Origin of the sequence: Streptomyces sp. NPDC007088, from assembly GCF_042869355.1 — a bacterium.
GTDB lineage: Bacteria > Actinomycetota > Actinomycetes > Streptomycetales > Streptomycetaceae > Streptomyces.
In genome coordinates this window covers 516,209-631,551 of record NZ_JBIAFO010000001.1, presented here as the reverse complement: position 1 = coordinate 631,551, position 115,343 = coordinate 516,209, and the positions used below count along the sequence as shown (strand labels likewise).

Below are 115,343 nucleotides of genomic sequence, written 5' to 3'. Positions count from 1 at the left end.
CCGATACTGGGCGGACCGGCAGATCTTCCTCAAGGACGCCAAGCTCTCGCTGGACTTCCTGCACCAGCGCGCCCGCCAGACCGCGTTCCTCGTCCCCGGGCTCACGCTCGTCGTCCGGGACGAGTACGGCCTCGGCGAGGGCGGCAGCAAGGGGGAGGAGTCCTTCCGCTTCGACGGGGGTATCAGCGAGTTCTGCGAGTACCTCGCCCACGACAAGCCGGTGTGCGACGTCGTGCGGCTGAGCGGGCAGGGGGTGTTCAAGGAGACGGTGCCGGTCCTCGACGAGGTGGGGCAGATGACGCCCACCGAGGTCACGAGGGATCTGGGCGTCGACATCGCCCTGCGCTGGGGCACCGGCTACGACACGACGCTGCGCTCCTTCGTCAACATCATCGCCACCCCCAAGGGCGGTACTCACGTCTCGGGCTTCGAGCGCGCCGTCACCCGCACGGTCAACGAGGTCCTGCGCAGCACCAAGCTCCTGCGCGTGGCGGAGGACGACATCGTCAAGGACGACGCTCTGGAGGGCATGACGGCCGTGGTGACCGTCCGCCTGGCCGAGCCGCAGTTCGAGGGGCAGACCAAGGAGGTGCTGGGCACCTCCGCCGCCAACCGGATCGTGGCCAACGTCGTCTCCAAGGAGCTCAAGGCGTTCCTGACCTCGACCAAGCGGGACGCCAAGGCCCAGGCCAGAGCGGTGCTCGACAAGGCCGTCGCCGCCGCCCGCACGCGCATCGCGGCCCGCCAGCACAAGGAGGCCCAGCGGCGCAAGACGGCGCTGGAGTCCTCCTCCCTGCCCGCCAAGCTCGCCGACTGCCGCAGCGACGACGTGGACCGCAGTGAGCTGTTCATCGTGGAGGGCGACTCCGCGCTCGGCACGGCCAAGCTCGCGCGCAACTCCGAGTTCCAGGCGCTGCTGCCGATCCGCGGCAAGATCCTCAACGTGCAGAAGTCCTCCGTCTCGGACATGCTCAAGAACGCGGAGTGCGGGGCGATCATCCAGGTCATAGGAGCGGGCTCGGGCCGCACCTTCGACATCGCCGCGGCCCGCTACGGGAAGATCATCCTGCTCGTCGACGCCGATGTGGACGGCGCCCACATTCGGTGCCTGCTGTTGACCCTCTTCCAGCGCTACATGCGGCCCATGGTCGAGGCCGGACGGGTCTTCGCCGCCGTCCCGCCGCTGCACCGCATCGAGCTGACCCAGCCGAAGAAGGGACAGGAGAAGTACGTCTACACGTACTCCGACCGGGAGCTGCGCGAGACGCTGCTGGAGTTCGAGCGCAAGAACATCCGCTACAAGGACTCCATCCAGCGCTACAAGGGTCTGGGGGAGATGGACGCCGACCAGCTCGCGGAGACCACGATGGACCCGCGCCACCGCACGCTGCGCCGGATCAACATGACCGACCTGGACTCGGCCGAGCAGGTCTTCGACCTGCTCATGGGGAACGAGGTGGCCCCGCGCAAGGAGTTCATCACCAGTTCGGCGGCGACCCTCGACCGTTCGCGCATCGACGCCTGAGACGGGCCGGCTCCCGCGCCGGTACGGCTGCCGCCGGCGGGCGGGCCCCACGGCCGGTACCGCTGTGAGCCGGCGTCCCTCATGCGCCGCGCGCTGTCCGCCGTGTGCCGCTCGGTGACCGCTGCGTCCGCCTCGCGCGGACGCAGCGGTTCGCCGACGCGCCGGGGCGGGGCGAGCTGGGGTTCGTGAGGGGACAGCGGGTTTCCGCGGTGCGGGCGGCGGCGCGGGCGAGGAGCGAGAGGCGACCCCGACTCGCCCCGGCGCGTCGCACGCACCCGGTGCCTGCCCGGTACGCGCCCGGTTTCCGAGGGCGCTCTCGCGGATTCTCCACCCCAGGGTGGAGAAGAGGAATCCACCCGTGATCCACCCCTGCTCCGATGTCCGAGGACCCGAACCTCCGTAGCTTCGAAGGCGTCAAACACTTTCGACCTGCGGAGGCAGTCATGTCAGGGCTCAGTGCGATCCTGCTGGTCGGCGTCGCCGTCGTGCTCGTCGCCGCCCGCCTCGTGCGCGCCCAGCCAGTCGGAGGAGGACGGAGCCGATGGTGGATCGTGCCCGTCGTCCTCGCCTTTCTCGCGCTGCGCGAACCCGGCCTCGTCGACTCGAGCCACGAGAGTGCTTCCCTCGCCCTGCTCGCCGTCGAGGTGGTGGTGGGACTGGCCATAGGCGCCGGCTGGGCCTGGACCTCGCGTGTCTGGGCGGACGAGGACGGCACGGTCTGGGCCAAGGGCACCCGCGCTTCCGCGGGGATCTGGGGCGGAGGCATCCTGGTCCGCGCAGCCCTTTTCGGGGTCGGTACTGCTCTCGGCCTGCATCAGGACAGCTCCACGCTGCTGCTCGCCCTCGCCGTCACCCTGCTCGCGCGGGGCGCGGTTCTCTCCCGGCGCGCGGCGCTGCTCGGCCCGGCGTACGGTGACCCTGCCGCCGAGGCGGCTCCGGCGGCGTGGAGGGACCGCGTGTGACCAAAGACGTCTGGACCGCCTGGCCCTCCTGGGAAGCCCTCGCCCGGGAGAGCAGGAAGCCGGTGCAGAGCAGGGCCAGGACCGTCTCCACCCGGGGAGTACGCCTCTTCCTCGGCCTGCTCCTGCTGTGGGGCAGCATCCACGAACACCCTGAGGCCGGAGTCCTCGCCATCCTCGGCGGACTGCTCGCGGCGCTGGTCGGTGTCCTCGCGGTGCGCGGCTTCTTCCGGACGACCCGTCGCCGGGAACTCCTCGGGGCGACGGGAGCCCTGTTCACCCTCCTGGCGTGCGGGTATCTCAGTCTCCTGCTGAGCTGGTCGACTCTCGCCTTCGTCATGTGGTGCGGGATCGCCGTCATAGGACTGGAGAGGCTGCCGCTGATCTGGGGGGTGCCGTTCGCCGTCGGCGGGCTCGGCTCGTACGCCCTGTTCGTCGGGGGGAACTGGTTGGCGACGTCGGCCACCTGCGCGGGGCTCGCCCTGGCCGGGTACGTTCTGCGGCTCGACGCGGAGGCCCGCGGCGGTGCGCAGCGTCTGCTGGTCCAGGAGAGGGCGGCCAGCGCGGCCCGGACGGAATCGGCGGCGCTCACGGAGCGGGCGCGTATCGCGCGTGAGATCCACGATGTGCTCGCCCACAGTCTCTCCGCCCAGCTCGTGCACCTGGAGGCCGCCAGACTCCAGATCGAGCAGGGCGCCGACCGGGCCACGATCCTGGAGCGCGTGGTAGCCGCCCGGGGGATGGCCAAGGAAGGGCTCGCCGAGACCCGGCAGGCGCTGTCCGCCCTGCGCGGGGAGATGGCCCCTGTGGCGGAGGTACTTCGTGATCTGGTGCACGCGGAGGGCGCGCGGTTCGAGATCCACGGCGATCCCCGGCCGCTGCCGGCCGAGGCGGGGCAGACGGTGCGCCGCGTCGCCCAGGAGGCGTTGACGAATGTGCGCAAGCACGCTCCCGGTGCGGAAGTGACGGTCCGGCTCAGCTACCAGTCCGGCGTCTGCGAGCTGGAGGTGCGCAACGGGCCCGCCCGCGGGGCCCGGCCGGAGCTGGCGGAAAGCGGCGCGGGATACGGTTTGCAGGGCATGAGGGAACGGGCGGAGTTGCTGGGCGGAGCCCTGACGGCGGGGCCGCCGGGCGAGGACGAGAAAGGGTTCGTGGTGAGGCTGCGGGTGCCCGCGTGACAGCGCGAGTGGTGGTGGCGGACGACCAGTCCGTGGTGCGTGAGGGCATCGTCATGCTGCTCGGACTGCTGCCCGGTATCGAGGTGGTCGGTGCGGCGAGGGACGGGGAGGAAGCCGTGCGACTCGTCGCCGAACTCGCCCCCGACGTCGTGCTCATGGACCTGCGGATGCCGCGTTGTGACGGGGTGGAGGCCACGCGCCGCGTCCGGGACCAGTACCCGGGCACCCAGGTCGTCGTCCTGACGACCTACGCCGACGACGAGGATCTCTTCCCGGCGATCCAGGCGGGCGCCCGGGGATATCTCACCAAGGACGCTGGTGGAGACGAGATCGTCCGCGCCGTCCAGGACGTCATGTCCGGGGCCGCCGGGCTCGCCCCGTCCATCCAGCGGCGACTGCTCGACCGTCTGTCCAAAGAGGAGGGACCCGGGAGAGCGGGCGGAGGGCGCGAGGCGACCGGTTCGCCCGGAGCGCTCGCCGGGGACGGGCCGCGGGCACAGGGCGCGGGGCTCGGCGGCGAGGGGGCCCGTGCCGCTGACCCGCCGGACGGACTGACCGCGCGCGAGACGGAGGTGCTGACCCTGATCGGCCAGGGCATGACCAACCAGGAGATCGCCGCCACCCTGCACATCTCGGCCGCCACGGTGAAGACACACATCAACAACCTCTTCGCGAAGACCGGTCTCAAGGACCGTGCTCAGGCCGTTCGATACGCCTATCAGCACGGCATAGTGGCGCCACCAGGGCCGACTGTCACCTGAAAGAGTGAAACCTGTGGGCTGAGGAGTCAGCGATCTTCCCCTTCCGCCCATCCTTGTGCCCGCGGTCAACCTCGCCGCGGACAAGGAGAGTTCGGTGAAGAAGTACGACGGTCGCGATGCCGGGCGGGTCCGGCTGGACGACCCCTGGCGCGACCCCCTCGCCTCCGGTCGGGGCGAAGTGGACAGCGGCGCAGTGCCCGCGCCCCCCACCGAGCCGGAGCAGGGTCGGCGCGCAGCCGACATCTACCTGGAAGTGCAGCGCAGCCCCGCCTTCCAGGAAGTGCGCCGTCGGTACCGTCGCTTCGTGCTGCCGGCCGGTGCGGCCTTCTTCACGTGGTACGTGGCCTATGTCCTCGCCGCCACCATGGTGCCCGGCCTCATGGCACGGCCGGTGGCCGGAGTGGTGAACGTGGCGATGATGGCCGGGCTGGCCCAGTTCCTCAGCACCTTCCTGCTCACCTGGGCCTATGCACGCCACGCCCGGTTGCGCAGGGACCGCGCGGCTCTCGAACTGCGCTGGGACACACAGGAGCTGACCAGGGGAGCGCGGGGTTGAGCGGCAACCATCAGACGCTGGCGCTGCTGCTGTTCAGCGCGTTCGTCGCCGTCACCCTGGCCATCACCACCTGGGTGAGCCGCAACCGGCACGGCTCGGCCGAGGAGTTCTACGCGGGCGGCCGGCTCTTCACCCCGATGGAGAACGGTTTCGCCATCGCGGGTGACTACCTGTCCGCGGCCTCCTTCCTCGGTATCGCCGGGCTCATCGCGCTGTTCGGCTACGACGGCCTGCTCTACTCGGTGGGCTTCCTGGTCGCCTGGCTGGTTGTCCTCCTGCTGGTGGCCGAACTGGTGCGCAACTGCGGCCGGTTCACCCTCGCGGACGTGGTCGCGGCGCGGATGAGCCAGCCGAGGCTCCGGATCGCTACGGGGACGGCCTCGGTCACCGTCTCGGTGCTGTATCTGGTGGCGCAGATGGTGGGAGCCGGGTCACTGGTCGCCCTGCTCCTGGGCGGGACGGGGCCGGCGGCCCGCGCGTGGACGATCGTCGGAGTCGGTGCCCTCATGGTCGTCTACGTGTCGATGGGCGGTATGCGGGCCACCACCTGGATCCAGATCGTCAAGGCGGTCCTGTTGATGGCCGGGGCTCTCGCGCTCACCGTGCTCGTGCTGGTCCGCTTCCACGGTGACGTCAACCTGCTGCTGAGATCGGCCGCCGAGCGCAGTGGGCACGGCCTCGGCTTCCTCAACCCCGGTCTCAAGTACGGCGGTTCCTGGACGGCGCGGTTCGACTTCGTCAGCCTCGGGCTCGCGCTCGTCCTGGGAACGGCGGGCCTGCCCCACATCCTGTCGCGCTTCTACACCGTGCCCACGGCACGGGCGGCCCGGCGCTCGGTCGTGTGGTCGATCGGCCTCATCGGTGCCTTCTACCTGATGACGATCGTGCTGGGCTTCGGGGCCGCCGCGATCGTCGGCCCGGACGCCGTGCGGGGCTCCAACGCGGCCGGGAACACGGCGATTCCGCTGCTCGCCCTCGACCTCGGTGGCGGTGCGGGATCCACCGGGGGCACCGTGCTGTTCGCCGTGGTCGCCGCCGTGGCCTTCGCGACGATCCTGGCGGTGGTCGCGGGCATCACCCTGGCCTCCTCGGCCTCCGTGGCCCACGACCTGTACGCGACGCTGCGGCGACCGGGACGCACCCGGCACGGCGAGGTCTTCGTGGCGCGGTGGGCGGCTGTCGGCATCGGGGTGCTCGCCATCGGGCTCAGCCTGCTGGTGAGCGATCTCAACGTCGCCTTCCTGGTGGGGCTGGCCTTCGCGGTGGCGGCCTCGGCCAATCTGCCGGTGCTGCTGTACTCGCTTCTCTGGCGGCGCTTCACCAGGCGGGGCGCGGTGTGGTCGGTCTACGGCGGGCTGATTCCGGCTCTCGTGCTGGTGGTCTTCTCTCCTGTGGTCTCCGGTGGCCCCGGAGCCGTCGTGGCGGGCGCCGACTTCCACTGGTTCCCCCTGGAGAACCCGGGGCTGGTGTCCATCCCGCTCGGGTTCCTCTCCGGCTGGCTCGGCACCGTCACCTCCCGTGCGGGTTCCGACGCGACGAAGCACGCCGAGACGGAGGTGCGGTCCCTCACCGGGGCGGGTGCCGTCTGAGCGTCCAGTGGTCCACCCTTGCGGGGACGCCCGCCGGTTCCTGCCTTCCCGTGGCCCCGTGGCCCCGTGATCCCCCTGGTCCCCGGCGGCCCTACACCACGCCCGGCGGTTCCGGGGTGACGCTCCTGACCTCCATGCGCGACGGTGTGCCGAGGGCGGCGCCGCAGCTCTCCGGGCGCGGTGGGCCCGGCATGCTCTGCGCCACCTCCACATGCCAGCCCCTGCCGTCGGTGTGACGGACCGTGAAGTGGTGCAGGGCCGGGTCCGCCCCGGGCGGCGCCGGGGCCACGCTGAGGACTCCTGCCCGGTCTTCGCCGCTCGCCTCGCGCACCGCGAGCTCGGCGGCCTGGCCCGGCCGCTCCCAGGCCGAGAGCCCCCGGCAGCCCTCCGTCAGGACGCGGCCGGAGCGTGCCGCGTCGAGAACGGCGCGTACCGAGGGGGTGTCCGCCCGGCCGTACGCGTACCCGTGCGGCAGGACGAGCAGGGTGGGGGAGAAGCGGTGGCCTCCCAGGTGGGTGGTCTCCCAGACGTCCTCGGTGCCTTCCGCCGCGAGGGCGGCGGCCAGCGGACGTCCCAGGAGGGCGCAGCACTGGTCGCGTTTGCCGTTGGCACACACGTAGACGAGCGGGCCACCGGTGTGCGGGGCGCCGTGCAGCACCGTGTCGAAGGAGTCGGGGGCGCCCGCGCCCAGCGCCTCCAGGTCTAGGGCGCGCAGGCGTTCGGGGTCGGTCACGAGTGCCGTGTGCAGCCAGGCTTGTCCGGGCACCGTGTGGGCCGCGTAGACGCGACGCCGTTCCGTGGTGGTCGCCGGGGTGCTGCGGCCGGGACGACGGATCAGCGCCACGCGTACGCCGGTGCCCTTGGCCGCCTTCTCCAGCGCCCTCCCGAGCTCGGGATCGAGACGGCTGGCGGTCAGCGCCTTGGCGCCCCAGGGGCCCGGCTGTTCCACCAGGAGCCAGGTGCGGGCGGTGGCCGCGGTCCCGGCGAGCGGCTCGGCCAGGGTCTGCGAGACGGAGGTGCAGGTACTCACGCGGGTGAGCCTAACCGCAGCGGACGGGGCGGGCGCGGGCGCGTTGGTCCGGCCGTGAGAAGGGCCGGGGCATCCGCCGCTCGTCGCGGGCGGGCTGTCCCGGACCAGCCGGGCGCCCGCTGCCGTGGCCGGGGCGCGGGCGCGTACAGAAGGCTCCGAGTGTTTCGGCGAAGCGCCGCGGCCGACGGGGGAGACAGTGGATTTCCGAAGTATCGCAAGCCACTTGCAGGCTTTGCGCTAATCTTGCAGCCATGACGCGTCGACTCGCCCAAGTGGCCCAGAAGGTCGGAGTCAGCGAGGCCACGGTCAGCCGGGTCCTCAACGGCAAGCCCGGGGTGTCGGAGAACACCCGGCAAGCCGTGCTCTCCGCGCTCGACGTCCTCGGATACGAGCGCCCCACCCAGCTGCGCGGCGAGCGTGCCCGCCTCGTCGGGCTGGTCCTGCCCGAACTGCAGAACCCGATCTTCCCGGCGTTCGCCGAGGTCATCGGCGGAGCGCTGGCGCAGCAGGGGCTGACCCCCGTGCTCTGCACCCAGACCAAGGGCGGGGTCTCGGAGGCCGACTACGTGGATCTCCTGCTCCAGCAGCAGGTCTCCGGCGTGGTGTTCGCGGGCGGGCTCTACGCCCAGGCCGAGGCGCCGCACGACCACTACCGCCGCTTGGCGGAACGCCGGATTCCGGTGGTGCTGATCAACGCCGCCATAGAGCAGCTCGGCTTCCCCGGAGTGTCGTGCGACGACGCGGTCGCCGTCGAACAGGCGTGGCGGCATCTGGCCTCGCTCGGACACGAGCGCATCGGTCTGGTGCTCGGCCCCGCCGACCACATCCCCTCGCAGCGCAAGCTGGCCGCCGCGCGCGGCGTGGTGGCCGCCGCGGGAGGCGAACTCCCTGACTCCCGTGTGGTGCGGGCGATGTTCTCCCTGGAGGGCGGTCAGGCTGCTGCGGCCCGGTTGCTCGACCAGGGTGTGACCGGCTTCGTGTGCGCGAGCGATCCCTACGCCCTCGGCGTGGTCAGGGCGGCGAAGCGGCGCGGGCTCTCGGTTCCGGGGGACGTGTCCGTGGTCGGATTCGACGACTCGGCGTTCATGAACTGCACCGAGCCGCCGCTCACGACGGTGCGCCAGCCGATCGAGGCGATGGGGCGGGCGGCCGTGGACCTGCTCGCGGTCCAGATCGGCGGCGGTGCGGCCGCCTCCGAGGAACTGCTCTTCGAACCGGAACTCGTCGTCCGCGGCTCCACCGGCCAGGCCCCCCGGTACGCCGAGGGCACGGCCCCCGCGTAACGATCCAGGCGGCCCGGCTCGCCGGAGAGCCGGGCCCCAGGATGTCCCGCGCACCGTCGGCGCCCACCCGGCGTTCCGTGAACCGTCGGCGTCCCCCGTCCTTCGGCGAGTCGGCGGCGCCCCCTTTTCCGCTTCCCGGCCGCCCGTTTCTGCTCCGCCGTTGTCCGTTCTTTGCGTTTCTTGGCGGATTCTTGCGATCCGGTGCGGTCCCGTCCCGCCGCCCGGCGTACGCACCGGGCGGCGGGACGGGGTCATCGCGCCTCCGGCACGGGCCGGCCCGCCTCCGGTCCCGTGTACGTCCCGCGCGGCCGGAGCCGCAGCGGGGTCTCGGCGTACTCCTCCAGGGCGTGGGCGATCCAGCCGCCCGTGCGGGCTACGGCGAAGACGGTCTCACCGGCGTCGGCCGGCATCCCGGCGGCGACGGAGAGGACGGCGAGGGCCAGGTCCACGTTGGCCGCGCTCGCCGCCGTACGCGACACCGCTCGGGCCGCCTCCAGCGCCGCGCGCGCGTACGGCAACGGGGCCAGGGCCGCGAACAGGGCCTGTGCACGCGGGTCCCCGCCCTCGTAGAGCCGGTGCCCGAGGCCCGGCACGGGGTGACCGGCCCTCAGATGGGCGGCGACGACCGGCGTGGCGTCGCCCCGGTCGAGCACCTCCGACAGCATCCGGTGCGCGAGGCCGCTCGCCGCGCCGTGCAGCGGGCTGTCCAGGGCGCCGAGTCCGGCGGAGACCACCGCGTAGGGGTGGGCACGGGAGGAGGCCGCGACGCGGGCCGCCAGGGTCGAGGCGGCCAGGTCGTGGTCGAGCAGCAGAACGAGGGCGGTGTCCAGCGCCCGCACGCCCGCGGGATCGGGCTCCCGGTCCGTGAGCCGCGTCCACAGGCGCTCGGCGAGGGGGGCGGGGGAGGAGCCGGTCTCCGAGTCCGCGCCGGGGGCCGGGCGGACGTCGGCCCCCATCTCCTCGGTGTCACCGCCCCGTTCACTCCGCGCGCCGGCCCCCGCGCCCCCGTGGAGCGGCAGGACGTCCACGAGGACGGCGAGCAGGTCGCGTGCCGTGGCGGTCACGTCGGAGGGGGCCAGGCGGAAGCGGAGGGGATCGGCCGCGCCCGTGGCGACCACCGCCGCCCGGAGCCGGTCGGTCGGACCGGCGTGCGCGGACAGGGCCGCGACGGACCGGCGCGCCTGCGCGAGGAGAGGACGGGGCGCGGAGAACCGGAGATCGGGCCGCAGTTCGCCGGTCCACAGCCAGTCGGCGACCTCCTCGTACCCGTACCGCCCGGCGAGTGCCCGGCTGTCGACGCCCCGGTAATAGCAGGCCTCCTGAGTGAGGAGGGTGATCCCCGTGCGCAGCCGGCCGAGGGGGCCCTCGGGCGGCGCGGCCGCCTCGCGGCGGGACCGGGCCGCCAGGGCGTCCACCTCGGCCGGGTCGAAGGTGCTGCCCCGGCCGTCCGGCCCGCGCCTGCGGTCGAGCTGGCCCCGGCTCACGTACGCGTAGACCGTCGCGGGCTTCACACCGAGCCGTGCGGCGGTCTCCCGCGTCGTGAGCCGTCCGTCCGGTGCCGAAAGTCGCCCGTCCGTCCTCGTCGGCTGCGGCTCCGCGGGCACGTCTGAGATCATGTGGCCAGGCTATCAATGTTGATTGAATCAACATTGACTAATGATCGATCAATAGTGCACGGTCACTCATGTCCTGTTCGTCTTCCGCCTTCCGGCCCGCCCGAGCACACCGGCACCCCTCGGACTCCGGCGTGCCGTTCCGAGGGCGGCCGCCCGTGTCCGGTCGCCCGGCAAAAGGAGTCGCCATGAGCACCGTCCCGCCGCCCCACCTCCGTACGGACCCGGCCGGACCGGCGTCGCCGGAGGCCCCCTCCGCGACCCCTGCCGGGGCCCCGGCCGCGCCGCGCGGCCTGTCCGGAGTGGTCGTGGCCGATACGCGTCTCGGTGAAGTACGCGGGGAGGAGGGCTTCTTCCACTACCGGCAGTACTCGGCCGTCGACCTCGCGGGCAGCCGCGGCTTCGAGGACGTCGCTCACCTGATGCTGTTCGGCACGTTGCCGGACGCGGAGGAACTCGCGCGGTTCACCGCCGGGACGGCCCGGCTGCGCACCCTGCCCGACGAGGTGAGCGCCGCGCTGCCCGCCCTCGCGCGGGCGACCTCCGCCTCGGGTCCGCTCGCCGGGCTGCGCACCGCCCTGTCCCTGTTCGGCGCGGCCCGCGGGTTCCGCCCGTTGTACGACCTCGGCCCCGAGGAGCGGCGCGCCGACGTGCTGGCGGCCGTCGCCGTGGTGCCGACCCTCGTGGCCGCCCTGTACCGGCTCGGCCAGGGCCTGGAACCGGTCGAGCCGCGCGCGGACCTGCCGCACGCGGCCAACTACCTCTACATGGTGACCGGCGCGGAACCCGGCCCGCGCGAGAGCCGCGCCGTCGAGCGGTACCTCATCTCGACCGTCGACCACGGGTTCAACGCCTCGACGTTCACCTCCCGCGTCATCGCCTCCACGGGGGCGGACGCCGCCGCGTGCCTGGTGGGCGGGGTGGGCGCCCTGTCCGGGCCGCTGCACGGCGGGGCGCCGAGCCGTGCGCTGGACACGCTGGACGCGATCGGCACGGCGGAGCGGATCGACGACTGGGTGCGCGAGCAGGTCGCGGCGGGCGGCCGGATCATGGGGTTCGGTCACCCCGTCTACCGCACCGAGGACCCCAGGTCCCGTCTGCTGCGCGGGATCGCCGAGGAGTTCGGCGGGGAACGCGTGGAGTTCGCCAAGGAGGTCGAGCGGCGCACCGAGGCGCTGCTCGCCGAGCTGAAGCCGGGGCGGCGGCTCCACATCAACGTCGAGTTCTACGCCGGAGTGGTCATGGAACTGTGCGGGCTGCCCCGGGCGATGTTCACCCCGACCTTCGCGTGCGCGAGGGTCGTCGGCTGGAGCGCGCAGATCCTTGAGCAGTCCGCCGATCCGAAGATCATCCGCCCGAAGGCGCGCTATGTCGGCCCCACCGCCCCGGCCCCGGTCCCGGCGCTGTCCTGAGCCCGTTTCAGCCCGCGCCTCGCGCCCCGCGCCCGCACAAACCCTTCGTGCGGGCGCTCCTGAGTGACGCGTCAGCCGTTCCGTCGGAGCCTCGCCCCCGGACCAGGCCACGGCGCGCCTCACCGAGGCCGGACGGGCAGCGGACCGAGCGCGGGTGCGGCCGGCGCGCGGCCGGGCCCGTCGCCAGTCGCGCGCTCCTCGGCCTCAGCGGGCCGCGGTGCCGGCAGCGGTTCGGCGGGATCGAGCCGGGACGGGCCCCGCGGGCCGGGCACCGGGGGCACTCATACGCGACGGAGGCGGCCCGCTCCTGTCCGGAACGGAGCATTCCCCGCCGGTCGGCCACGTCGTCGCGTTCGCGCGACCGGGCGACGCCCCCGGGTGCGCGTGGCCGACCGGCTCGGGGCCGCGTCGCCGCCGCAGGACACCCTCGACGGCGCCGTTCGTCACGGGGTACGCGGTCCGGCGGCCGTCCGCCCGTCCCGGCGGCGCCCGCCTCGGACCCTCCGCCCGGCCTGCGGTGGCTCGCGGCGCGCACCGGCCGGGCCGTCCCCGCTGCCGTCCGACCGTTACGCTGGCCCGGTTCACCGGCCCGAACGGAGGGCTGGGCCATCACGGGAGGAAGGTCGTCCTTGCGCGGGCAGCAGATCCCGGTCGTGATCCTCGCCGGGTTCCTCGGGGCGGGCAAGACGACCTTGCTCAACCATCTTCTGCACAGCAGCCGGGGCAGCCGTATCGCCGTGCTGGTCAACGACTTCGGCAGTATCGAGATCGACGCCATGACGGTGGCCGGGCAGGTCGGCTCCGCCGTGTCCCTGGGCAACGGCTGCCTGTGCTGCGCCGTGGACATCGAGGAGCTGGACGAACAGCTCGCCCTGCTCACCCGCCCCGCGCACCGCGTCGACCTCATCGTGATCGAGGCCAGCGGACTGGCCGAACCCGCCGAGCTGGTCCGCATGGTCCTCGCCAGTGAGAACCCCGGACTGGTCTACGGCGGGCTCGTCGAGGTCGTGGACGGGGCCGAGTTCCGCGCGACCCGGCAGCGGCACCCCGAGATCGGCCGGCACCTGGGGGCCGCCGATCTCGTCGTCCTCAACAAGACCGACCGGCTGACTTCCGCCGACCGTGCCGGGCTCCTCACCGAGGTCACCGCCTCGGCCCGGGGCGCCGCCGTCGTACCCGCCGCCCACGGCCGTATCGACCCGGACCTGCTGTTCGACCGCAGGCCCGCCCGGGAGCGCGTGGGCCAGCTGTCCTTCGACGACCTGCGTGCCGAGCACGCGGAAGGAGAGGCGGGGGAGGAGTCCGCGGTCGGCACGGGCCCGTCCCCGCGCCCCCGCTCCCACCTGCACGAGGGCTACGAGAGCGTGTCCTTCACCTGCGCGGAGCCTCTCGACCCGGTGCGGCTCATGTCCTTCCTCGACCACAGGCCCGAAGGGCTCTACCGGATCAAGGGCTACGTGGACTTCGGCCCCGCCGACCCCCTCAACCGGTACGCCGTGCACGCCGTGGGGCGGTTCCTGCGGTTCTACCCGGAGCCCTGGCCGCGGGACGGCGCAGCGGCCGGGACCCAACTGGTGCTGATCGGTGCGGGAATCGACGCCGAGGGGCTGCGTACCGCCCTGGACGGGTGCCGCGCCGACTCCGTCGCCCCCGCCGACGCGACCGCCCTCCTCGGCGGTGCCGACGCGGACGGCCAGCGCCGGATGTGGGGCGTCCTGCGGTACGTCCAGGAGCCGGGGACAGCGCCGGACACGCGGGAGACGCGGGAGGCCCCGGAGCCGGAGGAGACGGACGAACGGCAGGACGCCCGTCTCCCTTAGGAAGCCGTACGACCCCGTGGAAGGCGGTTCCCGGGGGCGACCCCGCCCGGGACCGCCCCCTCTCTCCGGCCGGCCCAGGGCCGTCCGGGCTCAGGCCGCCGGTCCCGCCACCGCCGCGACCGGCTTGTCGAGGGAGACACCGGAGCCGTCCCGGCGCGGGTCGGGCTCGGGCAGGGCGGCCGGGGCCCCGGTGCGCTGGGCGGCGCGAGCGGGGGTGGGGCCGGCCCAGGCGAAGCTCAGGCAGTCCTCGCCCTTCAGGAACCGCTGGCAGCGCACCCCGCCGGTGGCCCGCCCCTTGCGCGGGAACTGGTCGAACGGGGTGATCTTCGCCGTGGTCTGCACCGAGTCGTCCAGAGTGCCCCGGGAGCCCGCGACGGTGAACACGGCGGCCTCGACGGCCGGGTCCACCACGTGGAAGGACAGCACCTTGGCGCCCGCCGCGAGCTTCACCCCCGTCATCCCGCCCGCGGGACGGCCCTGCGGACGGACCACGGACGCCTGGAAACGCAGCAGCTGGGCGTCGTCGGTGATGAACACCAGATCCTCCTCGCCCGTGCGCAACTCGGCGGCGCCCACGATGCGGTCGCCGTCCCTGAGGGTGATGACCTCCAGCTCCTCGCGGTTGGCCGGATAGTCCGGCACGACCCGCTTCACCACGCCCTGCGCCGTACCGAGCGCGAGACCGGGGGAGGACTCGTCGAGCGTGCACAGGGCCACCAGGGACTCGTCCCCCTCCAGCCGCACGAACTCCGCCACCGGAGCCCCTCCGGCCAGTGAGGGCGCCGCGTTGGTGTCCGGGAGCTGCGGGAGGTCGACCACCGCGATACGCAGCAGCCGGCCCGCCGAGGTGACCGCGCCGACCTCGCCCCGGGCCGTGGCCGGGACCGCCGAGACGATCACGTCGTGCTTGGCGCGCTTGTCCTCGCCCTCCTGGAAGGGGGCGTCGTTGGCCGTACGGGCCACCAGACCCGTCGAGGACAGCAGGACGCGACAGGGGTCGTCCGCGACCTGGAGCGGCACCGCCGCGACGGGCGCGCCCGCCGACTCCAGCAGCACCGTACGCCGCTCGGTCCCGAACTTCTTGGCCACCGAGGCCAGTTCGGAGGAGACCAGTTTCCGCAGCTCCGCGTCCGAGTCCAGGATGCGCGTCAGCTCCTCGATCTCGGTGCTGAGCCGGTCCCGCTCGCTCTCCAGCTCGATCCGGTCGAACCGGGTGAGCCGGCGCAGCGGGGTGTCCAGGATGTACTGCGTCTGGATCTCGCTGAGCGAGAAGTGCGCGATGAGCCGTTCCTTGGCCTGCGCCGAGTTGTCGCTGGAGCGGATGATGCGGATGACCTCGTCGATGTCGAGCAGCGCGACGAGCAGCCCCTCGACCAGATGCAGCCGGTCCTTGCGCTTGCCGCGCCGGAACGCGCTGCGCCGCCGTACGACGGAGAAGCGGTGGTCGAGGTAGACCTCCAGCATCTCCTTGAGGCCCAGCGTCAGGGGCTGCCCGTCGACCAGCGCGACGTTGTTGATGCCGAAGGACTCCTCCATCGGCGTCAGCTTGTACAGCTGCTCCAGGACGGCCTCGGGCACGAAGCCGTTCTTGATCTCGATGACGAGCCGCAGCCCGTGCTCGCGGTCGGTGAGGTCCTTGACGTCGGCGATGCCCTGGAGCTTCTTCGAGCCGACCAGATCCTTGATCTTGGCGACGACCTTCTCGGGGCCGACGGTGAACGGCAGTTCCGTCACCACCAGACCCTTGCGGCGCGCGGTGACGTTCTCGATCGCCACGGTCGCCCTGGTCTTGAAGCTGCCGCGCCCCGTCGCGTACGCGTCCCGTACGCCCGCGAGGCCCACGATGCGCCCCCCGGTGGGCAGATCGGGGCCCGGGACGAACTTCATCAGTGTCTCCAGGTCGGCGCCCGGGTGCCTGATGAGGTGGCGGGCCGCCGCGACGACCTCCGCCAGGTTGTGCGGGGCCATGTTGGTGGCCATGCCGACCGCGATCCCCGAGGCGCCGTTGACCAGCAGGTTCGGGTAGGCGGCCGGGAGGGTCAGGGGCTCCTGCTCCTGCCCGTCGTAGTTCGCGGCGAAGTCGACGGTGTCCTCGTCGATGGACTCCGTCATCAGGGAGGCCGCGTCGGCCATCCTGGCCTCGGTGTACCGCATCGCGGCGGGCGGGTCGTCGTTGCCCAGCGAGCCGAAGTTGCCGTGGCCGTCGACCAGCGGGACGCGCATCGAGAAGGGCTGCGCCATGCGCACCAGCGCGTCGTAGATCGAGGCGTCGCCGTGCGGGTGGAGCTTGCCCATGACCTCGCCGACGACGCGGGCGCACTTGACGTGGCCCCGGTCGGGGCGCAGGCCCATCTCGTTCATCTGGTAGACGATGCGGCGCTGCACGGGCTTCATGCCGTCCCGCGCGTCGGGGAGGGCCCGGGAGTAGATGACGGAGTACGCGTACTCCAGGTAGGAGGCCTGCATCTCGTCGACGACGTCGATGTCGAGGATCTTCTCCTCGAAATCGCCTTCGTCAGCCCGGGAGGTGCCCCGAGACGGGGATTTCGTGCTGCGGCGGGCCATCGCTGCTGCGGCTCCTTCGCGTGTGGATCACGGCATCGTCTGCTTCTGACGCGGACCATTGTGGACCGCCGTACCGACAAGCCCGACCTCGACCCGTCCGACGCGGCCCGCCACGAGGCCCCGCGAGGGGTGCCCGGGAGGCCGCCGGCGGGTGCCCGCGCACGGCGCGAGTCCGCCGGACCGAGGGGAACTTCGCCAGAAGTCCGTGCGGTTGCATACAGTGACAGCACGAATCGACGGACAACCACCGACGGACATCACCGGTCGCCCCCGCCGGCGGCGCGCGACAGCCGGCGGGGGGTCCGGTGAGCGAAGGGACGTACATGCCCATGGGTCACACGGCCACCGACCGGGCCGGCTCCGGCGGCCTCACAGCGACCGAGCACCGGTTGGCCAACGGCCTGCGGGTGGTGCTCTCCGAGGACCATCTGACCCCGGTCGCCGCGGTCTGCCTCTGGTACGACGTGGGCTCGCGCCACGAGGTGAAGGGCCGCACCGGCCTCGCCCACCTCTTCGAGCACCTCATGTTCCAGGGCTCCGCCCAGGTCAAGGGCAACGGGCACTTCGAACTCGTCCAGGGCGCCGGCGGCTCCCTGAACGGCACGACGAGCTTCGAGCGCACCAACTACTTCGAGACGATGCCCTCCAACCAGCTGGAACTGGCCCTGTGGCTCGAGGCCGACCGCATGGGCTCCCTGCTCACCGCGCTCGACCTGGAGTCCCTGGACAACCAGCGGGCGGTCGTGAAGAACGAGCGCCGTCAGCGGTACGACAACGTGCCCTACGGCACCGCCTTCGAGAAGCTCACCGCGCTCTCCTACCCCGAGGGCCACCCCTACCACCACACCCCCATCGGCTCGATGGCCGACCTGGACGCCGCGACCCTGGAGGACGCCCGCGCCTTCTTCCGCACGTACTACGCGCCGAACAACGCGGTCCTCTCCGTCGTCGGCGACATCGACCCCGAGCAGACGCTGGCCTGGGTCGAGAAGTACTTCGGTTCCATCCCCTCCCACGACGGCAAGCAGCCCCCGCGGGACGGCTCGCTGCCCGAGGTGATCGGCCGGGAACTGCGCGAGGTCGTCCGCGAGGAGGTGCCCGCCCGTGCCCTCATGGCGGCCTACCGCCTGCCCGAGGACGGCGGCCGCGCCGCCGACGCCGCCGACGTCGCGCTCACCGTGCTCGGCGGCGGTGAGTCCTCGCGGCTCTACAACCGCCTGGTGCGCCGCGACCGTTCGGCCGTCGCCGCCGGGTTCGGCATGCTGCGGCTGGCCGGCGCCCCCTCGCTGGGCTGGCTCGACGTCAAGACCTCCGCCGAGGTCGAGATCCCCACGATCGAGGCGGCCGTCGACGAGGAGCTGGCCCGCTTCGCCGCGGAGGGCCCGACCGCCGAGGAGATGGAGCGCGCCCAGGCCCAGCTGGAGCGCGAGTGGCTCGACCGGCTCGGCACCGTGGCCGGCCGCGCCGACGAACTGTGCCGCTACGCCGTCCTGTTCGGCGACCCGCAGCTCGCGCTGACCGCCGTCGGGCGGGTCCTCGACATCACCGCCGACGAGGTCCGCGAGATCGCCGCGGCCCGCCTGCGGCCCGACAACCGCGCCGTCCTCGTCTACGAGCCCACCGCCCCCGAGGGCGACCCCGCCGCGCGGGACGAAGCCGCGGACACCGACCAGGACGAGGAGGCGGCACAGAAGTGAGCGACGCCGTACAGAGCACCATGGAGTTCCACCCGCGGCCCCAGCCCGGCACCGCGAAGCCCTGGGCCTTCCCCGCACCCGAGCGCGGCACCCTGCCCAACGGGCTCACCGTGCTGCGCTGCGACCGCCCCGGACAGCAGATCGTCGCCGTGGAGGTCCTGCTCGACGCCCCGCTGGACGCCGAGCCGGCCGGTCTCGACGGGGTCGCCACCATCATGGCCCGCGCCTTCACCGAGGGCACCGACAAGCACTCCGCCGAGGAGTACGCGGCCGAACTGGAGCGCTGCGGGGCGACCCTCGACGCCCACGCCGACCACCCCGGCGTCCGCATCTCGCTGGAGGTCCCGGTCTCCCGGCTGCCCAAGGCGCTCGGCCTGCTCGCCGACGCCCTGCGCTCCCCGGCCTTCGCCGACGCCGAGATCGAGCGGCTCGTGGCCAACCGTCTCGACGAGATCCCGCACGAGGCGGCGAACCCGGCGCGGCGCGCGGCGAAGGAGCTGTCGAAGCGGCTCTTCCCCGCCGACAGCCGGATGTCCCGCCCCCGCCAGGGCACCGAGGAGACGGTCGCCGCGATCGACTCCTCGGCCGTCCGCGCGCTGTACGAACGGCATGTCCGCCCGGCCACCTCGACCGCCGTCGTGGTCGGCGACCTCACGGGTGTGGACCTCGACGCCCTGCTCGCCGAGACCCTCGGCGCGTGGACCGGGAACACCGCCGAGCCCCTGCCCGTGCCGCCGATCACCGCCGACGACACCGGCCGCGTCTACATCGTCGACCGTCCCGGCTCCGTGCAGACCCAGCTGCTCATCGGCCGGATCGGCGCCGACCGGCACGACCGGGTCTGGCCCGCGCAGGTCCTCGGCACCTACTGCCTGGGCGGCACCCTGACCTCGCGTCTGGACCGGGTCCTGCGCGAGGAGAAGGGGTACACCTACGGGGTGCGCGCCTTCGGCCAGGTGCTGCGCTCGGCCGCTCCGGCCGCGGGCAGCCCGGTCGCGCCCGGCGCCGCGATGCTCGCCATCAGCGGCTCGGTGGACACCGAGTCCACCGGCCCCGCGCTGGAGGACCTGTGGAACGTCCTGCGGGTGCTCGCCGCGGAGGGGCTGACCGACGCCGAGCGGGAGACCGCCGAGCAGAACCTCGTGGGCGTCGCCCCGCTCAAGTACGAGACGGCCGCCGCCGTCGCGGGCACCCTCGCCGATCAGGTGGAGCAGCAACTGCCCGACGACTTCCAGGCCCAGCTGTACCGCCGGCTGGCCGAGACCGGCACCGTCGAGGCCACCGCCGCCGTGGTCAGCGCCTTCCCGGTCGACCACCTCGTGACGGTCCTGGTCGGGGACGCCGCGCAGATCGCCGAACCGGTCCGCGCCCTCGGTATCGGCGAGGTCACCGTCGTCGAGGGCTGAGGCCCGCCCGGCACGACGCGGTCCGCTGACGCGGACTCAGGGCCCCGGTGTCCTTCCCGGAGAGGGAGGGCGCCGGGGCCCCGCCGTGTCCGTGACACTCCGTCCGGCGCGGGCGTTCCCTTTCGTCCTGTGCCGGAGGCTCTTCCGCCGCCTCCTGCCCCCATGTCCCGAATGCCGCATGACGCCCTGTCTGTGCTGTGGCGTGCGCTACAAACCACCGGTTCCGTTTGTTGCGGCCCTGATGTCCCGTTTAGCGTCGGTCCGGCTGTTCGTCAGGCACCCGTCGCACCAGCGGCACCGGGCAGTCATCGCCGAGTCCCGAGGCGCGAGCCGAGGGAGCCGGGGACCCAGGTTCCACTGGGGTGAATCGGCCACCGCCCGGCGGTGGCCGTAGGAGACCTTCCTGCTCCGAACCCGTCAGCTAACCCGGTAGGCGAGAGGGAAGGAAAGGACCATCCACTCCATGGCGTTCACGCGCCCCTCCGGCAAGCACCGTCGTCCCAGCCGCGGGAGCAGGGCCGGTGCCCGCGCCGCCTCGGTCGCCGCGCTCACCACGACCGGCGTCGTCGGCGGTCTCGCCGCCTCCGCTTTCGCCGCCGAGGCCCCCGCCGTCCACGACACCGGGCTGACCCGGGCGATCACCCTCGACGACAGTCTCGCCGAGGAGATCGCCACCCAGGCCGCCCTCCAGCACGCCGCCGCCGAACAGGCCGAGGCCCAGGAGAAAGCGGCCGCGCAGGCCAAGAAGGACGCCGAGGAGGCCAAGCGCAAGGCCGAGGCCAAGGCCAAGCGGGAGCGGGAGGCCAAGGAACGCGCCGCCCGTGCCGCCGAGCGTGAGCGCCTCAACGCCTTCGTCGCCCCGGTCGACGGCTCGTACGTGTCCACCGGCTACCAGGCCGGCAGCTCGCTGTGGGCCTCCGGCAGCCACACCGGTATCGACTTCCACGCGGCGAGCGGCACCAGCGTGCACGCCGTGGGCGCGGGCACCGTCGTCGCGGTCGACTGGGGCGGCGCCTACGGCAACGAGGTCGTCCTGCGCATGCAGGACGGCACCTACACCCAGTACGGGCACCTGACCTCCGCGACCGTCTCCGTCGGGCAGAGCGTCAGCGCCGGACAGCAGATCGCGATCTCCGGCTCGACGGGCAACTCGACCGGGCCGCATCTGCACTTCGAGGCCCGTACCGGCCCCGACTACGGCTCCGACATGGACCCCGTCGCCTACCTCCGCGCCCACGGCGTCCACGTCTGAGACGCGGCGTCCCCTCGCGCCGCTCCGCTTGCCCGCAAGGCCCCCGGTCACCCCGGGGGCCTTGCGCGTGTGCGGGGTGGCTTTCCGGCCAAAAGATATCCATGGAATGCCGTCTCCCATCGGAAATTCACGCCTGTTCTAATAGAGTCACTGAACGGGCGTCAATCGACGGCGTTTCGCGGGGATTAAAGCGGAGGTCGGTCCATGAGCATTCCGGCGCACTCGGTATGCACCGCCATCCGGGACGACATCGTCTCCGGTGTGTACGAGCGCGGCAGCCGGCTCACCGAGGAATTGCTCGCCCGCCGGTACGGCGTCTCGCGCGTCCCGGTGCGGGAGTCGCTGCGCACCCTGGAGGCCGAGGGGTTCGTCGTGACGCGCAGGCACGCGGGCGCGCACGTGGCCGAGCCCTCCGAGCAGGAGGCCGTCGACCTGCTGGAGATGCGGCTGCTGCTGGAACCGCTGTGCGCGGCCCGCGCCGCCCAGCGCCGCACCGACGCCCACCTCAAGGTGCTGCGCGGGCTGGTCAGACTCGGCCAGGAGCGGGCCCGGCGCGGCCAGGACGAGGACCTGCGGTCCCTGGGCGGCTGGTTCCACGAGACCCTCGTGCAGTCCTCCGGCAGTGAGGCGCTCACCACGCTGCTGACCCAGCTACGGCACAAGATCGTCTGGATGTGGACCGTCGACTCCCCGGCGCGGCCGCAGGAGTCCTGGGCCGAGCACGGCGCGATCGTCGACGCGGTGGCCCGCGGGGACGCCGAGCGGGCCAGGACGCTGACCGCGCAGCACGGTGAACGGGCCCGGCAGGCTCACCGGCTGCGCGGCACGGAGCGTGTGAGGTCTTCGCAACATGCCGTAAACACGGTGGGCGGCCGACATTAACAATTGCGCCGTATACAAAGGTGGGTAATGCGGGGGTCTCTTTGTCGTGCCCGTAATTCCGGGGCCGAATGCGAAGGGCTCCCGGCGACCCCTGCGCGTTTTCCGGACTTCTCGTCCGAGGTGGTGTCCCTCTGCGACCGAATTCTTACGGAAAACGTTCTGCCGCCGCACGGGAGACGCCGGGGGGGGGGGGGGGGGGGCCCGCGGGCCCCCCCCCCCCCGCCGCGGCGGGGGCCCCCCCCCCCCCCCCACCGGGGGGGGGGGGGGGCGCGGCGCCCGGGCGGGGGGGCGGGGCACCCGCCCGGCCCCCCCCCCCCCCGCCCCCCCCGGGCCCCCGCCCCCCCCCCCGCCCCCCCCCCCGGGGCCCGGGCCGCGGGGGGGGCGGGCCACGGCCCCACCTGAAAGGCGCCACCCTCATGAAGCTCCCCGTAGACGACGTCACGCTCGCGTCCTGGTCCACGCTCCTCGGCCTCACCGACAAGCAGACCGCCGCGACCCTCGAAGACATCGAGAAGACCCTCCGCCAGGGGTACGAGTACCGCCCCGACGAGCTGCGCGACGCCACCTTCGACCAGCTCATAAGCGACATGGACAAGGACGAGGCCGCCCTGATGTTCCTCATCAGCGGACTGCGCCAGGCCGGATACCCCAACGCGGCCTACGACATCGAGGTACGCGGCATCTTCGCCACGCTCAGCTCCCTCCAGCACACCGGCTGACCTTCCCCTCACACCCGCTCACCGCCCCGGCCGCGCACCGCGCACCGGGGCGGTCCCATGCGCGCCCGCAGAAAGGATTCCGCCGTCGTGAGCGACGACTTCCTGCCCCGTGCCGCGGCCCCGACCGCCGCACGGCCCGCCCCCTCGTGGGCGAAGAAGCCCCCGCCCAAGTCCAAGACCCGCACCACCGGCAAGATCACAGCCCGCCGCTACGCCGCCCCGCGCGACCCGCACGAGCACGCCCGGAAGATCGCCGAGAACGTCCTCGACGCCTGGTATCAGTCCTTCGGCGGCAGCAGCATCGACGTCCCCCTGGGCACCGTCGCCGGGCTCTCCCTGCTGCGCAACCTCCCCGGACTCGCGGACTGGGTGCTCAACCTCGCGCCCGAAGACCTCCCGCAGCTCCTCAAGGAGATCTACCTCGGCCACTGGATCAACCGACCCGACCTCATCAACCGCGCGATACGCCTGCACGACTGGGCCTGGAACCCCGAGCCCGACAAGCAGCAGCTCCGCGCCGTCCACGCCGTCACCCGCGCCGCCATCAACACCGGCCTGATGGACCTCACCGGCCACGACGACGTCTGGCGACGCTCCGAAGCCGACGTCCTCAGCCCCCTGCTCACCGGCCTCCGGCACAAGAGCGACAAGAAGTGGCGCGGCGAGTACCACACGCCGGCGTGCATCACCGACCTGATGGCCAACATCACCGTCGACAAGGACTTCGCGAAGCCGGGCATGTCCTTCCGCGAACCCGCCATCGGCTCGGGCACGATGTTCCGCTCCGTCGCCGTCCGACTGCGCGACCTCGGCCTCGACCCGCACGACTTCCACTGGTACGGCAACGACATCGACGCGCTGTCGGCCGGATGCGCCGCCGTGAACGCGATCATCTGGGACCTCGGTCCGCGCTGCCTCATCGGCTGCGCCGACTCGCTCGCGCCGGAAGACGACTACGCCAAGACCCGCGCCGAAGCCCTCGAAGCCTTCGAGGAGCGCGATCGGCACCTAGAAGCCGCCCACTCGCTCGCCGCGGTCCGCCGCGCCTTCGACCTGGTCGACGAGCTGATGCCCAGCAAAGAGCCCGTCGCGTGACCGGCACCTTCGACCGCCCCGGCACCACGCCCGTCGTACGCCGCCGACGCCCGGCCTTCGCCGCGCCCCGCGACGAGATCGACGTACCGCCCATCGACCAGATCGCCCCGCCCCTCGACCCGCCCTGGCGCAAGGAGGACACCGACACCCCCGACCGCAAAGCCCTCTACCTCCACCCCGACGGTCACAGCGTCGGCCTGCGCATCCAGTCCCGCGGCTTCGCCATCCAGACCTGGATCACCGCAGGCCCCGACCTGCCCCCGCTCCCCGACACCGCGACCGCCGCCGAACAGGCCGAGGCACAGGCCGCCCGCGACGCCCGGCTCCAGCCCGGCCGCACCTGGCACGCCGTCCTCAACACGCGGACCAGCAAGGCCCTGGCCACTGACCTCGGCGCACTCGTCCGAGACCGCCTACTCCCTGCCCTGACCAACAAGCCGCGCGGCATCCCCGCCCCGCCCCCACCCGCCCGCATCGGCCAGTCCGACCCCACCCCGACCACAGAAGGAACCCAGAAGTGAGCCCCGACAACACCGTGCAGGTCACCAGCCTGCCCAACCTCGCCGAGATCCTGCCGTACCTCCTCGGCCACTACCCCGACGACAGCATCGCCTTCCACGCCCCCGGCGAGAACTTCACCGACGGCCCGAGCATGACGTGCCCCCTGCCCGACGACCCCGCCGAGTGGAAGGACACCGCCGAACTCGCCGCCCGCCAGTTCGTGGCGTACGCCCACGACCGTGGACACAACCCCGACCAAGGCGTCATCGTCTACCTCTGCCGCGACCCGCGCCCCAACGAGACCCCGTGGGACACCGCCGCGCTCCTCGCACCGGTCACCGACTGGATCACGAGCACCCTCCTGAACGAGCGCGCCTGCGTCCTCCAGACCATCGGCCTGGTCGCGAACCGCTGGTGGGCCTACGAGTGCACCACCGACGGATGCTGCGAGGGCGAACCGCTCCCATCTGCCGACGACCCCACCAGCGTCGCAGCACAGATGGCCCGCCTCGGCCGCACCCCCGGCCCTCGCACCCGCGACATCGTCAAGGAGTTCCGGGCGGCGGCCCCCGCTGACGTCGACTTCCTCAAGGCCCTGGACACGGCCGTCGACCAGTTCAACACCCGGTGCGCGACCAGCGCCGGACGCGACTCCACACTCACTTCGACCTGCGCCCAGATCGAGGCGGCCGTCAGCCAATTCCGGGCCGGAGCGACCACCCTCAACCGCAACTTGGCCACACAGCTCATCGTCGGTCTGCACGACGACGGCGCCGTGGATGCCGGCATAGCGCACACGGACGACGACGACCTTCCCCACGCCCGAAACCTGTGGGCCTACCTCGCCCGACACTGCGCCGAGCCATTCACACAGGAGGCCGTCCCCGCACTGACGCTGTACGCCTTCGTCGCCTGGCGGCAAGGCGACCTCATCGCCGCCCGGCTCGCCCTCCGCGACGCGCTCACCACCGACCCCGAATACGAACTGGCCGTCGGCGTACTCCACGGCACCATCGACGGCGAGGACCCCCGCGACTTCCGTACCGCCGTCCGAGAGACCTACGACCACCGCATGGCACACGTCCAGCACGCAGTCCAGGTCGCCAGCGAGTACAGCCCCGTCACCGACAGCACGGCGCACCGCCACCGCGAAGCCCTCGACACCGCCACCGAGTACCACGCCGCGCAGTCCAGCACCTACCGCGGACAACTCCTCGCCCGCTACGGCACGATCGACATCATCGGCGGAGCCCTGGCCGACTTCCGCAACGGCCCCCCGCAGCTCATGGACGAGATCGCCGCCCGCATCATCCTCGGCCTCCAGGACCCCAGAGCCCGAGACGCCGCCCTGTCCACCGGCGACGAGAACGACCTCCCCGTCGAACGGCAACTGTGGGGCTACCTCGCCCGACGCTGCGTACCCCCGCACACCGACAAGGCCCCGCCGCTCCTCGCCCTCCTCGGCTGGGTCGCCTGGCGGCAGAACGACACCGTCACCGCCAGCCACGCCTTCTCGGACGCCCTCGACATCGACCCCCACTACAGGCTCGCCAAGCACATGCTCGAAGGCATCCGCTCCGAATACGACCAGGACGAGTTCCTGGCGATCTTCCGCGCAGCCGACCAGCGATTCGCCGCAGGCCGCGCCGACCTCGACAACCTCTGACCCCACGGCGGCCCCGGCGCTTCGCCGGGGCCGCCCCCACCCGGAGACCTCATGCCCACCCCTTCCGACGAACCGCGCGGCGCAGTCGCCCGCCACACCGCATACCTGCCCCACTTCTGGGACAAGGCCACGAACTCCCGGCCGATCTGGCGCATCGACTGGGGCCAGCCCGGCTTCAGCCAGCGCACGCCACCCGAGCCCACCTCCGACCACCGGCCCACCGTCCTCGCCCGCTCCTGGGAACGGCCGGCCCCCGACGGAACCGGCGAGACCTGGCCCTACCTCCACCGCGGGGCGTGCCTCGGCTGCACCTGGGAGGGCCCCGACCGTCGCCGTACGGACGAGGCCGTCGAGGATGCCCACGACCACACCCACCCCGGCTGGCGCGACCTCCCGGCCGTACCCGAGCACCAAGGACGCCGCTGGCTCACGCACGTCCAGCGCCTCTACCCGGACGGGTGGTTCGACCGAGGCGGACCCGTTCGTACAGTCCGGACCGGGATCGAAAAGCGGCACCGGCCCGGAGCAGCACCGGGCGGCGGCTACGACCTCGCCGTCCAGCCGCCCAGGAGGAACGACACGGTCACGGCGATCCCAGATGTGCTGCCCCTCGACTTCAGCAGCGCGGAGGCAGCCTGAACGGGGTACTGCGCGCTACGCTGGAGAACGGCGGCTGACCTGCGAAAAGCCGCTCCGCTCCACCCCCGGGCACAGGGGGCGGAAGCCCGCTTCGCCGGTAAGGCACTCCGCTGCGTGTGAGTTCAGATCCTCGCCCGCCCGTACTGCGCAACCTGCGGCGATGCCGCCGGACTCTCAGATCACCAGGCACCCGGACAGTTCTCGGAGGGCCCCCAGGGGACACTCAGGGGACGGAAGGACCCGGAAGGATCAGGAAGGCCGGCTCACGGCTAGAATGGTTGCAGGTCGCTGACCTGCGAAAACAGGAAGATCGCGGCAAGGTGCCGGGGGGATCGGAAGATCCGCAAAGGACTCATAATCCGTCGGTCCTGGGTTCGAGTCCCAGCCGCCCCACCCCGAGCAGAGGTTCGAAGAACCGATCCGGCCTGCGTCGGCCCGCGAGGTCTGCACCGCGCGAGTCCGTCGCGGCCGGGGTGACAGCCTGCCTGGAGATGCGGCACGGCAACCGTCGATCAGGGCGGGACCTCACCGCGGTGTGCGGCGTGGACGCCTCCGACGGCTGTCGGCGCCCCCGGCTCGACGGTGATCGTGCCGACGCGGACCTGTTCGACGGTGCCCCCGGAGCGGAACTGGTGGAAGCCGTCGCCTCCGGCTTCCGCGCCGGGCTCGCCGAGTGGTGGCACACCCGGGGCGAAGACCGCGAGGCGGCACGTCAGGGCCGGAGGACCGGCCAGCCGCCGGTGCCGGACACGGCGCGGGCCGGAAGACCGCCGGGCGGGACGCGGCGGGCCGGCGCCGGGGCGCGGAGACCACGGACCGCGCCTCCTCCGGAAGCGGGCGCGGTCCGCGGCACGGTGACGGGCCGGTGCGGTCCGTCACCGCTGGTGCCGCGGGGCCGGGCGGGGCTACCGCGTGAAGGTGAACCAGTTGAGGTTCACGAAGTCCGCCGGGCTCTCCGCGAAGGTCAGGTACACGTCGTGCACCCCCGTCACCGAGCGGGAGACGTTGGCCGGGACGGTGCGCCAGGTCTGCCAGCCGCCGGTCGGCCCCAGGTCGATCTCGGCGATCTGCGGGCCCGTCGCACTGTCCACCCGTACCCGGATCGCGCCGCTGACGCCCGCGCCGGCCCCGGAGGCGACGCGCGCCGAGAACTGGGCGGGGGAGGAGGCCCCGAAGTCGACCGAGGCGTATTTGAGCCAGTCGCCCGCCGCCAGGTAGCCCACGTCGCGACCGCCTCCCGAGTCGGTGCAGGTCTCGGTCTGCGTCCCGCTCTGCGCTGCGTAGTCCTCCGCCTGGATCGTGCCGTACGCGCTCGTCGCCCCACCGCCGGGGCCGCCCGGCACGGAGCCGCCCGAACCCGGCCCCAGGGTCACGGTCCAGGACGTCGGGGCGGGGTCCTGGAGGTGGCCGTCGACCGGGGCGGAGCCGGTGGGGCCCACGTCGTCGTACGGGAAGGCGTAGCCGATCGTCGCGTACTGGTGCACCAAGCGGGCGTAGTGGTTGGTGACCGCGTCGGTGTAGTAGGCGGAGGGGGCGACCCCGCCGGGCTGCGAGGCGCCTCCCGCCACGAGCAGGCTGGAGCGGTTGAGGGCGGCCGCCAGGCGGGCGGCGACGGCCCCCCGCGCGTCGGAGCCCGAGTTGTACAGCGGTCCGCTCGCGCAGCCGAAGATGTCCGCGGCCGAGGGTCTGGTGAACGGCACCCCGTTGGTGTTGAGCCCGGTGAAGACGAGCACGTCCCCGGAGACCCGCCCGGAGTACCCGCCGATCGAGCCCTGCCCGTCCACGGTCAGCGTGTTCGTCCGGTAGTGGTCCCACACGCGGTCCAGGTACGGCTTCCAGTACGTCCCGAAGTCGACGGGCGCGTGTGAGGGCGCCAGGACCCGCAGGGCCGTACCGGCGGAGTCCGTGGCGACCAGCCGGTCCCAGGGCGCCCCGTCCGCCGCGTGCTGCGCGCGCAGGCCCGCGGCGATCGAGGCGAGCGCCCCCGAGGGCAGCGCGGGCACCGACTGGGAACCGGCCGCGCCGGTGGTGGCCATCGACACCGGCAGGGCCACCATGTCGACATAGCTGATGTTCGCGTAGAGATTGGCCGCGTTCCAGGTGAACTCGCAGAAGGTCCAGCCCGTCGTCCAGTTGGGGTCGGAGCTGGTGAACCCGGGCTGGACGAGGCCGGGGACGCCGCCGTTGCCGCCGGGCGGGTTGACGAAGAACTGGATCTTCCGGCCGGTGGAGAACCACACCCGGCCGCTGATCACGTAGTCGGTCAGCGTGAGCCGGGTGGGCGCCGATCCGGAGGCGCCGAGCGGGATGGCGTAGTCGGGAGCGGGGGTCAGGACGGAGGAGGGGCTCGGCAGCCGGTGGAAACGGCCGTCCGCCGTGACGAAACCGGGCCATCCGGAGCTGTCGGCGCCGGACACGTAGGCGTAGACGGTCGCGGAGGAACCGGAGTTGTTGGCGAGCGCGAGGGGCAGGGAAGGGGCGGCGGTGGCGCGGCCCGTCAGCGTCAGGGGCAGGGCGCTGGCGGCGGCCGAGGCCGTGGCGGCCGTCAGGAGGGTGCGGCGGGAGATCACGGGGGCTCCTCACAGGGAGGGTGCGGGGGTGCCGTACGCGGCCCGACCACTATTGGACTGCACCAATGTTCCGGTCAATGAGCTTGCTGGCAAAGGGAGTTGATGGCGTGAAACCGTATGTGCGTCCTTGTGCGCGCCCTGGGTGGCGCGGGCCGTCCGCGGTGCCCGCGGCAACGGACCCAAGGGCGGGGACGGTGGGGAAGCCGACTGTCCGGGGAAGGGCCGTCGTGCTGGTGTCCGTGGCGGCCGCGAGCGGGATGCTGAGCGCCGCCTGCGCGCCGGGCGGGGGCACGGGCGGCGAGGGGGACCGGCCGGTCTACGCCTCCGTCGAGGAACTGGCGCGGGCCTCGGCCGGAGCCTTCGCGGTGAGGATCGGGAGGGTCGTGGGCCGGGAGTGCGACGACGGCGGCGAGGCCCGGGAAGCGGAGGGTCCGCGCGGGGACGCGGGGGCCGACTGCGTGCCGATGGTGTTCCGGGAGGCGACGGTCGAGGCGGTCGTGCTCAAGCCGTCCGGCCCCGCGGGCGGGGGAAGGGCTGTGGCCGTCCCCGCCAGGGTGGTCCTGGGAGGCGTCGAGAAGGAGGCCGGGGGCGGGAGGGGCCCGGTGGCCGCGCTGGCGTCCGGTGCGCACATGGTGGTGTACGCGAGGAGGCTGTCCCCGGCGGACCATCCCGGTATCGACTCCGTCACCGGGGACCTGTGGATACCGACGGGCGGCGAGCAGGGGCTGTTCGACATCGAGGGGAAGACGGTCCGGGCGCGATCGGCGCTCGTCACGCGGCTGACCGCACGGTCCCCCGCGAGCGACGGGGGCCGGCTGCGCGCCACCGTCGGAGAACTGCGGCGAGCTGCGCGGGCGCGCACCTGAGGCGCGCCTCAGGACGGGCGTGAGCGCGGGTGCGGACGCGGGCGAGGGCCCCCGGCGGAGATCATCCACCGGGAGCCGGCCCTGTCACCCGGGCCTTTCGCCCGGCCCCTCTCATCCGTACGACAGGTCCGCGCAGATGTCGCGGTCGGCGGAGCGGGCCTGGCTGCTGACCTTCGAGGGCAGCGGCGCGGGCGCCTCGGGCACGTCGGAGGTCGCGGGTACGGCCGCGTAGTCCTGGCCCGCGATCAAGTTGATCTGTACGCCGTCGAGTTGCTGGAGCTCGGCGCCGGGGAAGAGTTCGGCGAGCTTCTTGGCACCGGCCTCGAACCCGGGGCCGTACTGGACGACCGTCGTGGCGTGCGTCTGGGAACCGGCGGTCGCGGTGCCGGTCACGATGAACTGGTGGTCCCGCAGGAGGGTCGTGGCCCGAGCGGCGAGGCCCGTGGTGGTGGTGCCGTTGTAGACGGCCACGGTGACGCCCGCCCCGTCCACGGCCGCGGCGCCGGTCGTCGGCGAGGGGGTGGCGCCGGCCTTTTCCGTCTTCTTCTTACCGGTCTCCTTGCCGTCGAGGGTGCGATCGGCCTTGAGGGTGGCCCAGAGCGCGTCCACGTCCGGGTGCTGGAGGGCGACCCGGGCCCCCTCGTAGCGCCAGGGAGTGGTGATGAACTGGATGTTGGCCAGGTCGATGCTCTTGAGGGACATCGCGAAGGAGAGCAGCTTGCTCGCGGAGCCGAGCCCCGGGTCCACGGTCAGCGACTTGGTCGCGGCGTTGGCGAGCGGGAGCAGCGTGGTGGGGTTGAAGCCCTTCTTCTTCACCTGGCCGATGAGGCTGGAGATGAACGCCTGCTGGCGTTTGGTGCGGCCGATGTCGGAGCCGTCCCCGATGCCGTGGCGCAGCCGCACGTAGTCGAGGGCCGCCTTGCCGGAGACCTTCTGCTCCCCCTTGCGGTAGATGAGTTCGCCCGGTGTCGTGCGGTGCGGGTTCAGGTCGTTCTGGTAGATGTCGTTCGGCAGGCACACCGGCACCCCGCCGACCGCCGAGGTCATGGCGGCGAAGCCCTCGAAGTTCACGACGACGGTGTGGTCCACCCGCAGGCCGGTGAGCGATTCGACGGTGTTCTGGGTGCACGCCGGGTTGCCCTCGACCGTACTGCCCGTGGAGAAGGCCGCGTTGAACATGGCGTTGGACCGCGTCTGGGTCCACGAACCGTCCGGGAGGCGGCAGGGCGGTATGTCGACGAGGGAGTCGCGCGGTATCGACACCCCGACGGCGTGCCGGTGGTCGGCGTAGACGTGCAGCAGGATCGTGGTGTCCGAACGCCCCACCGCGTCCTTCCCGCCGCCGAGCGAGGCGTTGTCCCCCGAGCGGCTGTCGGAGCCGATGAGCAGGATGTTCTGCGCGTCGCCCGGGGTGTCGTCCGGGCGCTGGTGGCTGAGGCCGGCGCCGTCGAAGGTGTCGATGTTGGAGTTGAGCCGCAGGTAGAGCGTGGTGCCCGCGGTCACCGCGAGGGCCGCCACGGACGCGCCGATGACCCAGAACAGCTTCTTGCGGCCGCGGGAACGGCCCCGGCCGCGTCCACGCGGGCTGCCGCCCCCCTGCCGGCGACGGGACCGCCCGGGGGCGGCGCCCCGGTGTCCGCCGCGGCGACGGTCGGGGCTCTCGGGTGCGGGAGGCTGGCCGGTCATGAATCACGCAATCGTCCGGGCGCCCGGACTGGGCGCGGCACTTGGTTCCGGTGAGGGCAGGCGGTGCGGGAAGTGGTGCGGGTGACGACGTGGCGACCGCGGTGGGCGCGGACGCACCGAGGGCACCGGTGAGCGTCTCCAGAGGCGGGGCCGGGAGGGGCCGGGAGGACAACAACGTAGAGCCTGGGGGCGAGGGGCAACCGGGCGGGGTGAGTCTAAGGGGACCCGCGACCGGGGTGGGAGGGACCTCGGCCCTCGTCCGGTGTGGCAGGGACCTGGGCCCTCGTCCGGGTGGGAGGGACCTGGGCCCTCGTCCGGGGTGAGCGGCCGGGCCCGGTGACGGCGGTCCGCCCGGCCGCCGGCGGACGACAGCCCGAAGTCCCCTCAGGGCGAGGGCTCGTGGGTCCCGCCACGGTCCGTGGGGGCGTGGCGGGCGAGGGCCGGGCCAAGGGCGCACGGGGCCGCGCTCGCGCCGAAACTGATCCGCGTCATACGCGGAAAACTAAGGGACCCGGACGCGGGGCCCGCACCCGGAGCGAGCCTGTCACCCCGGAGTGGCGATTTGTCGTACTGAAGGAACGTTCGGCCGTCGCGAGGGAGGTGTGGCCGTCGCGAGTCGGGCCGGCCGTCGCGAGGGCGGGTCCGGCCGGATCGTCCTCCGGCCCCCCGCGCGCCGCCCCCCGACGCGCGCCCCCCGAGTGCATCCCGAGGGCTTCCACAATCCGGGTGAACTGGCTGAACTCGCCCAAGCGCGGCGCCCGGCGGGACAGAATGGAAACCGCGGACCGAGACGACCGGTCGTGTCCGGCCGGTGCCGGGCGCCCGGGGGACGAGGAGCAGCGCATGGCAGTCAAGGGCATCGACGTCAGCAGCTATCAGGAATCCTTCAGCACGGACGGCATGTCCTTCGTCTTCATCAAGGCGACGGAGGGCCGTTCGTACGTCAACCCCAAACAGTCCGGGCAGGCCAAGCGCGCCCGGGACGCGGGATGCGTGGTCGGCTTCTACCACTTCCTGTGGCCCGGCAACATCCAGGCGCAGGCCGAGTACTTCGTGGAGAAGTGCGCGAGCGTCCACTACGACGTGCTCGCCTGCGACTGGGAGACCACGGGCGACGGCACGACCGCGAGCAACGCGCAGAAGGACCAGTTCATCCGCGCCGTGCAGAAGCTGCGCGGCGAGACGCACCGGGTCGTCCTCTACTGCAACCGCGACTTCTGGCTCAACCGCGACACCACCTCCTTCGCCGGGGACGGGCTGTGGATCGCGGACTACAACGGCAAACCCGGCAAACCCGGGATCAAGGCCCCGTGGCGGTTCCACCAGTACACGAGCACCCCCGTCGACACGAACCTCGGCAACTTCGAGGACCGCGACGCGCTCAGGAAGTGGGCCCGGAAGTAACCGGGGTCATCGAGTTCACCGGGGCCAAAGGGGCCAAAGGGGCCAACGGGACCACCGGGGAGGGGCCCCTCCCGCACTTCGCGCCTCCCGGCCGCACGCGCACCCGCACACGCTCGCTTACGCCGTACGCCGTCCGTCCCCGCCGGCCGCACGTGCTCGCGTACGCCGTCCGTCCCGGCGGCCCGCCGCCCGTGCCCCCCGGGGCGTTATCGCGTCGCGAGCGGGTTCAGTGTCATCGGGGCGATGCGGCCCTCCAGCATCGCGCCGAGGCCCAGCACCGCGCACACGTCGGGGCGTTCGGCGATCCGGACGTGCATGCCGGTGGCCTTGGACAGCATCTGGTCCAGGCCCGGCAGGAGGGCGCTGCCGCCGACCATCGTGATGCCGCTCCCGGCCAGATCGGCCACGAGATCGGGCGGGCACAGCCGCAGGACCCGGCTGATGCCGTCGATCACCGAGGTCAGCGGGGTGTGGATGGCCTCCCTGACGGCTTCCGTGTCCACCGTCACCGAGCGGGACAGGCCGGTGACGACGTCCCGGCCGTGGATCTCCGTGGACCTCGGGCCCCGCGTGGTGAGACCCGCGCCGCTCAGCGCGAGCTGGAGCGGGCGGACCGACTGGGCCGGGAGCAGCAGGGAGTGGCGCCGCCGCAAGTGCTGCACGACCGCGTTGTCGATCGCGTCCCCGCCCACCGGGACGCGCTGGGCCGTGACGATCGAGCCGAGGGACAACACCGCGATCTGCGTCGTCGCGGCCCCGCAGACCAGGACCATCGTGGCCTCGGGCCGCTCCACGGGCAGTCCGCTGCCGACCGCCGCCGCGATCAGGGTGTCGACGAGTTCGACGCGGCGCGCCCCGAGGCCCACCAGGGTCTCGACGGTCGCCCGGCGGGCCAGCGGGTCCGACTCGTGGGGGGTGCAGGCGGCGGCGCGCAGCCGGGGCTTGCGGCGCAGGGCGCGCCTCAGCTTGTCGCCGAGCAGGTTGCGCAGCATCCGCTGGGCCATGTCGATGTCGACGACCGTGCCGCCCGAGACGGGCCGCACCACGCGGATGTGGCCGGGGGTGCGGCCCGTCATGCGTTCGGCGAACTCGCCGACCGCGAGGAGACCTCCGGTCCTGGTGTTGACCGCGGCGACGCTCGGTTCGTCGACGACGAGACCGGCGCCCTTCACGAACACCCTGGTCCTCGCGGCACCCAGGTCGACCGCGATGTGACAGCGGCGCAACTGCTCAAGACTGACGGCCACGGCATTGCCTCCCGAAAAACCGGCCGGAAGGAGCCACCGGACGGCGCCCCTGTTCGCATCGTGGTACCGGACCGGCCCCGGCGCGCGCCGGACTGCTCCGGGCGGGGCGGCCGGAGCCCCGGCCCGCCGGGCGCCGGACAGCCCGTCCGGCACCGCGTGGGGCGGTCCGGTCCCTGGTCCGTCCGGGTGAGCGCCTGTGGTAACGGGTTAACATCCCGTGTGACCCGTACACCCGCCGGGAGCGTCCCCTCCGGGGGGACCGAGCCCTCCCCGACCGCCGCCGCCGGCCAGCAGGCCCCCGGTGCCCCGCACGAGGAGCGGGGCCCCGACCCCTCGGACGCCGCCGCGATACCCGCCGGGGCTCCGCGCCCCGCCGTCCCCTCCCAGCCCGTACCGCCCGAGGAGGGCGGTACGGGGAGCGCGGGGGAGTCCGGGCGGCGGCGGGTCTTCGCCGACCTGACCCCGCTGCGGGTCTCCGCCGACTTCCGGCGGCTGTGGGTCGGCAACACGATCTCCTGGATCGGGCAGGCGATGACCGCGCTGTCCGTCTCGCTCCAGGTGTACGACCTCACCGGCTCCAGCTTCTCCGTCGGCCTGGTCGGCCTGTTCTCCCTCGTCCCGCTCGTCGTCTTCGGGCTGTACGGCGGGGCGATCGCGGACACCGTGGACCGGCGCAGTCTCGGCCTGTACAGCGCGGTCGGCTCGTGCGCGCTGTCCTTCGCCCTCGCGGGCGGCGCGCTGGCCGGTTTCCACCACGTGTGGTTCCTGTACGCGATCGTCGCGCTCCAGGCGGTGTGCGGGGCGATCAACGCCCCGGCCCGCTCCTCGATGATCCCGCGCCTGGTCGGGCCCGAGCACCTGCCCGCCGCGAACGCGCTCAGCTCGATGACCACGACCTCCGGCACGCTCGTCGGGCCCATGCTCGGCGGGGTGCTGGTCGGGCTGTGGGGCTACCAGTCCGCGTACCTCATCGACGCCCTCGCCTTCAGCGTCTCGCTCTACGCGATGTGGCGCCTGCCCTCGATGCGGCCGGACCGCGCCCAGGGAGCGGCGAAACGCGCCTCGGTCCTCGACGGCCTGCGCTTCCTCGCGACCCGCCCCAACCTGCGCACCACCTTCGTCTCCGACCTGTGCGCCATGATCCTCGCCTCGCCGCGCGCGCTGTTCCCCGCCGTCGCGGTCCTCTGGTACGGGGGCGACGCCGGCACCGTCGGGCTGCTCGTCGCGGCGCCCGCCGTGGGCGCCCTGCTCGGCGGGGTGTTCTCCGGCTGGCAGGGCCGCATCCGGCGCCACGGGCTCGCGATCCTGCTCGCGGTCGGTGCCTGGGGCGTGGCGATCGCCGTGTTCGGGCTCACCCGCAACCTGTGGCTGGGACTGCTGTTCCTCGCCCTCGCGGGGGCCGCCGACGCCGTCTCCATGGTCTTCCGGTCCACGATGCTCCAGGCCGCCGCGCCCGACGACATGCGCGGCCGCCTCCAGGGCGTGTTCATCGTGGTGGTCGCGGGCGGGCCCCGGCTCGGCGACTTCCTCGCCGGCTCCGCCGCCGACCTCACCTCGCCCGCCGTGACCGTGACCGCGGGCGGACTCCTGTGCGTGCTGTCCATCGGCCTCGTCGCCTGGAAGTGGCCGCGCTTCGCCCGGTACGACGCCAACGACCCGCAGCCGTAAGGGGAATCGGCGCCCGCGCGGGGGCGGCTCAGCGGCGGGCCCCGGTGCACCTCGTCTGGCCGCCGCCAACTCCCGTACGGTGAACGCCTTCTGGCGGGAAGGCGCCATGGCTGCTTCCCGCCAGCCCGCGCAACCCTGTCGCAACACAAGTCGCCCCAGACTCTTTCGCAGTGCCGGGCCCCCCTACCCGGCCGTGGAGGAGAGGGCATCCATGACCAGAGCACCTTCGTGGCGCAGAGCCTCGCTGCTGCCCGCCGGGCTCGCGCTCGTCCTGCTTCCGGGCGGACAGCTCGCGCACGCGGCGGGACCGGACGCGGCGAGCGGCCGGCCCGCCACCGCCGTCGCCTCGGCCGCGCGTACGGTGACCCTGGTGACCGGCGACAAGGTCACCGTCACCGACCTCGGCTCCGGACGGAAGACGGTCGCCGTCGACCGGGCCCCGGGCGCGACCGGCACCGTACGCACCGACACCGTCGACGGCCGCATCACCGTCGTACCCGCCGAGGCCCGGCCGTACCTCGACGCGGGGGTGCTCGACCCCCGGCTGTTCGACGTCACCGGACTCATCGAGCAGGGACTCGCCGCGCAGGCGGGCAAGAAGGCCGCTCCCGGGCTGCCGCTCATCGTCGGCTACGGGGCGAGGACGGCCCGCGGCGCGCTCGCCGCCCCGCGCGGTACCGACAGGGTCCGCGCCCTGCCCAGCATCGACGCGGTCGCCGTCCGCGCGGGGCGGCCAGGAACCCTGTGGCACTCCCTCGCTCCGGCCGCCGCCCGCTCGCGCTCCGCGCAGCCCCACAAGGCCGCCTTCGCCGAGGGCGTCACCAAGGTGTGGCTGGACGGACAGGTCAAGGCCGACATGGCCGAGTCCAACGCGCAGATAGGCACGCCCAAGGCGTGGGAGGCCGGGCTCACCGGCAAGGGCGTCAAGGTCGCCGTCCTCGACACCGGGGCCGACGCCGACCACCCCGACCTCAAGGGCAGGGTCTCCGACTCCAGAAGCTTCATCGAGGGCCAGCAGACCGCCGACCGCGACGGACACGGCACGCACACCGCGTCGACCGTCGGCGGCAGCGGCGCCGCCTCCGGCGGCAAGGAGAAGGGGGTCGCCCCCGAGGCCGACCTCGCCATCGGCAAGGTGCTCAGCGACGAGGGCTCCGGCTCCGAGTCCCAGATCATCGCCGGCATGGAGTGGGCCGCGAAGGACATCGACGCCAAGATCGTGTCGATGAGCCTCGGTTCACAGGAGGCCAGCGACGGTACCGACCCCATGGCCGAGGCCGTCAACACCCTCTCCGAGGAGACCGGCGCCCTCTTCGTCGTCGCCGCCGGCAACACCGGCTCGCCCACCTCGATCGGCTCGCCGGGCGCCGCCGACGACGCGCTCACCATCGGCGCCGTCGACTCCGCCGACCAGGCCGCCTACTTCACCAGCGCCGGACCGCGCCTGGGCGACAACGCGCTCAAGCCCGACGTGTCCGCGCCGGGCGTCGACATCCTCGCCGCCCGCTCCTCGCTCTCCGCGGGCGAGGGCGCGTACACCACCATGAGCGGTACGTCGATGGCCACCCCGCACGTCGCGGGCGTCGCCGCGCTCCTCGCCCAGCAGCACCCGGACTGGGGCTGGCGGGAGCTGAAGGACGCGCTCATGTCGACCTCCACGACGCTCGACGTCTCCGCCTACACCCTGGGCGCCGGACGGGTCAGCGTGCCCGACGCGATCGACGCGAAGGTGACCGCGAGCGGCAGCGCCGACCTCGGTTTCTACGGCTGGCCCTACGAGGGCAACAAGCCGGTCACCCGCACCGTCTCCTACAGCAACTCCTCCGACGCCCCGGTCACCCTGGACCTCTCGGCGAGCGGAGCCGCGGACGGCGTCGTGACCCTCGCCGACCGGCAGCTCACCGTCCCGGCCCACGGCACCGCGCACACCACCGTCACCGGGGACGGGGCGAAGGCCCCCGTCGGCACCACCTCCGGGCAGATCCTCGCCACGGCCGGCGGACGCACCGTCGCGCACACCGTGTTCGGGCTCGTCAAGGAGGAGGAGCGGTACACCCTCACCGTCCACGTCAAGGACCGTGACGGAGCCCCCGCGCCCGCCTCGCTCGCCGTCCAGGAACTCCGGAAGGGCGCCCAGGTGGTGCCCGCCTCCGTCGGCTCCTCCGGCACCCTGCGACTGCGCCTGAAGCCCGGCTCGTACGCCCTGAGCACCTTCCTCGACGTGCGCGGCGGCCACGGCGCGGACTCCCTCGGCCTCGGCTACCTCGCCGACCCCGAGATCACCCTCGACCGGGACCGCGAGATCACCCTCGACGGCCGGAAGCTGCGCGAGATCGACGTCGACCTCGACAAGCGCACCGAGACCCGGCAACTGCTCATGGAGGCCGACCGCTCGGCGAACGGCTCGGACTACAGCGCCGCGGCCCAGATCCCGCTCACCTACGACAGCGTCTTCGCCGCGCCCACCCGCAAGCCGGGCACCGGCACCTTCGAGTACCGCACCGTGTGGCGCCTGGGCAAGCCGCTGCTCACCGTGAAGGCGGGCGGCAGCGCCCTCGGCGAGGCCACCCTCCAGTACGGCTCCAAGAGCCTCGACGGGAAGCTGACCGCCCCGCTGTTCGACGCGGGCAACGGCGCCGCCGCCGCGTACGAGGGACACCCCGTGCGGGGCAGGGCCGTCCTCGTCCACGCCGACGGCTCCCTCGCCTCCACCGAACTGGCGCAGCACGCGGTGGACGCCGGGGCGGCCGCGCTGTTCGTCACCGACGACCAGCCCGGCCGGCTCATGGCCGACTTCGGCGGCGCGGACGGCCAGGAGCGGACGATCCCCGTGGCCACCGTGAACGCGGCCGACGGCGCCAAGCTCGCCAAGGCGGCCGCCAAGGGCAAGAAGGCGCAGCTCACCGGGGAACCCCACAGCCCGTACGTGTACGACCTCTCGCAGGGACACCCGGGCGCGATCCCCGCGAAGGACCTGACGATCGCCCCGAAGGCCAAGGACCTCGCGATCGTCGACACGACGTACTACGCGCCCAAGCCGCAGACCGGCGGCGAGTTCCGCTACTCCATCACCGACACCTTCCCCGTCGGTTACGGCTTCCCCGAGCAGGCCTCCTACCCGGGCAAGCGCACCGACTACGTGACCGCCGCCAAGGGCCAGACCTGGCACGAGTCGCTCACCGCGGGCGCCGGCCAGTCCTTCGAGGAGCGCGGCGGACTCGTCGCCTACCCGGGCGGGAAGCACACGAAGCTCGACTGGTTCAAGCCCGTGCTGCACCCGTGGCTGGGCACCGGCCTCGGCTGGGGGCAGACCCGGGTGGGCAACACCCTGGCCTTCAACACGCCCGGCTGGGGCGACTCGGGACCCGATCACACGGGCTTCGGCGACGTGTGGAACGACGACTCGCTGACCCAGACCACCGAGGTCCTGGTGGACGGCGTGAGCGCGGGCAAGAAGATCAGCTCCGGCTACAACCTGTGGGACGCGGACCCGGACGAGCACACCTACAAGATCGTCACCGACACCACGATGGACCCGAAGGTGTGGGGCTACGGCGGCAAGGGCCACACGGCCTGGGAGGTCAGGTCCGCCGAGACGCCCGACGACCACTACACCTACCTGCCGGTGATCAACCTGGGCTTCGACGTGGACACCGCGCTCGACGGCACGGTCAAGGCGGGGAAGAAGCTGCCCGTCAAGATCAACGCCGAGTACGTCGTGGGCGCTTCGGGCACCGGGACCATCAACACCGGGGCGCTGGCCGTCTCCTACGACCAGGGACGGCAGTGGACCACGGTCGACCTCGCGAAGAAGGGCGCGAGCTGGAGCGGCTCCCTGTCGGTGCCGCGCGAGGCGCACACCGTGTCGCTGCGCGCCTCCGTCCGCGACAACCGGGGCGGCGCGGTGACCCAGGTGCTCACGGACGCGCTGATCGTCAAGTGACGTGACCGGTACGGCCCTTCGGGGCACGTGAGCGAAGGCTCCCGGGCCGTGCGTGACGCACGCGGCGCCGCCATTCCCGCCGGACAGGGAAAGGCGGCGCCGCCTGCGTACGAGGGGCTTCGCGCACCACGCGGTGCGTTCAGCCGAGCGTCTGGAACAGTCCCCAGGTGAACTCCGCGACGCGGGGCCGCTTCGGGCCGCCGGGAACCCCGGGGGCCTCGAAGGCCAGCCGCCACCGGGTGGGGGCGGTGCCCTCCAGGGGCCGGGCGGGTGCGAAGGCGCGAGCCACCTCGTCCACCGTCGCCGACCACGGCAGCAGATCCGCCGTCGTCCGCAGGGCGGGCGCCGGGGCTCCGGGCGCCCGCACCAGCCACTCGTTCCACACGGCGCCGCCCGGACCGAGCAGTACCTCGAAACGCAGACCGGGCCAGAGCGGCACCGGCCAGGCCAGCGCCTCGCAGTCGAGATCCCCGATCCGGCGCCGCTCACGGGACTCCGGGGCGCCGAGCACCGAGCGGTAGCGGGCGGCGGCCCCGCGCGCGTACCGGCCCCGCACCTTCGCCTGCCAGCGGCGGTTGGCCTCCCGCATCTGCGCCGTACTCACCCCGAGCGTGTGCCGGGCCCGGTCCACCAGATCCGGGTGGTGGTCGGCCATCCGGCGCAGCAGGACGAGCTGGAAGTCGAGCGGGGTGAACGGGGGCGGGGAAGCGGCCATACTCCCCATCGTGCCTCGTGCCTCGTGCCTCGTGCCCCACGCGGAACCGGGAGCGCGGGAGCCACGAGCAACGAGGCTCTCGCCGTCTCCGTCTCCGTCCGTCTCCGTCGCCGCGTCGCGGCTCAGTCGTGCCGGCCGGGCGCGGGGACGGTGGCCGGCTGCGCGCCCACCGCACCGGCGGTCGCCGGGGCCGGATCGTGCTCCGGCGAGGACGTCACCTCCCGCGCCTCCTCCTCGCCGACCACCCGGATCAACAGGTCGCGCAGCGTGAGACGCTCCGCCCGGGACAGCCCGGCCAGGGGCTCGCGGGCGAAATCCAGTCCGTCCCGCAGCTGCCGCGCCGTCTGTCTGCCCTGTTCGGTGGGCGCCGCGAGCTTGACCCGCCGGTCGTCGGGGTCGGGGCGCCGCTCGACCAGGCCGCGCGCCTCCAGCCGGTCGATGATGCCCGTCACGTTCGAGGGCTCGCACTTCAGCTTGCGCGCGATCCGGCGCATGGGCATCGGCTCCAGGGACAGGAGACCGAGCACCTTGGCCTGCGCGCCGGTCAGCGCGTGCCGGGAGGCCGCCAGCTCGTACTCCTCGTGGTAGCGGCCGACCACGGCGCCGATGAGCTGCACGACGTCGAGGGACAGCCGGTCCGCCGCCGGCCGCTCCCGGGCCCCGGAAGCGGGCGGGGAGGCGGACGCGGAGTCGGAACCGGCGCGGCGGGTACGAGTGGCCATGCCCGACAGTCTACCCATTTACTTGACAACATAAAATGTTCATGGCCATGGTTGTTTCAAGTAGTGAAACTTCTGGAACCTGAAGTAAAACGAGGTCGCCGGTGCGGATTCCGGAGCACGGCGACAGCGCGATACCGAGGTACAGCGATCCCCGAGTCAGCAGGAGGCACCCGCATGTCAGCCCTTCCCGCCACCAGCCGTGAATGGCACCTCGTCCGCCGCCCCGACGGCTGGCCGGTGCCGGAGGACTTCGCCCTGCGCGAGGTGCCGGTGCAGGCGCCCGCCCCGGGCCGCGTCCTGGTGCGCAACCTGTACTTCTCGGTCGACCCGTACATGCGGGGCCGGATGAACGACGCGAAGTCCTACGTGCCGCCCTTCGAGCTCGACCAGCCGATGCAGGGCGGAGCCGTCGGGCAGGTGATCGCCTCCGCCGCCGAGGGCTACGCCGAGGGTGACTACGTCCTGCACTTCGCGGGCTGGCGCGAGTACGCCTCGGTCCCGGCCGAGCACCTCACCAAGGTCGACCCGGACCTCGCCCCGCTCTCCGCCTACCTCGGCGTGCTCGGCATGACGGGCCTGACGGCCTACTCGGGCCTGCTGCGGGTGGCCGGGTTCAAGGAGGGCGACGCGGTGTTCGTCTCCGGCGCGGCCGGCGCGGTCGGCGGCCAGGTCGGCCAGATCGCCCGGATCAAGGGCGCCTCGCGGGTCATCGGCTCTGCCGGTTCCGCCGAGAAGGTCAAGTATCTGGTGGACGAACTGGGCTTCGACGCGGCCTTCAACTACAAGGACGGCCCCGTCTCCGACCAGCTCAAGGCCGCCGCCCCCGACGGCATCGACGTCTACTTCGACAACGTCGGCGGCGAGCACCTGGAGGCGGCCATCAGCAGCGCCAACGTGCACGCCCGCTTCGCGATCTGCGGGTTCATCGCGCAGTACAACTCGACCGAGCCGCCCGCCGCCCCGCGCAACCTCGCGCAGGTCATCGGCAAGCGCCTGCGCATCGAGGGCCTGCTCGTGCAGGACCACACCGATCTCCAGGGCCAGTTCGTCCAGGAAGTGTCCGGCTGGGTCCGCGAGGAGAAGCTCAAGTACCGCGAGACCCTCGCGGCCGGTGTCGAGAACGGGCTCAACGCCTTCCTCGGCATGCTGCGCGGCGAGAACACCGGCAAGATGATCGTGGACCTCACGAAGTAACCACCCCGGAGGCCACGTCCGGCGGCGGCGCCGACCGCGCGGTCCGCCGCCGGACGCCGCACCCGCCGGGATGCCGGCGCGGTCCGGGCGGCCCCGTCGTCGTACGGTCCGCCCGGACGCCCGTCGCCGCCCGGAGGGCTCGGCCCGCGACCGGTGCGGGGCCGGGCGCGCCGCCGCTAAAGTCCTCCCATGCGTGATCTCGCTACCGGATTCGGTTACTTGTTGCAGGGCCAGCGCTGGGTCGGACGCCACGGAAAGCGCTTCGGCCTCGGCCTGCTGCCCGGCCTGATCACCTTCGTGCTCTACGCCGTCGCCCTCGTCGCCCTGGCCCTGTGGGGTGTGGATCTGGTCGGCTGGGCCACGCCGTTCGCCGACGACTGGTCCTCGCCCTGGCAGTCCCTCTTCCGCGACGCCCTCACCGTCGTCCTGTTCGCGCTCGGGCTGCTTCTGTCCGTCGTCACCTTCACCGCCGTGACCCTGCTGATCGGACAGCCCTTCTACGACGCCCTGTCCGAGGACGTCGACCGCGACGTGGCCGGTCACGCACCCGAGTCCGGGCTGTCCATGGGGCGCGAGCTGTGGATCAGCGCCCGGGACGGCCTGCGCGTCCTCGTGCGCGCCGGCGTCTGGGGCGTCCTGCTGTTCGCCCTCGGCTTCCTGCCGTTCGTCGGGCAGACCGTCGTCCCCGTCATCGGCTTCGGCGTCACCGGCTTCTTCCTCGCCGAGGAACTGACCTCGATCGCCCTCGCCCGGCGCCGCGTCGACCTGCGCGGGCGCCTCGCCCTGCTGCGCGCCCGCCGCACCCTCGCCTGGGGTTTCGGCGTACCGCTCGGCCTCGCCTTCCTCGTCCCCTTCGTCGCGGTGTTCCTCATGCCGGGCGCCGTCGCGGGCGCCACCCTGCTGGCCAGGGACCTGCTCCACGAGGACGCCGGCGGGAACGAGGAGCGACCCCGCCGCACGGCGGGCGAGGGGACGTCCGCCCCGTACGGCACGACGGCCGGCCCCACGCGGTGAACCGGACGGGCGGCGCCGTGTGAGAGCCCGGTGGCGCACCGCGCCACCGGGCTCCTCAGGTCTCCGCGGCGGGCGCCTGGGCCCCCTCCAGCAGGAAGAGGAGATCGCGGAAGGCGTCGGCCATGTCCACCGCCTCGGGGTCAAGCAGCCACTGGTACTGGAGCCCGTCCATCACCGCGACCATCAGCACGGCGGCCCGCTCCGGCGTCAGCCCGCTCGGCAGCCGCTCCCCGTAGGCCCCGCGCAGCACCGAGGCCATGTCGCCGCGCACCGCGACGTACCTGCGGGTGAAGAAGTCCCTGGCCGGATGGGCGTCGGTGACGCTCTCGCCGAGCAGCGCGCTGAAGGTCTGCACGATCCCCGGCCGCATCGCGTTGTACTCCACGAGCGAGGACAGCAGGTCCAGACGCCAGGCGCCGCTCGGCAGGGCGTCCCACTGGTCCCGCTCGGCGAGCACCGCGACGAGCAGCGCCTCCTTCGTGGGGAAGTGGTGCAGCAGCCCCTGCTGCGTCAGCCCCACCCGCTCCGCGACCGCGCCGAGCGTCGCGCCCCGGTACCCCTTCTCGGCGATGACCTCCAAGGTCGCCCGGAGGATCTCCGCGCGCCGCCCCTCGCTCCTGGCCCTGCCCATGCGCTGTGCTTCCCCTTCTCCACGGACCCCCGCCCCCGCACGGACGTCCCCCGCCACGCCGAACCCAGCATGACGCCCCGCGCGCCACCTCGGGCGCCCGCCACCGGAATCGTGCACCACCGGAAACGTACAACCCCTCAGGTAACGCGAAGGTTACGATACCTACCGCTCTACAGGCTTCCGGGTGCAAGATATGTCCGACCCGTTTCCTGGGGAGCCGCTCCACACGGACCCCGGCAGGCAGCGACACGAGGAGTAGGCCGTGACAGGCTCACCCAGCACCCCCGAGAGGCCGCACGCCCCGGGACGAGGGATCACCGCCGGGCAGCAGGCGGACCACGAGGCCGCCGTGGAGGCGGCGCTCGGCAAACTCGACCTCGACACCAAGACGCGACTGCTCGCCGGACAGGACTTCTGGTCCCTGCCCGCGCTCCCCGAGATCGGCCTCGACTCCCTGGTCATGTCGGACGGCCCGATCGGCGTCCGCGGAGTGCGCTCCACCGCCGACGACCCCTCGATCGCCCTGCCCTCACCGACCGCGCTCTCCGCGACCTGGGACCCGGACCTCGCCCACCGCGCCGGACAGCTGCTCGCCCAGGAGGCACGCCGCAAGGGCGTGCACGTCCTGCTCGCGCCCACCGTCAACCTGCACCGCTCACCGCTGGGCGGCCGGCACTTCGAGACCTACAGCGAGGACCCGTACCTCACCGGGGCGATCGGCACCGGTTACGTCCGGGGCGTGCAGTCCGGCGGGGTCGGCACCACCGTCAAGCACTTCGTGGGCAACGACGCGGAGACCGACCGCTTCACCGTCGACAACCGCATCGCCCCGCGCCCCCTGCGCGAGCTGTACCTCGCCCCCTTCGAGACGATCGTCAAGAACGCCCACCCCTGGGGCATCATGACCGCCTACAACACGGTCAACGGCACCTCCATGACCGAGCACCGCTACCTCGTCAACGAGGTGCTGCGCGGGGAATGGCGCTTCGACGGGATCAACGTCTCCGACTGGACCGCCGCCCGCTCCACCGTCGGCGACGCGCTCGGCGGACTCGACCTCGCGATGCCCGGACCCCGGACCGTCTACGGGGAGAACCTGGCCGCCGCCGTCCGCGCGGGCCAGGTCGACGAGCCGGTCGTCGACGAGGCCGTGCGCCGCGTCCTGCTGCTCGCGGCCCGCACCGGCGTCCTCACGACCACCGAGCCGGTCGTCCCCGCCGAAGCGCTGCCCGCACCCGTCGACGGGGACGCGCTCGCCCGCGAGATCGCCACCCGCTCCTTCGTCCTCCTCCGCAACGAGGGCGGCGTCCTGCCCCTCGACCCGGCCGGCCCCCGGATCGCGCTCAGCGGCGCCGCCGCCCGGGACGCCCGGGTGCTCGGCGGTGGCTCCGCGACCGTCTACCCCGACCACGTCGTCTCCCCGCTCGACGGGCTGAGCGCCGCGCTGCCCGAGGGCGCCCTGTCGTACGAACTCGGCGCCGACCCGGCCAACGAGCTGGACGTCGCGGGCAAGGGCTTCGACCTGCGGGCGGTCTGCCGCGACGCGGACGGCGAGACCCTCGCGAGCGTGCCGCTGCCCTCCGGGCACATCCAGTGGATGGGCAACGACCTGCCCGAGGGCGTCAGCTACGAGAACGTCCACACCATCGAGGTCACCGGCACCTTCACCCCGCGCGAGAGCGGCACCCACGCCTTCGGCACCCGGGGCGTGGGAGGCTTCCGCCTCACCGTCGACGGGAAGTCGCTCTACACCGGCGAGGTGCGGCTCGGCGACGCCGCGGACCCCTTCGAGGCGTTCTTCGGGAAGCCCACGGAACGCGGCCGTCTCGACCTCACCGAGGGCGAGAGCGTCGAGCTGAGCCTCCTGCACACCGTCGCCAAGCCCGAGGGGCTGCCGATCCAGGCGATCGTCTTCACGCTGCTGCACCAGGACCCCGAACACGACGCCGACGAACTGATCGCCCGCGCCGTCGAGGCCGCCCGCGCCGCCGACACCGCCGTCGTGGTCGTCGCGACCACCGAACGCGTCGAGTCCGAGGGCTTCGACCGCCGCGACCTGAACCTGCCCGGACGCCAGAACGACTTGGTGCGGGCCGTCGCCGCCGTCAACCCGCGCACCGTCGTCGTGGTCAACGCCGGCTCCCCGGTCGAACTGCCCTGGCGCGAGGAGGTCGCCGCCGTCCTGCTCAGCTGGTTCCCCGGACAGGAGGGCGGGGCCGCGCTCGCGGACGTCCTGCTCGGCGCCGCCGAACCCGGCGGCCGGCTCCCCACGACCTGGCCGAAGACCCTCGCCGACGCCCCCGTCACCCGTACCGCCCCCACCGACGGGAAGCTGGAGTACGAGGAGGGCGTCTTCATCGGCTACCGCGCCTGGGAGAAGGCCGGGGCCACCCCCGCCTACCCTTTCGGCCACGGCCTCGGCTACACCGACTGGACGTACGAGTCGCTCACCGTCGAACCCGCCGGGGACGGCCTGACCGTCACCGTACGGGTCCGCAACCGGGGCGAGCGCACCGGCCGCGAGACCGTCCAGGTCTACCTCGCGCCCACCGACCCCGTGCCGGACGCCGGGCGCAGCGAGCGGCCCGCGCGCTGGCTGGCCGGCTTCGCGGGGGTCGAGGCCGCCGCGGGCACGAGCGCGGAGGCCGTCATCCACATCGCCCGGCGCGCCTTCCAGATCTGGGACGAGGAGGCCGGCGACTGGACGGCCGTCCCCGGACCGTACGCCGTCGAGGCCGGCCGTTCCGTCCTCGACCTGAGGGTCAGCGCGGCCACCGAGATCTGAACCCCCGCGGGCACACGAACCGACGGCTCCCCGGGGCGGACCCCTGACATCCGCCCCGGGGAGCCGTCCTACCCGCGCGAGGGGCCCCGCTCAGTCCTGGCCGGGCGCCTTGCGCGCGGTCACCACGCGGTAGGCGATCTCCGCGAGCTTCGACTGCCCGTCCCGGCTCGGATGGAACCAGTCCCACTGGCTGAGCTGGCTGCCCCCGAAGCGGTACGCGAAGACCTCCCCGTCGTCGTAGCGGCACATCCGCTCCCGCGCGCACACCTCCCGCAGCGCCTCGTTGTACGCCACGACCCGCTTCTGCACCGCGTCCCTGCGCTCCGTCGCCGCGCTGTCCACCGCGTCCGGCGCGCTCAGCATCGACGCGCAGATCCCGAGCTTCCAGACCTCCTTGCCGAGCGGATTGGAGCGCCCCTCCGACCACAGCCGCTTCAGGTCCGGCACGCTCGACACGTACACCTGCGACGCCGGAGACTTCTCGCGCAGCGTCCGCAACGCCGTCTCCACCTGGGCGCGGTACTCGTCGACCGGGGTCATCGAGTCCACCGAGGGCCGGCACGCGTCGTTCGCGCCCATCAGGACCGTCACCAGCGCGGGACGGTGCCGCGCCGCCTTCTCCATCTGCGCGGACAGCTCGGCGGCCCGGGAACCGCTGCGCGCGAAGTTCCAGCTGTGCCCCTTCACGCCCCCCGCCCCCAGCAGCCGCTGCGCGAGCGAATGGACCTGCGGATCGGTCCCCGTGGACCACGAGACCTCCGGACAGTCCTGGAGGACGGAACAGGCGTCGAAGCCCCGGGTGATCGAGTCCCCGACCGCCGCGACCGAGGACGGACTGCGGTCCCAGCCCGTGTCCGGCGTACTGGTCGCCGGCTGCCCGGGGGAACCCGTGCTGCCCGGACCACCGGAACACGCGGGGACCACCCCGAGCAGGACGGCGGCCCCGGCGGCCGTCAGCGCCCGCACGACCCTGCGCCCCGGCGCACGGAAGCCCGGACTCCACCTACGCATCCCTGGCCCCTTCCCACAACCCCCGGCACGGGGCGTACGCCCGGCGCCCCCGAGGGCGCCCTGCCGGGTGAAAGCTTGGTGATTACCACCCCCGGGACCGACGGTACGTCACACCGCTGTCGTTCCCGCACGGTAGCTTTGCCCGAGGCGGCGCAGTTCACCGCCACAGCCGGGCGACACGACGGCCGCACCTACCCGGTGGCGTACCGCTGTGTAAGGTCGGCTAAATTACATCACGTCACATCTGTCCCATTTGGGAAAATTGCTCGGCACGGGCGCGAGGACCCTGGCACCTCGTCCCACACTGGAGGTACCGGTGACGACACGTGGAGTCCTGTACGTGCACTCCGCACCGCGCGCGCTGTGCCCGCACGTCGAATGGGCAGTAGCGAACGTGCTCGGCGTGCGGGTGAACCTGGACTGGATCAGGCAGCCCGCCGCACCCGGGACCTGGAGATCCGAGTTCTCCTGGCAGGGCGAGCCCGGCACGGCCTCCAAACTCGCCTCCGCGCTGCGCGGCTGGCAGCTCCTGCGCTTCGAGGTCACCTCCGAGCCGTCCCCCGGCACCGAGGGCGAGCGCTACAGCGCCACCCCCGAACTCGGCATCTTCCACGCCGTCACCGGCATCCACGGCGACATCCTGATCCCCGAGGACCGGCTGCGCGCCGCCCTCAGCCGCGCCCAGGCCGGCGAGAGCGGCCTGGAGGCCGAGCTGAGCCGCCTGCTCGGCAAGCCCTGGGACGACGAGCTGGAACCCTTCCGGTACGCCGGTGAGGGCGCCCCCGTGCGCTGGCTGCACCAAGTCGTCTGAGCGGCCGGGCCCGCCCCCGTACGACAGCGACGACAGAGCCCCCCGCCGTCCGGCGGGGGGCTCTGTCGTGGAAGTGCGAACTCAGACGGAGCGGAAGGCCAGCACCACGTTGTGGCCGCCGAAGCCGAAGGAGTCGTTGAGCGCCACGACCGGACGCCCCCCGGGCAGCTCGCGCGGCTCGTCGCGGATGACGTCCGCCGATCCGACCTCGGGGTCCAGCTCCGTGATGTTGATCGTCGGCGGGGCCAGCCGGTTCTTCACCGCGAGGACCGTCGCGACGGACTCGATCCCGCCCGCGCCGCCCAGCAGGTGGCCGGTCATGGACTTCGTCGAGGAGATCGCGATGTGGTCCAGCTCCGAGCCGAGCACCTTCTGGAGCGCCTTGATCTCGCCCACGTCGCCCTGCGGCGTCGAGGTGGCGTGCGCGTTGGCGTACACGATCTCGGCCGGGTCGAGACCCGTGTTGGCCAGCAGGTTCTCCAGGGCGTGCGCGATGCCCTCACCGGAGGGCTCGGGCGCGGTGATGTGGTGGCTGTCGGCCGAGATGCCCTGGCCCAGCGCCTCCGCGTACACGGTGGCGCCGCGCGCGGCGGCGTGCTCGGCGGACTCCAGCACGACGACCCCGGCGCCCTCGCCGAGCACGAAACCGTTACGGGCCGTGTCGAAGGGGCGGGAGGCGCCCTGCGGGTCCTCGTTGTTCTTGGACATCGCCATCATGTTGGCGAACGCGGCGATCGGCAGCGGGTGGATCGCCGCCTCCGTGCCACCCGCGACGACCACGTCGGCGCGGCCGGTGCGGATCATCTCGATCGCGTAGCCGATGGCCTCGGCGCCCGAGGCGCAGGCCGACACCGGGGTGTGCACACCGGCGCGGGCGTTGACCTGGAGGCCCACGTTGGCCGCGGGGCCGTTCGGCATGAGCATCGGCACGGTGTGCGGGGAGACGCGGCGGACGCCCTTCTCCCGCAGCACGTCGTACTGGTCCAGCAGGGTCGTCACGCCACCGATGCCGGAGGCGATCACGGCGCCGAGCCGGTCGGGGTCCACGGAGGCGTCCTCACCGGCCTTCGCGGTGAAGCCGGCGTCCTCCCACGCCTGGGCGGCGGCGATCAGCGCGAACTGCGCGGACCGGTCCAGCTTCCTGGCCTGCGGCCGGGGCAGGACCTCGCCGGGCTCGACGGCGACCCGTGCGGCGATACGCACGGGCAGCTGCTCGGCCCAGTCCTCGGTGAGGAGGCGGACTCCGGAACGGCCGGAGATCAGACCTTCCCAGGTGGACGCTACGTCGCCACCCAGCGGTGTGGTTGCGCCGATACCGGTGACGACCACGGTGCGATTGGTCGGGCTCACAGGAATTCTTTCTCCACGGGATACGAGGGATTCAACGGCGCCACCGCCGGGTGGCGGTAGTCACGCGTGCGGGGACCGGTGCGGCACTGTCGTGCCGTACCCGCCCTGGCCCACAGCGGGGCCGGGCTCCGGGGCGGACCGCCTGCCGTACGGAGGCAGCCGTCCCGGGGCGCCGGTTCAGCTCTGGTGCTTGAGGATGTACTCGGTCGCGTCGCCGACCGTCTTGAGGTTCTTGACGTCGTCGTCCGGAATCTTCACGTCGAAGCGCTCCTCGGCGGCGACGACGACCTCGACCATGGACAGCGAGTCGACGTCCAGGTCGTCGGTGAAGGACTTGTCCAGCTTGACGTCCTCGACCGGGATACCGGCGATCTCGTTCACGATCTCGGCGAGACCGGTGACGATCTCTTCCTGAGTGGCGGCCATGTTGGCGCTCCTTCGTTGATGTTCCAGAGGTGTGGCGGGCCCGGTGTCCGCGCTGCCCGCCCGGTCCCGCCCCGAGAGGCTGACCGGCGCGGATTCACGGAATCACCGGAGAGTGTGCCTAGGGGAGGGTAACGACCGTCGCGGCGTACACGAGACCCGCCCCGAAGCCGATGACGAGCGCGGTGTCGCCGCTCTTCGCCTTCCCGGTCGCCAGGAGCCGCTCCATCGCGAGCGGGATCGAGGCGGCCGAGGTGTTGCCGGTGGTCTCGATGTCACGCGCGACCGTGACGTGCTCCGGCAGCTTGAGAGTCTTCACCATCGAGTCGATGATCCGCATGTTGGCCTGGTGCGGGATGAAGACGTCCAGGTCGTCCGGGCTGATCCCGGCCGCGTCCAGCGCCTGCTGGGCGACCTTGGCCATCTCGAACACGGCCCAGCGGAACACCGCCTGGCCCTCCTGCGTAATGGCGGGGAAGCGCTCGACCACGCCGTCACGGTAGTCGGTCCAGGGCACGGTCTGCTTGATCGTCTCGGACTTGTCGCCCTCCGACCCCCAGACGGTCGGACCTATCGCGGGTTCCCGCGAGGGGCCCACGACCACGGCGCCCGCCCCGTCACCGAACAGGAAGGCCGTCGCGCGGTCCTCCAGGTCGGTCAGATCGGAGAGCCGCTCCACGCCGATGACCAGCACGTACTCGGCGCTGCCCTCGACGATCATGCCCTTGGCGAGGGTCAGCCCGTAGCCGAATCCGGCGCAGCCAGCCGAGATGTCGAAGGCGGCCGGCCGGCCCGCGCCGATCTTGTCCGCGATCTCGGTCGCCACGGCGGGGGTCTGCTTGAAGTGCGAGACGGTCGACACGACGACCGCGCCGATCTGCCCGGGGTCTATCCCCGCGTCCGCGATCGCCTTCCCGGAAGCCTCGACGGACATCGCCGTCACGGTCTCCTCGGCGTTCGCCCAGTGGCGGCTCGCGATACCCGAGCGGGAACGAATCCACTCGTCGGAGGAGTCGATCGTCTCCAGGATGACCTCGTTGGGGACGACCCGGGTGGGGCGGTAGCCACCGACGCCGAGGATGCGCGCGTACGGTGCACCCTTGGCGGGCTTGATCTTCGACATGCTCTCGGGGCTCCTTGTCGTCCGGCCTGTCACGCCGTGGTCGAGTGCTCGGCGGCGAGGGCGCGCGCGGCCTCAAGATCCTCGGGGGTCTTGAGGGCGAGCGTCTTCACGCCGGGCAGGGCACGCTTGGCGAGACCCGTCAGGGTGCCACCGGGGCACACCTCGACGAGAGCGGTCGCACCGAGCTCCTTGAAGGTCTCCATGCACAGGTCCCAGCGGACCGGGTTGGCCACCTGGCCGACCAGCCGGGACAGTACCTCGGCGCCGGAGTCGACCGGAGCGCCGTCCTTGTTCGACACGTAGGTGAGCGCGGGATCCGCCGGGGCCAGCTCCACGGCCGCCGCGGCGAGGCTCTCCACGGCCGGAGCCATGTGCTCGGTGTGGAAGGCGCCGGCGACCTTGAGGGGGACGACCCGACGCACGCCCTCCGGCTTGTCCTCGACCAGCCGCGCGATCTGCTCGGCGGTGCCCGCCGCCACGATCTGCCCGGCGCCGTTGACGTTGGCGGGGGTCAGCCCGAGCTTCTCCAGGTGCGGGAGAACCGCCTCCGGCTCGCCGCCCAGGAGCGCCGCCATGCCGGTCTCCCGGATCGCGGCGGCCTCGGCCATCGCGAGACCGCGGCGGCGCACCAGGCGCAGCACCGCCGTCTCGTCCAGGACGCCGGCGAAGGCGGCGGCAGTCAGCTCGCCGACGCTGTGACCCGCCACGGCCCCGGGACGCAGAGCGCCCAGCGGCGTGCTCCGGCCCGCGGCGTGCGCCTCATCTGCCTCGTGCGTCTCGGGGGAGAGGGTCCCGGCGAGTGCGGCGGCGGACAGCAGACCGGCCGCGACCAGCAGCGGCTGCGCGACGGCCGTGTCACGGATCGCGTCCGCGTCGGCCTCGGTGCCGAAGTGGACGAGGTCGAGGCCGATGGCCTCGGACCAGGCCGCGACGCGTTCGGCGGCGCCGGGCAGTTCGAGCCAGGGAGTCAGGAAGCCGGGCGTCTGAGCGCCTTGGCCGGGAGCGACGAGTACGAGCACTCTCACACTCTCTCTTGTGGACGGCCGGAATCACCCGTGGGGACAGGGACGAAGAACCGTCAGGGGAATTGTAGTGGTCCTACAAAAGCCTAGGACTGGGAATCCGCATCGGCCAAGCGCCCCAGGATGAGCGCGATCCGCAGGGTGAAGGCGGATCGTACATCGGACGGGGACCAGCCGGTGACGTCAGTCACACGTCGGAGCCGGTAGCGCACGGTGTTGGGGTGCACAAACAGCATCCGTGCGGCCCCCTCCAGACTGCTCGCCTGTTCCAGATACACGCTCAGCGTCTCCAGCAGCGCCGAACCGGCCTCCTGAAGCGGTCTGTAGATCTCCTCCACCAACTGTTCGCGGGCCGCGGGGTCCGAGGCCATCGCCCGCTCGGGCAGCAGATCATCCGCGAGGGCCGGCCTCGGGGCGTCCTGCCAGGCGGCGGACGCCCGCAGCCCCGCCGCGGCGGCCTGCGCGGAGCGGGTCGCCGCCAGCAGGTCGGGCACCACGGGGCCGGCCACCACGGGACCCGCCGCGTACGGGCCGATCACGGACTTCGCGACGTTCAGCGGGTTGTCGCTGCCTCCGGCGATCACCACGAGCCGGCTGCCCAGCACCCCGGTGAGGACCTGCAGCTTCGCGTGCCGGGCGGCGCGCCGGATGGCCTCGACCGTCAGTTCGCTGTCCCCGTCGGGCGCGGTGCCCAGGATCACGCACACGTGCTCGGGGGAGCTCCAGCCGAGCGCCGCCGCCCGCGACACGGCTCCCTCGTCCGCCTCCCCGGAGAGCACCGCGTTGACGACCAGCGACTCCAGCCGGGCGTCCCACGCGCCGCGCGCCTCGGCGGCCTGCGCGTACACCTGCGCGGTGGCGAAGGCGATCTCGCGCGCGTAGACGAGCAGCGCCTCGCGCAGCACCGACTCGTCGCCCGGCGCCGCGACCTCCTCGATCGCCGACTCCATGACCTCGATGGTCGTCCGCACCATCTCGACGGTCTGCCGCAGCGTGATCGCCCGGGTCAGCTCGCGCGGCGCCGTCCCGAACACGTCCGTCGAGATCGCCTGCGGGGCCTCGGGCCGCCGGAACCACTCGGTGAACGCGGCGATACCGGCCTGCGCGACCAGGCCGATCCACGAACGGTTCTCCGGAGGCATCGCCCGGTACCACGGCAGCGTCTCGTCCATGCGCTGGATCGCACGGGCGGCGAGCCGCCCGGAGGACTGCTCCAGCCGCTTGAGGGTCGCGGAATGCGCGTGGGACTCGGGCACTGCGGGATACGCGGATTCGGGTTCGGGCACGGGACAAGACTGCCTCATCACGGCCCGCGTGTGGGCGCGGGGCCCAGCCGCGGGTCCCCGCGCCCATCGACGGGGGCCGAGGGCACGGCCGGATCAACTCGTGACGAGACAGAGAAGGTCAGAGCCGGGTCGGAGGCGTGCGGAGCCGCGTGGGAGGCGTGCGGAGCCGGGTGGGAGACGTGCCGACCTCGGGTGCGTGCCGACCGCGGGTGCGTGCGGGGCTCGGGTCGGCCACAGGTGCGGACAGGGATCGGGCGGGGTGGGGGTGGATGTGGTGGCTGGTTGGGCGGCTGGGTGTGTGGGGGATGGACTCGGGGTGGGTTCGGTTGTGTCTGGGTGGGCGTGATGCGTCGGCGGGTGGGGGGTGGCGCCTTGGCGGGTGGGGGCGCGTGGGTGGGTCCGGCTGTGTCCGGGTGGGGGTGGTGCGTAGGCGGGCGGGGGTGGCTCGCGGTGGGCAGGGCTCGGGGACGGTCACGGCTACCGTGGCAACCGTGATCGACGTACGCCGCGCAGTGGACCGCTACCGGGGAGGGGACCCGGAGGCCGGGATCGCCTCCCTGCACTCCTTCTCCTTCGGGCCGCACTACGACCCCGACAACCTCCGCTTCGGCCCGCTCCTCGCGTGCAATGAGGAGCGGCTGGCGCCGGGTGCCGGGTTCGCCGAACACCCCCACAGCCACACCGAGATCATCACCTGGGTCCTTTCCGGGGAGCTGACCCATCGCGATTCGGCGGGCCACACGTCCGTCGTCCGGCCCGGCGATCTCCAGCATCTGAGCGCCGCCGACGGCGTCCGGCACGTCGAACGCAACGACGGCCCGCAACCGCTGGTCTTCCTGCAGATGTGGCTGGCCCCGTCCGGCACCGGCGGACAGCCCCGCTATCAGGTCCTCCGCTCGGTCGCCGACGCGACCCCGTACGCGCTCCCCGAGTCGGGCGCCCTCCTGTGGGTACGGCGCCCGGCGGCCGGAGAACGCGTGGCCCTGCCCGCCGCGCCCCGCACCTACCTCCACGTCGTCCGCGGCGAACTCTCGCTCGATCGCGGCGGCGACCGCTCCGGCGACGACGGCTCCGGCGACGACCGCTCCGGCGACGACGGCTCCGATGCCGGTACGACGGTCCGCCTCGGCCCCGGTGACGCCGCACGGCTGACAGGGGAGCGCGCCGTCCGGGCCACGGCCGGCACCGATGCGGAAGTCCTCGTGTGGGAGTTCCAGGACGTGACCGGGGACTGACACGAGGGACCCAGCGGCGCGGCGGGCCGAGGGGGCCGTGTGGAGCGGGACCGAGCGGCTGCCTGGGCGCTTCGACGGCCGGCGAGAGACTGCCCGTGAGAGCCCCAGGCCGGGGGAGGGTGCCCGCGTGTGAGCCGAGTCCGGGGGGCCGGGGGCGCGCGAGCCGGAGGTTCAGCCGCGCAGCTCCGCGAGGACGGCGTCGGTGAACGGCGGCCACGCCTCCACCGCCCACGGCCCGAAGGCCCGGTCGGTGAGCGCCACGCAGGCCGCACCCGCGTCCGGGTCGACCCACAGGAAGGTGCCGGACTGGCCGAAGTGCCCGAAAGTCCTCGGCGAGGAATCGGCGCCCGTCCAGTGCGGGGACTTGCCGTCCCTGATCTCGAAGCCGAGCCCCCAGTCGTTGGGCTTCTGGTGCCCGTACCCCGGCAGGACACCCGAAAGCCCCGGGTGCACGACCGACATGGCCTCGGCGACGGTACGGGGATCGAGCAACCGGGGCGCTTGGAGTTCGGCCGCGAACCGCATCAGGTCGTCCACCGTCGACACGGCGTCCTTGGCGGGGGAGCGCTCACCCTCCAGCCGGGTCGCCCGCATCCCCAGCGGTTCCAGCACACCCTGGTGCAGGTACTCGGCGAAGGGGATGCCGGTGACCTTGGCGACGTGCTCCCCGAGCACCTCGAAACCCGCGTTCGAGTACAGCCGCCGCGTACCGGGGGCGCTTGTCGCACGGTGCTCGTCGAAGGCCAGCCCGCTTGTGTGGGCCAGCAGATGACGGACCGTGGCGCCCTCGGGCCCGGCCGGCTCGTCCAGCTCGACGGCGCCCTCCTCGAAGGCCAGGAGCACCGCGTAGGCGGCGAGCGGTTTGGTGACCGAGGCCAGCGCGAAGACGTGGTCCCCGGGGCCGTGCCGGCCCACGACGCTTCCGTCCGCACGGACCACGGCCGCCGCCGCGGTGGGGACCGGCCAGTTATCGATCGACGCCAGGCTCTGCATGCCGCCGAGTCTAAGCGCAGGCCGGGAGACCTCCGCGGGGCGCCCGATGCCTCCGCGGGCCGCCCGAAAGCCCGAAACCGCACGGGACCGAGTGCCGACCAGCCGCCCGCCGCCCACGCGGAGACGGATCGTAGCCGTCGATCGTGGGTACCGGCTGAGTCGTGTGGTTCCACGCGTCGCTTGCTTGGAGTGCGCTCCAAGGCTTTAGCGTGTGCAGCACGAGGGGTCGCCGGGCCGCCACCGCGCGGCCGACCCCCGTGCCGGGACCGCGCCGTCGGCCGTCGGCTGGGCACTGGACTCCCCCATCGAGAAGGAGTGAGGCGCGCATGACCGTCCTGCACACCGGCGCGACACGCCCGGCACCCCTGGACGACACCGAACCGGGCTGTACCGGTCCAGCCGCCACGGGCTCCGGCACCACCGATCCGGGCGATCCGCGTGATGCCGTCGCCGCCGGTGCCACTGGTGTCGGCGGAGCCGCCGCTCTCCTTCCGGGCTGTGGCGTGGATGCCGGCGTCAGCCCCGGTCCCGGTTCCGACGACGCCCCGGCCGTGGCGCTGAGCGGCAAGGACCTGAGCGCCACGAGGGCCGGTGGCTACCCCCGGCCGAACGGGGAGGACCGCTACACGATCAGCGAGGTCGTCGCCTTCACGGGACTGACCGCCCACACGCTGCGGTGGTACGAGCGGATCGGCCTCATGCGAGACATCACGCGCTCCCACACCGGGCAGCGCCGCTACACCAACCGTGATCTCGAATGGCTCTCGCTGGTCAACAAACTCCGGCTGACCGGTATGACGGTGGCCGACATGGTGCGCTACGCCGAGCTGGTCCGCGCGGGCTCCCACACCTTCGCCGAGCGCCACGCCCTGCTGAAGGAGACCCGCCGCGCCGTGCACGCCCGGATCGCCGAACTCCAGGACACCCTGGACGTACTCGACTACAAGATCAACTTCTATGCCGAGGCCGCGCCGGCCCCGGAAGGGAACTGAACCGTGAGCACTTCCGCCCCGCTCCCCACCGTTCGGCTCGGCTCCACCGGCCCCGAGGTCGGCGTCCAGGGCCTCGGCTGCATGGGCATGAGCTTCGCCTACGGGCCCACCGACGCCGGAGCGGCCCGCGCCACCCTGGACCGCGCCCTGGAACGCGGCGTCACCCTGTTCGACACCGCCGACGCCTACGCCAACGGGGAGAACGAGGAGTTCCTCGCGCCCTTCCTGAAGGCGCACCGCGACGAGGTGAGCATCGCCACCAAGTTCGCCCTCGGCATCGACCCGGCCGAGCCGACCCGGCGCACCATCAACAACGATCCGGCCTACATCCGGGCCTGCGTCGAGGGGAGCCTGCGCCGACTGGGTACCGAGGTCATCGACCTCTACTACATGCACCGCCGCGACCCGGCCGTCCCCATCGAGCAGACCGTTTCCGTCATGGCGGAACTCGTCCAGCAGGGCAAGGTCAGGCATCTCGGTCTGAGCGAGGTCACGGCCGAGGAACTCCGTGCCGCCCAGTCCGTCCACCCCATCGCCGCCGTCCAGTCCGAGTGGTCCGTCTTCAGCAGGGACATCGAAGCCGGTGTCGTGCCCGCCGCCGCGGAACTCGGCGTGGCGCTGGTGCCCTACTCGCCTCTGGGACGCGGTTTCCTCACCGGGGCCTTCGTCCAGGCCGAGAGCGAGCTGTCCGCCGACGACTTCCGGCAGCAGCAGCCCCGCTTCACCGGGGACAACGCCCGCGTCAACGCCGCCCTTCTCGCGCCGCTGCGGGACATCGCCGAGGCGCACGGAGCGAGCACGGGCCAGATCGCCCTGGCCTGGGTGCACCAGCAGGCGGAGCGGTACGGGCTCCCGGTCGTGCCCATTCCCGGGACCCGCAAGGCCGCCCGGGTCGACGAGAACACCGCGGCCGCCGCCATCCGTCTCAGCCCCGCGGAACTCGGGCTGCTCGAACCGCTCGCCGGGCAGGTCGCGGGCGACCGGTACGCCGACATGAGCTTCACCTCGGCCGGCCGCGAAGGAAGCGCGCGCCGCGGCTGAACCCCTGCCTGTGGAGTGGCAGCCCGCGCCCCGGGGTCTGAGACGGTCCCGTGGCGGGGGCTGCACCACGCGGCGGGCCCGTCCCGCCGACGGCTCCGCGCCGGCGCCGGGCCCGAGCGGATCGGGCAGGCCGGGCCGGCCGACGTATCGCATCCGCGGAAGCCGGTCGTCGTCGCGAGCCGCCCGCAACCGGTTCCGGGCTCGGGCTCGGGCGGCTCCGGCTGACGTCCCGGTCGGCTGATCGGTGCGCCCTGGCGTTCGCCGAGACCGCCCGCCGGCCCGCCACCCGGCCGGCGCCATCGCATCCGCCACGAGCGCGCGGGGCGCCAATGACCGCCCTGCCCTCCCGAGCCACCCGCCACGTACGTCTCCCTTGGACACGACCGTTCCTCCCGTCCGTTCTTCCCCGACGAGGAAAAGGTAGAGAGACGGTGCCCCTGAGGGCCTCACACCACGGAGCCAACTTGTCCCTCATACCCTGGTAGGGGGCGAAGGGGGGCGCTGTGGAGGGGAGACGGTGGGGGCCGACCGACAGCCCGATGGCGGACCGCGATGCCGCAGCGGCTCAACGGCGTTCGGAGTCACCCGGAGCGATCAGCCCGGACTCGTACGCGAAGATCACGGCCTGTGCGCGATCCCGGAGGCCGAGTTTGGCGAGGACCTTGCCGATGTGCGTCTTCACGGTCTGCTCGGCGAGCACCAGATGTTCGGCGATCTCCTGGTTCGACAGTCCACGAGCGATCAGTTCCAGCACCTCCGTCTCGCGAGGCGTGAGACCCCGCAACCGCTGGGCGGGCCGGTCCCTGCGGGCCGTGGGACGCTGCTTCACGAACTCCCCGATCAGTCGGCGCGTCACCGAAGGGGCCAGTAGCGCCTCACCGGAGGCCACCACCCGGACGGCGGCGATGAGATCAGCCGGGGGCGCGTCCTTCAGCAGGAAGCCGGAGGCGCCCGCGCGCAGCGCCTCGTAGACGTAGTCGTCGATGTCGAACGTCGTGAGCATCAGTACCTTCGGCACATGGGTCACGCCGGGCGGTGGGCCGAGCAACTCCCGGGCGGCCGCCAGCCCGTCGAGTTCCGGCATCCGTACGTCCATCAGCACCACGTCCGGACGCGTCGACCGGCTGACCGTCACGCCGGCCCGGCCGTCCGGTGCCTCACCCACCACGTCGATATCGCTCTGCGCCGCGAGCAGCGCGGCGAAACCCGCGCGGACCATGGCCTGGTCATCGACGATGATCACGCGGATCGTCATGCGGGACGCACCTCTTCGGCTCGTTCGTGTTCAGCTTCGTGCGGGCCCCCACACTGCCTGATGATCGTGCGGTCCCTGTCCTCCGTACGTGGAGGGGCCCTTCCGCCGCCCGCGTCGGCACGGCTCGCTCAGGCCGGCAGGTCCTCGGCTTCCGCCCCCAGGGGCAGCAGCGCCGCGACCCGGAAGCCGCCACCCGGCAAGGGCCCGGTGTCCAGTTCCCCGCCCACGAGCCGCACCCGCTCGCGCATCCCGGCCAGCCCTTGTCCCGAACCGGCCGAGACCTCCTCCACCCGGGACGCGCCCGATCGCGCGGGGCCGTTGACGACGAGGACCGTCAGATGTCGCGGGGTGAGCCCCACCGACACGGAGGTGAACGAACCCGGGGCGTGCCGCACCACGTTCGACAGCGCCTCCTGCACGATGCGGTAGGCCGAGAGGTCGACGGCCGGGCTCAGCTCGGCCAACTGCCGTACGAGCATGATTTCCGGCCCCGACAGCTCCACGGAGACCCCCGCGCGCACCGTCGCCCCCACCAGTTGTTCGAGCCGGTCCAGGCCCGGCTGCGGGGTCCGCTCTCCGCTCACGCCGTCACTGCGCAGAACCGTCAGAAGCCTGCGCATCTCGGCGAGCGACTCCCGCGCACTCGCCGCGATCGACTCGAACTCGGCACGCGCCGGGCCGGGCAGGTCCGCGATGCGGTACGGCGCCGAATCGGCCTGCACGGTGATCACCGACATGTGGTGGGCCACCACGTCGTGCAACTCCCGGGCGATCCGGGTGCGTTCCTCCAGGAGGGTGCGCCGGGCGCGTTCCTCCTCACTGATGGACTCCTGCTCGCTGAGCTTCCGCTGGACATCGAGCCGCTCCCGTACCGCGCCGCTCAACGCCAGGAGTCCGCCGCTGAGAACGAGCAACAAGACCCAGTTCCCGGCGCTGTGCTCCGGACTGGCCACCTGGAAGCCCAGGCCGGCCACTCCCGTCGTCAGCCACACGCCGATCAGCGTTCTTCTGCGCTCCCGCAGCCCCAGGAACACCATCAGCACCAGATAGCCCACGATGCCGGGAGGGGCCCAGGGCCAGGAACGGCCTTCCAGCCCAGGGGCCCACAGCAGGGCGATCGCCGTCACGAGATGTGCGAAGAGGACCATCCCCCAGGCGGGCACCGGCCGGGTCACCGCGAGGAGCAGCGGAACCGCCTGCACCGTGGCGGCCGCTCCCGCGATCCCACCGTTCAGCCGGTAGTCCTGGGTGAGAACGACAAGAGTCACCGGCAGGAGGATGAGCGTGAAGACGGCGGCCACTCCGTAGGGCACGGCCCGCGCCCACGTACGGGAGGAGGCCCCCGTCAACGGTGCGTGCCGCCGGGCCGGGTGGCGCGTCGCGGTCGTGACCGCCCGAGCGGCCTCCAGCAGCGCGGTGGCGGCGCGGCGAGGCCGGGCGCCTCGCGGCGGCCGGGGCCCGGACGCGGGCATCGGGGCGGGCCCGCTTCCGGGCACGGGGTTCTCAGGGTTCATGGCCCGCTCAGCGTAGGCAACTCACCGTCACCAGCGCCTCATACCGCGGTGCCGAACCGCACCTGATACCCAGGTATGACAGGTAGGAGAAGGCGGCCCTCAGCCGGCGTGGACGCCGACGCGGCCCCCAACCCCGGACCCCGCTCCTTCGGGACTCGGCTGACGGAGGACTCGCGGTCAGTGGCTCACAACTGCGCCAGCAGCTCCGTCTTCTTCGTGGTGAACTCCTCGTCGGTGAGCAGCCCGGCACCGTGCAGTTCCCCCAGGTGACGGATGCGCTCCGCGATGTCGGCCGGGTCCCGGGGCAACCCGGACACCTGGGGCATCACCTGCTGCGGGGGCCGGGAGCCCACCGCCCGTACCGCCGCGAGGACGGAGGCGGCGAAGGGCAGCGATTCGTGCACCGGCCCGTACCCCAGGCCGAACACCACCGAGGCGGGATCGTGGTCGGCCGGACCGGAACGGGAGGCGTCTCCCTCGCGTGGCAGCAGCCGCAGGTAACCGTCGAACGCCTCGGGGGAGCGCCACTCCACCCCGCTCAGGGACCCGACCGGGAACGACTGGTCGCCCGCCTTCCACTTGGTGGAGGAGGCCCCGGTCCAGAACCAGCGGAACGAGACGGCGGAGCCGTCGAACGTCGCCTTGCCGTCGTACGCCTTGAACTGGAGCGGCGCCCGAGGGGCGGCCACCAGATGCTCGGTGGCCGGCTCGCCCGCCGCCGGACCGAGCAGGCCGCGCACCTCCTCCGCGTAGTACTCGGCGAGCGTCTCCCGCTCCGCGGGCAGCACGAGCCGGTAGGGATCGCAGCTCTGCTTGAGCTGCCCCCCTGCCGCCTCCATCAGCGGATCGGCACCCGGCCGCGGTATCGCGTGCAGAACGACGGTGCCGCGCCTGCCCGGGGTCAGCGTCACCGTGGACAGCGCCTCCAGGGGTACTCGCCGCTCTCCCAATGCCTGGAAGAGCTTCGGCGTGCGGATTCCCCGTTCGAAGCGGATGAGCACGGAGTCGGAATCGAACTCCCAGGCGGCATGAAATCCGGCCAGAACATCACCCATGCGGCTCATCGTATGCGGCACGCGCGTCCCCGTCCCCTCTCGTGCTGAGCTGCGGTCTCCCCGTCTCTACGCGCGTCAGGCGGCTGCGCCGGGTTGGCCCTGTCGGCAGGTCTCGTTTCCGTGCTGGCAGATCACCGAGTGGTAGGCGCCCACTCCGATCTCCGCGAAGTTCTTCAAACTCGTCGTTCCCGGGACGAAATACCCTCCGTGTCCCACCGCGCCCCGTGCCGACATCAGACGTGCGCCGAAGCCCTCCGACACGGGGTCGGCACCGTGCCCGAAACCACCGAACTCCAGGTGCGGGATGTCCCTGATCCAGTCCCCGTTGTCCCGGGTGGCCCAGATCCTGGCCGGAGTGCCCAACTGGTCCACGCTGCGGGTGCGCATGCCCGGACTGCCGGCCACCGCGATGTCGGTCACCCGGCCGGGCAGCGAGCGCGCGGCCACCCCGCACAGCACGGAACCGTAGCTGTGGCACACCAGCGCCACCGAGGCGGAGCCGGGCAGCGCGTGGATCAGGGCGGTCAGCCGGGTGGCGCCGTCCTCGGCCCGCATGGCGGTGGCCGCGTCCATCCCGATGCCCTCGGGGGCGGTGTAGTCGGCCCACGCGATGACCGCGGTGCGGGTGCCGGGACCTGCCGCGCGCTCCGCCGCGTACAGGGAGCGTGCCATGCCTACGGGCGCGGTGAACGGCCGGTCAGCGCGCTCGAAGGTCATCAGCGCGGTGTCCACCCCCGGCACGACCACCGAGACGCGGCGGGCCCGGGAGAGGTCACCGAAGACCTCCGCGATCCGGCCGCTGCCCGAGGGGTCGAAGGCGAGGAAGTGGCGATCGCCGCCGAGCATCGAGGTGAACCGCTGCATGCGGTCGCGGGCGTCGGCGCGCCCGTCGGCGGAGAGCCGCGGGTCGTGTATGCGGTGCGCCTCGACCTCTTTGGCCTTCTCCATGGCGAGATGGTTGGCGCGATAGCGCAGGGTGAGCGGAGCACCGTTCATGTTGCCGACGGCGAGCGGGTAGCTCCGTACGAGCCGGTCGCGCCGGCGCGCGTCGAGCGAGGAGAAGAACGCGTGGAGCCGGCTCGGTGGGGCGGTGGCGGACGGCAGCGCCCTGCCGTCGAGGCTGCCGTGTTCCCACGCGCTCACGGCGGCCTGGAGCGGACCACTGTCACCACGCTGGTCCCGTACGGCGGTCCAGCCTGTCGTCGCCAGCATGATGAAGACGACGGCCAGCGCGAGGGCGGCGCGCCAGACGTTCAGTTGGGGGGACGAGTCGAAGGAAGTCACTGCGGGACACCCTAGGAGACAGCCGCCCTCGATCGCCAAGCCGGTGAGACACATCACGTCGCCGTGCCGAAGCACGGGCAAACAGCGTGGACCAGCGGCGCACGGTCGTACCGGAGGGCGTGAACACGGGCGAACGGACAGTACCGCGCCCCCGGCCCGGCGAGGGCCGTGACCTGCCGGACAGCGGTCGATCGGCCGCCTCCGGAGGAGCCCCGGGCCGCCCGGCGCGTGATCCCCGCACCCCCTGAGCCCTCCCGGCCCGGCAGCCTGCGAGTCCGGCGCGCCGGGCAGTTGCCGGTTGACGAAAACGTCTGCCCGTCGTGGTCGGCTCTCACTAGCGTGAGCGGTATGACTAGTCAGACCACCCTCGGCAAGGCGGACGAGACGCCTGACGCTGCGTCGACCGCCCCGTCCCGTAAAGGCGTGCGTGGCCATCCCTGGTTGACGCTGTTCAGCGTCGCGCTCGGGGTGATCATGGTCGCGCTGGACGGGACCATCGTCGCGATCGCCAATCCGGCGATCGCCAAGGATCTCGGTACGTCCATGGCGGGCGTGCAGTGGATCACCAACGGCTACCTCCTGGCGCTCGCCGTCGCCCTCATCACCGCGGGGAAGCTCGGTGACCGCTTCGGCCACCGGCAGACCTTCCTCATCGGCATCGCCGGCTTCGCCCTGGCCTCCGGAGCCATCGGCCTCTCGCAGAGCGTGTCGCTCGTGGTCACCTTCCGCGTCGTCCAGGGGCTCTTCGGCGCGCTGCTGATGCCCGCCGCCCTCGGGCTGCTGCGGGCCACGTTCCCCGCCGAGAAACTGAACATGGCCATCGGGATCTGGGGCATGGTCATCGGCGCCTCCACGGCCGGCGGCCCGATCGTCGGCGGTCTGCTCGTCGAGCACGTGTCCTGGCAGTCGGTGTTCTTCGTCAACGTCCCCGTCGGCGCGCTCGCCCTCGCGTTCGGAGTGGTGATCCTCAAGGACCACCGGGCTGCCAAGGCGCCGCGTTCCTTCGACATCCCCGGCATCCTGCTGCTGTCCGGGGCCATGTGCGCGCTCATCTTCGCGATCATCAAAACGGGTGACGGCTGGGGGTGGGGAGACGGCCGCACCTGGCTGCTGCTCGGGCTGTCCCTGGTGTGCTTCGTGACCTTCGCCCTGTGGCAGACGCGGGCCAAGGAGCCACTCGTCCCGCTGGCCATGTTCCGTTCCCTGCCGCTCTCCGCGGGCGTCGTCCTCATGGTCCTCATGGCCATCGCCTTCATGGGCGGTATCTTCTTCGTCACCTTCTACCTGCAGGGCGTGCACGGGATGAGCGCCGTGGACAGCGGGCTGCACCTGCTGCCGTTGACCGCCATGATGATCGTCGCCTCTCCCGTGGCCGGTGCCCTCATCACCAAGCTGGGCCCGCGGGTCCCGCTGGTGGGCGGGATGCTCGCGACGGCCGCCGCGATGTTCGGGATGTCGACCCTGGAGGCGGACACCGGCACCCCCACCATGTCCCTGTGGTTCGGTCTGCTCGGCCTGGGCCTGGCCCCCGTCATGGTGGGGGCCACCGAGGTGATCGTCGGCAACGCCGCGCTGGAGCTGTCCGGGGTGGCGGGCGGCCTGCAACAGGCGGCGATGCAGGTCGGCGGAGCCTTCGGTACGGCCGTCCTGGGCGCGGTGATGGCCGCCCGGGTCGACGAGGTCCTGCCCGGCAACTGGGCCGACGCGAAGCTGCCGCCCCTCAAGCCGGCCCAGCTCGACCAGGCGTCCGACGCGATCCAGCTGGGCGCGAGCCCGGTCCCGCCCGGCACTCCGAAGGGCGTCGCCGCACAGATCACCTCGGTCGCGCACGACACCTTCATGTCCGGCATGGGCCTCGCCTGCACGGTCGCCGGTGTCGTCGCCCTGGTCGCGGCGGGCGTCGCGACGCTCACCAAACGCGGCGAGAACGCGGAGACCGACCAGCTGGCCGCGCACATCTGAGAACCCGCGGCGGCCCGTGTCGTCCTTTGCGCCATCGGTTCACCGTGTCCTGGGAAATCCCGCCGAGCCGTGCCCGGCGGGATTTCCCCTATCAGGATGAAGAGGGCCGCGGCCCCTTCCGGAGACGTCGCCGAGCAGGTCAGAGTGCCGTCACAAGATCCACACCGACACGGGGGTACCTCGACATGCGAACGACCACCGCGGCAGCCGTCCTCGGCCTCGCCCTCTCCACCCTGCTTCTCGTCCCCGCCCGCGCCGCCGCTCCGGCCCATCAGCAGGCACCGAGCCCGTCGGCCGCCGCCGGTGCGCCGAAGCCGGCCCCCGGATCCTCCGGGAAGTGCGCGGCCGGGGAGTTGTGCCTGTGGCAGAAGGAGCAGTACCAGGGAAAGCGCCTCACCTTCGAGCTCTCCTCGATCGACATCGAGAGCTGTGTGCCACTGGCCGGGGGCGCGAGCGCGCACGCCCTCGCCAACCGCACCGGCCGTCCCGTCACCACCTACCAGTCCGCCGAATGCGCCGAGACCGGGGAGTTCGAGACCTACCCGGGCGGCGGTACCTGGCTGCCGCAGTCCCCCTACCGGGTGCGGGCCTTCAAGGTCTGGGAGAACTGACGGGCCATGACCGCCGTCGGAAGGGGCCGTGCGGTGCGCGACACGGAACCTCGCGACCCCGGAACTGAGCCGACACGGAACCCGGCCACCCCGGGGACTGAGCCGACACGGGACCGGGCGGGCTCAGAACTGAGCCCGCCCGGCGTCTTTCCGCTTCCTCAGCTCGCGCGGCGCGGGAGCCGCGCCCGCTTCACGGGGCGCCCCGCGCTACGCGTCACCACCGGCCAAACCGGGATCAGCCGCCGCCACATCGAGCAACTGGTACCGGTCGATGGCCTGCTTGAGTACCGACCGGTCGACCTGGCCCTCCTGGGCCAGCTCGGTCAGCACCGCCACCACGACGGACTGCGCGTCGATGTGGAAGAAGCGTCGCGCGGCACCCCGCGTGTCGGCGAAACCGAAGCCGTCGGCGCCCAGCGACTGGAAGCGCCCCGGCACCCAGCGCGCGATCTGGTCGGGAACACTGCGCATCCAGTCCGAGACCGCGACGAAGGGACCCTGCGCGTCCTGGAGTTTCCTGGTCACGAAGGGCACCTGCTGCTCCTCCTCCGGGTGCAGCAGGTTGTGCCGCTCCACGGAGACCGCCTCGCGCCGCAGCTCGTTCCAGGAGGTCGCCGACCACACGTCCGCCCGCACGTCCCAGTCCTCGGCGAGGAGGCGCTGCGCCTCCAGAGCCCAGGGCACGGCCACCCCCGAGGAGAGGATCTGCGCCGGAACCGAGCCCGCCGTACCGGCCCGCAACTTGTAGACGCCCTTGAGGATGCCCTCGACGTCCACGTTCTCCGGTTCGGCCGGGTGCTGGATCGGCTCGTTGTAGACCGTCAGGTAGTAGAAGACGTCCTCGCTGTCGGGACCGTACATGCGCCGCAGTCCGTCCCGGACGATGTGCGCCATCTCGTAGCCGTACGCCGGGTCGTAGGCGACGGCGGCCGGGTTGGTCGAGGCGAGCAGCTGCGAATGCCCGTCCGCGTGCTGAAGGCCCTCACCGGTCAGTGTCGTACGTCCAGCGGTCGCACCAAGGACGAAACCGCGCGCCAGCTGGTCGCCCATCTGCCAGAACTGGTCGCCGGTGCGCTGGAAACCGAACATCGAGTAGAAGACGTAGACCGGGATGAGGGGTTCCCCGTGCGTCGCGTACGCCGAGCCGGCCGCGACCAGCGAGGCCGTACAGCCCGCCTCGGAGATCCCGTCGTGCAGCAGCTGCCCTGTCGGGGACTCCTTGTAGGCCAGCAGCAGGTCCCGGTCCACGGACTCGTACTGCTGCCCCAGCGGGTTGTAGATCTTGGCACTCGGGAAGAAGGAGTCCATGCCGAAGGTGCGGTACTCGTCGGGGGCGATCAGCACGAAGCGGCGGCCGATCTCCTTGTCCCGCATGAGGTCCTTGAGCAGGCGGACGAAAGCCATGGTGGTGGCGATCGACTGCTGCCCCGAACCCTTCTTGACCGAGGCGTACGCCTTGTCGCCCGGCAGCTCCAGCGGCTTGGCCCGCACCACCCGCGTCGGCACGTAGCCGCCGAGGCTGCGCCGGCGGTCGTGCATGTACTGGATCTCCTCGGAGTCCCGGCCCGGGTGGTAGTACGGCGGGAGCCCGCCCTCCAGGTCCCGGTCGGGGATCGGCAGGTGCAAGCGGTCGCGGAAGCCCTTGAGGTCGGCGACCGTCAGCTTCTTCATCTGGTGCGTCGCGTTGCGGCCCTCGAAGTTGGGGCCGAGCGTCCAGCCCTTGACCGTCTGCGCGAGGATCACGGTCGGCTGCCCGCGGTGCTCCTTCGCGGCCGAGAAGGCGGCGAAGATCTTCTTGTGGTCGTGCCCGCCGCGGCCCAGATGCAGGATCTGGTCGTCGCTCATGCCCTCGACCATCGCCCGCAGGCGCTGGTCGTCACCGAAGAAGTGGTCGCGGATGTACGCCCCGGTCTCCGTCGCGTACGTCTGGAACTGTCCGTCCGGCGTCGTGTTCAGCCGGTTGACCAGGACGCCGTCCCGGTCCTGGGCGAGCAGCGGGTCCCAGGAGCGGTCCCAGACCAGCTTGATCACGTTCCAGCCGGCCCCCCGGAACTGGGACTCCAGCTCCTGGATGATCTTGCCGTTGCCGCGCACCGGCCCGTCGAGCCGCTGGAGGTTGCAGTTGACCACGAAGGTCAGGTTGTCGAGACCCTCGCGCGCCGCGATCGACAGCTGGCCGAGCGACTCCGGCTCGTCCATCTCGCCGTCGCCGAGGAAGGCCCACACGTGGGAGCGCGAGGTGTCCGCGATGCCCCGGGCCTCCATGTACCGGTTCATCCGCGCCTGGTAGATCGCCGACAGCGGGCCGAGCCCCATGGAGACCGTCGGGAACTCCCAGAAGTCCGGCATCGACCTCGGGTGCGGATAGCTCGGCAGCCCGTTGGGCGCCTTCGACTTCTCCTGCCGGAAACCGTCGAGCTGCGCCTCGGAGAGCCGGTCGAGGAGGAAGGCACGGGCGTAGATCCCGGGGGAGGCGTGTCCCTGGAAGAAGATCTGGTCCCCGCCGTCACCCCCGTCCTTGCCGCGGAAGAAGTGGTTGAAGCCCACGTCGTACAACGAGGCGGAGGAGGCGAAGGTCGCGATGTGGCCGCCCACGCCGATGCCCGGACGCTGGGCGCGCGAGACCATGACCGCCGCGTTCCAGCGGGTCGCGTTGAGGACCTTGCGCTCGATCTCCTCGTTGCCCGGGAAGAAGGGCTCGTCCCTCGTGGCGATCGTGTTGACGTAGTCCGTGCTGCGCATCTCGGGCACGGCCACACGTCGCTCACGGGCGCGCTCGATGAGACGGAGCATCAGGTAACGGGCACGTTCGCGGCCTCGCTCGTCGACCGCCGCGTCGAGCGAGTCGAGCCATTCCTGGGTCTCCTCCGGGTCGAAGTCCGGGACCTGACTGGGAAGGCCGCCAATGATGATCGGATTGCGATCTGCTCCGGAAGCCACGCTGTTCCTTCACTGTCGGGTACTGCTCTGCAGAGGTCTGTTCGTCGGTACGCCGCCTCCCATCGTGTACCTCGCGGGAGGGGAACGTCACTTCTACCGGACTTCAGCCGAGCGGTAGTCGGCACGTTCCCGCAAGCTCCGGGGGTAACCCGATCGGCCCGTCGCCGTCCTGAGGGGCGAACGTGGCGGAAGGTAACAATACGTACTCGCGTGATACCCGCGGTGCGGTGCGCGAACCGTGCGCGCCCTCGGCGCGAGAAGGCGGCGCGCGGGTGGACCGGCGGTTTTTTCCGGCCTTTCGTGAAAAGGGCGCGTCCGTTACGAGGGGTGCCGAAGTGCCCGGTACCGGATGTGGGCGACAATGAGGGGGGTCCACCGGGAGTCCCTCGCAGAGAGACGGGCAGACGGGAAGTGATGAAACGAGCCGAATCCTGTGGCATGAGTCACCAGGCGGTGCTCGTTCATGTCCGAAGTTGCGACGAGACCGTCGGGAACGTCACCGTTTCGGCGGTCTCGGCAGCCGGGTACTTGCGCGATCGGTCCCGCCCGTGTGGACTACGGCCAATGCCACGCGCACGCGCGTGGCCGAAGAACACCCCAAAACGATCAGGAGGCAATCCGTGAGCGCGACCGCGGACCACGCGGAGGAGCGGACCAACCCTGCCGCCAGGCTGGGTTTCCAGCCCGAGCAGGTGGTCCAGGAGATCGGCTACGACGACGACGCCGACCAGGAGCTCCGCGAGGCCATCGAAGAGGCCATCGGCAACGAACTCGTGGATGAGGAGTACGACGACGTCGCCGATGCTGTGGTGCTGTGGTTCCGAGAGGACGACGGCGACCTGACGGACGCGCTGGTCGACGCATCCCAGCTGGTCGACGACGGAGATCCGGTCTGGCTGATGACGCCCAAGACGGGCCGTGACGGCTACGTCGAGCCCAGCGACATCAACGAGGCGGCCCAGACCGCCGGGCTGTCCCAGACCAAGAGCATCAATGCGGGCAAGGACTGGACGGGTAGCCGCCTGGTCACGCCGAAGGGCACGAAGAACAAGCGCTGAGGGGCAGCGAACCGAACCGGGCCCCCGCCGCCATCGGCCGGCGGGGGCCCGATGCGTAGGGTGGGGCCGACCGTCCGGCGCGGTCACGGGCCCGCGGGGGCCCGCACGTGTTCGTACACCGAAGGGATCGGCATCCATGGCGATCGAGGCAGGCACCCAGGCCCCGGACTTCGAACTGAAGGACAACCACGGCAGGAGCGTCAGGCTCTCCGGCTTCCGCGGCGAGAAGAACGTGGTCCTCCTTTTCTTCCCGTTCGCGTTCACCGGGGTCTGCACCGGCGAGCTGTGCGCCCTGCGCGACGAACTTCCCTCCTTCGTCAACGACGACACCCAGCTGCTCGCGGTCTCCAACGACTCCATGCACAGCCTGCGCGTCTTCGGTGAGCAGGAGGGTCTCGAATATCCGCTCCTGTCCGACTTCTGGCCGCACGGCGAGGTCTCGCGGGCCTACGGCGTCTTCGACGAGGACAAGGGCTGCGCCGTGCGCGGCACCTTCATCATCGACAAGGAGGGCGTGGTGCGCTGGACGGTCGTCAACGACCTGCCCGACGCCCGCGATCTCAACGAGTACGTGAAGGCGCTCGGAGCGCTCTGACCAGCCACTTCGCGTCATCTGCCGTCCTGGACGCCCGACATCCGGCGCCCTCGGGACGAAGAGTCTGTTTTGGCCGGGAACCGGTCACTAGTATCCACACGTTGATCCGGTACCAACGCACGATGGGGGCGTTCGGCTCTCGCCACCCCCTCGAAACCCATTGGGAGGAACCGTGGGAGTCAGCCTCAGCAAGGGCGGCAACGTCTCGCTGACCAAGGAGGCCCCGGGCCTGACCGCGGTCACCGTCGGTCTGGGCTGGGACGTCCGTACCACCACCGGCACGGACTTCGACCTCGACGCGAGCGCCATCCTCACGGGCGCCGACGGCAAGGTCAGCGGCGACCAGAACTTCGTCTTCTTCAACAACCTCAAGAGCCCCGACGGTTCCGTCGAGCACACCGGCGACAACATCACCGGTGAGGGCGAGGGCGACGACGAGCAGATCAAGGTCAACCTCGCGGCGGTCCCCGCCGAGGTCGACAAGATCGTCTTCCCGGTGTCCATCTACGACGCCGAGAACCGGCAGCAGTCCTTCGGCCAGGTCCGCAACGCCTTCATCCGCGTCGTGAACCAGGCGGGCGAACAGGAGCTGGCCCGGTACGACCTCTCCGAGGACGCCTCCACCGAGACCGCCATGGTCTTCGGCGAGCTGTACCGCAACGGCGCCGAGTGGAAGTTCCGTGCCATCGGTCAGGGGTACGCCTCCGGCCTGCGCGGCATCGCCCAGGACTTCGGCGTCAACGTCTGAGGCACGGGGTCGTCCGGCCGTCACACGTGCGGTCCGGACGGCGGTCGCGCGTGTCGTACACCCGGGTCCCGCTCGGTCAGAGGCCGGCCGGGACCCGGGTCGTCTCTCGCCACCACCGGTCCGGGGCGCCACGTACACCTGCCCCCTCGTGTGCCTCCGCGTCCGACGAGTGCCGTTCGCCGGCTCCGCGCTTCCGGGTGCTCGCGGGTCACGCGCGGTAGACGGGGCAGGTCACACAGCGGGGGAACACACGGGCCCCCTCACCCCGGAGAGGAATACGCAGATGGGTGTCACGCTCGCCAAGGGAGGCAATGTCTCCCTCTCCAAAGCCGCTCCGAACCTGGCCCAGGTCCTTGTGGGCCTCGGCTGGGACGCCCGTTCCACCACCGGCGCCCCCTTCGACCTGGACGCCAGCGCCCTGCTGTGTTCCGCGGGACGCGTCATGGGCGACCAGTGGTTCGTCTTCTACAACAACCTGAAGAGCCCGGACGGTTCGGTGGAACACACCGGGGACAACCTCACCGGCGAGGGCGAGGGCGACGACGAGTCGCTGATCGTGGACCTCACCAAGGTGCCCGCCGAGTGCGACAAGATCGTCTTTCCCGTCTCGATCCATGAGGCCGACAATCGCGGCCAGACCTTCGGGCAGGTCAGCAATGCCTTCATCCGCGTCGTGAACCAGGCGGACGGTCAGGAACTCGCGCGCTACGACCTGTCGGAGGACGCCTCGACCGAGACGGCGATGATCTTCGGTGAGGTCTACCGGTACGGGGCGGAATGGAAGTTCCGTGCTGTGGGGCAGGGGTACGCGTCAGGTCTGCGCGGTATCGCTCTAGACTTCGGGGTCAACGTTTCGTAAAGCCGGTCACGGCGCGGGGGAGACCCTCCTCCAGACTCCGTCCGGGGGGATCTCTCCATACGATTGGGTAAGCAGTGCTACTGAAAACCTTCGGCTGGTCCTTCGTGATCACGGCCCTCGGCCTGGTCGCGGCGGTGTTCTACGGGGGGTGGACCGCGTTCGGGGTCGTGGCGATCCTGGTCGTCCTGGAGATCTCGCTGTCCTTCGACAACGCGGTGATCAACGCCGGAATCCTCAAGAAGATGAACGCCTTCTGGCAGAAGATCTTCCTGACGATCGGCGTGCTGGTCGCCGTGTTCGGCATGCGGCTGATCTTTCCCGTACTCATCGTGTCCATCAGCGCCAAGATCGGCCCGTTCTCGGCGGTCGACCTGGCGATCACGGACAAGGACCGGTACCAGGAACTGGTGACCGACGCGCATCCGTCGATCGCCGCCTTCGGCGGGATGTTCCTGCTGATGATCTTCCTCGACTTCATCTTCGAGGACCGGGACATCCAGTGGCTCAAGTGGATCGAGCGTCCGCTGGCCAAGCTCGGCAAAGTCGACATGCTCTCGGTCTGCATCGCCCTCATCGTCCTGCTCGTCAGCTCCATGACCTTCGCCGCCCACGCCCACCAGCACGGTGGAGTCCACGCGGACAAGGCCCAGACCGTCCTGATCGCCGGCATCGCCGGCCTCATCACCTACCTCGTGGTGGGCGGGCTCTCCGGGTACTTCGAGGACAAGCTGGAGGAGGAAGAGGAGGCCGAGGAGGAGGCGGAGAAGGCCGCTGAGCGCCGGGGCAAGCCGGTGATACTGCTCGCCGGGCGGGCCGCCTTCTTCATGTTCCTGTACCTGGAGGTGCTCGACGCCTCCTTCTCCTTCGACGGGGTCATCGGCGCCTTCGCCATCACCAACGACATCGTGCTGATGGCGCTGGGCCTGGGTATCGGTGCCATGTACGTCAGGTCGCTGACCGTCTATCTGGTCCGCCAGGGCACCCTGGACGACTACGTCTACCTCGAACACGGCGCGCACTACGCGATCGGCGCCCTCTCCATCCTCCTGCTGGTGACCATCCAGTACGAGATCCCCGAGGTCATCACCGGGCTCATCGGCGTCGTGCTGATCGCCCTGTCCTTCTGGTCCTCGGTCCGGCGCAACCGGGCCCTGGAGGCGGAGGGCGAGCGGCCGGCCGTGGAGAAGACGGGGGTCTCCTGACGCCGGGGGCGGCCGGGGCTCACGCCTGTGAGCCGCCACGGCTGACACGGTGGAGCTGTCGCAGCTGACGGCGGTGGCCGGTCGATTGACGTCGGGGGCCTGCCGCGGCACTCTGGCGGCGATCCTGGCCGAGACCGGTCCCCGGCCGGGGTGTGAGCCGGACCCGGGTGAGGAACGCTCTGAACGGGGCGGTCATGAGAGGAAGTCCTCTCCTGGCCGCCCCGTTGGAGCGTGATGTGGCGGAGCGGGACTCGTGGGGGTGCGGATGTCCTTCCTGGACGGACTGTGGCGCGGCAAGGCCGCGCAATTCGACAGCGGCAGCGCGTCGAGCAACGCGATCGAACTGACCAAACGGAACTCGGCGGTCTCACTCACCAAACAGGGGGCGGCCACCGGAAACCTCCGGGTCAACCTTTCCTGGCGCATGCGGACTTCCGACTTCGGCGGTCCCAAGCGCAGCAACGGCTCACTGCGGCATCCGCTCAAGTTCTTCCAGCCCGAGGTGGTCCAGGCGCACACCCAGGGGGTCGTGAACGTCGACCTGGATCTCGGCTGCCTCTACGAACTCGCGGACGGCACCAAGGGGGTGGTGCAGCCCCTCGGCAATTTCTTCGGCGACCTCAACTCCCCGCCCTTCGTGAAACTCAGTGGGGACGACCGGTTCGGTTCCGCCTCGGGCGAGACCGTTTACGTCAATCTCGACCAACGGGACGCCATCAAGCGGCTGCTGGTCTTCGTCTACATCTACGACCAGACACCGGCGTTCGACCGGACGCATGCCCTGGTGACGCTCTACCCGAGCAACGGGCCGCGCGTCGAGATCAACCTCGACGAACGGGCCCCGCAGGCGCGGTCCTGCGCGGTGTTCCGGCTGGAGAACCACAAGGGCGAGATCGTCGTCCACCGCGAGGTCAGGTTCGTCTACGGGTTCCAGGAGGAGCTGGACCGGCTCTACGGCTGGGGGCTCCAGTGGGGCAGGGGCTTCAAGTCCAAGGTCTGAACACCCGGGCCTTCGGCCTCACCTGTTCAGGAACTGCGGTCCCATCGGTGGCAGCACGAACGCGGGCTCCGGCACCGGGCTCACCGGCTGCGGGTATCCGTAGCCGGATTGCGGCGCGTGCGCCGGCGGCTCCTGCACGGCTCCCGCCGGATAGCCGTACGCCGGGGCCGGCCCCGGGGCGGAAACGGGTGCCGGCGGGTGCGGGACGGTCGCCGGCGGCGCCTGCGGGTAGCCGTACGCGGGCTGGGCGGGGGGCGGGAGCGGGGCGGCCGGAGCCGGATACGGGCTGTTGCGCGCGGGGGCCTGAGGCGGGTCCAGGCGGGGCGAGGTGAAGGGCTGCTGGAGGGGTTCGGTGACCGCGCCCTGGTCCCGCCCCGAGGTCTGCCAAGCGGCCTCGCCCGAGACCGGGCTGGGGTGCGGGGAGGCCGGCGCCGACGGATGCCCCGTCTCGTCCGGGGAGCCGGTGTCCGGCTCGGCTTCCGGAGCGGACTCGTCGACCATGATCCCGAAGTCGGTGGCGAGGCCGATCAGACCGTTGGAATAGCCCTCGCCCAGGGCCCGGAACTTCCAGTCCGCCCGGCGCCGGTACAGCTCTCCGCAGATCAGCGCCGTCTCCGCGCCGGTCTCCGGCCGGACGTCGAAGGAGGCGTACGGCTCCCCGTCGGGCACCGCCGCGTCGTAGAGCAGGACCCGTAGATCCCGCACCGCCTCGAACGGCCGGTTCTCGGCGGAGGCCACGATGAGCACGCGGTGCACGGCCGGGTCGATCGCCGCCAGATCCGCCTGGATGGTGTCGCTGATCCCGTCCGGACTCCGCCGCTTGCCCAGACTCCACACCGTGCCCGAGGGGTGCCTCGGCTGGTTGTAGAAGACGAAGTCCTCGTCCGAACGCACGCGGCCCTCGGCGTTGAGCAGCAGAGCCGAGGCGTCGACCACCTCTCCACCCGGCCCCGGGGCCCAGCGCACGACGGCTCGAACCGCCGTGGCTTCGAGCGGTACGTTCGACCCCTTCAGCATCGCGTGCGTCATACGGTCATCCTGCCTTCCCGAAGGGGCCGCGGACAACGCGGGTGGGCTTGGTCGCTTTCCGCCCGCGATCACATGACGCGACCGGGTTACCTGAATTTCACCCCTCTCGGGAACCCTGGACACCTCTTCCTACGTACTATTACCGGCCACCGGTATTCGAACAGTCCCGCCATGCAGGGGAGTCACATGCGTCACTTCGGGCATATAGCCCCTGCGGAACGGGAGCGGCTCTTTCACAAGGAGCCGGCCACCTTCACCGCCGACTCCCCGCCACGGACCCTGGCGGCCGCCCTCGGCGCCACCCTCTACAGCCCGGCCACCCGCCCCCGCCTCGCCGACGACGTACACAAGCAGGCCGGCCGGGGGGTCGTCTCCATGGTGCTGTGCCTGGAGGACTCCATCAGCGACGCGGAGGTGCCCGCGGCCGAGGACAACCTCGTGCGGCAGTTCGCCGAACTGGAAGGGCGCTCGGCCGAACCCCCTCTTCTGTTCGTCCGGGTCCGCACCCCGGAGCAGATCACGGAACTGACCCGTCGCCTCGGCTCCTCGGTACGCCTGCTGTCCGGCTTCGTACTGCCCAAGTTCACCGAGGAACGCGGCATCAAGTTCCTGGAAGCTCTCCTCGCCGCCGAAACCGCGGGCGGGCACCGGCTCTACGCCATGCCCGTCCTCGAATCCCCGGAACTGCTGCACCTGGAGACCAGGCGGGAGACCCTGGCCGGCATCGCTCGTACCGTCGGCGGCTACCGCGACCGCGTGCTCGCGCTCCGGCTCGGCGTCACCGACTTCTGCTCCGCCTACGGACTGCGCAGACCCCCCGACATGACCGCCTACGACGTCCACATCGTCGCCTCCGTCATCGCCGACGTCGTCAACGTCCTCGGCAGGTCGGACGGCACGGGCTTCACGGTCACCGGACCTGTCTGGGAGTACTTCAAGGTCCAGGAGCGCATGTTCAAGCCCCAACTGCGGCGCAGCCCGTTCCTCGGTGAGGCCGAGGAGCTGCGCACCTCGCTCATCGAACACGACATGGACGGCCTTCTGCGCGAGATCGCACTCGACCGCGCCAACGGCCTGCTCGGCAAGACCTGCATCCACCCCTCCCACGTCGCCCCCGTGCACGCCCTGTCCGTGGTGAGCCACGAGGAGTACAGCGACGCGCAGGACATCCTGCGCCCCGAGCGCGACGGCGGCGGAGTGATGCGTTCCTCGTACACCAACAAGATGAACGAGGTGAAGCCGCACCGTGCCTGGGCGGAACGCACTCTCCAGCGCGCGGAGGTCTTCGGCGTCGCACGGGCCGGTATCGACTTCGTGGACCTGCTCGCGGCGGGACTCTCCGGCTGAAGCCCCCAGCCGACTTCCCCCAGCCGGATTTCCCGACTGAGGCCCACACGGGCCCAGGCCGCCGGGAGGCGTGCCCCGCAAGGAGCCCACGACCGTGAGGCCACGCCAGACCGTCTGCGGGACCGCGCACGACGCGCGATCAAGGCCCCCGCCAGGCCGCGATCCGGTGGAACGAGTGGAACGACCAGGCCGAAGTGACCGGGCCGCAGGCCCGGGGCATCTGAGCAGGACCCTCGCCGGGACAGTAGCGACGGCGAACAACCAGGAAAGAGACGAACGACGTGGTGTGGAGCGGGACATGGGTCGCCGACCGACTTGGCGTGGAGATCACCGGTGACACCGGGATCAAGGATCTGCTGGGACTCGCCCTGCGCCGCAACCCCAAACGCGCCCACCTCCTGGTCTCCCACGTCCTCGGCAAGCACGTCCCCCAGTCGCCCCGGGTGATACGGGCCCACGGCCTCGCGCTCGGCGAACGGGTCCGTGCCCTTCTCGGCCCGGAGGCTGAGCGCGCCACCGTCCTCGGCTACGCGGAAACGGCCACCGGGCTCGGCCACTGCGTCGCCGACGGTCTCGGTAACGTCCCCTACCTCCACTCCACCCGCCGCCCCGTGCCGGGAGTCCCGCAGGCCGCCGGCTTCGAGGAGTCCCACTCGCACGCCACCACGCATCTGCTCCTGCCCGAGGACCCCACGCTGCTCGGCGGGCGCCAGGAGGTCGAGCCCGGTCCCCACGGGAGCGCCGCTCCCGCCCGCGCGGCAACGGGCGGGGGCGAGGCCGTGTCCGGGGAGCCGGGGCCTCTGGTCCTGGTCGACGACGAGTTCTCCACGGGCACCACCGTCCTCAACACCATTCGCGCCCTGCACGCCTTGCGGCCCCGCGCCCACTACGTGATCGTGGCGCTCACCGACCTGCGCGCACCCGAGGACCGGGACCGGCTCGACGCCTTCTCCCGGGAAACAGGCGCCCGCGTCGATCTCGTGGCCGCGGTGACCGGAACAGTGCGGCTTCCTGACGGGGTCCTCGCAGCCGGCCGGGCTCTCGTTCTTGAGCACGAGGCCCGTGCCGCCGCGCCGACGGCCCATGGGCAGGGGACGACGGGAAGCGGGACGGCTGTCGGGGGCCTTCCCCCGGCCCGAAGCGCCGGATCTCCCCGAGGGAAGGACGAGAGCGGTCAGCCGGCCGTCACGGGTGAGCCGCACGGCGGGGGCACCCTCCGCATCGCCCTGGACTGGCCGCACGGCCTGCCCGACGGAGGCCGGCACGGGTTCACCGCCGCCCATCGCGACCGGCTCGAAAAGGCTCTCCCGAGGCTCGCGCGACAGCTCGCGGAAGCCGTCGGCGACGCGAGACGCGTCCTCGTCCTCGGCACCGAGGAGCTCATGTACGCGCCCCTGCGGCTCGCCTCCGCCCTGGAGGACCGCACGGACGCGGAGGTCCGCTTCTCGACCACCACCCGCTCGCCGGTCCTGCCCGTGGACGACCCCGGCTACGCGATCCGCACCGGGATCGTGTTCCCGGCGCACGACAGCCCGGCGGACGGCCCCGGACCCCGCTACGCCTACAACGTGGCGGGCGCCGGATTCGACGCTGTCGTGGTCGTCACCGATTCCACGGGCGACACCCCCCGGCTCCGCGCCCCCGACGGGCTCCTGGCCCAACTCGCCAGGCACACCCGGCGGGTGTGCCTGGCCGTCATCCCCTCGTACGTTCCCGAGCCCGCAGGACGTGGACGACCGATGCTGCCCGAGCCTCTCCGAGGCCCCGCCTTCTCCTCCTACGCCCCCGACGACGTGGGCTGGCTCCTCCAGGACCTTTCCGACGTCGCGCTCGAAGCACCGACCGAGGAACGCGAGGAGGCCGTGCAGAACGGTGGCGCGCACTACGCCGAGTCGCTTCCGGTCGAGTACCAGCCGAGCCCCGCTTACCAGCAGCTCTACCAGTCGGCTCTTGCCACCTCCGCCGGACGCGTCGCCGAAGCGGTCGGCACCGTCACGGAGACCGTACTCACCGAGCGTTCGGGCCGTCCGGTGCTGGTGTCGCTCGCGCGGGCCGGCACCCCGGTCGGCGTTCTGATGCGGCGCTGGGCCCAGGAACGGCACGGTCTCGACCTGCCCCACTACGCCGTGTCGATCGTGCGGGGACGTGGAATCGACGCGAACGCCCTGCGCTGGCTGGCGGCCCACCACGACCCGGCGGACATCGTCTTCGTCGACGGCTGGACGGGCAAGGGCGCCATCACTCGTGAGCTCGCCGAGGCGATAGCCCCGTTCGGGGGCTTCAACCCCGAGATCGCCGTGCTCGCGGACCCGGGCTCCTGCGTCCGTACCTTCGGCACCCGCGAGGACTTCCTCATCCCCTCCGCCTGCCTCAACTCGACGGTTTCCGGACTCGTCTCGCGCACCGTACTGCGCGCGGACCTCGTCGGCCCGCACGACTTCCACGGGGCGAAGTACTACCGGGACCTCGCTTCCGCCGACGTCTCCCGCACCTTCCTCGACACGGTCGCCGCCCGCTTCCCCGAGGTCACCGAGGCAGTCGACCGAAGAGTGGAAGACCTCCTCGCCAACGACCGGACCCCCACCTGGGAAGGCTGGGCCGCCGTCGAAAGGCTCAGCACGGAGTACGGCATCCACGACGTCAACCTCGTCAAGCCGGGCGTCGGCGAGACCACGCGGGTTCTCCTGCGCCGAGTCCCCTGGCGGATCGTCGCGCGCCGCGGAGCCGGCACCGATCTGGACCACATCCGGTTGCTCGCGGAACAGCGCGAGGTGCCGGTCGAAGAGGTCGACGACCTCCCGTACAGCTGCGTCGGACTCATCCATCCCCGCTTCACCCGCGGGGCCACCGGGGCCGACGGAAAGGCCGTGAGCACGCTGTGACTGCTGTCTCCTCCACCCCCAACGAGCCCACCGCCCTTGCCTCCGACGAGCCCGCCGTCCCTGCCCCTGACGAGTACACCACCGCGAACTCCTCACTGGTTACGCTCCGTTCCTCTCATTCCTCTGACGCACCACCACCCGAAGTCCTCCTCGCGGACCGGGGCGGGGACCGGGTGGAAGCGGGAGGTACAGCCGGTGCGGATTCGCTAGCCGCGGTCAGCCGGCCCGCTGCGGGGACCGGACCGACCGTGATCGCCAGCGACCTCGACCGGACACTCATCTACTCGGCGGGCGCCCTCGGCCTCCGCATGTCCGACACGGAGGCACCCCGCCTCCTGTGCGTCGAGATCTACCAGCACCGGCCGCTCTCGTACATGACCGAGACCGCGGCCTCCCTACTGAGCGACCTCGCCGGCACCTCCCTCTTCGTGCCCACCACGACCCGCACTCGCGAGCAGTACGCGCGCGTCCAGCTCCCCGGTCCGGCACCCCGCTACGCGATCTGCGCCAACGGTGGTCACGTGCTGGTCGACGGCGTGAGCGATCCACAGTGGCAGCGGACGGTGCGTTCCGCACTGACCGAGGAATCGGCCCCACTGGACACGGTGCGCCGCCGGCTCCTCTCGCGCGCCGACCCCGACTGGCTGCTCAAGGAGCGCGTGGCGGAGGACTTGTTCGTCTACCTCGTCGTGGACCGCGATCGTCTTCCCGAGGGCTGGATCGAGGAACTGTCCGGCTGGGCGGCCGGCCACGGCTGGACGATCTCGCTCCAGGGCCGCAAGGTCTACGCCGTGCCACGCCCCCTCACGAAGAGCGCCGCACTGCGCGAGGTCGCGGAGAGGACGGGGGCCGGCCTCACCCTCGCGGCCGGCGACTCCCTCCTGGACGCCGACCTCCTGGAGGCAGCCGATCTGGCCTGGCGGCCGGGCCACGGAGAGCTGGCACAGCAGGGCTGGCGCGCCCCACGGGTGACTCCTCTGGCCGCTAGTGGGGTCCTCGCGGGGGAAGAGATCCTTCGTCGCTTCGCTTACGCCGCTTCTCACGCCCGCCCCGCAACACCCGTACAAGGAAGAAACCCGACACCGCGGTGACGGCCACGACGAGCACGACGGTCGAGTAGGTCGACACGTAGCCCGAGACCTGTTCCCAGTTCTCCCCCAAGGAGTAGCCGGCGAGGACGAAAAGGGTGTTCCACAGAGCACTGCCGAGCGTCGTGAGAGACAGGAAAACCGGCAGCGGCATCCGCTCGATCCCGGCGGGTATGGATATGAGACTGCGGAAGACGGGAATCATCCGGCCGAGAAGCACTGCCTTTGTGCCGTGACGCGCGAACCATGCCTCCGTGCGCTCGATATCGGCGACCTTCACGAGGGGGAGCCGCGCCGCTGCCGCCACGGTTCTCTCGCGTCCCAGCCAGGCGCCGAGGCCATAGAGCGCGAGCGCGCCGAGAACGGAGCCGGCCGTCGTCCACACCAGCACGGCTGCCACGTGCATTTCCCCCGTGCTCGCCGCGAAGCCGGCCAGAGGCAGGATGACTTCGCTGGGGATAGGAGGAAACAGGTTCTCCAGGGCGATGGCAAGACCGGCCCCCGGAGCGCCCAGCGTCTCCATGAGTGAGGTGATCCACTGCGGTGCGCTGCTCTCGATCATGTTCATCACGCTAGAGACCGGAAGCTGAAGGGGCACTGAAGTGCACCGCAGGATTCACCTGCGGTGCACCGCAGGGTGAAATTGCGGTCTGCCTCAGGGTGTTCGCTGCCCGCGCCCGGCTAGCGTGCGGGGCATGAGATCAACCGTGCGAGGCGGGCGCCGACTCGCCACAGGAATCATGCTCGGGTCGTTCACGGCCGTCATCGAGCTGACTTTCGTCGTGCTGTCCGCCTGCGCTGTCCTCGCGGTGCAGACCTGGCCGTCCGGTAGACAGGCCCTGCTCGCGCGGGTGTTCTCGGGTGCCCGCAGACTCGTCGAGGTCGAGCGCGTCAGGCTCTCCCTGTATATGCGGGCGCCTTCCGCAGGAATGTACGGGGACGGCCGGGCCTTCGCCTATCTCGCGGCCCGTTGGCCGCTCGGCATTCTGGGTGCCTTGGTTCTCGTCGGTGTTTTCGCCGGCCTCGTGGTCGGCACCTTGTTTCTCTACATCTGGTTTCTCGCCGATGTGCGCTATCCCGGGGACGTCATCCGCACCAGCCTGCTGGGCCTTCTCCTGTTGTTCATGGCTCTGCAAGGGCTGATCGGTGTGAAGACCCTGGAGCAGCGGCTCGCGCGCAGGCTTCTTGGCCCGGGGGAGCAGGAGCAGCTCAAGCGCCGTATCGACCAGCTCTTCAGCAGCCGCGCCGGTGTGGTCGAGGCCGTCCACGAGGAACGCCGGCGCATCGAACGCGATGTGCATGACGGGGTGCAGCAACGGCTCGTGGCTCTTGGCGTACTCATCGGCCGAGCTCTGCGCAGTGAGGAACCCGAACGCATGCGGGAGTTACTGACGCAGGCGCACGCGGAAAGCAGGGAAACGCTCGTAGATCTCAGAGAGGTCGCCTGGCGGGTCTACCCCCGTGCGCTGGACGAGTCCGGCCTCCGAGCAGCTTTGGAGACAGTGGCGGAACGTTCGGCGATCCCGGTCAGCCTCGAATGCCGTGTCCGGGGTGAGCCTTCACGAGCCGTCGCGACCGCCGTCTACTTCGTCGTCTCCGAGGCGGTCACCAACGCGGTCAAGTATTCGGCCGCCCACAGGATCAGGGTCAGAGTCGACGAACACCCTTCGCGCGTGATCCGTTCGGACGCCGATGACAGGGGAATGGCCCTGCTGGTCACGGTCGAGGACAACGGGAAGGGAGGTGCGAACCCCCACGGCGGGGGACTCATAGGCTTGGCGCAACGGGTGGCCGCCCTGGACGGAAGCCTTGATGTCTGCAGCCCCGCCGGTGGGCCGACCATCATCACAGCGGAGGTGCCGTGCGACTGATTCTCGCCGAGGACTCGACTCTGCTGCGCGAGGGGCTCGTACGCCTCCTCGCGGAAGAGGGGCACACCGTGCTCGCGGCCGTGGGCAGCGCTCCGGAGCTGTTGAAAGAAGTGGAGAAAGATCAGCCGGACGTGGTGATCGCCGACGTGCGTATGCCGCCCAGCCACACCGACGACGGGCTCCGTGCCGCGATGGAGATTCGCGAACGGTGGCCACCTGTAGGGGTATTGGTGCTCTCGCAGTACGTCGAGAGGAGGTATGCCGCCGAACTGATGAAGGGGGACACCGGAGGAGTGGGATATCTCCTCAAGGATCGTGTGGTGCAGATCGACGAATTCCTCGACGCGCTGGAACGCGTGGCGGGCGGTCGGACGGCCTTCGACCCCGAAGTGGTACGGCAGTTGCTGGGCAGCGGTAGCCACGGTGACTTGCTCGCCAGACTCACCGAACGGGAAAGGGCCGTCCTCGCGGAAATGGCTCAGGGGCACACGAACCCGGCTATCGCAGGCCGGCTGCATATCTCGCTGAGCGCTGTGGAGAAGCACATCAACGCGATCTTCGACAAGCTGGAACTCACCGGTACCACCGGGTACTCGCGACGTGTCGTGGCGGTGCTCCGCTACTTGGGGAGCTGAGCCGCGTGACGGTGTGATGTACGGCGCTCGGCCTCGTTCGGCAGAGCGCCGGGCACGGCGGCGGGGCACAGTGACGCGGCAGGAGGCGGGCTTCCGCCAGAGAGGGCTGGCGGTTGGCCCCTTCCCGTACAGAGAACGGCGCCGTACGGCCGCGGCCGCACGGGCCACAGGGTGCGGGGTCGGCGTCAGCCGCAGCAGCCGCCACCGCAGCAGCCGCCTCCACCGCCCGTCGGCGCAGGTGCGGGGGTGGAGGAGGAACCGCTGCCACCCACAGCCACCGTAGACAGCAACTTGACCGTGTCGTCATGGCCCACGGGGCATGAGGCGGGAGCGGAGGACTCGGCCATGGGACGGCTGAGTTCGAAGGTGTCACCACAGGACCGGCACCGGTACTCGTATCGAGGCATGGGGACAGCGTAGAGGCAGCGAGAGTGAACGAGAGAGAGGAGAGGGGAGCGCGGCACTGGAGGACAAATCAGCGCTCGGAGGGGTTCCGGTCCTGACGGGCTACGACGCATCGACAGAGGAAATGAAGGTGGGCCATGGGGCGTGGGACAGGAGCCATCAGCCGTGGGACATGAGGCAGTCACGGCCGGACACAGATGCGGTACCGCGTCAGCCGGCGTCAGTGGGCTCTCGACGGCACCGGGCGCGGACAGCCGGCTGTGGGCCAGCTGCCGACTTGACGAGATGGAGGGTTGCTCTGTCCGTACTCTGTCCCGCTTCCGGCGGGTCGGCCACGGTCTGCGAGCTGCGGCAACCCCGCGCAAGGTGCGGTGACCGCAGGCGGTACCTCAGCCGACAGCTCCCGGCCGAACTGCCGCAAGATCAGGATCGCTGCCTGGCTCCACCCCGTTTTCGGTGTCACCAGCCGGTTGGCCACAGAAGCGGGACGGCTTGACCGCGACGCGCGTCCCTCGCAACCGCCATGGCGCCGATCGGAGGCGGTGTGCCCGCCCGCCGCCAGTTGCCGGCCCGCGGGGACCGCCTCTCGGAGTCCCGGCTGTGCTGAGTCAGCCGGTGGCCCCGCGGTCCTCGCGGATCTGGCTGACCACGCGGGCCACGGTGCGGCGTACGGCCTCTGTCTCGGTGAGGAAGTGCCAGTAGTCGGGGTGCCTGCCGTCCAGGTCTGCGACCGCTCGGTCGAGCCGGGCCACCGAGTCGTCCAGGGGGCGGGCGTGGCGGGGGTCAGGGGTGTTGCGGCCGGCCATCGCCAGGCGCTGGGCGTCACGGATCGCGAAGCGGGTCCGCTCGATCTCCTGTTGAGGGTCCTTGGACACGGCGTTGAGCTGCTGGAGGCGCTCACCTGCGGCGGAGATCGCTTCATCGGTGGAGTTGAGCAGGGCGCGGACCGTGCCCAGGCTGCCGGTCGCGTCGGGCCAGCGCTGCTCTTCCCTGGCCTGTTTGGCTTCCTCCAGCTTCTCCCGGGCCTGCTGGAGACTGTCGTGGGCCTGCTCGGGAACGTGCTGGAGGTCCTGCCAGCAGGCGGCGGTGAAGCGTCTGCGCAGTTCGCTCAGGACGGGTTCGACCTGGGACGACCGTGTGGTGAGCGCCTGGGCGCGAGTGCGGAGCGAGACCAGACGGCGGTCGATGTCGGCCGCGCGTTCGGGAAGTCGCTCGGCCTCGGCGCGGACGGTCTCGGAGTCACGTAGTACGCGGTCCGCGCGCTCCAGGGTCTCGGCGACGCCGTGGCGTCCCGCGCCCTGGTTGAGTTTGGTCAGTTCGGGGCCGAGGACGGCGAGACGTGCGGCGAGATCGTCGGCGCGCAGTCCGGCGCCGCGCGCGGTGTCGAGGGCGGCGGTCGCGGCGAGAAGGGACTGGCGGGCCCGCTCGACGGCGGGGGCCAGTCGCGCCAGCTGCGTCTCGGCCTTGCCGAGCAGGGGGCCGAGGCTCTGCGAGAAACGGTCGAGGTCCGCCTTGATCTTCTGCAGCTCGTCCTTCGCGCGAGACAGTTCCTGCCGGGCGCGGGTGGCGGTGGAGGAGTCGAGGTCGTCCCGGTCGAGGTCGTGGGCGTCGACCGCGTTGATGTAGTGACCGCTGGCCTCGTCAATGCGGAGGCCGAGAGCGTCGAAGTCCGTGGCCGCGCGGCGGCCGGCCGGCGAGTCGTCTACCGCGACGATGGTCTCTATCGAGATCCGCAGATCCCGCTGTGCGGTGTCCAGCTCGTAGAAGGCGGCCGCGGCGGCGTCCTTCGCGGCTTGTGCCTCCGCCCGCTGGCTCTCGCCGCGCCCCCCGAACCAACGGCGCGTGCCCCCGCCGGCGAAGGCCGCGGGGACGGCGGCGAGCAACACCGGAACGAGCGGCAGGGGAAGGAGGACGAGGGTCAGCGTCTCGCGGAACGGAGTCGTCCACGCATGCCCAGGCGGGCGCTGTGCGGTCGGAGTGCACGGCTGCGTGGATGTCGCCGTCACGTATCCCTCTCCTGTGCTGTCATCGCGTGTCAGGTTGCCATTCTCCCACCCGTTAAGAACGAACACACGGGGCTGATGGTTCGCGATCCGCACCGTGACCTTCGGCGGGAGGCCCGTTGCGGGACCTCCGTGGATCTCCGGCTGCCCGGATGTCGCGAGGGTGCCGCGAGGTGCGGAGAAGAGGGTGGTCGGACAGGGAAGGGGGCCGGTCGGGGAGGGGGTGCCGTGCGGTTCGGGTGTTTGCCAGGGAGCGGCGGGGGCCATGTAGGCTGTCGACTCGTCCCGGGCGCGTAGCTCAGGGGTAGAGCGTTGCCCTTACAAGGCAAATGTCGGCGGTTCGAAACCGTCCGCGCCCACCGGGAGAAGGACAGCGGTCCCCGTCAGGGGCCGCTGAGTGAGAGGCCCCCTGCCGTATCGGCAGGGGGCCTTCGCGTTGCCCCGCCGCGATCCGCGTTCGCGACACCGGCTGGCGCCCCCGTGAGGCTCGCCTGGAGTGCCTTGACCGCGCCCCCACGGCTTCCACGCCGTGCCCTCATGGCTTCGCACCGCGCCCCCACGGCTTCGCGCCGTGCCCTCATGGCTTCGTGCCGTCATCCCCCGAGGGGCGCCCGCGCTCACCGGGGCGCTTCCGAACAGGCCCCTGAGAACACGCTGGCCGCGATTGACCGGGCGGCCGAGCTGGGGTTCCGCTGGGTCGAGAACGACGTCCAGCGCACGAAGGACGGCAAGCTCGTCGTCCTGCGCGACACGACGCTGACCCGGACGACCGACGTGGAGCAGGTCTTCCCCGACCGGGCGCCGTGGAACGTCCGCGACTTCACGGCGGCCGAGATCGCCCGGCTGGACGCGGGCGGCTGGTTCGCGAAGGAGTTCGAGGGCGCCCGCGTCCCGACGCTGGACCAGTACATGCGGCGGGTGACCCGCAACCACCAGAACCTGATCCTGGAGCTCAAGAGCCCCGATCTGTAGCCGGGCATCGACGGGCATCAAGCGGCAGACCCTCGACGCGCCGCGGCGGGACGGCTGGCCGGACCGCTCGCACCTCCTGACGCCCTCCTCGACGGCACCGCCCTCCTCGACGGCACCTCCGCTCACTTCCTCCGTGAGCATCCCCGTCGTCGTCCTCGGTCGCGCGCCGTCAGACCTCGGTTCCGCGCCGTCGCCGCGTCGTCGCTCCGGCTTGCCCGATCACCCTTCACCGTCGGGCTCGTCCGGGCGGAGGGCCTCCGGGCCGGCGGGGGAGTGCTTGAGGCGCATCCGCGCCGATACGACCTCCGTCGGCGCGACCTCCTGCCAGAAGGGGTGGGAGGTCACGAGGACGCTGAGTTCGAACTCCCTGGCGCGCAGCTTCTCGACCAGGGTCTGTTCCTCCGTGGTCCACCCGGGAGAGGCCGGGCGCTCCACCTTCCGCCAGCCGTTGTCCTCACTGAAGGCGTCGAGGGGCGTCACGGACCAGGGGAGTCGTTTGAGCAGGTCGAGCAGCTCCGCCCGCACCTGATGCAGTTCCTCCTGACCGGAGCGGAGGTCGTCGGGGAAGTCGTAGGTCTCAGCCACACGCGAATAGTACGCCTGTTCGAATTTTCGAAGCGAACGCGACGCGGCGAGGCGAGTGTGGGCAGATGTGGGCGGATGTGGCGGTGCGAAGAGCCCCCGGGCTGGGCGGCTACGTTCATTCGAACGTGTGATCGCCAATGGCGGCCCGCTGGTCCACACTGGAGACATGTGTAGGAGTATCAAGACCCTCCGCCCGCCGGCCCTGCCCGAGCGGGCCACCGACGACGACGTCCGCGCCGCCGCACTGCAGTACGTGCGGAAGGTGTCGGGGTTCCGTGCGCCCGCGGCGCACAATCAGGAAGTGTTCGACCGGGCGGTCGAGGAGATCGCCCGAGCCACCCGTGAGCTGCTCGACGGGCTGGAGATACGCGGCGCAGCCGGCCGGTCCGCGGGCTGACGGGCCGGGACGCGGGACGGCGCCTTCAGGGAGTGGGGCTCGGGCGGCGCATCATGAAGGCCGCTCCCGCGCCCGCGCCGAACAGCGCGAGCAACGACACCGCGGTGCCGAGCCAGGTGGCGCCGAGCCACTGGCCGCCGAAGTAGCCGAGGGCCACGCTGTAGGCCGCCCACGCCACTCCCGCCACGGCGGACCAGGGCAGGAACTCGCGCACCCGGCGGTGGGCGGCCCCGGCGCCGAGGGAGACGACGGAGCGTCCGGCGGGCGCGAAGCGGGCGACCACCACGAGTACCCCGCCACCCCGGGACAGGGCCCAGCCCAGCCGTTCCTGTGCGGTGGTGAGCCGCCGGGACCTCGCGATCGCGCGGTCGAGCCGGGCGCCGCCGTGCCAGGCGAGCCGGTAGGCGACGAGGTCGCCGAAGACCGAGGCCGAGGCCGCGCTCAGCATGAGGGCGAGGACGTCGGGGACCTGATGGACGTGGGCGGACCCGGTGCTGGTCGCCGCCGCGGCCGTCGCGGCCATGATCACCAGAACCCCGCTGGGCAGTACGGGGAGGAAGACGTCGAACACCACGGAGACGGCGACCACGGCATAAATCCATGGGCTGCCGGTCAGCGGCCCCAGACTTTCGAACACCGAAACTCCCCGGTCATGAACAACGCCGCGGTGTCGCAGGGGAGCGGCAAGGGCGGTCGGATACCAGCCAGCCAGCGTACGCCGAAGGACCACAGGGATTTTCCACAGGGGGCTCATGTGTTCGCTTTGTCACGTTCACCCGCCTGCCGCGTCGGAGCGGCGGCCCGGCCCGGTCTCCCGTACGAACGGATTGTCGTGCGGAACCCAACGGGAACAGAGCGAGGAGCTGGAACATGGTGTCAGGAGTGCTCGCCGGGGCTGCGGCCGCGGTCGTGCTGGTGGCCGGCGGTGTCACGGGTCCGGTGGCCGTCGCGGCCGACGTGGGCGGTCCGCGGGTGGCGGACCGGCCGGTGGGCGGCTTGGTGGAAAGCGCCGATTCCGGGCCGGAGCTGCGTCCCCGTCCTCGGCCGGTGCTGCCGGACGGTGCGGGAACGGGTACGAGGGAGGGCACCGGCTCCGCCGCGAACGGAACGACCGGGGCGTCCTCGGCCGCGCTGCTGCGCCCGGTCCCTCTCGCGCGGGGAGGCGCAGGCGTCCCGGCGGGTCCGGCCGGTGCCGAGGACGCCGGAACGGTCGGCACCGACGGGAGTTACGCGCTGCGGGTGCTCTCACGGTTCTCGGAGCCGGGGAAGCAGGACGCCCAGGCCGGGAGGTGGAGGGCGTTCACGTACGACACCTCGCTGGTTCCCTCGGGTGCCGGCGTGGACGTGGAGCAGCGGACGGACGGTCACGGCACCACCGTCACTCTGCGGGTGGCGGGGCTGGCTGCCGGCCACGCCTTCGGGGCGCACGTCCACACCGGAACCTGTGCCGCGGACCCGGCCGCGGCGGGCGGTCACTACCAGAACAGGCGCGACCCGCGGCAGCCCTCCAAGGACGCCGCCTACGCCAACGACCGCAACGAGGTCTGGCTGGACCTCAGGACGGAGGACCGGGGCGCGGGGACGGCGAAGGCGCGGCACACCTGGAACTTCCGGCCGGGAGAGGCGCGGTCCGTGGTGCTGCACGGGGCGCCGGGTGGCGCGGGTGAACGGGTCGCCTGCTTCACCGTCCCCTTCCGCGGCGTGTGACGTCGGCGTCGTGGGGGTTCGCGGTCCCGCGGGCCCCCACGACGCGGGACGGGGACTGAGCCGAGTCCGGCGATGTGGTCCGGGTGGCGGCTCAGGGAGCGCTGAGCCGGGTGCTGATGACGCGTACCAGGCGGGCGCTGCCGTCCTCGGGACCGGGTTCGGCCCGGTCGAGAGCGAGGGAACAGTCGCGACCCCGGAAACGCAGGGTCATGAGCTGGTTGCCGAACCAGGGGCCGCCGGTGCGCTTCCAGCCGACGGCGGCGGGAGCGACTCGTCCGTGCCGGGCGAGGCGGCGGCCGATCATCCGCCCCGCGCCGCTCCAGCCGAGACGGAAGCCGAACTTGATGGCGGTGGGCACGGTGTTGTGGACGGGGGAACAGGTCAGCTGGTGGACCTGCGCCGTGGGCGGGGCGGAGGTGTCCCAGCGGGCTTCGGCGGTATAGGCGTGGTGGACGTCACCGGAGAGCACGTTGATGGTGGCCGGGGCGTCGGGGCCGCTGCCCGCCTCCCGGAGAAGGTCGGCGAGCCCGTTGAAGGAGGTGGGGAAGGCCGCCCAGTGCTCCAGGTCGCTGCGGCGCCGCAGGTACTCGCCGCGCCCCGCCCACCGGGCGCCGCGTTCGCCCCGGCACATGGCGGCGTTCCACGCCTCCAGGTCGTGGATGAGGTGCGGCAGCAGCCAGGGCAGCGAGGTGCCGATCAGCAGGTGGTCGTAGGAGCCGGGGGCGTCCAGCACCTGCGCGCGCATCCAGCGGGCCTCCTCGGGGTCGAGGAGGGAGCGGTGGTCCTCGTCGAGGACCCTTGCGGCACGCGAGTCGATCACCAGCAGCCGGACCCGGCCCAGGTCCCGGCGGTAGCTCCACCGGGTGCTGAGCGGGTCTGCGTCGGCCTCCGCGGCGAAGGAGCGCAGGGCCTCGGTGCCGTCGTGTTCCTCGCGCTCTCCCCGCTCCTGGCGTTCTCCCCGCTCCTCGCGCTCTCCCCGCTCCTGGCGTTCTCCCCGCTCCTCGCGCCGGGTGTGCGGGGTGCTCTGCCGGTGCTCGGTCGTCGCGTCGTGGGGGGCGCTGGTTCGGTTCTCGTCTCCGGGCCCGACCCGGGGCCCGGCAAGCACCCCGCCCGCGGGTGTCTCCGCTTCCGGGAGCGGAAGCGAGTCGGTCTCCTGTCCGGAGTCGGTCTCCTGTCCGGAGTCGGGACCCGGCCGCGGACCGGCTTCCCTCTCCGCTCCCTTCTCGGCGCTTTCTTCTTCGGTGCGCGGGCCGTCGCCGACGGGCTTCCGTCCCGCGCCGGAGACGCCTCCCGGGGTGGCTGTCCGGTCGTCGGCCATCGCCGGCCCGGTGGTGGATTCTCCGCGTACGGCGGCGTAGAGCGGGTTCGCCGCGAGTTGGGCCGGGCTGAGGTTGCCGAGGTGCTGGTACACCCAGTACGACATGAGGCCGCTGAGGATGCGTTCGTTCCACCACGGGGTCGCGCGCATCTCGGCGACCCAGGCGGCGCTGGTGTTCCAGTCGTCGATGACGTCGTGGTCGTCGAAGATCATGCAGCTGGGCACGGTGGACAGCAGCCAGCGGATCTCGGGGTCGAGCCAGGACTCGGCGTAGAGGCGGGTGTACTCCTCGTAGTCGGCGACCTGACCGCCCGGGGCCTGGTCGAGGTCACGTCGGGTGGCGAGCCAGGCACGGGTGGCGTCGGAGGTCTCGTCCGCGTAGATCTGGTCGCCGAGCAGGACGAGGAGGTCCGGGCGCCTCTCCTGCGGGTGCGCGGCCAGTCGGCCCGCGAGAGTGTCGAGGGCGTCCGGACCGACCGGGTCCTTCTCGTCGGGCGGCGGCGCGGCCCAGCGACAGGAACCGAAGGAGATCTGGAGCGACGCCGGGTCGTCATTCGCGGACCGGGTGGCGGGGCCGTCGGTGCTTGCCGACTGGGAGGTGGTGAGGCGCGGGTGCGGGTCGGCCGCCGTCGGTGGAGCCGGGTCGCCGGACCTTGGCATTCCCGGCCCGGTGGTGGTCGACCCGGTTGCCGTCGCCTTCCCCGCTGTCGCGGCAACCGCCCCGGTGGGCGAGGGGGCCGTCGTCTCCCCGGCCGGGGGCGTGTGGTTGCCGCCGTAGGTCCGGTAGGAGTGGGGCGTGCCCCCCGAGTTCGCGGGGCTCTCGGAGGTCCCTGGGGCTCCGGAAGCGGAGGGGACGGACGGCAGGGTGCGGATGACGGAGGGCGGGAAGGGGGAGTCCGGCTCGGGCCAGACCAGGAGCTCGTTCCCGTCCGAGTGGGCCTCGCGCGCACCCTGCCGCAGTCGCCGGTTCCAGGGGGCCGACGGGTCCTGCCCGGCTCCCCCTTCGCCGGTGGCTCCGGTGGCTCCGGTGGCTCCCGTGATTCGGGTGATTCCGGTCGTTTCGGTCGTTTCGGGTTTCCCGGGCTTGCCGCGCTCCCCGGGCCCTGCGGCGGGACGGGTCGTGGAGGTGTGGCGGCTCTCGTCGAGAGTGACCCGGTACTCCGTGTCCGAGCCCGGGAGCAGTCCTTCCACCACGACCAGGGCGTAGTGGTGCCCGGCTATGCGGAAGGTGTCCGCCTCGCCGTGCGGACCGGCCGTGCACCACACGCGTACGGTGCACGGCCGGTCGGTCTCGACCCAGACCGTGGCGGAGGTGTCGTCGACGTACCTCAGCAGTGGTCCGAGGCGCAGCCCTGCCATGTGATGGTCCTCTCCTCGCCGGGTCCGCACGGTACGGGACGACGGGGAGAGTGCGCGGGGTTCCGGTCCTGCCGGGACCCGGGACGTGCCGGGGCCGTCCGGCCGGGTCGGGGCCGCGTCAGCAGCCGCTCAGCGCCGACTGGAGGGCGCTCTTCTCCGCCGAGTCGACCGTGAGGTCGTAGTAGTGCTTCACGTGTACCCACATACGGGCGTACAGACAGGTGTACGAGGAGAGCGGGGGCATCCACTTCGCGGGGTCCTTGTCGCCCTTGGACTGGTTGACGTTGTCGGTGACCGCGATGAGCTGCGGACGGGTCAGGTCGTTGGCGAGCTGCTGGCGCTCGGCGTTGGTCCAGCCGCTGGCTCCGGAGCGCCATGCCTCGGCGAGCGGGACGACGTGGTCGATGTCGAGGTCGGACGCCTGCGTCCAGGTCGCACCGTCGTACGCGGACTTCCAGGTGCCCGAGGTCGCGGAGCAGCTGGAGTTCTGCGCCACGTTGGTGCCGTCACGTTTCAGCACGACCTCGCGGGTGTCACAGGCGCCGGACTGGGTGATCCAGTGCGGGAACTTGTCCCGGCTGTAGCCGCTCGCGGAGCCCTGGGCGGCGACCTTCAGGTCGGTGAGATAGCCGCGGGCGGTCGACGCGGAGACAGGGGTCGGGGGAGCTGCCTGGGCGGGGGGACCGGTGAACAGGGACGCGGCGGCGACCGTCGCGGTCAGGGCGCCCAGGACGCCGAGCCTGCGGGGGAGGGGGAGACGCCGACTGAGGGGGGAGTTCTCGTCTCGACGCGCGTAGATCCGAGGGCTGGCGGGGGTGCCGGACACAGCGTGCATGGGGACTCCTCGTGAGGTGGGGGGTGCGACCGTGAGGCGCGGTCATCCTGGCGCTCCCGGGTTTCCGGGGGGTGGGCATCAGGTAACAGCGTGGCGTCATGCGCACGTCACATCAAGGGGAGTGAGGGCGCGTCAAGGGTGCGCGGGCGTGCGGGTGTTGCGTACGGGGCGTGAGGAGTGGGCTGTTGTGTGAAGGGGTGGGGGAGTGGGGTGAAGGGTGTCGGGTGGGGGTCGCGCCGCCTCGGGAGCTCGGGAGCTCAAGGGCTCGGGAGCGGGCAGCGTGCGGGGTCCCTGTCGCGGCCGCGGTTTCGCGGATTCTCGCCGTCGTCCGTGGCGGGAGGTGGTGCGTACGATGGGGCGTCGCGGACGTGGCGCCCGGTCGGAGCCGTCGGCCGCGCCGGGCTGGTGGCCGGCGGGTGGGTCGACGTGTTCGGGTGGGCGCACTCCGGTCGCCCCTGGGCGGGCGCTTCGCGCGGGTGCGGGTGAGGGCTCGCGAAGGGTCCCGCCCGACGGAAGCCCGGAGATCCTTGGAGGGCGTGGGGCCGTGTTCAGTCTCAGCGTGACCGCGCTGACCTTCGGGGTGATCTTCCTCGCCGAGCTGCCGGACAAGACCGCGCTCGCCGGGCTCGTCCTCGGGACGCGGTACCGGGCCTCGTACGTCTATGCGGGCATGGCGGCCGCCTTCCTGGTGCACGTCGTCCTCGCGATCGCCGCCGGCAGCGTGCTGACCCTGCTCCCGCACCGCATCCTGCGTGCCCTGACCGGTGTCCTCTTCCTGGGCGGGGCCGCGGTGCTGCTGCTCCAAAACCCCGACGAACAAGCGGCCGCCAAGGCGCGGGAGCCCGGCGGGCAGAACTTCTGGAAGGTGGCGGGGGCCGGTTTCACGCTGATCCTCGCCGCCGAGTTCGGCGACCTCACCCAGATCCTGACGGCCAACCTGGCCGCTCGCTACGGAGAACCACTGGCAGTGGGCACCGGCGCGGTACTCGCGCTGTGGGTGGTCGGGGCCCTGGGGGTTCTCGGCGGGCGCACGCTGATGCGGAAGGTGCCGCTCGGGCTGGTCACCAAGGCGGCGGTGGTCGTCATGCTCGTTCTCGGTGCGTTGAGCCTCTTCGAGGCTGTCGTCTGAGTCGTCTGAGTCGTCTGAGTCGTCTGAGTCGTCTGAGCCGTCTGAGGTTGGCTGGGGTGGGTGGCGTCGGTCCGTCTCGTACGCCGGCCGGTGCGTCCGTCCCGTAGGCCGGTCAGGCCGGTCCCTCTCGTACGGTCGGTACGTCCGTCCGTGGGCCGGTCTGTTCGGCCGGGACGTTCGTCCGTCGCGTCGCGCGGTATGCCCGTCCGTCCGCCGCGCCGCGCCGCCGCGGCGTTCATGGCTCCGCCGTTCCGTAGGTCCTCGGTCCGTCGTGGCCGGCGGTTCGTCCTGGCCGGGGCGGCGGCTGGCTTTTTCGGGCCCCTTTTTGTATCGTGGCGAAACAAAGTGGTTCCCGTCCGCATTCCCTGACCGGTGGGCGGGGCCACTTGTTTTTGTTCGGTGCGGGAGCTGCTGATGACTTTCGAACTCGGTGCGCGGGCCGTCCTGCTGGACATGGACGGCACCCTCGTCAACTCGGACGCCGTGGTGGAGCGCTGCTGGCGGCGCTGGGCCCTGCGGCAGGGGCTCGACGCGGACGAGGTGCTGCGGGTCGTGCACGGCCGTCAGGGCTACGCCACCATGGCGGCCCTGCTGCCGGAGCGGCCCATGGAGGAGAACCTCGCGGACAACCGGCTCATGCTCGCGGAGGAGATCGCCGACACCGACGGGGTCGTCGAGATCGCGGGAGCCGGGGTGTTCCTCGCTGGGCTGGCCGGGGTCCCGCACGCGCTCGTGACCTCGGCGAACGTCACCCTGGCCCGGACCCGTATGGAAGCGGCCGGGCTGCCGATGCCGGGCGTGCGTGTCACGGCGGAGGATGTGGGCGCGAGCAAACCCGACCCCGAGGGCTTCCTCAAGGGCGCGGCGGCGCTCGGCGTCGCCCCGGCGGACTGTGTGGTCTTCGAGGACTCCGAGGCGGGGATCGAGGCCGGACGGGCGGCCGGTATGCGCGTGGTCGGAGTGGGGCCGCGCGCCGCTCGCTTCCACCCGACGGTCCACGTGCCGGACCTCGCCGACGTGCGGGTGCGGTACGACGCCGCGGGCGAGGACGGAACCTTCCGGATCGTGACTGACACGGACCCTTCCGGATCGTGACTGACGGGGACGGCCTCCGCGCTTCCTGAACCGGGCCTCCGCGTTTCCTGTACCGGGCCTCCCGCCTCCTGAACGCAGCCTTTCGGCCCCCCGGCCCGCTCCGTCCCCCCGGCCCGCTCCGCCTCCCTGGCCCCGGTCTGTCGCCCCCCTCCGGCCGCCCACGGCTCCAACGGCCTCCCGGAGCACCGCGGACCCGTCCTTCAGGCCCCGTCGGACCGCCGCGTCGCGCCGCTGCGTCGCGCCGCCCCGTCCGATGCCCCGCGTACCGGCCGGGGTCATCGCAGCTGTGGGGTCTCCCCTTCGAGTTTGGTACGGGTGTCGGGGCCGTAGACCCCGCGCTCGTCCGTCGCGCCCCGGGTCCACTGGTACGCGGTGAGGGTCTGCTCCAGCCGTGAGTCGAAGCGGCCGTTCGGCTTGCCCGGGTACAAGTGGATCAGTTGCAGACGTCGCTGGAGTTCCTCCACCTCGGGGCCCTCGTCGCCCCGGCGCAGGACGGCCGGGCCCGCCGCGAGGCCCGGAGGGGCGGGCTGCGAACTCTGCGGGGGCGCGGAGGCGGACGGGGCGCCCGGCGGTGGTGCGGGCAGGGACGCTTCGCCACCCGGCGTCGCGGACGGGCCGTCGCTCGGCCCCGTACCGGAGGCGGCGGCGTCGGAGGAGGCGGACGAGGACGGGGACGCCGTCGCGGTCGGAGTGGACGCTGTGGAGGACGCGGAGGGAGACGTGCTCGCCCGCCCCTCCCGCGCCTCGTCCGGGGCGCCGCTGCCGCTGTCTCCGGGGGAGGCCCCCGCGGCGGGGGAACGGGAGCCCGGGGGTGCCGCGGCCTCGTGGGCCGTGGCGGGTGCCTCGTCGGACGGGGAACCGCCTGCCGCGGTCACCGCGACCAGGGCGCCCGCCGCGAGGACGAGACCGGCGGCCACCGCCACCACCGCCCGCCGCCGTCCCCGTCCCCCTCCTGAAGAGCCTGACGGTACGTCGCCGGGGCCTGGGGCGGGTCCGGGCGTCGCCGCCCCCGCACCCCGCGCCGCACCTCCGGCAGCGCCCGCGGCTCCCGCCGCGACACGGGGCAGGGGCGCGGTGACCGCGTCGGGCGGGAGGCCGCCGTGGGGCTTCCTGCGGGACGGTTCCGCCGGGTCAGCGGCGGCCCTTCCGGCGGCGCTCCCCGCGGCACCGCCCGCCGGTTCCGCCATGCCCGCCGGTTCCCCCATGCCCTCCGCGTCCTGTGCCCCGTCCGAGGCGAGTGTGACGTAGGGGCGGATGCGCAGCGGGCTGAACGCCTCGGCCTCGGCCAGCTCTCCGGAGCGGGTCTCCCGTATCGCCTCGGCGGTGCGTTCCGCGCAGTCGCAGCGCGCGTTTCCGGCGGCCGAGGAACCTGCCCCGGCCGCGCGGGGTCTGCCACATTCAGGACAAGTCTGTCCGCTCACCTTGTGAGTCCCTCCCCGAGACGAACTCAGGTGATTATGCCGACGGTCGCGGCCCCGTGTGAGCGCGCGCCCGGAAACCGGGCCCCCGGTCGCTCCCGGAACGCCCGCCACAACGGCCCGGGAGGCTCGGCGCCGGTCCGCCACGCGCGCTGGTCAGCCCCTGGCGGAAAGCCCTATGTGGCGGGCCGAGGGGTCCGCTCCGGGCGCGACGAGGTCTTTGTGGAACCAGTGCTCCGCGTACGGGCGGGGGTACAGGGGGCCGGTCTCGGTGTAGCCGTGGCGCGCGTAAAGGGCGCGTGCCTCGGTCAGGTCGTGCCGGGTGTCGAGCACCAGACGGCGGGCGCCGAGGGCGCGTGCGGTGTCCTCCGCCGCGGCGAGCAGAAGCGCCGCGCCGCCCTTGCCGCGACGGCCGGGCCGTACGTACAGGCGCGTCAGCGCGTACGCCCCCGCGTACTCCCCGCGGACCACCGGCGAGGGCCGTACCCCGGCGCAGCCGGCCGCCTCACCGTCGTAGCACGCGACGAGCAACGCCCCGTGCGGGGCGTCCAGTTCCGCCCCGGTCTCCTCCGTGAGGCCCCGCTCAAGCTCCTCCGGCGGTGTGCGGCGCCCTTCGTGCAGGAGGAACCAGCGGTCGGACACCTCGGTGTAGTAGGCGCGCCAGAGGTCCAGGGCGACCGGCGAGTCGAAGGGTTCACGGGCGAAAGTCCACGGGGTCATCCGGCGATCGTGCCCGGCGGCGGCACGGTGCGCCAACGGTTTCCGGCCGGCGACCGGGACGGTGCGCCGAAGGGTTCGGCCGGGCGGCCGGAACCGTACGCCAACGGTTTTGACTCGCCGGACGGGGTAACCCGGAGTGCCGGGCGGGACACACCTGTTCCCGCGATTCACATCCACCGGGAGGGCACACATGTCCACCGCCTTGATCGTCGTACTGGTCGTGGTCGTCGTCGCACTCGCCGTCGGCGCCCTCGTCTTCGCGAAACGGGGCAAAGAGGGCGGAGGCTCGCTCCGGCGACGCTTCGGCCCCGAGTACGAGCGAACCGTCGCCCATCACAACGGCGACGTGAAGGCCGCCGAGCAGGAGCTGGCCGAGCGCGTGCGACGCCACGGTTCGCTGCGTGAGCGCCCCTTGGACCCCGCGGCTCGTGAGCAGTACCTCGCCCGCTGGGCCGGCGTCCAGGAACGGTTCGTCGAGGCGCCCCGGCAGGCCGTCGCCGAGGCGGAGCATCTGGTCGACGAGGTGGCCGGCGCGCGCGGCTTCCCCGAGGGCAGTGGGCACGCGGAACGGGTCGAGGCCCTCTCCGTGCACCACCCGCACCACGTCCACGGCTACCGCAGGCTGCACGACTCGGCCGCCGCGGGCAGCACCACGCCCGGACCGCGCGGCTCCGAGTACGCCGCGGGTGCCGAGGAGGCCGGCGCGGCCGGCCACGCCAGCACGGAGGACCTGCGCGAGGCCATGGTCGAGGCGCGCGGTCTCTTCGAGGAACTGGTCGGCGCCGGTGTGTCCAACGGGGCCGGCACGGGACACCACCACGGACGTACGGCGGCGGGGGACGGGCGTCACGACGGTGCCCTCCCCGGCACCACGACGGGAGTACCGCCCGCAGCCGGCCCGGCCTCGCAGGCCCCGGCGCCGGGCCAGGAACCCGTGACGCCCGCACCCGCCGCCGAGACGGCTCCGTTCCATTCGCGTGACCTCAAGGGGAAGTGACCGCCATGACCGCTTACACGAACGAGCAAGTGCCCGGCGAGCAGTACGAGCAGGGGTCCGGTCCGGGCGCGGGGCGCGAGCGCCACGCGTACGACGGGAACGAGCGGCGCCCCGGCCGGGGCGCGGGAGAGCACGAACGCCTCGTCGCGGGCGAGGTCCGCGAACAGCTGGGGCAGCGGCTCCAGCAGGCCCTGAACGAGTTCGTCGACTCCCCGCGCGCGGCCGTCGAGGAGGCCGACCGGATACTTGAGGACGCGGTGGCCCGCCTCACCGAGGCGCTGTCCAGCCGACGCGGCGACCTGCGCGCGTCCTGGGACGGTTCCGCGGGAACGGGCTCCAGCCCGGCCGCCGGCCGTAACGGCGCGGCGGGTACCGCGGGCGACGGGCCGCTGGGCGGGACCGGCGGCCGGGACCGTCACCACGACGGCGACACCGCCACCATGCCCCCGGTCACCGACGGCCCGGCTGCGGCCGGCGCCGCGCCCGCGCACGGCGGTTCCGCGCACAGGGAGCCGTTCGAGGGCGCCACGGACGGGCGGCCGGGCACGGCGGGCGGCGCGAGCGACACCGAGCGGCTGCGGCTCGCCCTGCGCGAGTACCGCGAGACGACGGAGCGCCTGCTCGGCTTCTGACTGCGTACAGAGCGCCTGCTCGGCTTCTGACTGCGTACAGAGCGCCTGCTCGGCTTCTGACTGCGTACAGAGCGCCTGCTCGGCTTCTGACTGCGCACCGGTTTCGCGCCACGGGCCGACAGCGGACCAGGAGCGAGAGCCCCCTGAACCGAGGAGGGGCGGTACGACGGGTGGGACCCCGTCGTACCGCCCCTCCTCACCTTTCGGCCCCGCCCCTCACCGCGCGGGGCCGTCCGTCTGCCGCCTCACTACTGGGCGGGGCCCGCCTGCTGGACGACGTCGAAGGACCAGAGAGTGGAGTCGGAGGCGGCCGGCCGCGGTCGCTCCCCGCCCTGTGCGCCCGGTTCGTCCTGCTCCCCGCCTCGCGGGCCGCCGCCCTGGTGGGCGGCCTGCATCGGGCCCTTCATCCATGCCTGGAAGGACTCCTCGTCGCGCCAGCGCGTGTAGACGAGGTACTGGTCGGTGCCCTCGACGGGACGCAGCAGTTCGAAGTGCTCGAAGCCGTCGGAGTTCTCGACGGCGCCCGCACGGGCCGCGAAACGCTGCTCCAGAACCTCGCGGCGCTCGGCCGGCACGGACAGAACGTTGATCTTGACGATGCTCATACCGACCATCCTGCCCTGCCCGCCCCCGGCCCCGGCCGAGGGGACCGGTGGCGGCCGGGGGACCGGCGACGGCGAGGGCCGGGGCGCACGGGATCAGCCGCCGTGGGTGGCCCGCCACCGGGCCGCGAACGCGTCCACGTCGTAGGGGACCAGACCCAGCGGCGGGCCCTCCAGCGGGGCCCGCAGTGCGGCGGAGATCTTCTCGTTCAGCCCGGTCACCATACGGCGCGCCCGTTCCTCCGAGGGGGCCTCGGCGGCGGCCGCCAGGGTGTCCTCGGCCTCCTTGCGCAGGACCAGGGAGGCCGGCAGGTGGGAGAGCCCCTCCCGGGCCATCTTCTGCTTGACCCACCACAGTTCGTCGTAGCGGGGGGACTCGTCCGGCAGGGGTTTGCCGCGGCCGGCCAGGGCGGCGAAGTCGCCGCGCTCCTCGGCCTCCCTGAACTGCCGGTCGACCCACGACTCGAAGTCGAGCCCAGGCGGTTTGCGCTCGGTCATCCGGTGTTCTCCCGTCGTTCGTCGTTCGTCGTTCGTCGTCTCGTCCGTCGTCGCCACGTGCGGCTCCATTCTCCCTCTCGGAAGGGGAGCGGAGACGGTCTGGAAGGGGGAGAGGGGCTTGATTCGGAGAAGCGGCGGGCCGCGGGGTGCTGCTTCCCGGCGGAGTGCGTGCCCCCGGTCAGGAGATGACGCGGGCCAGGGCGAAGCCGTCGTAGCCCTTGGAGCCGACGGTCTGCACGGCGGTGCCGCTGAGACGGGGCTCGGCGGCGAGGAGGTCGAGGGCGGCGCGGGTGCCGACGATGGCCGGATCGGTGCTCTCCGCGTCCTTCACGGCGCCCGAGCGCACCACGTTGTCGACCACGACGACGCTGCCCGGCCGCGTGTGGTCGAGGGCCCAGGCGAGGTAGTTCGGGTTGTTGACCTTGTCCGCGTCGATGAACACGAAGTCGAAGGGCTCCGTGCCCTCCTCCGCGAGACGGGCCAGGCTGTCGAGGGCCGGGCCCACCCGGATGTCCACCCTCTCGGCGAAGCCCGCGCGGTCCAGGTTGGCGCGGGCCACCGCGGCGTGCTCCGGCGCGTACTCCAGGGTGATCAGGCTGCCGTCCGCCGGGAGGGCCCGAGCCAGCCAGATGGTGCTGTACCCGCCCAGCGTGCCGATCTCCAGGATGCGGCGGGCGCCCTGGATCTCGGCCAGCAACTGGAGCAGTTTCCCCTGGTTGGGAGCGACGTTGATGCCGGGAAGACCGGCCTCCTCGCTGGCCGCGAGAGCGCCGGTGAGGGCCTCGTCGGCGAGGGAGAGCCGGTCGGTGAAGTAGGTGTCGACCTCGGTCCAGAGCTGCTCAGGCATGGGTGCGGAGCCCTTCGTCGAATCCGTGGGACGGGTTAGTTCCGAAAGGGAACGTACCAGGCGCTTGGTGCGCCGGGAGGCGCCCCGGGGTTACCAGGGGCCGCCTTCGGGGTGCGGTGTGGGGCGCGGACGGCGGTGACAGACGGCAGACGGGCGGCGAACGGTGACAGGTGACAGGTGACAGGTGACAGGTGACAGGTGACGGGTGACGGTTGCGGCATGCGGCGGCCGGTGCCGCCGCCCCTGGGTCGGCCGCCGCCCCTGGGTCGGCCGCCGCCCCTGGGTCGGTCGGCACCCCGGCCGGGCCGTGCCGCTCGATGGTTTCCGGCCGCCGGGGCCGGGCGGCGCCCGTCCGGTGTTGTCCGGAAAGAGGCGTGTGCGCTCTCGCGCGGGCGCGTTGTCGGTGGTGTCACGTAGAGTGACCACTCTGTTGCCCGGTGGGCGGGCCGACGGTGTGACCGGGGCATACGGCTACGCTTTCTCCGCCCTTGAGCCGGGCAACCGGGGGCGTTCCCTCATGTATCCGGTGGTTCCGGGCGCCTAAGGGGACGGCTGAGTCGGCTGTTTTCGTCGCAATCCGGCCAAGTTAAGGTCAACGGGCGGTCAACAGTTGGACGAAAGAGAAGGGGCTATGAGGCGAACAGGGGGCTGGCTGCGTCTCCGCACAGGGATAGTGCGAGCCTCTACAAGCCGGGGCGGACCGGAAATGGAAGACGGACGGGGCGGGAGGCCGCAGGACGTGGCGAATGCGGAACATGGTGGAGCGGGCGGCCCCTTCGGTCCGGGAAGGGCCTCAGCGACCGGGACGCGGCTGCGCGTGCTGGCCGTCCTGTCGTGGGCGCTGGTCGCCGCCCTGCTCGTACGACAAGTCGCCGCGGTGCTGCGACTGCCCCCCGGGGACCGGCTCACCGACCTGGAGACCTGGATCGGGCCCGAGGGGGTGCTGCACGTCTCCGGCTCCCTCTACGACACGGGCCAGTTCACCGGCACCCCCTTCTACGGCCTCGTCCTGAAGCCGCTCAGGGAGTCCGCGCAGGACGCCCTGGGGGTCGCCTGGACCTTCGGCAGCCTGCTGCTCGTCGTCGCCCTCGGCCTGCTCGTCGCGCGCGCCGTGCCGCCGTCCGCCGCCTCGCGGCGCGGCTCGCTGCTCGTGGCGCCGGCCGCGATCTGCCTGTTCATGGTCTCGCTGCCGGTGCGCAACGCGCTGCACCTCGGCCAGCTCAGCGTCCTGCCGGTACTGCTGGTCGTGATCGGCTGCTTCGCGGCGCGCGGCGAACGCACGGCAGGACTGTTCGTGGGCCTGGGGGCCGCCTTCCAGCCGACCACGCTCCTGTTCGCCCCGCTCCTGTGGTTCACCGGGCGGCGCGGGGCGGCCGTCTCCGGCGTGGTGACCTTCGCCGCCTCCACGGCCGTGGCGTGGATCGTCATGCCGCACGACTCGTGGACGTACTGGGTCCACCACCTGGCCGGGGTCGGCCTCGGCAGCGGGGACGCGCTGGCCAACCAGTCCCTGCACGGCGCGCTGCTGCGCTTCGGGCTGCGCGGACCGCTGGAGATCGCGCTGTTCCTGGTGCTGGCCGCGGCGGTCGTCATCCTCGGACTGCGCCGCGCGGTGCGGTACGCCCTCGACGGACAGCTGCTGCTCGCCGTGGGCGTCACGGGCTGCGTCGCCGTCGCGGTCTCGCCCACGTCCTGGCAGCACCAGATGCTGTGGGTCCTGCTCACGGTGGTGGGCCGGGTCGGGAAGCGGGCGTCGGACCGCTACGTGTGGCCCGTCGCCGTGGTCCTCGCGATGTCCCTGTCGCCCAAGGTCCTGCTCCCCAACATGACCAGCCTGGACCCGGTCACCCAGAACGTCATCCTCGTCGCGGCCCTCTCGGCGGCCTGCGTCGTGCCCTTCCTGAGCACGTCCGCACCGGCCTACGCGCACCCGGAGCCGACCGCCTACGCGCCCCGACTGCCCTCGCGCTTCGCCAAGGTGCCGCTGGTGCCCGCGTGGCGCTGGGTGCTGCGCCGCCCCAACCTGCTGCTGGAACTGCTCCTGATCCGCGTCGCCTACTCCGCGTACTCGGAGGTCCGCAAGGTGGCCCGGGGCGGGCGGTCCACCGCCGAGCACCACGGCGAGATCGTCCACTCCATCGAGAAGTTCCTGCACATCGACATAGAGCACTGGGCCAACCACGCCGTCGTGAAGGTGTCGTGGCTGGAGAACTTCTTCAACTTCTACTACGAGTCGTTCCACTTCGTGGTCCCGCTCACCGTGCTCGGCGTGCTCTACGTACGCCGGCCCGCCGAGTACCGGTGGGCGCGCAGCGCGCTGGGCTTCGCCACGATGCTCGCGCTGCTCGGCTTCTGGCTCTTCCCGCTGGCCCCGCCCCGGCTCATGCCCGACCTCGGCTTCATCGACACGGTGCACGGGGTGCAGGACTTCAGCAAGCCCGACTACGGCGCGCTCACGGCCGTGACGAACCAGTACGCGGCGATGCCCTCGTTGCACTTCGGCTGGTCCTTGTGGTGCGGCCTGGTCATCGCGATCCTCGCGCCCAAGTGGTGGATGAAGGCGCTCGGCCTCCTGCACCCGCTGTTCACCGTCTCGGCGATCGTGGCGACCGGCAACCACTGGGTCCTGGACGCGGTGGGCGGCGCCGCCGCCGTGGGCCTCGGCTTCGCCCTCGTCCACCTGCTGGCCGGGCCCCGCGCCAGAACGGTCCGCGCCGAGGCCGGGGCCGGCGGGAGAGCGGCCCCCGCGGCAGGCGGCGGCGCGGGAGGGCGCGCGGTGGCCCCGTCGGCCGGACCGGCCGTAGCGGAGCGGGCCGGTCCGGGGGCGCGAGCGGATCTGGTGAAGGACACGGGCACGACGACAGCCGCGGGGCCCGGTGGGGAGCGGGGGCCGGGTTCGGCCGGTTAGCCGGGACCGCCGCCGGTACGGGAGGCAGGTACGGGGCCGTGCTCGGCTCAGCGCGGCACGGGCGGGCGCTCGGGCCGCGCCGTCCGGTGGGTCATGGCCGGGTCGCGCGGCGCGGACCGGTGCCGAGGTCGCGGCGCATGGCCGCGCGCAGCCGGGTGAGCACGGCCTCGTACTCGGCCCGGCCCCCGGAGTACGCCTCGTCCCCGGCGAGGGTGCCGGCGGCGGCGAGGTCGCGCACGTCCCGCAGGCGGCGGAAGGCGTCCTCGGACGCGGTGTGGACGTCGGGTGCGGCCGTGATCGAGAGCTGGTAGCGCATGCCGTGGCACGGGGCGAAGTGCTCACGGGCGGCCCGCTCCCGTTCGGCGGGCGCGAGGTCCACGTCCCGGGCCAGACCGCGAAAGCCGTTGCGGGCCCGGGACAGACAGGCGAGGTAGTCGCCGTACAGGGCGCGCCGCACGCCGCTCAGGCGCTCGTCCTGCCCCCTTTCCCCATTCGCCGTGTCCCCCTGTCCCGTGTCCCGTGTCCCGTGTCCCGTGTCCCCGCGATCGTGCGTGCACGGATCTTGCGGTGCGGTGGCGGGGGTCTGGAGACTGCCCGGGGGTGTGGGCGGGCGGCGGGTCCGGTGCACCGGGGCGAGGAGGCGGGCGGGCGTGGCCGAGGAAGCCGTGGTGGTCGAGGCGGTGCGTACGCCGCTCGGGCTGAGCGGCGGTGACCTGGCGGGTGTGCATCCGGCCCGGCTGCTGGGTTTCGTCTACCGGGAGTTGCTGGAGCGCGCGGGGCCGGGCGCCGACGGGATCGACCACGTGGTGTGCGGGACGCAGACGCAGGCGGGGGAGCAGTCCTGCAACGTGGCCCGTACGGCCTGGCTGGCCGCCGGACTGCCCTCGGCCACCGCCGCGACGACCGTGGACTGCCGGGAGGCCTCCGCCCAGCAGGCGGCCCTGTTCTCGGCGGCGCTCGTCATGTCGGGCACGGCGCGGCTCGCCCTGAGCTGCGGGGTCGAGGTCATGTCCCGGATACCGCCGTCCGCCGCCACCCAGCGCGGACCCGGTCTGCCCAGGCCACCGGAGTGGCCGGCCGGGCTGCCCGGCGAGTTCGACTCGGCGGAGCGCACCGCCCGGTCGTACGGGATAGGGCCGGCCGACGCGCGGGCGGTGGCGCTGCTCTCCCGCGAGCGGGCCCGCGCCGCCCGGACCGACGGGAGCAGCGCCCGGGAGACGTGTGCGGTGCCGGTGTCCGGGGCCGGTCCGCTCGTGACCGACGACGAAGGGGCGCGGTCGCGGCCGGACCGCGCGCGCCTCGCCGGGGAGCGGCCGGTCGTGCCGGGCGGGGTGCACACGGCCGCGAGCACGGCCCCCGCCGGGGACGGCGCGGCAGGACTGCTCTGGACGAGCCCTCCGCTCGCCCGTGAACTGGGACTGCGTCCGCGGGCCCGGGTCGTCGCCCAGGTCACCGTCGGGGTGGACCCGGACCGGTACGTCGACGGGGCCGTGGAGGCGACCCGGATCGCTCTGGGCCGCGCGGGGCTCACGGCACGGGACGTGGGGGTGGCCGAGATCGACGAGCCCTTCGCCGCCGTGGTCCTCGGGTGGGCCCGGTCCTTCGGCCTCGACGACGGGCTGGACGGCGTCAACACCAGGGGCGGGGCCCTCGCCCTGGGCCGCCCCGCCGGTGCCTCCGGCGCGCGGCTGCTGACCACCGCGCTCAGCCGCCTGGAGGACGAGGACCACGAATACGCCCTGGTGGCGACGGCGGCCGGAGGCGCCCAGGCGAGCGCGACCGTCCTGCGGCGGATCTAGACGGGGCTGCCCCACGGCGGACGCGGACGCGGATGCGACCGTCCTTCAGCGGCTTCAGCGGCTTCAGCGGCTTCAGCGGCTTCAGCGGCTTCAGCGGCTTCAGCGGCTCAAGCGGTTTCAGCGGCTTCAGCGGCTCCGGCGCGGCGGACGCGCGACGACCGCCGGTCGGTGACGTATCGCGGCGCTCTCACCGGCTTCGCCCGCTCGCGCCCCCGCGCCGAACCCCCCGCCCCCGAAGACGGCCCGAAACCCCCGCCCCCGAAGACCGCGGGCCCGTCTCCCGGTGCGCGAGCGCTCACGGTTCGAAGGTGACCGGCGGTTCGAAGGAGGCTTTGCGGGTCGCCCGGCGCAGGGCCTTCAGGACGGCGGGGCCCAGGGTCAGGCTCAGGACGACCGTCAGGACGGCGCGCGGCAGGTCCCAGCCCAGCGAGGTCGCGAGGCAGTACGCGAGGAAACGGCTCAGGTTCTCGCCGAGCGGGTCGCCCGGGACGAAGGACACCCCGGTCGACATGCCGCCGATGTAGGGCCAGCCCTGGAGGTTCATCACCGTGCCGTAGAGCAGCGCCGACACCGCCCCGTACACGGCGAGCAGCAGCAGTTCGCGGACGCCGCGCAGCGTGCGGGCGCCCGGCAGCAGGCCCGCGCCCATGCCGACCCAGCCCATGGACAGCATCTGGAACGGCATCCACGGGCCGACCCCGCCCGTGAGCAGCGCGGAGGCGAACATCGAGACGGCGCCCAGCACGAAGCCGAAACCGGGGCCGAGGACCCGGCCCGAGAGCACCATCAGGAAGAACATCGGCTCGATGCCCGCCGTGCCCGCGCCGAGCGGCCGCAGCGCCGCCCCGGCCGCCGCGAGGACGCCGAGCATCGCGACGGCCTTCGCGTCGAGACCGCCGTCCGCGATCGCCGCGACCACCACTGCGAGCAGGAGCGGCAGCAGCGCCGCGAACAGCCACGGGGCGTCCCCCGAGTGCGCCACGCCCGAGGCGCCGTCGGCCAGCAGCGGCCAGCCGAAGGCCATCACCCCGACGACGCTGATCAGCGCGAGCGCGGCCAGGGCCCGGGGACCCAGGCGTACGGCACGCACCCGGCGCTCGCGGTCGTCGTGCGGGCCGGTGGGGCCGGGGGCGGTCACGAGGGGTCCTCCAGGGCGCGCGCGACCTCGCCGACCGTGAGCCAGCGCTGCGGGGCGAGGATCTTCGCGGTCTGCGGGGCGAACTGCGGGGAGGAGACGACGACCTCGCAGGTCGGGCCGTCCGCGACGATCTCGCCCTCCGCGAGGATCACCACCCGGTGTGCCAGCTCCGCCGCGAGTTCCACGTCGTGCGTCGCGAGGACGATGGCGTGCCCGCGCTCCGCCAGATCCGTCAGGATCGTCACGAGCCGGGCCTTGGCCGCGTAGTCGAGGCCCCGGGTCGGCTCGTCGAGCAGCAGCAGGGGCGGCGCGGCGGTCAGGACGACGGCGAGGGCCAGGGCGAGCCGCTGCCCCTCGGACAGATCGCGCGGATGCGTCGCGTCGGGCACCTCGGGCAGCAGCCGGGTGACCAGCGCCCGGCACGTGCCCGGCGCCGCCCCCGCGTCGGCGTCGGCCGCCGCGCACTCGCCCGAGACGGTGTCGGTGTACAGCAGGTCGCGCGGCTCCTGCGGGACGAGACCCACCCGCCGGACCAGTTCGGCGGGGGTGGCCGCGCGGGGCGCCGAGCCCCCCACGAGGACCGTGCCGACGTCCGGGGCGAGCAGGCCCACGAGCGTCGACAGCAGCGTGGACTTGCCCGCGCCGTTGCGCCCCATGAGGGCGACGGTCTCGCCGGGCCGCAGGCTCAGATCCACCCCGTGCAGGGCGCGGACCGGTCCTCGCGTGACGCCCAGGTTCCGCGTACGCGCCGCGAACCCGTCCGGCGGAGCGGCGGCCCGGCCCTTACCGGCCCCGGACGGGGAACGCGTCGGTGCGCCGCGCCGCCGCCACGGCAGCAGCGGACGCCGCCGTACGTCCGCCGGCACCGGGCCCGGCCCCCGGTCCGTCGTCCCGGCAGTCCCGGCACCGGGCCGCGCCGCCACGGGAACGGGGGCCGGCGGTACGTGGTCGGCCAGCCGGGCGCGCAGCGGGCCCGCCGCGCGGCGGGCGTCGCGGACGGAGAGCGGCAGCGGGTCCCAGCCGGCCAGCCGGCCCAGCGCCACGACGGGCGGGCGGACCGGCGACTGCGCCATCACCTCGGCGGGCGGCCCCACGACCGGCGTACGGCCCGCGCCCGGAAGCAGCACGACCCGGTCGGCGTACTGCACGACCCGCTCCAGCCGGTGTTCGGCCATCAGGACCGTCGTACCGAGATCGTCGACGAGCCGGGTGAGCACGGCGAGCACCTCCTCGGCAGCGGCCGGGTCGAGCGCGGAGGTCGGCTCGTCGAGGACCAGGACCCGCGGGTGCGGGGTCAGCACCGAGCCGATCGCGAGGCGCTGACGCTGACCGCCCGACAGCGTCGCGATGGGCCGGTCGCGCAGCTCGTGCAGGCCCAGCAGGTCGAGGGTCTCCTCGACGCGGCGGCGCATCACGTCGGCGGGCAGCCCCAGCGACTCCATGCCGTAGGCGAGTTCGTCCTCGACGGTGTCGGTCACGAAGTGCGCGAGCGGGTCCTGCCCCACCGTGCCGACGACATCGGCCAGTTCTCGGGGCTTGTGGGTACGGGTGTCACGGCCCGCGACCGTCACCCGGCCGCGCAGCGTGCCGCCGGTGAAGTGCGGCACGAGCCCCGAGACCGTACCCAGCAAAGTCGACTTGCCGACCCCGGAGGGGCCCACGAGCAGGACCAGCTCGCCCTCCGGGACGGTCAGCTCGATCCCGTCCAGCGTGGGGCGCGGCGCCCCGTCGTAGGTCACGGAGACGTTCTCGAAGCGGATCACGGGGTCCTCGCCTCCCTGGGGGTACGTCGGTCGGTCGCCGGCCCGGCCGGGCGCGACGGCGGGGCGGGGGCGGCCACGGCGGGCACCAGCCCCACCAGCACCGCGAGGGCCGGCCACACGGGCAGCGCCGGTGCGCTCAGCGGGACGACGCCCGGGTGCAGCGCGCCGGGCGCGTACCGGCCGGCCAGCGTCATCAGGAGGCCGACGGCCACTCCGGAACCCGACACGAGCCAGGCCCGCACCCCCCACGGATCGGGACGGTAGCGGCTGCGCACGCTGCGCCGCCCGCCCAGCCACAGCCCGCCGAGCGCCGCCGCGAGCCCCGCGCCCAGCGTCGGAAGCGCGTAGGAGGCCCCGGCCGAGGCGAGCAGCCCGTACGTGCCCGCGCACACGCCGAGCAGTCCGCCGAGCGTCAGCGCGGCCGTCGTACGGCGCACCGCGACGGGCACCGAGGCGGTGCGCCCGTAGCCGCGCGCGTCCATCGCCGCCGCGAGCGCCACCGAGCGTTCCAGCGCGCCCTCCAGGACCGGCAACCCCACCTGGAGCAGTCCGCGCGGGCCCCGGTCGGGGCGGCCGCGCAGGCGCCGGGCCGCCCGCAGCCGCCGCACGTCGGCGACGAGGTTCGGCGCGAAGGTCATCGCGACCACGACCGCGACCCCCACCTCGTACAGCGCGCCCGGCAGCGACTTCAGCAGCCGCACCGGACTGGCGAGGGAGTTCGCCGCGCCCACGCAGATCAGCAGGGCCGCGAGCCGCAGCGCGTCGTACAGCGCGAACAGCAGTCCCTCGGCGGTGACCCGGCCGCCCAGCCGCACCCCGCGCGCCCACTCGGGCAGCGGGATCTCGGGGAGCGTGAACAGCGTGTGGCTGCCGGGGACCGGCGAACCGAGGAACACCGCGAAGACCAGCCGGATCAGCAGCACCACCAGGCCGAGCCGCACGAAGGCCCCGTACGAACGCGACCACGGCGCCTCGGTCCTGCGGGCCGCGACGACGTACCCGGCGACCGCGACGACCAGCGCGAGCAGCAGCGGGTTGGTGGTCCGGGTCGCGGCGGCGGCCAGGCCCAGCGCCCACACCCACCAGGCGCCCGCGTGCAGCGTCCCGTGCGCGCGGGCGGTGAAGGGAGCGGACACCGCGGCCCCGCCGGTCCTCCCGTCCGGTGTGCGCGCCCCCGTGGCGGGGCGGGTCATGCCCGGCGCCGGCGACGGGTCTGCCACACCGTCCCGGCGGCGAGGACCACGAGCACCCCGATCCCGGCGAACAGGCCCACGGACGGGCCGTCCCCGCCGTCCCCGGCGTGCGCCGCGCCGTCGTGCGGGGCGGGGCCGCGCGTGCCGCCCTCCCGGTGCCCGGAGCCGCTGTCGACCTGCTCGCCGCACCCCGTGCGCGGATAGCCCGAGATCGCGCACAGCAGCGCGGAGGCGTCGTAGCGCAGTGGCTTCGCGACCGCCGCGAGGGCGTCGGCCGCGCTGCCGTCCCGGTCGATCCGCGCGCAGGCCGTGCGGGGCTTCGGCGGGATCTCGCCGGACGGGGCGTCCGCCGCCGTGCCGAAGTCGAGGACCACGGCGATCCGCTTGCGGTCCGCGCGCTCCGGGGTGTCCGCGCAGATCCGCCCGAAGGAGGCCGTACCGCGCGGTCGCGCCGAGTCCCGCGAGTCCTCGCTCACCGAGAAGCGGAAGCCCTCGACCGAGCCGTCCCCGGGCCGGGAGATCGCGGGGCCCCGCGTCGCGTACGTCCACGCGGCACCCGAACGCTCCCAGAACGACCAGTAGCGGTAGCCGGTCGCGGCGTGCGCGGGAAAGGCCGCCCCGGCGAGAGTGGTGAGCAAAGCGAGCGCGGTGGTGAGCACGGCGAGCGCCGCACGCGGTACCGGACGCGCCCCGCCGCCGCGCGGCCGGGACCCGGCGGGAGCGTGCCGCGCCGCCACCGCGCCACTCACCGCCCGGACCGCTTGTGACGACCGCTCACCAGGAAGCCGATACCGATACCGACGAACGCCCCGACGCCGACCATCCACCAGGGGCTGATCCCGCCGTCCTTGTCGCCGCCCCCGTCCTGCTTCTCGTCCTTCGCGCCCGGCGCGGGGGCGGCCGAGGCGTCGGCGGGGCCCTGGGCCGCGAGCTTCGCGACGAGGTCGGTCCCGCCGAAGTCGTGCACGTCGGTGCCGGTCGCCCGAGCGGTCAGGACGAGTTGCGCCCACGCGGCGGGGCCCGTCTGGCCGGCCCACTCCGCGCCGTTCTCCTCCAGCCATGCGAGGGGCTTGCGGGCCTGCCCGGTCAGGCCGGCGGCGGTCAGTGCGACCACCGTGTCGGCGGTGTTGCCGACGTCGGGCTGGTCCTTCGCGCCGGGCATCGCCGACATGAGGTGACCGTTCTTCGCGACGGCGGCCGCGAGGTGGGCCGCGCCGTTGCGGGCCGCCTCCCGCGCGTTCTCCGGCGGGTGGCAGGCGTACTTGCCGCCCGCACCGGCCTCGCCCGGCCCGGACACGACGAAGCCGTGGCCGAGCGCGGCCGTGACGGCGGCGGCCGTGGCGTCGTCGTTGGCCACGAGCTTCTTCGACTTCGGGTCCGGCTGGTACGCGAAGGCGGCCCCCTCGCCGGAGCCGGACCCGCACTTCAGGGCGAGGGCGCGCAGCGCGTCGAACGGGGACGCGCCCTTCTTCGACGTGACCGAACCGGGCTCCTCGCCCATCGCCGTCAGCGCGCCGGCCACGACGGAGGTGGAGTTCGCGTCGGAGGCCCCGCCCGGGTTGTAGCTCCAGCCGCCGTCCGCGTTCTGCGTGGACTTCAGCCAGTCCAGGGACTTCTCGGCCTCCGCGCGGTGACCACCGACGGCGACGAGGGCCTGGACGGCGGCGGCCGTGGAGTTCGAGTCGACCTTGTCCTTCGGGCCGCAGTCCGCGCCGGGCTTCGCGCGGAACGCGGCGAAGGCGCCGTCCGCGCACTGCTGCCCCACGAGCCAGTCGACGGCCGGACGCGGCACCTCGGCCTTCGCGGTGGCGAGGGCGGTCAGCGCGAGGGACTGACGCCACACCCCGTCGTACGTCGGGTCCTGCTCACCGAACAGGCCCTCGGCCTTGCCCGGTATCGCGGAGGGGGAGGGGGAGGGGGCGGCGACGGCGGGGGACGCGGCCGCGCCCAGAGCGAGGACTGCCGCGACGAGGGCGGCGCTGCGCGGGACGTTCATAGCGGGAGGGGTGCCTCTCCTGGCGGGGCCGGGCCGGCGGTTCCGGCTCGCCGCCGGGGCGGCTCACGGTCGCGGGTCAGCGCCGGAACTGCGCCGGCTTGCCCTGGGTGGGGGTGGTGACGACCGGGCCATTTTAGCGGGACCCCGACCCGCCCGGACCGGGGCGGGCCCGCGGGCCGGGCGGGCCGCCACCCGCCCCGGCCCGTGGGGAGCCCGGGGCCCGGAGGGGAGGAGCCGAACGGGCCGGACCAGGCGGCGGGCGGGCGCGCCCGCACCCCGCGCGCACCGGCGCGCGACCGTGGTGCGAATCACCGGCGCCGCCCGGCACAGCGTGGCTACCAGCCGGTAGATTCGGTGTCCGGACGATCAACGACGTGCGGTCGGGACGGCCGCGTCCGCAACTTGTTCTAGGTTGCCGGGCGGCGTAACCTCGCCCGGACGTGCAGGAAAAGAGAGGGTGCCTGGAGTGACCGCTGAGGCCCTGGGTGCCCGAGCCGCCGGAGAACGGCCCTTGCGCGTCGCCCTGCTCACCTACAAGGGCAACCCCTTCTGCGGCGGACAGGGCGTGTACGTACGCCACCTCTCCCGCGAACTGGCCCGGCTCGGTCACGAGGTCGAGGTCATCGGCGCCCAGCCCTACCCGGTACTCGACGAGGGCGTGCGCCTGACCGAACTGCCGAGCCTGGACCTCTACCGGCAGCCCGACCCCTTCCGCACCCCGAAGCGGTCGGAGTACCGGGACTGGGTCGACGCCCTGGAGGTCGGCGCCATGTGGACCGGCGGCTTCCCCGAGCCGCTCACCTTCAGCCTGCGGGCCCGCCGTCATCTCGCCGCGCGGCGCGGGGCGTTCGACGTCGTCCACGACAACCAGACCCTCGGCTACGGGCTGCTCGGCGGGCCCGGCGCCCTCGGCGCGCCGCTCGTCACCACGATCCACCACCCCATCACCGTGGACCGCGCCCTCGACCTGGCCGCCGCCGAGAACCTCAAACGCCGCCTCTCGGTGCGCCGTTGGTACGGGTTCACCCGCATGCAGAAGCGCGTCGCGCGCCGGCTGCCCTCGGTGCTCACCGTGTCCGGCTCCTCCCGGCAGGAGATCGTCCAGCACCTCGGGGTGCGCCGCGACCGGGTCCACGTCGTGCACATCGGCGCCGACACCGACCTGTTCTCGCCCGACCCCGCGGTGCCCGAGATCCCCGGACGTATCGTCACCACCTCCAGCGCCGACGTCCCCCTCAAGGGCCTCGTCCACCTCGTGGAGGCGCTCGCCGCGCTGCGCGCCGAGCATCCGGCGGCGCACCTCGTCGTCGTCGGCAGGAGGGCCGAGGACGGTCCCGTCGCGCGGGCCATCGAGCGCCACGGGCTCGGCGGCGCCGTCGAGTTCGTCAAGGGCATCTCCGACCGGGAACTCGTCCACCTCGTGCGCGGCGCGCAGATCGCCTGCGTCCCCTCCCTCTACGAGGGCTTCTCGCTGCCCGCCGCCGAGGCCATGGCCACCGGCACGCCGCTCGTCGCGACCACCGGCGGAGCCATCCCCGAGGTCGCCGGGCCCGACGGCGAGACCTGCCTCGCGGTCCCGCCCGGGGACGCGGGCGCCCTCGCCCACGCGCTCGGCCGGCTGCTGAAGGACCCCGACCTGCGGGTCCGGCTCGGCGCCGCGGGGCGCGCCCGGGTCCTGGACCGCTTCACCTGGGCCCGCGCCGCGCAGGGCACCGCCGAGCAGTACCGGGCCGCGCTCGACGCGCGGCGCCCCGCCGCCCGGTCCCTCGCCGCCCCCGCCCGGACCGCCGCGCCGGCCCCCGCGAGCCCCGCGACGCCCGTGGCCGTCACCACCGCAACCCCTGACCGCGAAAGCAGGTCCACGTGCTGACCGTCGACTTCACCCGCTTCCCGCTCGCCCCGGGCGACCGCGTGCTCGACCTGGGCTGCGGCGCGGGCCGGCACGCCTTCGAGTGCTACCGGCGCGGCGCGCGGGTGGTCGCCCTCGACCGCAACGCCGAGGAGATCCGCGAGGTCGCCACGTGGTTCGCGGCGATGAGGGAGGCCAAGGAGGCGCCCGCAGGGGCGAGTGCCACCGCGATGGAGGGCGACGCCCTCGCCCTGCCCTTCCCCGACGCCTCCTTCGACGTCGTGATCATCTCCGAGGTCATGGAGCACATCCCCGACGACAAGGGCGTGCTCGCCGAGATGGTGCGCGTCCTCAAGCCCGGCGGACGCATAGCGGTGACCGTTCCGCGCTACGGCCCCGAGAAGGTGTGCTGGGCGCTGTCCGACGCGTACCACGAGGTCGAGGGCGGCCACATCCGCATCTACCGGGCCGACGAACTCGTCCGCAAGATGCGCGAGGCCGGACTGCGCCCCTACGGCAGCCACCACGCGCACGCCCTGCACAGCCCCTACTGGTGGCTCAAGTGCGCCTTCGGCGTCGACAACGACAAGGCGCTGCCGGTACGGGCGTACCACAAGCTGCTGGTGTGGGACATCATGAAGAAGCCCTTCGCGACCCGCTTCGCCGAACGGACGCTCAACCCGGTGCTCGGCAAGAGCTTCGTGGCCTACGCGACCAAACCGCACCTGCCGGCCGCCGAGGCGACCGTGCGGGCCGACGCCACGGAACCCGCGTGAGCACCCCCCGGACAGAACACCTCGTCCTGCCCGGGGTCCTCACCGCGGAGGAGGCCGCCGCGACCGTGAGGGGCCTGCTCGGACAGCAGCGGGCCGACGGGGCGATCCCCTGGTTCCGCGGTCACCACCTCGACCCCTGGGACCACACCGAGGCCGCGATGGCCCTCGACGCGGCCGGCGAGCACGAGGCCGCCGCCCGCGCCTACGCCTGGCTCGCCCGGCACCAGAACCCGGACGGCTCCTGGTACGCGGCCTACCAGGACGGGGACCACGAGCGGCCCACGGACCGCGCGAAGGAGTCCAACTTCTGCGCGTACGTCGCCGTCGGCGTGTGGCACCACTACCTCGCCACCGGCGACGACACCTTCCTCGACACGATGTGGCCCGTCGTGTACGCGGCCGTCGAGTTCGTGCTGCGCCTCCAGCGGCCCGGCGGGGAGATCGGCTGGAAGCGTGAGGCGGACGGCACCGCCGTACCCGACGCGCTGCTCACCGGCTCCTCCTCCGTGCACCAGGCGCTGCGCTGCGCGCTGGCCGTCGCCGAGGAGCGCGAGGAGCCGCAGCCCGACTGGGAACTCGCGACCGGCCTGCTGCGCCACGCCGTCCGCAGGCACCCCGAACGCTTCCTCGACAAGTCCCGCTACTCGATGGACTGGTACTACCCGGTCCTCGCGGGCGCCGTCAGCGGCGAGGAGGCCGAGCGGCGGATCGCGGAACGCTGGGCGGAGTTCGTGGTCCCCGGGCTCGGTGTGCGCTGCGTCGTGCCCAACCCGTGGGTCACCGGCGGCGAGAGCGCCGAACTCGCCCTCGCGCTGTGGGCCGTCGGCGAGTCCGACCGGGCGCTGGAGATCCTCCAGAGCCTCGGCCGGCTACGCGATCCCGAGACCGGTCTCTACTGGACCGGGTACGTCTTCGAGGACGAGGCCCTGTGGCCGCGCGAGCAGACCACCTGGACCGCGGGCGCGCTGCTCCTCGCGGTCGCGGCGCTCGGCGGCGACCAGGCGACCTGCGCCGTGTTCAGCGGGGCGGAACTGCCCCGCGGACTCGACGACGCCGACACGGCGGCCGACTGCTGCCGCATCCACTGAACTCCCGTACGCGGGACGCCGTCCGCCCCGCGCCCCCGCCCGCGGGCGCGGTCAGCGGCTGATCCGGCCCGCTACGGCGTGCCCGACGAACAGGTAGACGACGGCGGCGAGACCGTAGCCGCACACCACCCGCGCCCACTTCTCGTCGAAGGTGAACAGGTCACGGGACCAACCGGCGAGGAAGTCCGCCGCGTTGTGGACCCACTGCACCAGATCGTTGGCGCGGTTCGCGTCCAACAGGTACATCACGATCCACACGACCAGGATGACCGCCAGGACATCGGCTATGAGCGCGATGAGCCGGCCCGCTGCGTTTCCGTTTCGACTGGACATGCAGCCCGTCTTGCCGCTTGTGCGTGCGTGAAACCACCGCGGGAGGGCCGCCTCGCGGGAAACGGGACGGGGGTGGGCCGCCCCCCCCCCCCCCGGCCCCCCCCCCGGGGGGCCCCCCCACACCCCCCCCCCCCCCCCGGCGGGGCCCCCCCCCCCGCGGGCCCAC

Annotated in this window: 95 protein-coding genes, 1 tRNA gene, 1 pseudogene and 1 riboswitch (1 of these 98 cut by a window edge); of the genes and pseudogenes, 55 read left to right on the top strand and 42 right to left on the bottom strand. The window is 72.6% G+C overall.

Features of this window, described 5'->3' with window-relative positions:
• The 6 genes from ACFYMP_RS02765 to ACFYMP_RS02740 all read left to right on the top strand — a co-directional run.
• Nucleotides 1–1,525 carry the 3' portion of a type IIA DNA topoisomerase subunit B gene (locus ACFYMP_RS02765; protein WP_388849305.1) on the top strand. Its footprint begins 596 nt before the window's first position, so only the last 1,525 of its 2,121 coding nucleotides appear in the window; the start codon falls outside the window, past its left edge; it ends in the stop codon at nt 1,523–1,525.
• Nucleotides 1,526–1,968: 443 nt separating this feature from the next.
• On the top strand, nt 1,969–2,487 hold the full coding sequence (locus ACFYMP_RS02760; protein WP_388849302.1) for a DUF1453 domain-containing protein: 519 nt from the start codon (nt 1,969–1,971) through the stop codon (nt 2,485–2,487).
• Nucleotides 2,484–3,662: a sensor histidine kinase gene (locus ACFYMP_RS02755; protein WP_388849299.1), complete on the top strand. Its 1,179-nt coding sequence runs from the start codon at nt 2,484–2,486 to the stop codon at nt 3,660–3,662. The genes ACFYMP_RS02760 and ACFYMP_RS02755 overlap by 4 nt, the downstream gene beginning before the upstream one ends.
• Nucleotides 3,659–4,423 (top strand): response regulator, encoded by a 765-nt coding sequence (locus tag ACFYMP_RS02750; protein ID WP_388849296.1) that lies wholly within the window; start codon nt 3,659–3,661, stop codon nt 4,421–4,423. Before ACFYMP_RS02755 ends, ACFYMP_RS02750 begins: the two co-directional genes overlap by 4 nt.
• A 55-nt stretch (nt 4,424–4,478) precedes the next feature.
• Entirely contained in the window at nt 4,479–4,979 is a 501-nt protein-coding gene (locus ACFYMP_RS02745; protein ID WP_388849293.1) for a DUF485 domain-containing protein, read from the top strand.
• Nucleotides 4,976–6,568 carry a cation acetate symporter gene (locus ACFYMP_RS02740; protein WP_388849291.1) on the top strand — a complete coding sequence of 531 codons (1,593 nt, stop codon included), beginning with the start codon at nt 4,976–4,978 and terminating at the stop codon, nt 6,566–6,568. Before ACFYMP_RS02745 ends, ACFYMP_RS02740 begins: the two co-directional genes overlap by 4 nt.
• Nucleotides 6,569–6,659: 91 nt before the next feature.
• Here ACFYMP_RS02740 and ACFYMP_RS02735 read toward each other — a convergent pair whose 3' ends face one another.
• Nucleotides 6,660–7,598, bottom strand: coding sequence for a sucrase ferredoxin (locus tag ACFYMP_RS02735; RefSeq protein ID WP_388849288.1), 939 nt, complete (start codon nt 7,596–7,598; stop codon nt 6,660–6,662).
• Nucleotides 7,599–7,849: 251 nt separating this feature from the next.
• Between ACFYMP_RS02735 and ACFYMP_RS02730 the strand changes: the two genes are divergently transcribed.
• Nucleotides 7,850–8,881: a LacI family DNA-binding transcriptional regulator gene (locus ACFYMP_RS02730; protein WP_388849285.1), complete on the top strand. Its 1,032-nt coding sequence runs from the start codon at nt 7,850–7,852 to the stop codon at nt 8,879–8,881.
• A gap of 251 nt (nt 8,882–9,132) precedes the next feature.
• Here the strand turns inward: ACFYMP_RS02730 and ACFYMP_RS02725 are convergent, their stop codons facing one another.
• Nucleotides 9,133–10,497, bottom strand: coding sequence for a citrate/2-methylcitrate synthase (locus ACFYMP_RS02725; RefSeq protein WP_388849282.1), 1,365 nt, complete (start codon nt 10,495–10,497; stop codon nt 9,133–9,135).
• A 185-nt stretch (nt 10,498–10,682) separates the two neighbouring features.
• Here ACFYMP_RS02725 and ACFYMP_RS02720 point away from each other — a divergent pair, with 185 nt between their 5' ends.
• Nucleotides 10,683–11,906 carry a citrate synthase gene (locus ACFYMP_RS02720; protein WP_388849279.1) on the top strand — a complete coding sequence of 408 codons (1,224 nt, stop codon included), beginning with the start codon at nt 10,683–10,685 and terminating at the stop codon, nt 11,904–11,906.
• A gap of 629 nt (nt 11,907–12,535) precedes the next feature.
• Nucleotides 12,536–13,726 (top strand): CobW family GTP-binding protein, encoded by a 1,191-nt coding sequence (locus ACFYMP_RS02715; RefSeq protein WP_388849276.1) that lies wholly within the window; start codon nt 12,536–12,538, stop codon nt 13,724–13,726.
• A gap of 90 nt (nt 13,727–13,816) precedes the next feature.
• On the opposite strand, the gene ACFYMP_RS02710 is transcribed toward ACFYMP_RS02715, so the two are convergent.
• Nucleotides 13,817–16,291 carry a DNA topoisomerase (ATP-hydrolyzing) subunit A gene (locus ACFYMP_RS02710; RefSeq protein ID WP_388849273.1) on the bottom strand — a complete coding sequence of 825 codons (2,475 nt, stop codon included), beginning with the start codon at nt 16,289–16,291 and terminating at the stop codon, nt 13,817–13,819.
• A 329-nt stretch (nt 16,292–16,620) separates the two neighbouring features.
• Between ACFYMP_RS02710 and ACFYMP_RS02705 the strand changes: the two genes are divergently transcribed.
• From ACFYMP_RS02705 to ACFYMP_RS02665, 9 genes are all read left to right on the top strand, one after another.
• Complete coding sequence (locus ACFYMP_RS02705; RefSeq protein ID WP_388849600.1) at nt 16,621–17,988, top strand: M16 family metallopeptidase; 1,368 nt, start codon at nt 16,621–16,623, stop codon at nt 17,986–17,988.
• A 20-nt stretch (nt 17,989–18,008) separates the two neighbouring features.
• Entirely contained in the window at nt 18,009–19,394 is a 1,386-nt protein-coding gene (locus ACFYMP_RS02700) for a M16 family metallopeptidase (protein WP_388849597.1), read from the top strand.
• 299 nt (nt 19,395–19,693) lie between these two features.
• A riboswitch (cyclic di-AMP (ydaO/yuaA leader) is annotated at nt 19,694–19,845 on the top strand.
• 12 nt (nt 19,846–19,857) lie between these two features.
• Nucleotides 19,858–20,646, top strand: a complete 789-nt coding sequence (locus ACFYMP_RS02695) for a M23 family metallopeptidase (protein ID WP_388849270.1) — start codon at nt 19,858–19,860, stop codon at nt 20,644–20,646.
• A 204-nt stretch (nt 20,647–20,850) separates the two neighbouring features.
• Nucleotides 20,851–21,528, top strand: a complete 678-nt coding sequence (locus tag ACFYMP_RS02690) for a GntR family transcriptional regulator (RefSeq protein WP_363146345.1) — start codon at nt 20,851–20,853, stop codon at nt 21,526–21,528.
• Nucleotides 21,529–21,944: 416 nt separating this feature from the next.
• On the top strand, nt 21,945–22,247 hold the full coding sequence (locus tag ACFYMP_RS02685) for a hypothetical protein (protein ID WP_093542880.1): 303 nt from the start codon (nt 21,945–21,947) through the stop codon (nt 22,245–22,247).
• 87 nt (nt 22,248–22,334) lie between these two features.
• The gene (locus ACFYMP_RS02680) at nt 22,335–23,342 is read left to right on the top strand and encodes an N-6 DNA methylase (protein WP_388849267.1); all 1,008 of its coding nucleotides are present in this window, start codon (nt 22,335–22,337) and stop codon (nt 23,340–23,342) included.
• A complete protein-coding gene (locus ACFYMP_RS02675) occupies nt 23,339–23,863 on the top strand; it encodes a hypothetical protein (protein ID WP_388849264.1) in 525 nt (174 codons plus the stop codon). The genes ACFYMP_RS02680 and ACFYMP_RS02675 overlap by 4 nt, the downstream gene beginning before the upstream one ends.
• Entirely contained in the window at nt 23,860–25,509 is a 1,650-nt protein-coding gene (locus ACFYMP_RS02670; RefSeq protein ID WP_388849260.1) for a DUF4192 family protein, read from the top strand. The genes ACFYMP_RS02675 and ACFYMP_RS02670 overlap by 4 nt, the downstream gene beginning before the upstream one ends.
• A 51-nt stretch (nt 25,510–25,560) precedes the next feature.
• Nucleotides 25,561–26,148: a DUF6349 family protein gene (locus ACFYMP_RS02665; protein ID WP_093542888.1), complete on the top strand. Its 588-nt coding sequence runs from the start codon at nt 25,561–25,563 to the stop codon at nt 26,146–26,148.
• A gap of 512 nt (nt 26,149–26,660) precedes the next feature.
• Here the strand turns inward: ACFYMP_RS02665 and ACFYMP_RS02660 are convergent.
• Nucleotides 26,661–26,831 (bottom strand): hypothetical protein, encoded by a 171-nt coding sequence (locus ACFYMP_RS02660; protein WP_388849257.1) that lies wholly within the window; start codon nt 26,829–26,831, stop codon nt 26,661–26,663.
• 222 nt (nt 26,832–27,053) lie between these two features.
• Complete coding sequence (locus ACFYMP_RS02655) at nt 27,054–28,718, bottom strand: beta-1,3-glucanase family protein (RefSeq protein ID WP_388849254.1); 1,665 nt, start codon at nt 28,716–28,718, stop codon at nt 27,054–27,056.
• Nucleotides 28,719–28,945: 227 nt separating this feature from the next.
• Here ACFYMP_RS02655 and ACFYMP_RS02650 point away from each other — a divergent pair, with 227 nt between their 5' ends.
• Nucleotides 28,946–29,584 carry a hypothetical protein gene (locus ACFYMP_RS02650; protein ID WP_388849251.1) on the top strand — a complete coding sequence of 213 codons (639 nt, stop codon included), beginning with the start codon at nt 28,946–28,948 and terminating at the stop codon, nt 29,582–29,584.
• Between the two features lie 111 nt (nt 29,585–29,695).
• On the opposite strand, the gene ACFYMP_RS02645 is transcribed toward ACFYMP_RS02650, so the two are convergent.
• Nucleotides 29,696–31,270: an LCP family protein gene (locus tag ACFYMP_RS02645; RefSeq protein ID WP_388849248.1), complete on the bottom strand. Its 1,575-nt coding sequence runs from the start codon at nt 31,268–31,270 to the stop codon at nt 29,696–29,698.
• An 843-nt stretch (nt 31,271–32,113) separates the two neighbouring features.
• On the opposite strand from ACFYMP_RS02645, the gene ACFYMP_RS02640 reads away from it, so the two are divergent.
• Nucleotides 32,114–32,674 (top strand): glycoside hydrolase family 25 protein, encoded by a 561-nt coding sequence (locus ACFYMP_RS02640; protein ID WP_388849245.1) that lies wholly within the window; start codon nt 32,114–32,116, stop codon nt 32,672–32,674.
• 206 nt (nt 32,675–32,880) lie between these two features.
• Here the strand turns inward: ACFYMP_RS02640 and ACFYMP_RS02635 are convergent, their stop codons facing one another.
• The gene (locus ACFYMP_RS02635; protein WP_388849242.1) at nt 32,881–33,921 is read right to left on the bottom strand and encodes a rod shape-determining protein; all 1,041 of its coding nucleotides are present in this window, start codon (nt 33,919–33,921) and stop codon (nt 32,881–32,883) included.
• A gap of 456 nt (nt 33,922–34,377) precedes the next feature.
• On the opposite strand from ACFYMP_RS02635, the gene ACFYMP_RS02630 reads away from it, so the two are divergent.
• Nucleotides 34,378–35,589 carry an MFS transporter gene (locus tag ACFYMP_RS02630; RefSeq protein ID WP_388849594.1) on the top strand — a complete coding sequence of 404 codons (1,212 nt, stop codon included), beginning with the start codon at nt 34,378–34,380 and terminating at the stop codon, nt 35,587–35,589.
• Between the two features lie 211 nt (nt 35,590–35,800).
• Entirely contained in the window at nt 35,801–39,532 is a 3,732-nt protein-coding gene (locus ACFYMP_RS02625) for a S8 family serine peptidase (protein ID WP_388849239.1), read from the top strand.
• A 139-nt stretch (nt 39,533–39,671) separates the two neighbouring features.
• Here ACFYMP_RS02625 and ACFYMP_RS02620 read toward each other — a convergent pair whose 3' ends face one another.
• Nucleotides 39,672–40,256 (bottom strand): hypothetical protein, encoded by a 585-nt coding sequence (locus tag ACFYMP_RS02620; protein WP_388849237.1) that lies wholly within the window; start codon nt 40,254–40,256, stop codon nt 39,672–39,674.
• Nucleotides 40,257–40,369: 113 nt separating this feature from the next.
• Nucleotides 40,370–40,987, bottom strand: coding sequence for a MarR family winged helix-turn-helix transcriptional regulator (locus tag ACFYMP_RS02615; RefSeq protein ID WP_388849234.1), 618 nt, complete (start codon nt 40,985–40,987; stop codon nt 40,370–40,372).
• 156 nt (nt 40,988–41,143) lie between these two features.
• On the opposite strand from ACFYMP_RS02615, the gene ACFYMP_RS02610 reads away from it, so the two are divergent.
• Nucleotides 41,144–42,163, top strand: a complete 1,020-nt coding sequence (locus tag ACFYMP_RS02610; RefSeq protein ID WP_388849231.1) for an NADP-dependent oxidoreductase — start codon at nt 41,144–41,146, stop codon at nt 42,161–42,163.
• Between the two features lie 189 nt (nt 42,164–42,352).
• Nucleotides 42,353–43,177 (top strand): EI24 domain-containing protein, encoded by an 825-nt coding sequence (locus ACFYMP_RS02605; protein WP_388849228.1) that lies wholly within the window; start codon nt 42,353–42,355, stop codon nt 43,175–43,177.
• A gap of 55 nt (nt 43,178–43,232) precedes the next feature.
• Here the strand turns inward: ACFYMP_RS02605 and ACFYMP_RS02600 are convergent, their stop codons facing one another.
• The gene (locus ACFYMP_RS02600; protein WP_388849225.1) at nt 43,233–43,808 is read right to left on the bottom strand and encodes a TetR/AcrR family transcriptional regulator; all 576 of its coding nucleotides are present in this window, start codon (nt 43,806–43,808) and stop codon (nt 43,233–43,235) included.
• A 262-nt stretch (nt 43,809–44,070) separates the two neighbouring features.
• On the opposite strand from ACFYMP_RS02600, the gene ACFYMP_RS02595 reads away from it, so the two are divergent.
• Nucleotides 44,071–46,593: a glycoside hydrolase family 3 C-terminal domain-containing protein gene (locus ACFYMP_RS02595; protein WP_388849222.1), complete on the top strand. Its 2,523-nt coding sequence runs from the start codon at nt 44,071–44,073 to the stop codon at nt 46,591–46,593.
• Nucleotides 46,594–46,683: 90 nt separating this feature from the next.
• Here the strand turns inward: ACFYMP_RS02595 and ACFYMP_RS02590 are convergent, their stop codons facing one another.
• A complete protein-coding gene (locus tag ACFYMP_RS02590) occupies nt 46,684–47,604 on the bottom strand; it encodes an SGNH/GDSL hydrolase family protein (RefSeq protein ID WP_388849219.1) in 921 nt (306 codons plus the stop codon).
• A 316-nt stretch (nt 47,605–47,920) separates the two neighbouring features.
• On the opposite strand from ACFYMP_RS02590, the gene ACFYMP_RS02585 reads away from it, so the two are divergent.
• A complete protein-coding gene (locus ACFYMP_RS02585; protein WP_388849216.1) occupies nt 47,921–48,415 on the top strand; it encodes a DUF3145 domain-containing protein in 495 nt (164 codons plus the stop codon).
• A gap of 81 nt (nt 48,416–48,496) precedes the next feature.
• Here ACFYMP_RS02585 and fabF read toward each other — a convergent pair whose 3' ends face one another.
• The 5 genes from fabF to ACFYMP_RS02560 all read right to left on the bottom strand — a co-directional run bounded on the left by fabF (nt 48,497) and on the right by ACFYMP_RS02560 (nt 53,619).
• Nucleotides 48,497–49,765: a beta-ketoacyl-ACP synthase II gene (gene fabF / locus ACFYMP_RS02580; protein ID WP_388849213.1), complete on the bottom strand. Its 1,269-nt coding sequence runs from the start codon at nt 49,763–49,765 to the stop codon at nt 48,497–48,499.
• Between the two features lie 177 nt (nt 49,766–49,942).
• Complete coding sequence (locus ACFYMP_RS02575) at nt 49,943–50,191, bottom strand: acyl carrier protein (RefSeq protein WP_388849210.1); 249 nt, start codon at nt 50,189–50,191, stop codon at nt 49,943–49,945.
• Nucleotides 50,192–50,309: 118 nt separating this feature from the next.
• On the bottom strand, nt 50,310–51,311 hold the full coding sequence (locus ACFYMP_RS02570) for a ketoacyl-ACP synthase III (protein ID WP_388849207.1): 1,002 nt from the start codon (nt 51,309–51,311) through the stop codon (nt 50,310–50,312).
• A gap of 29 nt (nt 51,312–51,340) precedes the next feature.
• Nucleotides 51,341–52,330 carry an ACP S-malonyltransferase gene (locus tag ACFYMP_RS02565; RefSeq protein ID WP_388849591.1) on the bottom strand — a complete coding sequence of 330 codons (990 nt, stop codon included), beginning with the start codon at nt 52,328–52,330 and terminating at the stop codon, nt 51,341–51,343.
• Between the two features lie 89 nt (nt 52,331–52,419).
• Entirely contained in the window at nt 52,420–53,619 is a 1,200-nt protein-coding gene (locus ACFYMP_RS02560) for a PucR family transcriptional regulator (protein WP_388849205.1), read from the bottom strand.
• 494 nt (nt 53,620–54,113) lie between these two features.
• On the opposite strand from ACFYMP_RS02560, the gene ACFYMP_RS02555 reads away from it, so the two are divergent.
• A complete protein-coding gene (locus ACFYMP_RS02555; protein WP_388849588.1) occupies nt 54,114–54,854 on the top strand; it encodes a pirin family protein in 741 nt (246 codons plus the stop codon).
• A gap of 171 nt (nt 54,855–55,025) precedes the next feature.
• Here the strand turns inward: ACFYMP_RS02555 and ACFYMP_RS02550 are convergent, their stop codons facing one another.
• Nucleotides 55,026–55,847, bottom strand: a complete 822-nt coding sequence (locus tag ACFYMP_RS02550; RefSeq protein WP_388849203.1) for a serine hydrolase domain-containing protein — start codon at nt 55,845–55,847, stop codon at nt 55,026–55,028.
• Between the two features lie 551 nt (nt 55,848–56,398).
• On the opposite strand from ACFYMP_RS02550, the gene ACFYMP_RS02545 reads away from it, so the two are divergent.
• The gene (locus ACFYMP_RS02545) at nt 56,399–56,839 is read left to right on the top strand and encodes a MerR family transcriptional regulator (protein WP_388849584.1); all 441 of its coding nucleotides are present in this window, start codon (nt 56,399–56,401) and stop codon (nt 56,837–56,839) included.
• 3 nt (nt 56,840–56,842) lie between these two features.
• Entirely contained in the window at nt 56,843–57,880 is a 1,038-nt protein-coding gene (locus ACFYMP_RS02540) for an aldo/keto reductase (protein ID WP_388849200.1), read from the top strand.
• A gap of 565 nt (nt 57,881–58,445) precedes the next feature.
• On the opposite strand, the gene ACFYMP_RS02535 is transcribed toward ACFYMP_RS02540, so the two are convergent.
• From ACFYMP_RS02535 to ACFYMP_RS02520, 4 genes are all read right to left on the bottom strand, one after another.
• Nucleotides 58,446–59,135, bottom strand: a complete 690-nt coding sequence (locus tag ACFYMP_RS02535) for a response regulator (RefSeq protein WP_388849197.1) — start codon at nt 59,133–59,135, stop codon at nt 58,446–58,448.
• Between the two features lie 128 nt (nt 59,136–59,263).
• Nucleotides 59,264–60,607 carry a sensor histidine kinase gene (locus ACFYMP_RS02530; RefSeq protein WP_388849581.1) on the bottom strand — a complete coding sequence of 448 codons (1,344 nt, stop codon included), beginning with the start codon at nt 60,605–60,607 and terminating at the stop codon, nt 59,264–59,266.
• Between the two features lie 227 nt (nt 60,608–60,834).
• Complete coding sequence (locus tag ACFYMP_RS02525) at nt 60,835–61,704, bottom strand: DUF4429 domain-containing protein (RefSeq protein ID WP_388849194.1); 870 nt, start codon at nt 61,702–61,704, stop codon at nt 60,835–60,837.
• Nucleotides 61,705–61,779: 75 nt separating this feature from the next.
• Complete coding sequence (locus ACFYMP_RS02520) at nt 61,780–62,988, bottom strand: alpha/beta hydrolase (protein WP_388849191.1); 1,209 nt, start codon at nt 62,986–62,988, stop codon at nt 61,780–61,782.
• A 348-nt stretch (nt 62,989–63,336) separates the two neighbouring features.
• Between ACFYMP_RS02520 and ACFYMP_RS02515 the strand changes: the two genes are divergently transcribed.
• Both ACFYMP_RS02515 and ACFYMP_RS02510 read left to right on the top strand, forming a co-directional pair.
• The gene (locus tag ACFYMP_RS02515; RefSeq protein ID WP_388849188.1) at nt 63,337–64,950 is read left to right on the top strand and encodes an MFS transporter; all 1,614 of its coding nucleotides are present in this window, start codon (nt 63,337–63,339) and stop codon (nt 64,948–64,950) included.
• Between the two features lie 185 nt (nt 64,951–65,135).
• Nucleotides 65,136–65,561 carry a peptidase inhibitor family I36 protein gene (locus tag ACFYMP_RS02510; protein ID WP_388849185.1) on the top strand — a complete coding sequence of 142 codons (426 nt, stop codon included), beginning with the start codon at nt 65,136–65,138 and terminating at the stop codon, nt 65,559–65,561.
• 207 nt (nt 65,562–65,768) lie between these two features.
• Here ACFYMP_RS02510 and aceE read toward each other — a convergent pair whose 3' ends face one another.
• The gene (gene aceE / locus ACFYMP_RS02505; RefSeq protein WP_388849182.1) at nt 65,769–68,501 is read right to left on the bottom strand and encodes a pyruvate dehydrogenase (acetyl-transferring), homodimeric type; all 2,733 of its coding nucleotides are present in this window, start codon (nt 68,499–68,501) and stop codon (nt 65,769–65,771) included.
• A gap of 620 nt (nt 68,502–69,121) precedes the next feature.
• Here aceE and ACFYMP_RS02500 point away from each other — a divergent pair.
• The 6 genes from ACFYMP_RS02500 (at nt 69,122) to ACFYMP_RS02475 (ending at nt 73,963) form a co-directional block, all read left to right on the top strand.
• Complete coding sequence (locus ACFYMP_RS02500) at nt 69,122–69,559, top strand: DUF3052 domain-containing protein (protein ID WP_388849179.1); 438 nt, start codon at nt 69,122–69,124, stop codon at nt 69,557–69,559.
• A gap of 136 nt (nt 69,560–69,695) precedes the next feature.
• Nucleotides 69,696–70,154 (top strand): peroxiredoxin, encoded by a 459-nt coding sequence (locus ACFYMP_RS02495; protein WP_388849177.1) that lies wholly within the window; start codon nt 69,696–69,698, stop codon nt 70,152–70,154.
• Between the two features lie 172 nt (nt 70,155–70,326).
• Nucleotides 70,327–70,902, top strand: a complete 576-nt coding sequence (locus tag ACFYMP_RS02490; protein ID WP_388849174.1) for a TerD family protein — start codon at nt 70,327–70,329, stop codon at nt 70,900–70,902.
• Nucleotides 70,903–71,185: 283 nt separating this feature from the next.
• Entirely contained in the window at nt 71,186–71,761 is a 576-nt protein-coding gene (locus tag ACFYMP_RS02485) for a TerD family protein (protein WP_388849171.1), read from the top strand.
• A 74-nt stretch (nt 71,762–71,835) separates the two neighbouring features.
• Complete coding sequence (locus tag ACFYMP_RS02480) at nt 71,836–72,963, top strand: DUF475 domain-containing protein (RefSeq protein WP_388849168.1); 1,128 nt, start codon at nt 71,836–71,838, stop codon at nt 72,961–72,963.
• A gap of 265 nt (nt 72,964–73,228) precedes the next feature.
• Nucleotides 73,229–73,963 carry a Tellurium resistance gene (locus tag ACFYMP_RS02475; RefSeq protein ID WP_388849578.1) on the top strand — a complete coding sequence of 245 codons (735 nt, stop codon included), beginning with the start codon at nt 73,229–73,231 and terminating at the stop codon, nt 73,961–73,963.
• Nucleotides 73,964–73,981: 18 nt separating this feature from the next.
• On the opposite strand, the gene ACFYMP_RS02470 is transcribed toward ACFYMP_RS02475, so the two are convergent.
• Nucleotides 73,982–74,992 (bottom strand): TerD family protein, encoded by a 1,011-nt coding sequence (locus ACFYMP_RS02470; RefSeq protein WP_388849165.1) that lies wholly within the window; start codon nt 74,990–74,992, stop codon nt 73,982–73,984.
• 186 nt (nt 74,993–75,178) lie between these two features.
• Between ACFYMP_RS02470 and ACFYMP_RS02465 the strand changes: the two genes are divergently transcribed.
• The 3 genes from ACFYMP_RS02465 (at nt 75,179) to ACFYMP_RS02455 (ending at nt 80,312) form a co-directional block, all read left to right on the top strand.
• Entirely contained in the window at nt 75,179–76,339 is a 1,161-nt protein-coding gene (locus tag ACFYMP_RS02465) for an HpcH/HpaI aldolase/citrate lyase family protein (protein ID WP_388849575.1), read from the top strand.
• Between the two features lie 281 nt (nt 76,340–76,620).
• On the top strand, nt 76,621–79,221 hold the full coding sequence (locus ACFYMP_RS02460; protein ID WP_388849162.1) for a phosphoribosyltransferase: 2,601 nt from the start codon (nt 76,621–76,623) through the stop codon (nt 79,219–79,221).
• Nucleotides 79,222–79,472: 251 nt separating this feature from the next.
• Nucleotides 79,473–80,312, top strand: a complete 840-nt coding sequence (locus ACFYMP_RS02455; RefSeq protein ID WP_388849572.1) for an HAD family hydrolase — start codon at nt 79,473–79,475, stop codon at nt 80,310–80,312.
• Here ACFYMP_RS02455 and ACFYMP_RS02450 read toward each other — a convergent pair.
• Complete coding sequence (locus ACFYMP_RS02450) at nt 80,206–80,871, bottom strand: DedA family protein (protein WP_388849159.1); 666 nt, start codon at nt 80,869–80,871, stop codon at nt 80,206–80,208. The two genes, ACFYMP_RS02455 and ACFYMP_RS02450, sit on opposite strands and share 107 nt — an antisense overlap.
• A gap of 178 nt (nt 80,872–81,049) precedes the next feature.
• Between ACFYMP_RS02450 and ACFYMP_RS02445 the strand changes: the two genes are divergently transcribed.
• Both ACFYMP_RS02445 and ACFYMP_RS02440 read left to right on the top strand, forming a co-directional pair.
• Nucleotides 81,050–82,180 carry a sensor histidine kinase gene (locus ACFYMP_RS02445; RefSeq protein WP_388849156.1) on the top strand — a complete coding sequence of 377 codons (1,131 nt, stop codon included), beginning with the start codon at nt 81,050–81,052 and terminating at the stop codon, nt 82,178–82,180.
• Nucleotides 82,171–82,815, top strand: coding sequence for a response regulator (locus tag ACFYMP_RS02440; protein WP_388849153.1), 645 nt, complete (start codon nt 82,171–82,173; stop codon nt 82,813–82,815). Before ACFYMP_RS02445 ends, ACFYMP_RS02440 begins: the two co-directional genes overlap by 10 nt.
• A gap of 185 nt (nt 82,816–83,000) precedes the next feature.
• On the opposite strand, the gene ACFYMP_RS02435 is transcribed toward ACFYMP_RS02440, so the two are convergent.
• Nucleotides 83,001–83,222 (bottom strand): zinc ribbon domain-containing protein, encoded by a 222-nt coding sequence (locus ACFYMP_RS02435; RefSeq protein ID WP_388849150.1) that lies wholly within the window; start codon nt 83,220–83,222, stop codon nt 83,001–83,003.
• Between the two features lie 606 nt (nt 83,223–83,828).
• On the bottom strand, nt 83,829–85,226 hold the full coding sequence (locus ACFYMP_RS02430; RefSeq protein ID WP_388849147.1) for a hypothetical protein: 1,398 nt from the start codon (nt 85,224–85,226) through the stop codon (nt 83,829–83,831).
• Between the two features lie 284 nt (nt 85,227–85,510).
• Here ACFYMP_RS02430 and ACFYMP_RS02425 point away from each other — a divergent pair.
• Both ACFYMP_RS02425 and ACFYMP_RS02420 read left to right on the top strand, forming a co-directional pair.
• A tRNA-Val gene (locus tag ACFYMP_RS02425) sits at nt 85,511–85,582 on the top strand.
• A gap of 220 nt (nt 85,583–85,802) precedes the next feature.
• Nucleotides 85,803–86,271: pseudogene (locus tag ACFYMP_RS02420) on the top strand (glycerophosphodiester phosphodiesterase family protein); the annotation flags it as partial.
• Nucleotides 86,272–86,414: 143 nt separating this feature from the next.
• On the opposite strand, the gene ACFYMP_RS02415 reads toward ACFYMP_RS02420, so the two are convergent.
• Nucleotides 86,415–86,780, bottom strand: a complete 366-nt coding sequence (locus ACFYMP_RS02415) for a hypothetical protein (protein WP_388849144.1) — start codon at nt 86,778–86,780, stop codon at nt 86,415–86,417.
• 166 nt (nt 86,781–86,946) lie between these two features.
• Here ACFYMP_RS02415 and ACFYMP_RS02410 point away from each other — a divergent pair, with 166 nt between their 5' ends.
• Nucleotides 86,947–87,177, top strand: a complete 231-nt coding sequence (locus ACFYMP_RS02410; protein ID WP_388849141.1) for a DUF2277 domain-containing protein — start codon at nt 86,947–86,949, stop codon at nt 87,175–87,177.
• A gap of 25 nt (nt 87,178–87,202) precedes the next feature.
• On the opposite strand, the gene ACFYMP_RS02405 is transcribed toward ACFYMP_RS02410, so the two are convergent.
• The gene (locus ACFYMP_RS02405; RefSeq protein WP_388849138.1) at nt 87,203–87,814 is read right to left on the bottom strand and encodes a DedA family protein; all 612 of its coding nucleotides are present in this window, start codon (nt 87,812–87,814) and stop codon (nt 87,203–87,205) included.
• A 233-nt stretch (nt 87,815–88,047) separates the two neighbouring features.
• Here ACFYMP_RS02405 and ACFYMP_RS02400 point away from each other — a divergent pair, with 233 nt between their 5' ends.
• On the top strand, nt 88,048–88,884 hold the full coding sequence (locus ACFYMP_RS02400) for a superoxide dismutase (RefSeq protein ID WP_388849135.1): 837 nt from the start codon (nt 88,048–88,050) through the stop codon (nt 88,882–88,884).
• 91 nt (nt 88,885–88,975) lie between these two features.
• Here the strand turns inward: ACFYMP_RS02400 and ACFYMP_RS02395 are convergent, their stop codons facing one another.
• Nucleotides 88,976–91,561 carry an alkaline phosphatase D family protein gene (locus tag ACFYMP_RS02395; protein ID WP_388849132.1) on the bottom strand — a complete coding sequence of 862 codons (2,586 nt, stop codon included), beginning with the start codon at nt 91,559–91,561 and terminating at the stop codon, nt 88,976–88,978.
• A 118-nt stretch (nt 91,562–91,679) separates the two neighbouring features.
• Nucleotides 91,680–92,396, bottom strand: coding sequence for an HNH endonuclease family protein (locus ACFYMP_RS02390; protein WP_388849129.1), 717 nt, complete (start codon nt 92,394–92,396; stop codon nt 91,680–91,682).
• Between the two features lie 544 nt (nt 92,397–92,940).
• Between ACFYMP_RS02390 and ACFYMP_RS02385 the strand changes: the two genes are divergently transcribed.
• Both ACFYMP_RS02385 and ACFYMP_RS02380 read left to right on the top strand, forming a co-directional pair.
• Nucleotides 92,941–93,525 (top strand): TMEM165/GDT1 family protein, encoded by a 585-nt coding sequence (locus tag ACFYMP_RS02385; protein ID WP_388849126.1) that lies wholly within the window; start codon nt 92,941–92,943, stop codon nt 93,523–93,525.
• 414 nt (nt 93,526–93,939) lie between these two features.
• Complete coding sequence (locus ACFYMP_RS02380; protein WP_388849123.1) at nt 93,940–94,620, top strand: HAD-IA family hydrolase; 681 nt, start codon at nt 93,940–93,942, stop codon at nt 94,618–94,620.
• 275 nt (nt 94,621–94,895) lie between these two features.
• On the opposite strand, the gene ACFYMP_RS02375 is transcribed toward ACFYMP_RS02380, so the two are convergent.
• Both ACFYMP_RS02375 and ACFYMP_RS02370 read right to left on the bottom strand, forming a co-directional pair.
• Nucleotides 94,896–96,041, bottom strand: a complete 1,146-nt coding sequence (locus ACFYMP_RS02375) for a peptidoglycan-binding protein (protein ID WP_388849120.1) — start codon at nt 96,039–96,041, stop codon at nt 94,896–94,898.
• 153 nt (nt 96,042–96,194) lie between these two features.
• Nucleotides 96,195–96,758, bottom strand: coding sequence for a GNAT family N-acetyltransferase (locus ACFYMP_RS02370; RefSeq protein WP_388849116.1), 564 nt, complete (start codon nt 96,756–96,758; stop codon nt 96,195–96,197).
• A gap of 190 nt (nt 96,759–96,948) precedes the next feature.
• On the opposite strand from ACFYMP_RS02370, the gene ACFYMP_RS02365 reads away from it, so the two are divergent.
• Nucleotides 96,949–97,755 (top strand): hypothetical protein, encoded by an 807-nt coding sequence (locus ACFYMP_RS02365; protein ID WP_388849113.1) that lies wholly within the window; start codon nt 96,949–96,951, stop codon nt 97,753–97,755.
• A 5-nt stretch (nt 97,756–97,760) separates the two neighbouring features.
• A complete protein-coding gene (locus ACFYMP_RS02360) occupies nt 97,761–98,387 on the top strand; it encodes a hypothetical protein (RefSeq protein WP_388849110.1) in 627 nt (208 codons plus the stop codon).
• 248 nt (nt 98,388–98,635) lie between these two features.
• Here ACFYMP_RS02360 and ACFYMP_RS02355 read toward each other — a convergent pair whose 3' ends face one another.
• From ACFYMP_RS02355 to ACFYMP_RS02345, 3 genes are all read right to left on the bottom strand, one after another.
• The gene (locus ACFYMP_RS02355; RefSeq protein WP_388849107.1) at nt 98,636–98,992 is read right to left on the bottom strand and encodes an antibiotic biosynthesis monooxygenase family protein; all 357 of its coding nucleotides are present in this window, start codon (nt 98,990–98,992) and stop codon (nt 98,636–98,638) included.
• A 93-nt stretch (nt 98,993–99,085) separates the two neighbouring features.
• Nucleotides 99,086–99,487 carry a DUF1992 domain-containing protein gene (locus tag ACFYMP_RS02350; RefSeq protein ID WP_388849569.1) on the bottom strand — a complete coding sequence of 134 codons (402 nt, stop codon included), beginning with the start codon at nt 99,485–99,487 and terminating at the stop codon, nt 99,086–99,088.
• 178 nt (nt 99,488–99,665) lie between these two features.
• The gene (locus ACFYMP_RS02345) at nt 99,666–100,334 is read right to left on the bottom strand and encodes an O-methyltransferase (protein ID WP_388849104.1); all 669 of its coding nucleotides are present in this window, start codon (nt 100,332–100,334) and stop codon (nt 99,666–99,668) included.
• A gap of 706 nt (nt 100,335–101,040) precedes the next feature.
• Here ACFYMP_RS02345 and ACFYMP_RS02340 point away from each other — a divergent pair.
• Nucleotides 101,041–103,242 (top strand): bifunctional glycosyltransferase 87/phosphatase PAP2 family protein, encoded by a 2,202-nt coding sequence (locus ACFYMP_RS02340; protein WP_388849101.1) that lies wholly within the window; start codon nt 101,041–101,043, stop codon nt 103,240–103,242.
• Between the two features lie 91 nt (nt 103,243–103,333).
• Here the strand turns inward: ACFYMP_RS02340 and ACFYMP_RS02335 are convergent, their stop codons facing one another.
• On the bottom strand, nt 103,334–103,699 hold the full coding sequence (locus tag ACFYMP_RS02335; RefSeq protein ID WP_388849098.1) for a hypothetical protein: 366 nt from the start codon (nt 103,697–103,699) through the stop codon (nt 103,334–103,336).
• A gap of 193 nt (nt 103,700–103,892) precedes the next feature.
• On the opposite strand from ACFYMP_RS02335, the gene ACFYMP_RS02330 reads away from it, so the two are divergent.
• A complete protein-coding gene (locus ACFYMP_RS02330) occupies nt 103,893–105,041 on the top strand; it encodes an acetyl-CoA C-acyltransferase (protein WP_388849095.1) in 1,149 nt (382 codons plus the stop codon).
• Between the two features lie 295 nt (nt 105,042–105,336).
• Here the strand turns inward: ACFYMP_RS02330 and ACFYMP_RS02325 are convergent, their stop codons facing one another.
• The 5 genes from ACFYMP_RS02325 to ACFYMP_RS02305 form a co-directional block, all read right to left on the bottom strand.
• Nucleotides 105,337–106,179: an ECF transporter S component gene (locus ACFYMP_RS02325; protein ID WP_388849092.1), complete on the bottom strand. Its 843-nt coding sequence runs from the start codon at nt 106,177–106,179 to the stop codon at nt 105,337–105,339.
• A complete protein-coding gene (locus ACFYMP_RS02320; RefSeq protein ID WP_388849089.1) occupies nt 106,176–107,942 on the bottom strand; it encodes an ABC transporter ATP-binding protein in 1,767 nt (588 codons plus the stop codon). Before ACFYMP_RS02320 ends, ACFYMP_RS02325 begins: the two co-directional genes overlap by 4 nt.
• Nucleotides 107,939–109,135 carry a CbiQ family ECF transporter T component gene (locus ACFYMP_RS02315; protein ID WP_388849086.1) on the bottom strand — a complete coding sequence of 399 codons (1,197 nt, stop codon included), beginning with the start codon at nt 109,133–109,135 and terminating at the stop codon, nt 107,939–107,941. The genes ACFYMP_RS02320 and ACFYMP_RS02315 overlap by 4 nt, the downstream gene beginning before the upstream one ends.
• The gene (locus ACFYMP_RS02310; RefSeq protein ID WP_388849566.1) at nt 109,132–109,794 is read right to left on the bottom strand and encodes an SCO2322 family protein; all 663 of its coding nucleotides are present in this window, start codon (nt 109,792–109,794) and stop codon (nt 109,132–109,134) included. The genes ACFYMP_RS02315 and ACFYMP_RS02310 overlap by 4 nt, the downstream gene beginning before the upstream one ends.
• Before the next feature lie 86 nt (nt 109,795–109,880).
• Entirely contained in the window at nt 109,881–111,131 is a 1,251-nt protein-coding gene (locus ACFYMP_RS02305) for a prenyltransferase/squalene oxidase repeat-containing protein (protein WP_388849083.1), read from the bottom strand.
• A gap of 466 nt (nt 111,132–111,597) precedes the next feature.
• Between ACFYMP_RS02305 and ACFYMP_RS02300 the strand changes: the two genes are divergently transcribed.
• The 3 genes from ACFYMP_RS02300 to ACFYMP_RS02290 are packed head-to-tail and all read left to right on the top strand — an operon-like array spanning nt 111,598 to nt 114,844.
• Entirely contained in the window at nt 111,598–113,001 is a 1,404-nt protein-coding gene (locus tag ACFYMP_RS02300) for a glycosyltransferase family 4 protein (RefSeq protein ID WP_388849080.1), read from the top strand.
• On the top strand, nt 112,995–113,756 hold the full coding sequence (locus ACFYMP_RS02295; protein WP_388849077.1) for a methyltransferase domain-containing protein: 762 nt from the start codon (nt 112,995–112,997) through the stop codon (nt 113,754–113,756). Before ACFYMP_RS02300 ends, ACFYMP_RS02295 begins: the two co-directional genes overlap by 7 nt.
• Entirely contained in the window at nt 113,753–114,844 is a 1,092-nt protein-coding gene (locus ACFYMP_RS02290) for a prenyltransferase (RefSeq protein WP_388849074.1), read from the top strand. The genes ACFYMP_RS02295 and ACFYMP_RS02290 overlap by 4 nt, the downstream gene beginning before the upstream one ends.
• A 51-nt stretch (nt 114,845–114,895) precedes the next feature.
• Here the strand turns inward: ACFYMP_RS02290 and ACFYMP_RS02285 are convergent, their stop codons facing one another.
• On the bottom strand, nt 114,896–115,177 hold the full coding sequence (locus tag ACFYMP_RS02285; RefSeq protein ID WP_388849072.1) for a hypothetical protein: 282 nt from the start codon (nt 115,175–115,177) through the stop codon (nt 114,896–114,898).
• Nucleotides 115,178–115,343 lie beyond the last annotated feature (166 nt).

Bases quoted from the DNA above. Each gene is read 5' to 3' on its own strand.
- ACFYMP_RS02700 (WP_388849597.1), top strand. From the start codon at position 18,009: ATGGAGTTCCACCCGCGGCCCCAGCCCGGCACCGCGAAGCCCTGGGCC.
- ACFYMP_RS02550 (WP_388849203.1), bottom strand. From the start codon at position 55,847: ATGCAGAGCCTGGCGTCGATCGATAACTGGCCGGTCCCCACCGCGGCG.
- ACFYMP_RS02720 (WP_388849279.1), top strand. From the start codon at position 10,683: ATGAGCACCGTCCCGCCGCCCCACCTCCGTACGGACCCGGCCGGACCG.
- ACFYMP_RS02570 (WP_388849207.1), bottom strand. From the start codon at position 51,311: ATGTCGAAGATCAAGCCCGCCAAGGGTGCACCGTACGCGCGCATCCTC.
- ACFYMP_RS02705 (WP_388849600.1), top strand. From the start codon at position 16,621: ATGGGTCACACGGCCACCGACCGGGCCGGCTCCGGCGGCCTCACAGCG.
- ACFYMP_RS02315 (WP_388849086.1), bottom strand. From the start codon at position 109,135: ATGACCCGCCCCGCCACGGGGGCGCGCACACCGGACGGGAGGACCGGC.
- ACFYMP_RS02470 (WP_388849165.1), bottom strand. From the start codon at position 74,992: ATGACGCACGCGATGCTGAAGGGGTCGAACGTACCGCTCGAAGCCACG.
- ACFYMP_RS02495 (WP_388849177.1), top strand. From the start codon at position 69,696: ATGGCGATCGAGGCAGGCACCCAGGCCCCGGACTTCGAACTGAAGGAC.
- ACFYMP_RS02400 (WP_388849135.1), top strand. From the start codon at position 88,048: ATGGTGTCAGGAGTGCTCGCCGGGGCTGCGGCCGCGGTCGTGCTGGTG.
- ACFYMP_RS02620 (WP_388849237.1), bottom strand. From the start codon at position 40,256: ATGGGGAGTATGGCCGCTTCCCCGCCCCCGTTCACCCCGCTCGACTTC.
- ACFYMP_RS02435 (WP_388849150.1), bottom strand. From the start codon at position 83,222: ATGCCTCGATACGAGTACCGGTGCCGGTCCTGTGGTGACACCTTCGAA.
- ACFYMP_RS02590 (WP_388849219.1), bottom strand. From the start codon at position 47,604: ATGCGTAGGTGGAGTCCGGGCTTCCGTGCGCCGGGGCGCAGGGTCGTG.
- ACFYMP_RS02380 (WP_388849123.1), top strand. From the start codon at position 93,940: ATGACTTTCGAACTCGGTGCGCGGGCCGTCCTGCTGGACATGGACGGC.
- ACFYMP_RS02305 (WP_388849083.1), bottom strand. From the start codon at position 111,131: ATGAACGTCCCGCGCAGCGCCGCCCTCGTCGCGGCAGTCCTCGCTCTG.
- ACFYMP_RS02475 (WP_388849578.1), top strand. From the start codon at position 73,229: ATGTCCTTCCTGGACGGACTGTGGCGCGGCAAGGCCGCGCAATTCGAC.
- ACFYMP_RS02365 (WP_388849113.1), top strand. From the start codon at position 96,949: ATGTCCACCGCCTTGATCGTCGTACTGGTCGTGGTCGTCGTCGCACTC.
- ACFYMP_RS02360 (WP_388849110.1), top strand. From the start codon at position 97,761: ATGACCGCTTACACGAACGAGCAAGTGCCCGGCGAGCAGTACGAGCAG.
- ACFYMP_RS02410 (WP_388849141.1), top strand. From the start codon at position 86,947: ATGTGTAGGAGTATCAAGACCCTCCGCCCGCCGGCCCTGCCCGAGCGG.
- ACFYMP_RS02665 (WP_093542888.1), top strand. From the start codon at position 25,561: ATGCCCACCCCTTCCGACGAACCGCGCGGCGCAGTCGCCCGCCACACC.
- ACFYMP_RS02285 (WP_388849072.1), bottom strand. From the start codon at position 115,177: ATGTCCAGTCGAAACGGAAACGCAGCGGGCCGGCTCATCGCGCTCATA.
- ACFYMP_RS02515 (WP_388849188.1), top strand. From the start codon at position 63,337: ATGACTAGTCAGACCACCCTCGGCAAGGCGGACGAGACGCCTGACGCT.
- ACFYMP_RS02370 (WP_388849116.1), bottom strand. From the start codon at position 96,758: ATGACCCCGTGGACTTTCGCCCGTGAACCCTTCGACTCGCCGGTCGCC.
- ACFYMP_RS02625 (WP_388849239.1), top strand. From the start codon at position 35,801: ATGACCAGAGCACCTTCGTGGCGCAGAGCCTCGCTGCTGCCCGCCGGG.
- ACFYMP_RS02730 (WP_388849285.1), top strand. From the start codon at position 7,850: ATGACGCGTCGACTCGCCCAAGTGGCCCAGAAGGTCGGAGTCAGCGAG.
- ACFYMP_RS02645 (WP_388849248.1), bottom strand. From the start codon at position 31,270: ATGACCGGCCAGCCTCCCGCACCCGAGAGCCCCGACCGTCGCCGCGGC.
- ACFYMP_RS02575 (WP_388849210.1), bottom strand. From the start codon at position 50,191: ATGGCCGCCACTCAGGAAGAGATCGTCACCGGTCTCGCCGAGATCGTG.
- ACFYMP_RS02445 (WP_388849156.1), top strand. From the start codon at position 81,050: ATGCTCGGGTCGTTCACGGCCGTCATCGAGCTGACTTTCGTCGTGCTG.
- ACFYMP_RS02395 (WP_388849132.1), bottom strand. From the start codon at position 91,561: ATGGCAGGGCTGCGCCTCGGACCACTGCTGAGGTACGTCGACGACACC.
- ACFYMP_RS02510 (WP_388849185.1), top strand. From the start codon at position 65,136: ATGCGAACGACCACCGCGGCAGCCGTCCTCGGCCTCGCCCTCTCCACC.
- ACFYMP_RS02350 (WP_388849569.1), bottom strand. From the start codon at position 99,487: ATGACCGAGCGCAAACCGCCTGGGCTCGACTTCGAGTCGTGGGTCGAC.
- ACFYMP_RS02760 (WP_388849302.1), top strand. From the start codon at position 1,969: ATGTCAGGGCTCAGTGCGATCCTGCTGGTCGGCGTCGCCGTCGTGCTC.
- ACFYMP_RS02710 (WP_388849273.1), bottom strand. From the start codon at position 16,291: ATGGCCCGCCGCAGCACGAAATCCCCGTCTCGGGGCACCTCCCGGGCT.
- ACFYMP_RS02725 (WP_388849282.1), bottom strand. From the start codon at position 10,497: ATGATCTCAGACGTGCCCGCGGAGCCGCAGCCGACGAGGACGGACGGG.
- ACFYMP_RS02340 (WP_388849101.1), top strand. From the start codon at position 101,041: ATGGAAGACGGACGGGGCGGGAGGCCGCAGGACGTGGCGAATGCGGAA.
- ACFYMP_RS02465 (WP_388849575.1), top strand. From the start codon at position 75,179: ATGCGTCACTTCGGGCATATAGCCCCTGCGGAACGGGAGCGGCTCTTT.
- ACFYMP_RS02605 (WP_388849228.1), top strand. From the start codon at position 42,353: ATGCGTGATCTCGCTACCGGATTCGGTTACTTGTTGCAGGGCCAGCGC.
- ACFYMP_RS02390 (WP_388849129.1), bottom strand. From the start codon at position 92,396: ATGCACGCTGTGTCCGGCACCCCCGCCAGCCCTCGGATCTACGCGCGT.
- ACFYMP_RS02690 (WP_363146345.1), top strand. From the start codon at position 20,851: ATGAGCATTCCGGCGCACTCGGTATGCACCGCCATCCGGGACGACATC.
- ACFYMP_RS02535 (WP_388849197.1), bottom strand. From the start codon at position 59,135: ATGACGATCCGCGTGATCATCGTCGATGACCAGGCCATGGTCCGCGCG.
- ACFYMP_RS02640 (WP_388849245.1), top strand. From the start codon at position 32,114: ATGGCAGTCAAGGGCATCGACGTCAGCAGCTATCAGGAATCCTTCAGC.
- ACFYMP_RS02345 (WP_388849104.1), bottom strand. From the start codon at position 100,334: ATGCCTGAGCAGCTCTGGACCGAGGTCGACACCTACTTCACCGACCGG.
- ACFYMP_RS02685 (WP_093542880.1), top strand. From the start codon at position 21,945: ATGAAGCTCCCCGTAGACGACGTCACGCTCGCGTCCTGGTCCACGCTC.
- ACFYMP_RS02610 (WP_388849231.1), top strand. From the start codon at position 41,144: ATGTCAGCCCTTCCCGCCACCAGCCGTGAATGGCACCTCGTCCGCCGC.
- ACFYMP_RS02615 (WP_388849234.1), bottom strand. From the start codon at position 40,987: ATGGGTAGACTGTCGGGCATGGCCACTCGTACCCGCCGCGCCGGTTCC.
- ACFYMP_RS02450 (WP_388849159.1), bottom strand. From the start codon at position 80,871: ATGATCGAGAGCAGCGCACCGCAGTGGATCACCTCACTCATGGAGACG.
- ACFYMP_RS02695 (WP_388849270.1), top strand. From the start codon at position 19,858: ATGGCGTTCACGCGCCCCTCCGGCAAGCACCGTCGTCCCAGCCGCGGG.
- ACFYMP_RS02530 (WP_388849581.1), bottom strand. From the start codon at position 60,607: ATGCCCGCGTCCGGGCCCCGGCCGCCGCGAGGCGCCCGGCCTCGCCGC.
- ACFYMP_RS02355 (WP_388849107.1), bottom strand. From the start codon at position 98,992: ATGAGCATCGTCAAGATCAACGTTCTGTCCGTGCCGGCCGAGCGCCGC.
- ACFYMP_RS02525 (WP_388849194.1), bottom strand. From the start codon at position 61,704: ATGGGTGATGTTCTGGCCGGATTTCATGCCGCCTGGGAGTTCGATTCC.
- ACFYMP_RS02485 (WP_388849171.1), top strand. From the start codon at position 71,186: ATGGGTGTCACGCTCGCCAAGGGAGGCAATGTCTCCCTCTCCAAAGCC.
- ACFYMP_RS02600 (WP_388849225.1), bottom strand. From the start codon at position 43,808: ATGGGCAGGGCCAGGAGCGAGGGGCGGCGCGCGGAGATCCTCCGGGCG.